At 68.3% G+C, this 114684-nt stretch carries 102 protein-coding genes, 2 pseudogenes and 2 riboswitches (2 of these 106 only partly in view); of the genes and pseudogenes, 53 read left to right on the top strand and 51 right to left on the bottom strand.

What is annotated here, in order from left to right; all coding sequences use genetic code 11:
* The 8 genes from AC0KS4_RS24630 to eccCa all read left to right on the top strand — a co-directional run.
* Window positions 1-662 carry the 3' portion of a putative alpha/beta hydrolase gene (locus tag AC0KS4_RS24630; RefSeq protein WP_238957225.1) on the top strand. Its footprint begins 883 nt before the window's first position, so only the last 662 of its 1545 coding nucleotides appear in the window; its start codon lies off the left edge, out of view; it ends in the stop codon at window positions 660-662.
* Complete coding sequence (locus tag AC0KS4_RS24625) at window positions 652-1374, top strand: hypothetical protein (RefSeq protein WP_225341325.1); 723 nt, start codon at window positions 652-654, stop codon at window positions 1372-1374. Before AC0KS4_RS24630 ends, AC0KS4_RS24625 begins: the two co-directional genes overlap by 11 nt.
* A 602-nt stretch (window positions 1375-1976) precedes the next feature.
* The gene (locus tag AC0KS4_RS24620) at window positions 1977-2240 is read left to right on the top strand and encodes a hypothetical protein (RefSeq protein WP_225327975.1); all 264 of its coding nucleotides are present in this window, start codon (window positions 1977-1979) and stop codon (window positions 2238-2240) included.
* 2737 nt (window positions 2241-4977) lie between these two features.
* Window positions 4978-5826, top strand: coding sequence for a DUF5631 domain-containing protein (locus AC0KS4_RS24615; RefSeq protein ID WP_238957224.1), 849 nt, complete (start codon window positions 4978-4980; stop codon window positions 5824-5826).
* Window positions 5827-6087: 261 nt separating this feature from the next.
* Window positions 6088-6864, top strand: coding sequence for a hypothetical protein (locus tag AC0KS4_RS24610; RefSeq protein WP_308193074.1), 777 nt, complete (start codon window positions 6088-6090; stop codon window positions 6862-6864).
* 255 nt (window positions 6865-7119) lie between these two features.
* The gene (locus tag AC0KS4_RS24605) at window positions 7120-7971 is read left to right on the top strand and encodes a transglycosylase SLT domain-containing protein (RefSeq protein ID WP_238957222.1); all 852 of its coding nucleotides are present in this window, start codon (window positions 7120-7122) and stop codon (window positions 7969-7971) included.
* A 2-nt stretch (window positions 7972-7973) separates the two neighbouring features.
* Window positions 7974-9461, top strand: a complete 1488-nt coding sequence (gene eccB, locus AC0KS4_RS24600; protein WP_238957221.1) for a type VII secretion protein EccB — start codon at window positions 7974-7976, stop codon at window positions 9459-9461.
* Window positions 9462-9464: 3 nt separating this feature from the next.
* The gene (gene eccCa, locus AC0KS4_RS24595; protein ID WP_238957220.1) at window positions 9465-13679 is read left to right on the top strand and encodes a type VII secretion protein EccCa; all 4215 of its coding nucleotides are present in this window, start codon (window positions 9465-9467) and stop codon (window positions 13677-13679) included.
* Here the strand turns inward: eccCa and AC0KS4_RS24590 are convergent.
* Window positions 13660-16515, bottom strand: a complete 2856-nt coding sequence (locus tag AC0KS4_RS24590; RefSeq protein ID WP_238957219.1) for an MMPL/RND family transporter — start codon at window positions 16513-16515, stop codon at window positions 13660-13662. The two genes, eccCa and AC0KS4_RS24590, sit on opposite strands and share 20 nt — an antisense overlap.
* A complete protein-coding gene (locus tag AC0KS4_RS24585) occupies window positions 16508-16888 on the bottom strand; it encodes a hypothetical protein (RefSeq protein ID WP_225327969.1) in 381 nt (126 codons plus the stop codon). The genes AC0KS4_RS24590 and AC0KS4_RS24585 overlap by 8 nt, the downstream gene beginning before the upstream one ends.
* A 133-nt stretch (window positions 16889-17021) precedes the next feature.
* Between AC0KS4_RS24585 and AC0KS4_RS24580 the strand changes: the two genes are divergently transcribed.
* Window positions 17022-18239 carry a sensor histidine kinase gene (locus AC0KS4_RS24580; RefSeq protein WP_225327968.1) on the top strand — a complete coding sequence of 406 codons (1218 nt, stop codon included), beginning with the start codon at window positions 17022-17024 and terminating at the stop codon, window positions 18237-18239.
* Window positions 18236-18892 (top strand): response regulator transcription factor, encoded by a 657-nt coding sequence (locus AC0KS4_RS24575; protein WP_225327967.1) that lies wholly within the window; start codon window positions 18236-18238, stop codon window positions 18890-18892. The genes AC0KS4_RS24580 and AC0KS4_RS24575 overlap by 4 nt, the downstream gene beginning before the upstream one ends.
* Before the next feature lie 5 nt (window positions 18893-18897).
* On the opposite strand, the gene AC0KS4_RS24570 is transcribed toward AC0KS4_RS24575, so the two are convergent.
* The 5 genes from AC0KS4_RS24570 to AC0KS4_RS24550 form a co-directional block, all read right to left on the bottom strand.
* Window positions 18898-19158: a hypothetical protein gene (locus tag AC0KS4_RS24570; RefSeq protein ID WP_225327966.1), complete on the bottom strand. Its 261-nt coding sequence runs from the start codon at window positions 19156-19158 to the stop codon at window positions 18898-18900.
* Window positions 19159-19342: 184 nt separating this feature from the next.
* Entirely contained in the window at window positions 19343-20671 is a 1329-nt protein-coding gene (locus AC0KS4_RS24565) for an aromatic ring-hydroxylating oxygenase subunit alpha (RefSeq protein ID WP_225327965.1), read from the bottom strand.
* 12 nt (window positions 20672-20683) lie between these two features.
* Window positions 20684-22444, bottom strand: a complete 1761-nt coding sequence (locus tag AC0KS4_RS24560) for an N-acyl-D-amino-acid deacylase family protein (RefSeq protein WP_225327964.1) — start codon at window positions 22442-22444, stop codon at window positions 20684-20686.
* A gap of 126 nt (window positions 22445-22570) precedes the next feature.
* A complete protein-coding gene (locus AC0KS4_RS24555; RefSeq protein WP_225327963.1) occupies window positions 22571-23707 on the bottom strand; it encodes an ecdysteroid 22-kinase family protein in 1137 nt (378 codons plus the stop codon).
* 102 nt (window positions 23708-23809) lie between these two features.
* A complete protein-coding gene (locus tag AC0KS4_RS24550) occupies window positions 23810-24430 on the bottom strand; it encodes a TetR/AcrR family transcriptional regulator (protein ID WP_225327962.1) in 621 nt (206 codons plus the stop codon).
* Window positions 24431-24551: 121 nt separating this feature from the next.
* Between AC0KS4_RS24550 and AC0KS4_RS24545 the strand changes: the two genes are divergently transcribed.
* Entirely contained in the window at window positions 24552-25688 is a 1137-nt protein-coding gene (locus AC0KS4_RS24545; RefSeq protein WP_225327961.1) for an Rv3169 family protein, read from the top strand.
* Window positions 25685-26764 carry a phosphotransferase family protein gene (locus tag AC0KS4_RS24540; RefSeq protein WP_225327960.1) on the top strand — a complete coding sequence of 360 codons (1080 nt, stop codon included), beginning with the start codon at window positions 25685-25687 and terminating at the stop codon, window positions 26762-26764. The genes AC0KS4_RS24545 and AC0KS4_RS24540 overlap by 4 nt, the downstream gene beginning before the upstream one ends.
* A 13-nt stretch (window positions 26765-26777) precedes the next feature.
* On the opposite strand, the gene AC0KS4_RS24535 is transcribed toward AC0KS4_RS24540, so the two are convergent.
* Together AC0KS4_RS24535 and AC0KS4_RS24530 are read right to left on the bottom strand one after the other, a co-directional pair.
* On the bottom strand, window positions 26778-27248 hold the full coding sequence (locus tag AC0KS4_RS24535; RefSeq protein WP_225327991.1) for an ATP-binding protein: 471 nt from the start codon (window positions 27246-27248) through the stop codon (window positions 26778-26780).
* Between the two features lie 33 nt (window positions 27249-27281).
* Window positions 27282-27659 carry an STAS domain-containing protein gene (locus AC0KS4_RS24530; RefSeq protein WP_225327959.1) on the bottom strand — a complete coding sequence of 126 codons (378 nt, stop codon included), beginning with the start codon at window positions 27657-27659 and terminating at the stop codon, window positions 27282-27284.
* Between the two features lie 347 nt (window positions 27660-28006).
* On the opposite strand from AC0KS4_RS24530, the gene AC0KS4_RS24525 reads away from it, so the two are divergent.
* Window positions 28007-28900, top strand: coding sequence for a fructose bisphosphate aldolase (locus AC0KS4_RS24525; RefSeq protein ID WP_225327958.1), 894 nt, complete (start codon window positions 28007-28009; stop codon window positions 28898-28900).
* A gap of 22 nt (window positions 28901-28922) precedes the next feature.
* Here AC0KS4_RS24525 and AC0KS4_RS24520 read toward each other — a convergent pair whose 3' ends face one another.
* On the bottom strand, window positions 28923-30002 hold the full coding sequence (locus AC0KS4_RS24520) for a DUF190 domain-containing protein (protein WP_225327957.1): 1080 nt from the start codon (window positions 30000-30002) through the stop codon (window positions 28923-28925).
* A 255-nt stretch (window positions 30003-30257) separates the two neighbouring features.
* Window positions 30258-30338: riboswitch (Fluoride riboswitch) on the top strand.
* Here AC0KS4_RS24520 and AC0KS4_RS24515 point away from each other — a divergent pair.
* Window positions 30322-30903 (top strand): MFS transporter, encoded by a 582-nt coding sequence (locus tag AC0KS4_RS24515; RefSeq protein WP_308011549.1) that lies wholly within the window; start codon window positions 30322-30324, stop codon window positions 30901-30903. Its footprint overlaps the riboswitch before it by 17 nt.
* On the opposite strand, the pseudogene AC0KS4_RS24510 reads toward AC0KS4_RS24515, so the two are convergent.
* Together AC0KS4_RS24510 and AC0KS4_RS24505 are read right to left on the bottom strand one after the other, a co-directional pair.
* Window positions 30855-30977: pseudogene (locus AC0KS4_RS24510) on the bottom strand (sulfotransferase family protein); the annotation flags it as partial. The gene AC0KS4_RS24515 and the pseudogene AC0KS4_RS24510 sit on opposite strands and share 49 nt — an antisense overlap.
* 2 nt (window positions 30978-30979) lie before the next feature.
* A complete protein-coding gene (locus AC0KS4_RS24505) occupies window positions 30980-31576 on the bottom strand; it encodes a TetR/AcrR family transcriptional regulator (RefSeq protein ID WP_225327955.1) in 597 nt (198 codons plus the stop codon).
* 157 nt (window positions 31577-31733) lie between these two features.
* Here AC0KS4_RS24505 and AC0KS4_RS24500 point away from each other — a divergent pair, with 157 nt between their 5' ends.
* From AC0KS4_RS24500 to AC0KS4_RS24490, 3 genes are read left to right on the top strand one after another with little or no spacing between them, the layout of a single operon-like run.
* Complete coding sequence (locus AC0KS4_RS24500; protein WP_238957218.1) at window positions 31734-33959, top strand: acyl-CoA dehydrogenase; 2226 nt, start codon at window positions 31734-31736, stop codon at window positions 33957-33959.
* Between the two features lie 8 nt (window positions 33960-33967).
* On the top strand, window positions 33968-35176 hold the full coding sequence (locus AC0KS4_RS24495) for a thiolase family protein (RefSeq protein WP_238957217.1): 1209 nt from the start codon (window positions 33968-33970) through the stop codon (window positions 35174-35176).
* A gap of 6 nt (window positions 35177-35182) precedes the next feature.
* Window positions 35183-35596, top strand: a complete 414-nt coding sequence (locus AC0KS4_RS24490) for a Zn-ribbon domain-containing OB-fold protein (protein WP_238957216.1) — start codon at window positions 35183-35185, stop codon at window positions 35594-35596.
* A 3-nt stretch (window positions 35597-35599) separates the two neighbouring features.
* Here the strand turns inward: AC0KS4_RS24490 and AC0KS4_RS24485 are convergent, their stop codons facing one another.
* Window positions 35600-36577 carry a LacI family DNA-binding transcriptional regulator gene (locus tag AC0KS4_RS24485; RefSeq protein ID WP_238957215.1) on the bottom strand — a complete coding sequence of 326 codons (978 nt, stop codon included), beginning with the start codon at window positions 36575-36577 and terminating at the stop codon, window positions 35600-35602.
* Window positions 36578-36869: 292 nt separating this feature from the next.
* On the opposite strand from AC0KS4_RS24485, the gene AC0KS4_RS24480 reads away from it, so the two are divergent.
* Genes AC0KS4_RS24480 through AC0KS4_RS24455 form a run of 6 tightly spaced genes read left to right on the top strand, consistent with a single transcriptional unit; the run spans window position 36870 to window position 43145 of the window.
* On the top strand, window positions 36870-38219 hold the full coding sequence (locus AC0KS4_RS24480; protein WP_238957214.1) for an amidohydrolase family protein: 1350 nt from the start codon (window positions 36870-36872) through the stop codon (window positions 38217-38219).
* Window positions 38220-38221: 2 nt separating this feature from the next.
* Entirely contained in the window at window positions 38222-40549 is a 2328-nt protein-coding gene (locus AC0KS4_RS24475) for a CaiB/BaiF CoA-transferase family protein (protein ID WP_238957425.1), read from the top strand.
* Between the two features lies 1 nt (window position 40550).
* On the top strand, window positions 40551-40883 hold the full coding sequence (locus tag AC0KS4_RS24470; protein ID WP_238957213.1) for a hypothetical protein: 333 nt from the start codon (window positions 40551-40553) through the stop codon (window positions 40881-40883).
* Window positions 40884-40909: 26 nt separating this feature from the next.
* Window positions 40910-42070, top strand: coding sequence for a thiolase family protein (locus tag AC0KS4_RS24465; protein ID WP_238957212.1), 1161 nt, complete (start codon window positions 40910-40912; stop codon window positions 42068-42070).
* Window positions 42067-42501: a Zn-ribbon domain-containing OB-fold protein gene (locus tag AC0KS4_RS24460; protein ID WP_238957211.1), complete on the top strand. Its 435-nt coding sequence runs from the start codon at window positions 42067-42069 to the stop codon at window positions 42499-42501. Before AC0KS4_RS24465 ends, AC0KS4_RS24460 begins: the two co-directional genes overlap by 4 nt.
* Window positions 42498-43145: a PadR family transcriptional regulator gene (locus AC0KS4_RS24455; RefSeq protein ID WP_238957210.1), complete on the top strand. Its 648-nt coding sequence runs from the start codon at window positions 42498-42500 to the stop codon at window positions 43143-43145. The genes AC0KS4_RS24460 and AC0KS4_RS24455 overlap by 4 nt, the downstream gene beginning before the upstream one ends.
* Here the strand turns inward: AC0KS4_RS24455 and fadD1 are convergent.
* From fadD1 to AC0KS4_RS24440, 3 genes are all read right to left on the bottom strand, one after another.
* Entirely contained in the window at window positions 43087-44718 is a 1632-nt protein-coding gene (gene fadD1, locus AC0KS4_RS24450; protein ID WP_238957209.1) for a fatty-acid--CoA ligase FadD1, read from the bottom strand. The two genes, AC0KS4_RS24455 and fadD1, sit on opposite strands and share 59 nt — an antisense overlap.
* 86 nt (window positions 44719-44804) lie before the next feature.
* The gene (locus AC0KS4_RS24445; protein WP_238957208.1) at window positions 44805-45566 is read right to left on the bottom strand and encodes an SDR family NAD(P)-dependent oxidoreductase; all 762 of its coding nucleotides are present in this window, start codon (window positions 45564-45566) and stop codon (window positions 44805-44807) included.
* Between the two features lie 77 nt (window positions 45567-45643).
* A complete protein-coding gene (locus tag AC0KS4_RS24440; protein ID WP_238957207.1) occupies window positions 45644-46474 on the bottom strand; it encodes an alpha/beta fold hydrolase in 831 nt (276 codons plus the stop codon).
* A 67-nt stretch (window positions 46475-46541) separates the two neighbouring features.
* On the opposite strand from AC0KS4_RS24440, the gene AC0KS4_RS24435 reads away from it, so the two are divergent.
* Window positions 46542-47150 (top strand): TetR/AcrR family transcriptional regulator, encoded by a 609-nt coding sequence (locus AC0KS4_RS24435; protein ID WP_225327941.1) that lies wholly within the window; start codon window positions 46542-46544, stop codon window positions 47148-47150.
* Between the two features lie 7 nt (window positions 47151-47157).
* On the opposite strand, the gene AC0KS4_RS24430 is transcribed toward AC0KS4_RS24435, so the two are convergent.
* The 11 genes from AC0KS4_RS24430 to AC0KS4_RS24380 form a co-directional block, all read right to left on the bottom strand.
* Window positions 47158-47793, bottom strand: a complete 636-nt coding sequence (locus tag AC0KS4_RS24430) for a TetR/AcrR family transcriptional regulator (protein ID WP_275254627.1) — start codon at window positions 47791-47793, stop codon at window positions 47158-47160.
* Window positions 47794-47820: 27 nt separating this feature from the next.
* Window positions 47821-49110: a lipase family protein gene (locus tag AC0KS4_RS24425; protein WP_225327939.1), complete on the bottom strand. Its 1290-nt coding sequence runs from the start codon at window positions 49108-49110 to the stop codon at window positions 47821-47823.
* Window positions 49111-49448: 338 nt separating this feature from the next.
* A complete protein-coding gene (locus AC0KS4_RS24420) occupies window positions 49449-50258 on the bottom strand; it encodes a polysaccharide deacetylase family protein (RefSeq protein WP_225327938.1) in 810 nt (269 codons plus the stop codon).
* A gap of 260 nt (window positions 50259-50518) precedes the next feature.
* Window positions 50519-51922, bottom strand: a complete 1404-nt coding sequence (locus AC0KS4_RS24415) for an alpha/beta hydrolase (protein ID WP_238957205.1) — start codon at window positions 51920-51922, stop codon at window positions 50519-50521.
* A gap of 146 nt (window positions 51923-52068) precedes the next feature.
* Window positions 52069-54030, bottom strand: coding sequence for a heavy metal translocating P-type ATPase (locus AC0KS4_RS24410; protein ID WP_238957204.1), 1962 nt, complete (start codon window positions 54028-54030; stop codon window positions 52069-52071).
* Window positions 54027-54239 (bottom strand): heavy-metal-associated domain-containing protein, encoded by a 213-nt coding sequence (locus AC0KS4_RS24405; RefSeq protein WP_225327936.1) that lies wholly within the window; start codon window positions 54237-54239, stop codon window positions 54027-54029. Before AC0KS4_RS24405 ends, AC0KS4_RS24410 begins: the two co-directional genes overlap by 4 nt.
* Before the next feature lie 65 nt (window positions 54240-54304).
* Window positions 54305-55075: an SDR family NAD(P)-dependent oxidoreductase gene (locus tag AC0KS4_RS24400; RefSeq protein ID WP_238957203.1), complete on the bottom strand. Its 771-nt coding sequence runs from the start codon at window positions 55073-55075 to the stop codon at window positions 54305-54307.
* Window positions 55075-55896 (bottom strand): mycofactocin-coupled SDR family oxidoreductase, encoded by an 822-nt coding sequence (locus AC0KS4_RS24395; protein WP_225327934.1) that lies wholly within the window; start codon window positions 55894-55896, stop codon window positions 55075-55077. Before AC0KS4_RS24395 ends, AC0KS4_RS24400 begins: the two co-directional genes overlap by 1 nt.
* Before the next feature lie 18 nt (window positions 55897-55914).
* A complete protein-coding gene (locus AC0KS4_RS24390) occupies window positions 55915-56979 on the bottom strand; it encodes a hypothetical protein (RefSeq protein WP_238957202.1) in 1065 nt (354 codons plus the stop codon).
* Window positions 56969-58129 (bottom strand): sulfotransferase family protein, encoded by a 1161-nt coding sequence (locus AC0KS4_RS24385; protein ID WP_238957424.1) that lies wholly within the window; start codon window positions 58127-58129, stop codon window positions 56969-56971. Before AC0KS4_RS24385 ends, AC0KS4_RS24390 begins: the two co-directional genes overlap by 11 nt.
* 44 nt (window positions 58130-58173) lie before the next feature.
* Window positions 58174-59049, bottom strand: a complete 876-nt coding sequence (locus tag AC0KS4_RS24380; protein ID WP_238957423.1) for an SDR family NAD(P)-dependent oxidoreductase — start codon at window positions 59047-59049, stop codon at window positions 58174-58176.
* 137 nt (window positions 59050-59186) lie between these two features.
* Between AC0KS4_RS24380 and AC0KS4_RS24375 the strand changes: the two genes are divergently transcribed.
* Window positions 59187-60152 (top strand): LysR family transcriptional regulator, encoded by a 966-nt coding sequence (locus tag AC0KS4_RS24375; protein WP_238957201.1) that lies wholly within the window; start codon window positions 59187-59189, stop codon window positions 60150-60152.
* 39 nt (window positions 60153-60191) lie between these two features.
* Window positions 60192-60662, top strand: a complete 471-nt coding sequence (locus tag AC0KS4_RS24370; RefSeq protein ID WP_238957200.1) for an SRPBCC family protein — start codon at window positions 60192-60194, stop codon at window positions 60660-60662.
* Here the strand turns inward: AC0KS4_RS24370 and AC0KS4_RS24365 are convergent, their stop codons facing one another.
* The gene (locus AC0KS4_RS24365) at window positions 60663-61223 is read right to left on the bottom strand and encodes a pyridoxamine 5'-phosphate oxidase family protein (protein ID WP_238957199.1); all 561 of its coding nucleotides are present in this window, start codon (window positions 61221-61223) and stop codon (window positions 60663-60665) included. It lies immediately after the preceding gene.
* A gap of 122 nt (window positions 61224-61345) precedes the next feature.
* Between AC0KS4_RS24365 and AC0KS4_RS24360 the strand changes: the two genes are divergently transcribed.
* Complete coding sequence (locus AC0KS4_RS24360; RefSeq protein WP_238957422.1) at window positions 61346-61951, top strand: TetR/AcrR family transcriptional regulator; 606 nt, start codon at window positions 61346-61348, stop codon at window positions 61949-61951.
* Between the two features lie 68 nt (window positions 61952-62019).
* Window positions 62020-62496, top strand: coding sequence for a YkgB family protein (locus tag AC0KS4_RS24355; RefSeq protein ID WP_238957198.1), 477 nt, complete (start codon window positions 62020-62022; stop codon window positions 62494-62496).
* A gap of 141 nt (window positions 62497-62637) precedes the next feature.
* Here AC0KS4_RS24355 and AC0KS4_RS24350 read toward each other — a convergent pair whose 3' ends face one another.
* The 5 genes from AC0KS4_RS24350 to AC0KS4_RS24330 form a co-directional block, all read right to left on the bottom strand.
* Window positions 62638-63489, bottom strand: coding sequence for an SDR family oxidoreductase (locus AC0KS4_RS24350; RefSeq protein WP_275254230.1), 852 nt, complete (start codon window positions 63487-63489; stop codon window positions 62638-62640).
* Between the two features lie 34 nt (window positions 63490-63523).
* Entirely contained in the window at window positions 63524-64816 is a 1293-nt protein-coding gene (locus tag AC0KS4_RS24345) for a sodium/calcium exchanger protein (protein WP_238957197.1), read from the bottom strand.
* A 244-nt stretch (window positions 64817-65060) separates the two neighbouring features.
* A complete protein-coding gene (locus AC0KS4_RS24340) occupies window positions 65061-65879 on the bottom strand; it encodes an SDR family NAD(P)-dependent oxidoreductase (RefSeq protein WP_238957196.1) in 819 nt (272 codons plus the stop codon).
* Window positions 65880-66293 (bottom strand): nuclear transport factor 2 family protein, encoded by a 414-nt coding sequence (locus tag AC0KS4_RS24335; protein WP_238957195.1) that lies wholly within the window; start codon window positions 66291-66293, stop codon window positions 65880-65882.
* Complete coding sequence (locus AC0KS4_RS24330) at window positions 66290-67333, bottom strand: zinc-binding dehydrogenase (protein WP_238957194.1); 1044 nt, start codon at window positions 67331-67333, stop codon at window positions 66290-66292. Before AC0KS4_RS24330 ends, AC0KS4_RS24335 begins: the two co-directional genes overlap by 4 nt.
* A gap of 124 nt (window positions 67334-67457) precedes the next feature.
* Between AC0KS4_RS24330 and AC0KS4_RS24325 the strand changes: the two genes are divergently transcribed.
* Complete coding sequence (locus AC0KS4_RS24325) at window positions 67458-68306, top strand: helix-turn-helix domain-containing protein (protein ID WP_238957193.1); 849 nt, start codon at window positions 67458-67460, stop codon at window positions 68304-68306.
* A 102-nt stretch (window positions 68307-68408) separates the two neighbouring features.
* Entirely contained in the window at window positions 68409-69173 is a 765-nt protein-coding gene (locus tag AC0KS4_RS24320) for a DUF2127 domain-containing protein (RefSeq protein ID WP_238957192.1), read from the top strand.
* A gap of 17 nt (window positions 69174-69190) precedes the next feature.
* Here the strand turns inward: AC0KS4_RS24320 and AC0KS4_RS24315 are convergent, their stop codons facing one another.
* Window positions 69191-69805: a PaaI family thioesterase gene (locus tag AC0KS4_RS24315; RefSeq protein WP_238957191.1), complete on the bottom strand. Its 615-nt coding sequence runs from the start codon at window positions 69803-69805 to the stop codon at window positions 69191-69193.
* A gap of 91 nt (window positions 69806-69896) precedes the next feature.
* On the opposite strand from AC0KS4_RS24315, the gene AC0KS4_RS24310 reads away from it, so the two are divergent.
* The 3 genes from AC0KS4_RS24310 (at window position 69897) to AC0KS4_RS24300 (ending at window position 71698) form a co-directional block, all read left to right on the top strand.
* Window positions 69897-70742, top strand: a complete 846-nt coding sequence (locus AC0KS4_RS24310; protein ID WP_225327921.1) for an SDR family oxidoreductase — start codon at window positions 69897-69899, stop codon at window positions 70740-70742.
* Between the two features lie 152 nt (window positions 70743-70894).
* The gene (locus AC0KS4_RS24305; protein ID WP_225327920.1) at window positions 70895-71059 is read left to right on the top strand and encodes a hypothetical protein; all 165 of its coding nucleotides are present in this window, start codon (window positions 70895-70897) and stop codon (window positions 71057-71059) included.
* 27 nt (window positions 71060-71086) lie between these two features.
* Entirely contained in the window at window positions 71087-71698 is a 612-nt protein-coding gene (locus AC0KS4_RS24300) for a class I SAM-dependent methyltransferase (RefSeq protein WP_225327919.1), read from the top strand.
* On the opposite strand, the gene AC0KS4_RS24295 is transcribed toward AC0KS4_RS24300, so the two are convergent.
* Window positions 71678-72286, bottom strand: coding sequence for a CGNR zinc finger domain-containing protein (locus AC0KS4_RS24295; RefSeq protein WP_238957190.1), 609 nt, complete (start codon window positions 72284-72286; stop codon window positions 71678-71680). The two genes, AC0KS4_RS24300 and AC0KS4_RS24295, sit on opposite strands and share 21 nt — an antisense overlap.
* Window positions 72287-72371: 85 nt before the next feature.
* Between AC0KS4_RS24295 and AC0KS4_RS24290 the strand changes: the two are divergent.
* Together AC0KS4_RS24290 and AC0KS4_RS24285 are read left to right on the top strand one after the other, a co-directional pair.
* Window positions 72372-73068: pseudogene (locus tag AC0KS4_RS24290) on the top strand (SDR family oxidoreductase).
* A gap of 92 nt (window positions 73069-73160) precedes the next feature.
* A complete protein-coding gene (locus AC0KS4_RS24285; protein ID WP_238957189.1) occupies window positions 73161-73619 on the top strand; it encodes an SRPBCC family protein in 459 nt (152 codons plus the stop codon).
* Window positions 73620-73623: 4 nt separating this feature from the next.
* Here AC0KS4_RS24285 and AC0KS4_RS24280 read toward each other — a convergent pair whose 3' ends face one another.
* Entirely contained in the window at window positions 73624-74370 is a 747-nt protein-coding gene (locus tag AC0KS4_RS24280) for a class I SAM-dependent methyltransferase (RefSeq protein WP_238957188.1), read from the bottom strand.
* Window positions 74371-74488: 118 nt separating this feature from the next.
* The gene (locus AC0KS4_RS24275; RefSeq protein WP_238957187.1) at window positions 74489-75082 is read right to left on the bottom strand and encodes a TetR/AcrR family transcriptional regulator; all 594 of its coding nucleotides are present in this window, start codon (window positions 75080-75082) and stop codon (window positions 74489-74491) included.
* Between the two features lie 196 nt (window positions 75083-75278).
* Between AC0KS4_RS24275 and AC0KS4_RS24270 the strand changes: the two genes are divergently transcribed.
* Together AC0KS4_RS24270 and AC0KS4_RS24265 are read left to right on the top strand one after the other, a co-directional pair.
* The gene (locus AC0KS4_RS24270) at window positions 75279-76253 is read left to right on the top strand and encodes an oxygenase MpaB family protein (protein ID WP_238957186.1); all 975 of its coding nucleotides are present in this window, start codon (window positions 75279-75281) and stop codon (window positions 76251-76253) included.
* 143 nt (window positions 76254-76396) lie between these two features.
* Window positions 76397-77161, top strand: a complete 765-nt coding sequence (locus AC0KS4_RS24265) for an SDR family oxidoreductase (protein WP_225327912.1) — start codon at window positions 76397-76399, stop codon at window positions 77159-77161.
* 82 nt (window positions 77162-77243) lie between these two features.
* Here AC0KS4_RS24265 and AC0KS4_RS24260 read toward each other — a convergent pair whose 3' ends face one another.
* The gene (locus AC0KS4_RS24260; protein ID WP_238957185.1) at window positions 77244-77987 is read right to left on the bottom strand and encodes a cutinase family protein; all 744 of its coding nucleotides are present in this window, start codon (window positions 77985-77987) and stop codon (window positions 77244-77246) included.
* Window positions 77988-78255: 268 nt separating this feature from the next.
* On the opposite strand from AC0KS4_RS24260, the gene AC0KS4_RS24255 reads away from it, so the two are divergent.
* Complete coding sequence (locus AC0KS4_RS24255; protein ID WP_238957184.1) at window positions 78256-79161, top strand: SDR family NAD(P)-dependent oxidoreductase; 906 nt, start codon at window positions 78256-78258, stop codon at window positions 79159-79161.
* Window positions 79151-80722, top strand: coding sequence for an AMP-binding protein (locus AC0KS4_RS24250; RefSeq protein WP_238957183.1), 1572 nt, complete (start codon window positions 79151-79153; stop codon window positions 80720-80722). The genes AC0KS4_RS24255 and AC0KS4_RS24250 overlap by 11 nt, the downstream gene beginning before the upstream one ends.
* A gap of 62 nt (window positions 80723-80784) precedes the next feature.
* Here the strand turns inward: AC0KS4_RS24250 and AC0KS4_RS24245 are convergent, their stop codons facing one another.
* Both AC0KS4_RS24245 and AC0KS4_RS24240 read right to left on the bottom strand, forming a co-directional pair.
* Window positions 80785-85617 carry a cation-translocating P-type ATPase gene (locus tag AC0KS4_RS24245; protein WP_225327301.1) on the bottom strand — a complete coding sequence of 1611 codons (4833 nt, stop codon included), beginning with the start codon at window positions 85615-85617 and terminating at the stop codon, window positions 80785-80787.
* Window positions 85618-85778: 161 nt separating this feature from the next.
* Window positions 85779-86735 carry a sigma-70 family RNA polymerase sigma factor gene (locus AC0KS4_RS24240; protein WP_238957182.1) on the bottom strand — a complete coding sequence of 319 codons (957 nt, stop codon included), beginning with the start codon at window positions 86733-86735 and terminating at the stop codon, window positions 85779-85781.
* Between the two features lie 155 nt (window positions 86736-86890).
* Here AC0KS4_RS24240 and AC0KS4_RS24235 point away from each other — a divergent pair, with 155 nt between their 5' ends.
* Together AC0KS4_RS24235 and AC0KS4_RS24230 are read left to right on the top strand one after the other, a co-directional pair.
* Window positions 86891-87658 carry an SDR family oxidoreductase gene (locus AC0KS4_RS24235; RefSeq protein WP_225327299.1) on the top strand — a complete coding sequence of 256 codons (768 nt, stop codon included), beginning with the start codon at window positions 86891-86893 and terminating at the stop codon, window positions 87656-87658.
* A 29-nt stretch (window positions 87659-87687) separates the two neighbouring features.
* Window positions 87688-88422 (top strand): DUF899 domain-containing protein, encoded by a 735-nt coding sequence (locus AC0KS4_RS24230; protein ID WP_225327298.1) that lies wholly within the window; start codon window positions 87688-87690, stop codon window positions 88420-88422.
* A 95-nt stretch (window positions 88423-88517) separates the two neighbouring features.
* On the opposite strand, the gene AC0KS4_RS24225 is transcribed toward AC0KS4_RS24230, so the two are convergent.
* Window positions 88518-88739 carry a hypothetical protein gene (locus tag AC0KS4_RS24225; protein ID WP_009957137.1) on the bottom strand — a complete coding sequence of 74 codons (222 nt, stop codon included), beginning with the start codon at window positions 88737-88739 and terminating at the stop codon, window positions 88518-88520.
* A gap of 43 nt (window positions 88740-88782) precedes the next feature.
* Window positions 88783-89163 (bottom strand): nuclear transport factor 2 family protein, encoded by a 381-nt coding sequence (locus AC0KS4_RS24220; RefSeq protein ID WP_225327317.1) that lies wholly within the window; start codon window positions 89161-89163, stop codon window positions 88783-88785.
* A 66-nt stretch (window positions 89164-89229) separates the two neighbouring features.
* Here AC0KS4_RS24220 and AC0KS4_RS24215 point away from each other — a divergent pair, with 66 nt between their 5' ends.
* A complete protein-coding gene (locus AC0KS4_RS24215; RefSeq protein WP_225327297.1) occupies window positions 89230-89724 on the top strand; it encodes an SRPBCC family protein in 495 nt (164 codons plus the stop codon).
* Here the strand turns inward: AC0KS4_RS24215 and AC0KS4_RS24210 are convergent.
* From AC0KS4_RS24210 to AC0KS4_RS24185, 6 genes are read right to left on the bottom strand one after another with little or no spacing between them, the layout of a single operon-like run.
* Complete coding sequence (locus tag AC0KS4_RS24210; RefSeq protein WP_225327316.1) at window positions 89705-90844, bottom strand: NDMA-dependent alcohol dehydrogenase; 1140 nt, start codon at window positions 90842-90844, stop codon at window positions 89705-89707. The genes AC0KS4_RS24215 and AC0KS4_RS24210 overlap by 20 nt on opposite strands.
* A 14-nt stretch (window positions 90845-90858) precedes the next feature.
* Window positions 90859-92376 (bottom strand): AMP-binding protein, encoded by a 1518-nt coding sequence (locus tag AC0KS4_RS24205; protein ID WP_238957181.1) that lies wholly within the window; start codon window positions 92374-92376, stop codon window positions 90859-90861.
* Window positions 92373-93155 carry an SDR family NAD(P)-dependent oxidoreductase gene (locus AC0KS4_RS24200; RefSeq protein ID WP_238957180.1) on the bottom strand — a complete coding sequence of 261 codons (783 nt, stop codon included), beginning with the start codon at window positions 93153-93155 and terminating at the stop codon, window positions 92373-92375. Before AC0KS4_RS24200 ends, AC0KS4_RS24205 begins: the two co-directional genes overlap by 4 nt.
* A gap of 2 nt (window positions 93156-93157) precedes the next feature.
* Entirely contained in the window at window positions 93158-94765 is a 1608-nt protein-coding gene (locus tag AC0KS4_RS24195; RefSeq protein WP_238957420.1) for an AMP-binding protein, read from the bottom strand.
* 13 nt (window positions 94766-94778) lie between these two features.
* A complete protein-coding gene (locus AC0KS4_RS24190) occupies window positions 94779-95528 on the bottom strand; it encodes a GntR family transcriptional regulator (RefSeq protein WP_225327294.1) in 750 nt (249 codons plus the stop codon).
* Window positions 95528-97144, bottom strand: coding sequence for an SMP-30/gluconolactonase/LRE family protein (locus tag AC0KS4_RS24185; protein ID WP_238957179.1), 1617 nt, complete (start codon window positions 97142-97144; stop codon window positions 95528-95530). Before AC0KS4_RS24185 ends, AC0KS4_RS24190 begins: the two co-directional genes overlap by 1 nt.
* A 195-nt stretch (window positions 97145-97339) precedes the next feature.
* On the opposite strand from AC0KS4_RS24185, the gene AC0KS4_RS24180 reads away from it, so the two are divergent.
* The 8 genes from AC0KS4_RS24180 to AC0KS4_RS24145 all read left to right on the top strand — a co-directional run bounded on the left by AC0KS4_RS24180 (window position 97340) and on the right by AC0KS4_RS24145 (window position 108991).
* The gene (locus AC0KS4_RS24180) at window positions 97340-98185 is read left to right on the top strand and encodes an SDR family NAD(P)-dependent oxidoreductase (protein WP_225327292.1); all 846 of its coding nucleotides are present in this window, start codon (window positions 97340-97342) and stop codon (window positions 98183-98185) included.
* Window positions 98185-99585 (top strand): aromatic ring-hydroxylating oxygenase subunit alpha, encoded by a 1401-nt coding sequence (locus AC0KS4_RS24175; protein ID WP_225327291.1) that lies wholly within the window; start codon window positions 98185-98187, stop codon window positions 99583-99585. Before AC0KS4_RS24180 ends, AC0KS4_RS24175 begins: the two co-directional genes overlap by 1 nt.
* Window positions 99582-101429, top strand: coding sequence for a flavin-containing monooxygenase (locus AC0KS4_RS24170; RefSeq protein WP_238957178.1), 1848 nt, complete (start codon window positions 99582-99584; stop codon window positions 101427-101429). The genes AC0KS4_RS24175 and AC0KS4_RS24170 overlap by 4 nt, the downstream gene beginning before the upstream one ends.
* Complete coding sequence (locus tag AC0KS4_RS24165) at window positions 101426-102376, top strand: SDR family NAD(P)-dependent oxidoreductase (protein WP_238957177.1); 951 nt, start codon at window positions 101426-101428, stop codon at window positions 102374-102376. The genes AC0KS4_RS24170 and AC0KS4_RS24165 overlap by 4 nt, the downstream gene beginning before the upstream one ends.
* Window positions 102377-102389: 13 nt before the next feature.
* The gene (locus tag AC0KS4_RS24160) at window positions 102390-103589 is read left to right on the top strand and encodes a CaiB/BaiF CoA transferase family protein (RefSeq protein ID WP_238957419.1); all 1200 of its coding nucleotides are present in this window, start codon (window positions 102390-102392) and stop codon (window positions 103587-103589) included.
* Window positions 103586-105298, top strand: a complete 1713-nt coding sequence (locus tag AC0KS4_RS24155) for a thiamine pyrophosphate-binding protein (protein WP_225327288.1) — start codon at window positions 103586-103588, stop codon at window positions 105296-105298. Before AC0KS4_RS24160 ends, AC0KS4_RS24155 begins: the two co-directional genes overlap by 4 nt.
* 28 nt (window positions 105299-105326) lie before the next feature.
* Window positions 105327-106763 carry an aldehyde dehydrogenase family protein gene (locus tag AC0KS4_RS24150; RefSeq protein WP_238957176.1) on the top strand — a complete coding sequence of 479 codons (1437 nt, stop codon included), beginning with the start codon at window positions 105327-105329 and terminating at the stop codon, window positions 106761-106763.
* Between the two features lie 233 nt (window positions 106764-106996).
* Window positions 106997-108991, top strand: a complete 1995-nt coding sequence (locus AC0KS4_RS24145; protein WP_225327286.1) for an acyltransferase family protein — start codon at window positions 106997-106999, stop codon at window positions 108989-108991.
* 19 nt (window positions 108992-109010) lie between these two features.
* Here the strand turns inward: AC0KS4_RS24145 and AC0KS4_RS24140 are convergent, their stop codons facing one another.
* Window positions 109011-109670, bottom strand: a complete 660-nt coding sequence (locus AC0KS4_RS24140) for an O-methyltransferase (protein WP_238957175.1) — start codon at window positions 109668-109670, stop codon at window positions 109011-109013.
* 276 nt (window positions 109671-109946) lie between these two features.
* A riboswitch (M-box (ykoK) riboswitch) is annotated at window positions 109947-110130 on the top strand.
* Window positions 110131-110379: 249 nt separating this feature from the next.
* Between AC0KS4_RS24140 and AC0KS4_RS24135 the strand changes: the two genes are divergently transcribed.
* Both AC0KS4_RS24135 and AC0KS4_RS24130 read left to right on the top strand, forming a co-directional pair.
* Complete coding sequence (locus AC0KS4_RS24135; protein ID WP_225327318.1) at window positions 110380-110595, top strand: hypothetical protein; 216 nt, start codon at window positions 110380-110382, stop codon at window positions 110593-110595.
* 71 nt (window positions 110596-110666) lie between these two features.
* Window positions 110667-112469, top strand: coding sequence for an NRAMP family divalent metal transporter (locus AC0KS4_RS24130; RefSeq protein WP_225327284.1), 1803 nt, complete (start codon window positions 110667-110669; stop codon window positions 112467-112469).
* Here the strand turns inward: AC0KS4_RS24130 and AC0KS4_RS24125 are convergent.
* Complete coding sequence (locus AC0KS4_RS24125) at window positions 112461-113405, bottom strand: NADP-dependent oxidoreductase (protein ID WP_238957174.1); 945 nt, start codon at window positions 113403-113405, stop codon at window positions 112461-112463. The two genes, AC0KS4_RS24130 and AC0KS4_RS24125, sit on opposite strands and share 9 nt — an antisense overlap.
* Window positions 113406-113533: 128 nt before the next feature.
* Here AC0KS4_RS24125 and AC0KS4_RS24120 point away from each other — a divergent pair, with 128 nt between their 5' ends.
* Window positions 113534-114175, top strand: a complete 642-nt coding sequence (locus tag AC0KS4_RS24120; RefSeq protein WP_425326342.1) for a hypothetical protein — start codon at window positions 113534-113536, stop codon at window positions 114173-114175.
* A 13-nt stretch (window positions 114176-114188) separates the two neighbouring features.
* Here the strand turns inward: AC0KS4_RS24120 and car are convergent, their stop codons facing one another.
* A protein-coding gene (car, locus tag AC0KS4_RS24115) for a carboxylic acid reductase (RefSeq protein ID WP_238957173.1) crosses the window boundary here: on the bottom strand, window positions 114189-114684 show its final stretch. It continues 3089 nt past the right edge of the window; 496 of the gene's 3585 nt are visible here — the last part of the coding sequence; the start codon falls outside the window, past its right edge; its stop codon occupies window positions 114189-114191.

Genomic DNA, 114684 nt, shown 5'->3' with positions numbered 1-114684 from the left:
GCGTCATGGGCGGCGACGCACGTACTCGCGCGCAAATGCGGTTGGAGTGGCAGAAGAAGCTGGAGCAAGGATTCGCCGGCGCAGCACCAATGACGCCCGACCAGGTCACTCAACTCCTCGACAACAGCGAGCAACAAGGTCGAGTGGTGATCATGCGTCAAGCTGCCAAGGCGCTTGAGCAGCGGGGTATGTCGTCGTCCACGGCGTCCGCGGTCGTAAGCCAAATGGCTCAGGGCACGCCGCTATCGGCGATAGCCCATTACGACGGCACTTTGGTGGGTGCGGGTGGCGCCGGGTTGGAGGCATCCGCAGGATCGGTATCGAACGGTGCGCACAACATCCCGGGCAGCATCGGTGTTTTATCGCGTGCCGACGCCGAACTGCTGGCCAGCGTCGGCAAACGCCTCGGGTGGGCTGGTTCCGTCGCGGACCTGGCTCTCGCGGGCATCGAAGTCTCGGAGGGCGCTCCCGGCGGCCAGACCATCGGCCAGGCCGTCGGAGGAGTCGGTGGTGGTATGGCCGGTGGCTGGGCAGCTGGTGCGATCGGCGGCTCGATGTTCGGGCCCGGAGGCGCCTTTGTGGGAGCGATCATCGGTTCGGTGTTCGGTGGGTTGGGTGGGGGAAAGGTGGGTGGAGTCGTTGGGTCGCAACTTGACCATTGATTTGTTGGCGGCGAATGCGGGAGCCGACCGATACGCTGATATACCGAAGCCGCCCTGGGCGATGCCAATGCTAATCATTGCGATTGTCACCTTGACGGTTTCAGGGATCCCAGTTTTTTTCGAGCTTGGAGAGCGTCGGCGCCGCTGGGTGTACTGGGGGGCGTTCCTCTGCGGCACACTATTGATGGCGTTGGCACTGTCGTACCGCGGATGGCGGACAAGCGCAGCAGTATGTGTCGGCGGAGTCATCATCGCCTTTTGCTTTGCATTCTTTTACGACAGCTCCCTTTTAAAATTCCGCACTCGGCAATTCTCCTACACTTTGCCCGCGGAACAGCGATCGAAAGCCTCGCCTATAGACACCTACCTGGGTGTGGTACCTGTCAGGAACCACTGGTGGCTAATCGCAGTTGGTAGCTGCGGATTCGCCTACGGGATCTATCTCATCGGTTGGGCTTGGCAAATCACGATCTCGGTAGCGGCCGGCGTTGTCCTCGCTGCTGTGTCGGGTTGGGACGATGGGGCCCGAGGTTTGCCCATCGCTCGCAGACAAACAGTGCAATTCGTTATCGCGAGCCTCGCGTCGATCATGATGTTTGCGTTGCCACTGGCTGCTTACCTCGCTGGGTACTACGGCGCCAAGAAATGGCCCATCGATCGGGGGCGGCGTACTGGCCACCGCGAACCCGGCGAGCTCCGTGACACGGAGTAGCTACCAAGAGAGTGATGGTCGCCGAAAATCCTGCTCGGGCAAGGTCTTGAACCCGTGGCATACGGAACACTTGGAGGCGAGGTCAAACGGCGGAAGCGCGCGCATCCTCATCGCGATGACGGTCAGCGACCGCCGACGTCAGCGGTGATGGAGCTGCATGAAATTGCACGCGGAGGCGACTCGCCGCCTTCCGTGTGGTTGAAGTGATTGCTCGTTGTTCGATTAGCTGTTCAACTATTGGAACGAAGCGTTCGGGACGGACTCGAGGGCTGTTTGCAAACAAAGGAGGACGCATGGCGGGGGATTTTCCTCCAGCTGCTGGGGAAGGGCCAGCTACCGGTCCGCCGCAGAACCCAATGCAATGGGGGCTACCGGCATTTCCTGTGCAACAGCCACGCCGCGCGCGGACCTGGCTAGCGACGGCCTTAGCTGCGGTCGCCGTATCGCTGGGCGCGGCCGCCCTCGTTGTCGCGCTGACGCGGGCCACGGGCAGCCAGTCGGTAGCCTCCTCAACCACCTCAACGACCCCCTCATACAGCCCGGACCAGATTGCAGCCGCACATAGGCAGTTGTGTGCCACCTACAAACTGGCCGCGCAGTCGGTGCAAATCGAGACGAATGGCAACGACCGGGCAGCTGCTGGCGTGTCTGGCGTAAATGCGGCGGTAATGTTGGAGCAGGCATTAAATGCCGCTCCCGCGATCCCGGCAGACGAACGAGCCGCTGCCCTCACATTGGCGGCCGCATATACCAAAGCGAATGCTATGGGAAGCTCGTTGCAGCGCGACGACCCAATTTTTAATGCTGAGGTCGATGATGTCAACGCCAAAGATGCTGCGATGAAGCAGATATGTAGCCGCGGGTGATGTTCGGCGCCCGCTCGACCGTTGCCGAGACTTTCGCGGCCGAAAGACGACTACGGATATATTTTCAGGCGCGGAGCGTAGGCCGTGCAGGTCGATGCGAACGGTCACGATGTCGCTCTGGATCGCATCGCAGTCACCAACGCCGCGGCGATGCTCGATGACGCGGCTGCTAATCCAGCCCTCGGCGTAAACGTATCGCGACCCTGCACGCACGCTATCTACGTCTTATCGCACCGGAACGGCGATGGGAAATAGAAACGTGACGACCGATGCACGGTTTCAAGCCGCACTCGACGACATTAAATGCAAAAGGATGCACTTATGAAGCGAGTATGCGGTGCATGGTGCCGGGTGACTTCGCAGGGACCGCTGCTGTTCCGCGCAAACTAATCGCGGAATCAATCACGTATTGGTACACCGGTGACCATCTTTCGTTGAGATGCAACATGTGCAATCTGCACAGGGACCATCTCAACAGACGGATCATGTAGCAAGGCGCGTGAGGGAGGTTCCTACTCCTGACGTCGGCGAAGGATAATCGACAGTTCGTTGACCATCGCCGCGACGAAGGCGCGCTGTCCGAGCCAGGCCCGGCTCCAGGGGAGGGCGAGCCGTGGCGCGGTGAATTGCCCGGTGTGCGGCTTGCCTGCTCCACTATTGATGGGGAACGGCACGATGACAGCTTGCAGGTTGCGGCATATCGGATGTTGCGGACTAGAGGAGGACAGTCGTGGGAAACCCGCCCGCGGGCTCTGGTCAAGGCCCAGCCGCGCAACCGGCCGTGAGGAACTGGCCACCAAATGCCGTCGGGCCGCCATCCATGGGCTCGCGCTCATGGATGGCGATTGCGGTGGCGGTAACAGCCGCGGTGGCTGTCGCTGCACTGGTCGTGACACTAACGCGACCGACGCGTTTCAATTCGCCGGTTACCACGACTACGGCGGCGGCCTATGGTCCTGCGGAGGTTGCCGCCGCCCAACAAAAAATGTGCGATACGTACAAGCTGGCTGCCCAGTCGGTCCAGGTAGACACCGGTGGTACAGACAAAACGCTGGCTCGCATCGCTACCACTAATGGCGCCCTAATGCTGGATAAGGGGGCACGTGATCCAGCGCTCGACACGAAGCTTCGCGACGCCACGCGCGTCTTGGAAGGCGGGTACCTGACAGTTACCTCAAGAGTAGTTACGGTGTCGTCACCGATGCTGAGTTTCAGGCAGCGCTCGATGACGCCATCCCCAAGGATGCTGCGATGAAAAAGGCATGCGGTGGCTGTTGACCTCCCTCCCGGTGTCTGGACGGCGGCACTAATTGGCCCGTGGTGGCCAGCGCCTTCGACCGCTCTGCGTGCCGGCGCCCAACATTGGGACGAAGCGTGTGCGGAGCAGCAGCTTTATTCACAAACCTTGCGAGCGCAGTGGACGTTATTTTCCGCGCAAAACCAAGGTCACACTGCCGACGACCTTATAAACCGGTTCCAGCAGGGCGAGAAATTTCACCTCGACCTGGCGGAGAAGTACCAGACAAAGACATCGGCCTTCAACTCGGCAGCCGATGCGACCGATTATCTGCGTAGTCGACTGTCAGACATTGCGAATACAGGAAACAACGAAATCAATGAAATCCTGGCATCGAAGAAGCTACCGCCGGAGCAATTGGCGGAGATACAGGCGGTTCAACTGCGCTGCAACGCCGACGCCGCAAATGCCAGTCGGGATGCGGTCGACAAGATGATGGCGGCTACGCAGAAAATTCTGGATGTTGAAGGTACGGGAGGCGACGCCCGGAGCTGGGCACGTGCAAACGGCTTCAATACCGATGATGCTCCGCCCCCGAGCCCGATCAGCGAAAGAGACCTCGGAACACGGCCAGGCTCGCAGGCCGGGTACGGGCATGGTCAGGGTGGGACGGGGCACGGTGGCGGTGGTTCGGGGGTTTCGCAGGCCGGGTACGGGCATGGTCAGGGTGGGACGGGGCACGGTGGCGGTGGTTCGGGGGTTTCGCAGGCCGGGTACGGGCATGGTCAGGGTGGGACGGGGCACGGTGGCGGTGGTTCGGGGGTTTCGCAGGCCGGGTACGGGCATGGTCAGGGTGGGACGGGGCACGGTGGCGGTGGTCCGGGGGTCTCGCAGGCCGGGTACGGACATGGTCAGGGTGGGACGGGGCACGGTGGCGGTGGTCCGGGGGTCTCGCAGGCCGGGTACGGACATGGTCAGGGTGGGACGGGCCAGGGTGGGCTGTCGACCGTTTCGCATAGTCTCGGAGCGGCAACTGGGTCCGCGTCGGGTCCTCCGGCGATAGGTTCTCCAGTTCAGGGCGGCGGTATGTCAATATCGCCGGCTGGACTCGGGCAGGGCCCGCAACCGAACTTGGCTCAATCGTTCACGTCCGGCTTCGCGACGGGCCAGGCGACAGGCCCTGGGGGGCAAGCATTTTCGTCGGGTGCGTTTAACGCGTTCGATGGCGGGCCACCTCAAACTTCGCAGGGAATACCGGCGGTTGCACCGACCGTGCCCAGCGCTGGAGCGTTCATCGCGGCAACGCCTCCCGTTGATGCTCCCCCGGCAGCAGCCCCGGCCCCGATGACAACTGGCGGAGCCACTCCGGTAGCGCCGGCGATGATGACCGGGGGTTCGTGGTCACCATCGGCAGCGTCAGTGAGCGGGGCGTCGATCCCTTCAGGCTCGTTGCCCGCATACGGATCTGACCTACGTCCACCCGTTGTGGCGCCGCCATCCATGCCATCCGCCCCCGCTGGTCCGATTTCGGGTGCGCCGGTAGCGCCGTCGCCGGCGTCGACCCCGTCGGCGGGTGGGCCGCTGGTCTCGCCGGTGGAGCGGACTGCGTCCGGGGCCGCCGCGCAGGCCGGCACGGGCTCGTCTGCGATGGTCAGCGCATCGGCAGCGTCCGCGGCAACGGGCGCGACCGCCGGCGCGGCGTCCGCAAGGAACGCCGAACAGCAGCGGCTCCAGCGGCTCGTCGATGCGGTCGCTCGTCAGGAGCCGCGACTGTCATGGGCGGCCGGCCTCCGCGACGACGGCACTACCACGCTGCTGGTCACCGATCTCGCCGGTGGCTGGATTCCGCCCCATGTCCGGTTGCCCGCCCACGTCACGCTGCTGGAGCCGTCGGCGCGACGGCATGACGCCAACGTCGTCGACCTGCTCGGCGCCATCACAGTCGCGGCCGCCCACCACGCCAACACCTATGTCGCAGAGCCGGGTTCCGACGAACCCGCGCTCAGCGGCGATCGGCCGGCTCGCTCGGCCGCGCCGCACGTCGATGAGCTCGGCCCGACGTTGGTCGAAGCGGTGCGCCGCCGCGACGGTCTGCCGCGGATTGCGCAGGCCGTCGCCGCGCCCGCGGTGCGAAAGACGGGTGTGCTGGAAAGCGAAATCGGGATGTTGCGCGAATGCGTCGCCGACATTCAGCACTCGGTAATGACCGCATATCCCAATCACGATCCAGCGGCCGTCGGCGATTGGATGCTTTTAGCCTCGATCGAGGCGCTGATCGACGGCCACGAGTACCTCACGAATTACCACCTGGCCTGGTTCGAGGCGATCAGCCACCGCGGTGGTTCGTAGCGAGCCCCAATGTCGGGTGAATACCGTTCGCGGCGTCTTATGCCAAAATGGCGGTACGAGCAATCGAAACTGCCTGAATAGGCACCGGACGGTTGCGGGCGATGCGAATGGGGCGGAGGTGCGATCGTGGGCGGTCCCGGCGGATCCATCCGATCTGACTTGCCAACTACTTTGGAGCTAGGCAGCGGGCCGCCGATGAATGTCCCCAGGCCGTTTCCTATTCCGCCAGGCGGCGCCTCGCCCGCAGACGGTGGGCAGGGGATGGTCGGAGCAGCCGGCAACGCCAACGTTCCCAAAGACGCCGCAGACGCCGAAGCGGCCGATGCGGACCGGCGCGCACATGCCGCCGACGCCGCGGCGAAGTTCCCGGCCAATGAGGCAAACGGGCAGCAAGAGATGCAGATGATCCAGCAAATGCTGTCCAGCGTTACGGGCGCGATGGGCGGCGCGATGGGCGGCGTCATGGGGCCGATGACCCAGCTTCCCCAGCAGGCGATGCAGGCCGGCCAGAGCGCCCTCCAGCCCCTGATGAGCGCGGTTCAGGGCGCTCACGGCGCGGCATCCCTCGCCGACAGCGCGCACCTGGTCGACAGTGTCGGAGCCGGCGGCGCCGGCCTCGGCGGCGGTTCCGGCGGTGGCGCCGGCCTCGGCGGTGGCGGCACGGTTCCGGCCAGCTCGCTGGGCCCGCCGCCGGTGCCGACATCGTCGCCACCGACCACCCCCGCAGGCGCCAAGGCTCCGATAATGCCGGCCACCGGCGGCATGCCCGCCATGCCCGGACAGACGGGAATGACCGGGATGCCGATGATGCCGCCGGGCGCGATGGGCGCCGGTGGCGAAGGCGGCAACAAGGCCAAGCCTGTCGAGAAGCGGGTGACCGCTCCGGGCGTGCCCAACGGCCAGCCGGTCAAGGGCCGCCTGACGGTCCCGCCCAGCGCGCCGGGCAGCAAATCCGGCGAGGCCAAGCCCACGGTGGTCACCAACAGGCCCAACCGGCGGATCGTGATCATGCCGTCCGAGGACGAGCCGAAGGACTAACCCCAGTCCGCCAAGAGGTGAGTGGTCGGGTAGATCGCCCGGCAGTAGTGTCGCTACGTAATCGCGGCCGGCCGATCCCAAGTCATATTGGATTGCCCGTTATTGACAGCAGAACTGTCGATACGTGCATGCTATGAGGTACGTCTGCAGCGACCGCGGAATCCGCGGCCAGGAGGGTGTGGGAGTACTAGCTCGAGTGTCCGGCAAGGATGCGGCGCCGTGGCGGCGCACAGGTGGATTGGGGCGGGGAGGTCGATGACCGATCCCCTGAGAATGCAAGCTGTCGCGGCGCTGGCCCGCGCCCACAACCTGTTCGCGGGCACTCCCGTCAGTCCGCGCATCGGTGACGTCGCCGAGCAGACGGACGCGACATCGCACCACGCGGGGCTACCGGAGGCAGCGTCCGCACGGTCGGGCGCCTCGATAAAGCTGCTAAGCCACTCACGCCACGCCGACCGCACGCTGGGAGCCATCCTCGCGGCCGCGCGAGCCGATCACGCGCACGGACGGGCGGCGACGCGCACGGTGTTGGAGGCCGCCGAATCGGACGTAACTCCGGCCGCCGATACGCCGATGGGGCGACGTGAGGCCATGGCGCGCACGGCGAAACGGCTGCGGTCCCAGCACCGCCACATCACCACATCACGACGGCGGGCAAGGCTGCTCGCGCGGCGGCTGCGACGCCTGCACTACCCGCAGAGGCGGTCGATGCACAGAAATCACGCCGGCGGACGCGCGGCGGTTTTGGCGGCCATCCGTAAAGCTTTGGATATCAAAGGCATTCATAACCCGGCGGCGCGCGCCCGTTGGGAACGCGGCATGGATCTGGTGGCCCGCCGCGAGTCCAACTACAACGCCAGCGCCGTCAACAACTGGGATTCCAACGCGGCGCGGGGAACCCCCAGCAAGGGCGCCTGGCAATTCATCGCGCCGACGTTCGCGGCCTATCACCAGCCGGGCACCTCTCGCGACATTCACAACCTGGTGGCGCAGGCGTGCGCGTTCATCAACTATGCGATGGGCCGTTACGGGGTTGCCGCCGACGCGTCGAACCTCGCCGATCGGATTCAGCAGGCCGATCCTCACCGAGCACCCAAGGGGTACTGAGCATGCCGCTGAGTTTGTCTAATCGCGACCAGAACTCTGGGCACCTGTTCTACAACCGGCGGCTGCGGGCGGCGACCACCCGCTTCTCGGTGCGCATGAAACACGATGACCGCAAGCAGACGGCCGCGCTTGTGCTCTCAGTGCTCCTCGTGGCTATCGCGTCGGGCTGGATGCTGCTGCTGAATGTGCTGAAACCCACTGGCATCGTGGGTGATTCGGCGATCATCGGCGACCGTGATTCCGGGGCGATCTACGCCAAGATCGACGGCCGGCTCTACCCGGCGCTGAATTTGACGTCCGCACGGTTGGCGACGGGGACGGCGAATCAGCCGACGTGGGTGAAACCCGCCGAGATAGCGAAGTATCCGACCGGGCCGCTGGTCGGTATCCCGGGGGCGCCGGCGGCGATGCCGGTGCATCGGGGTGCGACCTCGGCCTGGGCGGTGTGCGACACCGCGGGACGTCCGCGCAGCCCCGAACGGCCGGTGGTGACCTCGATCGCCGGCCAGCTCGACGCCTATGACCGCGCCACACCGCTGCGCGACGACGCCGGGCTGCTGGTCACGTTCGAGGGCAACACCTACGTCATCTGGGGCGGCAAACGATCCCAGATCGATCCGGTCAACCGGGCGGTCACGCTCAGTCTGGGGCTCGACCCGGGAGTGACGCTGCCGGTGGAGATTTCGCGCGCCCTGTATGACGCGCTGCCCGCGACCGAACCGCTCGACGTCCCGCAAGTACCCCTGGCGGGCACCCCGTCGACGTGGGTCTCGGGCTCACAGGTGGGAGCGGTGCTGCAGGCCCAAACCGCCAGCGGCGGAAAGCAGTTCTACGTCCTGCTGCCCGAGGGAGTGCAAAAGGTCACCAGCTTCGTGGCCGACCTGTTGCGCAGCGCCAACTCCTACGGGTCGACGGCGCCGCGCGTGGTGACCCCCGACGTGTTGGTCAACATCCCCGAGGTGACCTCGCTGGCCGTCGACTACTACCCGACCAAACGCTTGAATTTCATTGACACCGCGGCCGATCCGACCACCTGCGTCGGCTGGGAGAAGGCCTCGACGGATCCGCGGGCCCGCGTCGTCGTCTATAACGGGCGCGGCCTGCCGACGCCGTCCTACCTGGACAACAGAATCGTTCATTTGGTGCGTGACGACCGCGACCCGGCATCGGTGGTCGCCAACCAGGTGCTGGTGTTGCCGGGCGCGGCGAACTTCGTGACATCGACCAGCGGCGTGGTCACCTCGGACTCCCGCGAATCGTTGTTCTGGGTGTCCGACAACGGGGTTCGGTTCGGGATCGCCAACGACGAGACGACGCTGCGGGCGCTCGGGCTTGACCCGGGGTCGGCGGTGCAGGCGCCCTGGCCGCTGCTGCGGACTTTCGCATCGGGGCCCGCGTTGTCCAGGGAGGCAGCGCTTTTGGAGCGTGACACCGTGCCGGCGCTGGGCAAGGTGGCTGTGGTGACGACATCGGCGAAGCCGGGAGGCTAGAGAATGTCCAAGAAAGCGTTCCCCATCAACCGCGTCAGGATCGAGCCACCGAAACCGGTTCGGGTGGCACCCAGCGCGCCGATCGCGCTGCCGGAACGCGAGCCGCGCAACATCTGGGTGATGATCGGTGTGCCGGCGCTGATCGTCGCGCTCATCGGCACCATCGTCATGCTCTACGTCTCCGGCGTCCGCAGCCTGACCACCGGCTTCTTCCCGCTGATGGGCATCGGCGCGTTCAGCATGCTGGCGTTCTCCGGCCGCTTCGGCCGAGCCCGCAAGATCACCTGGGGCGAAATGGAAAAGGGCCGTCGCCGCTACCTGCGCGACCTCGACGGCAACCGCGACGAAATCCAGTCCGCGGTGTGCGCGCAGCGTGAATGGCAGAACTCGGTGCACTCCGACCCGCGCGGCCTGGGCGCCATCATCGGCGGCCCCCGCATGTGGGAACGCGGACGCGCCGACGCGGACTTCCTGGAGGTGCGGCTCGGCACGGGCGTGCAGCACGCACCGGACTCGGTGCTCTCGGTGACCTGGCCCGACATCGCGTCCGACGAGGAGCTCGAACCCGTCACCGGGCAGGCACTGCGCGATTTCATCTTGGAGCAGCGCAAGATTCGCGACATCGCCAAGGTGGTGAACCTGCGGTCGGCGCCGGGATTCAGCTTCGTGGGCGAGGATCTGGACCGGCTGCGCTCACTGATGCGCTCGGCGCTGTGCTCGCTGGCCGTGTTCCACAACCCGCGCGACGTCAAGCTGATGGTGGTGACGCGCAACCCCGAGGTTTGGTCATGGATCGTGTGGCTGCCGCACAACCTGCACGACGAACTGTTCGACGCGTGCGGCTTTCGGCGCCTGGTCTTCGCCACACCGGAGGAACTCGAAGAGACCCTGGGCGCCGAGCTGCACATGAAGGGCAAGCGCGGCGCCTGGACGCCGCTGGCCGCGGCCAGCCCCACCGCCATGGGATCGGCCCTGGAAACCGGCACGGACACCGTCGATTTGGGCCCGCACCTCGTGATCGTCGACGACAACACGGGCAGCCCCGATGCCTGGGAGAGCGTCGTCGGCCAGGTCGGCAAGGCCGGAATCACCCTGCTGCGCATCGCCTCACGCGTCGGCACCGGCGTGGGCTTCGCCACCGACCAGGTATTCGAGCTCAGCGAGCGGCACAGCTCACCCAACGGCTCGGTCAACGGCGAAGTCGCCCTGCACCGGAACGGCTCGGACTCCGACGGGGAGGACGGCCGCCCGGCCCCCCTGCTGCGCGTGCGCAACAAGTTCTTCGCCCACGCCGACCAGCTTTCGGTGCACCGCGCCTACCGCTACGCGCGGGCGATGGCCCGCTGGTCACCGACCAGCCGCAGCGAGATCGCCGATTCCGTCAGCGGTGCAACCGAATTGCTGCGCGCGCTGGGCATCAGCGACCCGCGCGAGCTGGACGTCGACCGGCTATGGGCGGAGCGGCGCGGCCGCGGCGACGAGCGCTGGTGCGAGGTCCCGGTCGGGGCCAAGCCCAACGGCGAGCTGCAGAACATCACCATCCGCGCCAAGGACTTCGGCGGCTTCGGGTTCCACTCCGTGGTCATCGGCACCAGCGGCTCGGGCAAGTCGGAGTTCTTCTTGTCGCTGGTCTACGGCATCGCGCTGACGCACTCGCCGGAGACGTTCAACGTCATCTTCGTCGACATGAAGTTCGAGTCGGCGGCCCAGGACATCCTCGGCATCCCGCACGTAGTGGCCGCGCTGTCCAACCTCGGCAAGGACGAACGCCACCTCGCCGAGCGGATGCGCCGGGTCATCGACGGTGAGATCAAACAGCGCTACGAGCTTTTCACCTCGGTCGGCGCACGCGACGCCAACGACTACGAGGAGATCCGGCTCGCCGGGCGCGACCTGCCCCCGGTGCCGGTGTTGCTCGTCATCGTCGACGAGTATCTGGAGCTGTTCGCCAACCACGAGAAGTGGATCAACCTCATCATCCACATCGGCCAGGAAGGCCGCGGCGCCAACGTGTTCTTCATGTTGGGCGGCCAGCGCCTGGACCTGTCCTCGCTGCAGAAGGTCAAGTCCAACATCGCCTTTCGGATCGCGCTGCGCGCCGAGTCCGGCGACGACAGCCGCGAGGTGATCGGCTCGGACGCCGCCTACCACCTGCCGTCGAAGGAGAACGGCTTCGGCCTGCTGAAGGTGGGGCCGCGCGATCTGGAGCCGTTCCGCTGCTTCTACCTGTCCGCACCGTTCGTGGTGCCGAAGACCAAGGAAGTCGCGGAGACGGTCGACATGACCTTGACCAAGCCCCGGCTCTACAACTGGCAGTTCCAGCCGTTGGACGCCGCGGATGCCACGGCATTGGAAGCGGCCGCCGCCGTCGACGCCGAGCCCGACGAATTCCTGTACTACGACGACGGTTTCAAGCGGAAGAAGGTCGTGGACGTGCTGCGAGAGTCGCTGCGGAGCGTGCCGCACCGCGCCCCGCGCCGGCCCTGGCTGGAGCCGCTGGAAGAGCCCGAGCCCATCGACGCCCTGGTCGCCGGGTATCGGGGCAAGCCGTGGCACGTCGACTACGGGAGCAACCCGGGCCTGATGTTCCCGGTGGGTGTCATGGACATCCCCGAAGAGTCAAAGCAGATCGTGCACGCGGTCGACGCGCTGCGCAGCAACGTGATCGTGGTCGGCGCCAAGCAGCGCGGAAAGACGACCACCTTGATGACGCTGATGTGTTCGGCCGCAACGATGTACAGCCCCGCGCGCGTCACGTTCTTTTGCATCGGCGGGGCGACCCTCGCCCAGGCCGCATCGCTGCCGCACGTCACCGACATCGTGTCGCCCAAGGACGCCGAGGGCATCGAACGCATCTTGAGCAGCATGGACGCATTGATCGATGCCCGCGAAGATTCGTTCCGGCGGCTCAAGATCGACCTCGACGGATTCCGCGAGCGCCGCTTCGGGCCCGGGAGCGACGGCCTGGGCGGCACCGACGCCAATGATCCGTTCGGCGATGTCTTCGTGGTGGTGGACGACTACGACGACCTGTATTCGAAGGACACCGTCCTGGGAGACCGCATCATCTCGCTGAGCAGCCGCGGTCCCGAATACGGGGTGCACGTGATGTGCAGCGCCGGCGGCTGGATTCACGGGCAACGGCAGAGCCTGCTGCAAAACGCCACGGCGCGAATCCAATTGCGGTTGGCCGACCCGAGCGAGAGCCAGATGGGGCACTCGTCGCTGGAGTCGCGGGACGCGGCCCGTCGGACGCTGAGCCGCCCCGGTTTCGGGCTGACGGACAGCTTGCACGAGCTGCGGGTCGGTGTGCCGGCGCTGACCGACCCGGCCACCGGGGCGATTGTCAGCATCGTCGACGTCGGTGCCCGCATCGCGGACGTCGCCGGCGTGACCAAGCACGCAACCCTGCAGCGACTGCCGCAGCGGGTGGAACTCAAGGCGATCCTGGAATACGAGGCCGCCCACCCGACAGGCGACGACCTGTCGATCTCGTTTGCCATCGGCGAACGCCACGAACTGGGGCCGGTCCCGATCAAGCTGCGCGAAAGCCCGGGCGTGATGATCCTGGGCCGGCAGGGCTGCGGAAAAACCTTGTCGCTGGTTTCAATTGGCGAGGCGATCATGAACCGCTTCAGCCCCGACGAAGCCCAGCTGACCCTGATCGACCCCAAGACCGCCCCGCACGGCCTGCGCGATCTGCACGGGCCGGGCTACGTGCGCGCCTACGCCTACGACCAGGACGAGATCGACGAGGTGATCACCGCACTGGCTCAGCAGATCCTGCTGCCCCGGCTGCCGCCCAAGGGCCTGAGCCAGGAGGAACTGCGCGCGCTCAAGCCGTGGGAGGGTGCGCGGCACTTCGTGCTCATCGACGACATCGGAGACCTGCGCCCCGATCAGAGCTACCCGCCCAAGCCGCCAGTGGGAGCGGCGTTGTGGAAGCTGATGGAACGCGCCCGCCAGATCGGCCTGCACGTCTTCACCACCCGCAACAGCGCGAACTGGGCGACGCTGCAAATGGATCCGTGGATCAGGTTCCAGAACTCGGCGAAAGTGGCCCAGCTCTATATGGATAACGACCCACAGAACCGGATCAACCGCAACGTTCGCGCCCAGGCGCTCCCGCCGGGGCGTGGTCTGCTGGTGAGCGCCGACGGCGACGTCGAGGGGGTGCTGGTCGGGCTGCCGTCGTCGTTCACACCCCCGCCGCAGTAAGCGGCTGTGGCTCAGGCGTTTTCACCGCCTGGGCCACGGCGCGTCGGGGGAGCGGACTCGGCCACCAGAACCACCGGCCCAGCAGGGCCACGATGGACGGCACGATGAATGCCCGCACCACCAGGGTGTCCAGCAGCAGCCCGACCGCGACGGTCGTGCCGATCTGCGCGACGCTGAGCACGCTGCTGGTCAGCAGCGCCAGCATGGTCAGCCCGAAGACGATGCCGGCGACGGTGACCACTCCGCCGGTGCCGCCGAAGGCCCGGATGATTCCCGTCTTGAGGCCCGCCGCCGCTTCCTGTTTGATCCGCAATGCGAGCAACAGGTTGTAGTCTGCGCCGACGGCGATCAGCGCGATGAACGCGAAGGGTCCCACGGCCCAGTGCAGGTCCTGATGGAGAAGGTGCTGCCAGATCAGCACACTGGCGCCAATGGCCGATGCGTAGGAGGTGACCACGGTTCCGACGACGACCAGCCCCGCGACCGGACTGCGCAACATGGCCGTGACGATCAAGAAGATGAGGACCAGTGCGGCGCCCGCCAACAGCGTGGCATCACTGGCGACGAAGCGCTGCAGATCCGCGGTCACCGGGCCGACGCCGGCGAGGTCGACCTCCGTCGGGGTCAGCGTGCCCTCCTTGGTGGCCTCCTTGATGGCGGCCCGCACCTGGTCGGCGCGCTTGGCGCCGTCCGCCCCCCACTCGGAGCCGTCGCCGTAGACCAAAAGGTAAGCGGCACGCCCGTTCTCGGAGATCAGGTGGCCCAGCACGGCGGTGTACCGGGGATCGGTCAGCGCCCGTTGTGGCATATAGAAATCCGCCGCAGCGCTGCCCCGGAATTGCGTGGCGATCTCGTTCATGTAGTCGGTCAACTGGCGCATCTGCGGCCCGAGCGTATCGGTGAGCGCGAGCAGGTCATGGGTGGCCGAACGTGCTTGTCCCAACGCCCCTTTCATCGCCGACACGCTTTGCGGCAAGCCGGCCATCGCCGCGGCGGCGGTGCTCGAGCCGCTGGTCAGTTTCGTCGCGCCGGCATCGAGTCGCGCGGAGGTCTGCACCAGGCTGTCGACGGGTTGCAGCACCCGATCCACCGTCGAGCAGATCGGATTGGCGGCGCAGTCGGGAGTCCGCCCGACGAAGTCGCGCAGGGGGTCGAGATAGCCCGACACCGTCGTGACATTGCGCTGCAATCCGTCCATGCCGGCGCGCATGTCGTCGGCGGCGCCGGACATGTCGGCCAACCCCGCACTGCCGCCCCGCAACCCGTTGCCCAGACCATCGACCGCAGCCTGTGTCTGCGCCAACGCTCCGTCCAATTCGGAGACCCGCTGCAGACGCCGGGTCAGCGAATCCATGGTGTCGCCGAATTGACGGCCGAGCACACCCGCCTGATAGCTGAGCGTCGCTTGTTCGGGCACCTTGCCATCGGGGCGGCTGGCGGACTGGACCGCACGCACTCCCGGGACGGCCATGATGTGGCGGGTGATCCGCTCGATCGCGATCAGCCCGGCCGGGTTGCGCAAGTCGTGATCCGCCTGGATCGCGACGACGTCGGGCAACAGCGCGTTCGCGGCGAAATGCCGGTCGGCGCTGGCATAGCCGCGGTTGGAGTCGGTGGACGATGGCGTGGCGGCGGGCTCGTTGAACCCGACGCGCATCCCGGCCACCGGCAGCGCGACCAGCACGGTCAACCCCAGCGCGGCCACCAGGATCGGCCCGGGCCAGCGCGCCACGGCGGTGCCGACCCGGCGCCAGCGCCGCGCCGTCCTCGACGGCCGCGGTTCGAGATATCCCCGTCGCACGGCCAGTCCCATCAGCGCCGGTGTCAGGGTCAGCGCGGCCACCATAGTCGCCAGAATGCCGATGGCGCAGGGCAATCCGGCGCTGCGGAACGAGCCCACCTGCGCGAACACCAGGCATGCCAGTGCCACCGACACGGTCAGCGCCGAACCGATCACGACCGGCGCGATGGAACGGTAGGCCTGCGTCAGCGCCTGCCCCGGCGCGACGCCGCGGCGGCGGCCTTCGTGATAGCGCCCCACCAGGAAGATCGCGTAGTCGGTGCCGGCGCCCAGCGTCATGGCTGCCATGAGAGCCACTGAAAACAGCGACACCTCAATCACGTTGGCCTGACCGAGCGCCGCGACGATGGCGCGGGCCAGTGCCAGGGCGAGGCCGACCGATATCAGGGGAATCGCGGCGGCGACCGGCGAGCGGTACACGATCAGCAACAACAGCAGGATGAGACCGATGGTGGCGGCGGTGATTCCGAGCATCTGCCGGTCGATCGCGGAGAACTCGTCGACGATCGTGGCGCCGGGACCCGTGACATGGACTTCCAGGCCGGCCGGCGGCGAAAGCGTCTGGATGGCGGCGCGCACGGAGTTCACCGAATCGCGCGCCTGGGAGGTGCCGAGCATTCCGGCGAGCCGCACCATCACACTGACGGCCCGACCGTCCGAGCTCTGCGCGCCGGCGGCCGCCGCGGGTTGCGACCAGAGATCGGTCACCGCATACACGTGACGGTGATCGGAACCGAGCGTCGTCGTCAGCGCGTCATAGAACTGGCGGTCACTCGGTGTCAGCCGCTGATTTCGTTCCAGCACAACGTAAACGAAGTTGTTGCTGGGAGTCTCGTTGAACAGCTGGGCCGCCCGGGCGGCGGCCACCGCGCTCGGCGCCTCGGGTGGCATGAAGGACCGGGCGTGGGTGTCGACGACTCGCTCCAGTTGCGGGACCGCCAGATTGGCGGTGGCCGCCGCCAGCACCCACAGGCCGACGATCAGGACCGCGTACCGGCCGGTCAGTCGCGCAAGCATTCCCGCTCGGTCATGCAACGGTCTGCCGATCGCCGGTCGGGCCGCCGAAGAGGCCGACGGCCACGTGTTCGCCGCGAGACAGCGACCGCACCCGGACCGACCGGCGCGAGCCGATCCTCACCAGCGCGTGCAGGCCGGGTTCGGCGGCCTCGAGATCGGCCCGCACCTGTTCGGCCGACGCGCCCTCGTAGGCCGCCTGGTCCAGCTTGGCCACCAGCATGGTGATCCAACGCTGGCCGAGCGACAGCATCAAGCCTTCCTCGTCGCCGAACAGCTCGGACACCTCGGATGAGTTGTCGATCAACGCGAGTGCCGCCTGCGGATCCGTCTCGGCGGCTTTGATCACCTCGGCCATGAAGGCCATGCGGTCGTGCAGCAGTGTCCATGTCATGACTCGACGTTAGGAATCCGGCCGCCGGCCGCGCGTCGTGCCGAAGTGCAGTCTTTGTCTCCTACCACGGGCGGAGACGGGTGCCGACCCCAGCAGGATGTGACGGGGCGCTCAGCTCTTCTAGGATTGGACAATGTTGCGCGCCGCAGCGGATCACGTGCGGGAGCAGCTTCGCCGACGCAGCGAGCTGCTTCCCGTCGGCATCACGTGGACGTCGCTGATCGCCGTCGACGTCAGCCTCGTGCTCGGCGGTGTGATCGGGACGCTGCAGCGGCCCGCGGCCGACCTGCCCGTGTCGCTGGCCGCGTTCGCCCTGGCCCTGTCAACCGAGCTGGCGTTCTTCGTCTTCAATATGAAAATCACGCCGTGGCCGTTGTGGGCGACCTGGTCGGCGGCCACCGCGCTGACGCTCTTCGGCACGTCGACGCCCATACAGGCCGATTTCGCACCGGCGCTGTTGGTGCTGATGGTGTTGTCGGTCGCGACGTTGGCCTCGGTGCTGGGCGGCTTGCTGGCCGCGGTGTCGGCGGCCGCGCTGTTGCTCACGGCGTCGGCGCTGCACCGCCTCGACGCGATCGCGTTGTACCTGGGTTTCGTCGCGGTGGCGTGGCTGCTCGGTTACGTGATGCGCGCCCAGCGGCTGCTGCTGGCCGAACAAATCGAGGCGCAGAATTTGTTGGCCGCGCACGCCGCCGCCGACGAACGCCGGCGCATCGCGCGCGAAGTGCACGACGTCATCGCGCATTCGCTCAGCATCACCCTGTTGCATGTGACCGGTGCGCGCCGCGCGCTGCAGCAGGATCGCGACGTCGACGACGCTGTCGATGCGCTGGAGCAGGCCGAGAAGCTGGGCCGGCAGGCGATGGCCGACATCCGCCGTACCGTCGGGCTGCTCGACAACTGGCCGACCAAAACGGCGCAGACCACGCCCGAACCCGGCATCGACGACGTCCCGGCGCTCGTCGCGGGCTTTCAGCAAGCGGGCCTGGCCGTCACGCTGTGCGTCGAGGGACCCACCGATCACGTGTCGGCCGCGGTGGGTCTCGGGCTCTACCGCATCACCCAGGAGTCGCTGGCCAACATCGCCAAGCACGCGCCCGAATCGAAAGCCAGTGTGGTGCTCGACATTTCGCCGGCGTCGGCCCGGCTCGCGGTCAGCAATCTGCTCCCGGCCGCGGTGGTGGCCGCGAGATCGGCGGAGGGGCGCGGCCTGCGCGGCATGCGCCAGCGCGTCGACCTGCTCGGCGGCGCCCTCGACGTCGGCCCGACCCCGGACGGGTGGTCGGTGCGCGCCGAGATACCGCTGCACGACGGCGACACCAGCTGGCGCCCGCGGTGGTGCAAGCTGTGACCGACCCGGGGCCCGAGATCGCCGTGCTGCTCGTCGACGACCAAGACCTGGTGCGCTCGGGGCTGCGCCGAATCCTGCGCCGCAAGGACGGTTTCGTCATCGTCGCGGAGTGCGCCGACGGCGACGAGGTGCCCGCCGCGGTGGCCGAGCATCGACCCGACGTCGTCGTGATGGATCTGCGGATGCGCCGCGTCGACGGCATCGAGGCGACCCGCCGGCTGGGCGGCAGGCCGCCGGTGCTCGCGCTCACCACCTTCAACGAGGACGAGCTGTTGTCCGGGGCGCTGCGCGCCGGAGCGGCCGGCTTCGTGCTCAAAGACTCCTCCGCCGAAGAGCTGATCCGCGCGGTGCGCGCGGTCGCCCGCGGAGACAGCTACCTGGATCCCGCGGTGACCTCGCGGGTGCTCACCACGTACCGCAAGGCGGCCCCCGGCCCGCGCGGCACCGCGATCGCCGAGCTGACGACCCGCGAGCTCGACGTCCTGACATTGATCGGCCAGGGCCTGTCCAATACCGAGATCGCCGGCGAACTCTGCATTTCCGGCGTGACCGTCAAGAGCCACATCGGGCGGATCTTCGGCAAGCTCGACTTGCGCGATCGCGCGGCCGCGATCGTGTATGCGTACGACAACGGCATCGTCGCCCCGCGCTGAGGGTGCTACAGCGGCGCCGACTGCTCGGCGAGGTTCAGCAGCACGTAGGCCATGCACACGAGGAAGTTCAGCACCACCATGACCAGGCCCGCGAACATCAGCGAACGGGTACCGCGTTGTTTGAGCCGCTTGTATCGCGCCGCGCGAGACTCGCGGTCGAGCTGAATCGCGATCAGCGCGAAATTCACGTTGATCAATTCGTGAGCGGCCAGCGGCGCGCCCGCCACCATTTCGCGCAGCCGCTCCGGTGCCGTCCGAACACCCACCCGCTCGAAACTGTGGCACAGACGGCGCGCCCGCCGTCGGCGGAGCGTGTGATACGGCAGCCGTAGTTGGCGCGAAAGTTGCCCTCGATCGTCCCCCCAGGGGTAAGACGGGGTCATCACAAGCCGGATTCTAAATCGCCCGGGGCCACTTTGGCCGTGTGTACACGAACTATGTTGCGAGAGGTCATTTCGCCGCGCCGCCGCTCATTTGCTGCGACGCGGGCAGGTCGAGGTAGCGCTCCAGGTTGCGGTGCATGTTGATCACGCGACGTTCCTCGCTGGACAAAACCAGATGCGTGAAGCCGGGCTGGTGCATGCCGCGCTGCAGGCCGGGGAGCACCGCGATGTCCTGGGTGAGCACGATGCCCGGCTCGGCCGCCTCGGCGGCCATCCGCACATCGGTCGGCTTGGTGCGCGGCGCGCCCGGCGGCATCCGGGTCATCAAGAACATCACCAGCTCGCCTTTGTCGGGGGAGGCGCCCGGTCGCGAACACATGACGGTGAGGTGGTCGGCGTTGGCTAACAAGGTCATGTTGGGGAACACGTTGTACTGGTGCAGTCGGGTCATTCGGTCGGTGTCAGCCCAGTTGAGATCGACGCCACGGCCCGCGGCGAAGGCCCGGGTTCGCTCGGCGATCAGTTCGGCCACCGTCTGTCCGGGGCGTCGTTCGTCGGCCGGGAAGGGCGTGCCCTCGGCCGCGCCCATCAGCGCGCCCTGGGTGTAGACGTAGGCGTCCCACACTTCTTCGTCGCTCAGCGCGCCGCCCAAGCGCGGGCTCGGCACGCCGTAGGGCTGATCCGACTTACCTGTGTGACCCCAAATCCGTTGCGGCGCATGGATATCGTCGACGCAACGCAGCAGTTCGGGGTGCAGGGTCTGGATGTGATAGGTCTCGCTGTAGCCGTCCGCGATCGTTTTCCAGTTGGCGTCGACGTCGACGGTGAGCGTGGCGTAGCAGCGGAAGTCCTCCAGATGGCACCAGGCGATGTCGTCGGGCACCGCCTCCAGGTACTCGATCAGGGGCATCGCGCCCGGGTCGAGGTTGACGAAGACGAGTCCCGCCCACGTCGCGACGCGGGCCGGTATCAGTGGGAAGTCGGACATGCGCAGCCCGCCGAAGCCCTTGCGGTTCGGCACCCGTTTCAGCGCGCCGGCCAGGTCCCAGGTCCACCCGTGATAGCCGCACTTGAGTTCGCGCAGGCCCGAACCCGAGCCGGTGCACAACGAATTGCCGCGATGCCGGCACACGTTCTGGAACGCGCGGAGCTCCCCGTCGTCGTCACGGACGATCAGCACCCCGTACGGCCCGCAGCGGTATTCGAAATAGTCGCCGGGCTCCGCGACGTGGTCGACCATGCACGCCAGCTGCCACACCCTCGGCCACATCCGCTCCGCCTCGAGGGCGGCGAAGGCGGGGGAGTAGTAACGCTCGGCCGGCACCAGCGTCGGGTTCTCCGGCGGGGTGCCGATCGCATCCTCGTCGACGTGCGAGCGGGTGCGCGCCGTTGCCATCGGGCGGAGCTCTCAGCGCGCTCCGCGGACCAGGCGTCCGGGCCTGGCCCCGGTGTCGACGTCGTTGCGACGGGTCACGGTCCCGCTGACGATGGTCGCCGCATATCCGCTGGCGCCCTGCAGGATCCGGTTTCCCCCGGCCGGCAGGTCGAAGGCCATCGCCGCCGGGTGCAGCCTCAGCGCATCCATGTCGATGACGTTGATGTCGGCCTTCTTGCCGGGCTCGATGGTGCCGCGGTCGGTGAGGCCGAACAGGTGGGCGGTGTCGCGGGACTGCTTGCGAATCACGTATTCCAGCGACAGCTTCTCGCCCCGCTTGCGATCCCGCGCCCAGTGCGTCAGCAGGAACGTCGGATACGAAGCGTCGCAGATCATCCCGCAGTGCGCGCCGCCGTCGGACAGCCCGAGCACGCCGGCGGGATGCAGCATCATCTCGCGGATCGCGTCGCAGTTTCCGTCGGCGTAGTTGAACATCGGCAGCATCAGCATGTTGGTCGCGTTGGACTCGAGCATGAGGTCGTACAGCGTGGACAACGGATCCTCGCCGCGGGCCTGGGCGATCGCCGCGACGGTGCGGTCGGGCGTCGGCTCGTAGTCGGGAGGGTTACCCAGGGAGTAGAGCCGTCCGAGCGAGTGCTGCACCAACGCGAACATGCCGTCGAACAACAGGGTCGGGTCCACGGGCAGGTCGTCCTCGGACAGGATCGCCGCCTTCACCGCGGGATCGGCGAGCCGCTGCGCGAGCTCCTCGCGGCCACACTCGGCCTTCAACCGGCGGTAGGTGGGGCGGTGGCTGAAGCCGTGATGGCCCTGGAAGCCGATCATCATGCCGAACGGGCGCGCCGCGATCTGCGGATACAGGCGGGCGCCCGCGGCGTGTGCGTCCGCGGACAGGTCCAGCATCTCGCGCCACAAGTTCGGGTCGGCGTCCACCTGGATCAGCGCGAACGACACCGGGCGGTCGATCTCGCCGCTGAGGCGCCGCATCCACTCCAGCTCTTTTTTGGGGCCGATGATGTCTTCGCCCGCGGCGCCCTGCGGGGCCAGCTCGAACACCGCCTGGCCGCCGGCCGCCATGGCGCGGCCCAGGCCGAACAGTTCTTCCTCCGCGGCGAACGTGCCGGGAACCGGTTCGCCATCCATCGCGCGGTGCCCCATCGTGCGTGACGTCGAGAAGCCCAGCGCGCCGGCTTCAATCGCCTCGCGAACCAGCCGGCCCATGGCCTCGATGTCGTCCGGGGTGGCGGGTTCGTTGCGCGCGCCTCGTTCGCCCATCGCGTAGGCGCGGATGGCGCCGTGGGCCACCTGGCTGCCCACGTCGACGGAGAACTTCTGCTTGCCGATCGCGTCGAGGTACTCCGGGTAGGTCTCCCAGCCCCAGGTGATGCCCTCGGTCAGCGCGGTGCCGGGGATGTCCTCGACGCCCTCCATCAGCTCGATCAGCCACTGCTCGGTGCCCGGGCGCACCGGCGCGAAGCCGACGCCGCAGTTGCCGGTCACGATCGTGGTGACGCCGTGGCCGCTGGACGGCTCCAGCAAGCCGTCCCAGGTCACCTGGCCGTCGTAGTGGGTGTGGATGTCGACGAAGCCGGGGGCCACCACATGCCCTGTGGCGTCGATGGTTTCGGCCGCCTCCCCGCCCATCTCGGGGCCGTCGGCGGAGCGGCGGACGACGTCGACGATCTTGCCGTCCTTGATGCCGACGTCGGCGCGGTAGCGCTCGGCGCCCGTGCCGTCGACGATGGTTCCACCGGTGATCTTCAGGTCGAACATGAGACTCCTCTTCGCCGCCGCGGGCTGTCTCGGAGGGCTGAGCGGAAGGCGCACAGCATTTCGCTACGGTAGGTAGCGTAACTCGTGGCGCGGGGAAGGCAATAGCTTCAGCCGAATTCGCGAGCCTTACAGAGAACTCTTCAGGGCGGCGACGGTCTCGAGGTCGTCGAGCGCGGCGACGCCGCGGCGCAGGCCTTCCATGGCGATCTCTTCGACCTGCATTCCCCCCATCCCGGTGGTGATCAGCGGGGCGACATAGGCGTACAGCGCGCCCTGGCGGAACCGCAGCCACAGGTCGTCGCGGTCCAGCTCGGGGCCGCCGGCCGCCACCAGCGCCCGCCGGTAGTCGTCGAGGAGGTCGCGTTGGCTGGCCCGCCGGTCCTCCGGGGTCAGGCTGGTGATCAGCGTGTAGGCGAGCTCGCGGGAGGGGTGCCCGCGTCGCACCGCCTGCCAGTCCAGCAGCCCGGCCTTGCCGCCGTGGAAGTACATGTTGCCGGGATGGGCGTCGCCGTGCATGACGGTGTGTGGGGGAGCGTCGATGAGCGCGGCCACGGCGCGGTAGTTGTCGGCGATGAAGCCGCCCTTTTCCACCGGAATCGTGGTGCGCTCGGCAAGCCGCTTGATCGAGCTGTGCATCAGCGAGCCGGTCAACAACGACGTCACGTCGCCGGACGGCGTATACAGCCAGCCCAGCGGCCCGCGCCCGTCGCGCGGCAGCCGCCCCCAGAACGTGGCGTGCAGCTCGGCCAACAGCTCGACGATGAGACCGGCCTGGTCGGCCGACAGCGGGTGCAAGGTGTCAGGGAACTCGCACGATTCGGCCGGCAGATCCTCCAGCACCAGCAGGTACCGGCCCGTCCACGGGTCGAACGCCGCGCCGTAGCAGTAGGGGACGCCGATGACCTGGGGCGCGAGCTCGCGGTAGAAGCGCACCTCGGTGTGCCCGAGCCGGCCGAGCTCACCCATCAGGCGGGTGGCGGCGGTCTTCGCCGCGACCTTGACGAACACCGACTCCGGGACGTCCTTGCCGGTCAGCACCAGCCGGGCCCGCGAGGAGGTGCCCGCGTCCCTGCTCAGCACGCGGACCGACCGGACGGTGGTTCCGATGACCCGGGAAAGGACCGCGGGATCGATCTCTTCGACCGTCCGCGGCAAGCCGAACCGGCCACCCACCACCGCATCGGCCACCACCCGGCCCGCGCCCCGGCCCAGGTGCGCGGCCAAGCCGGCGAAGGAGAAGGCTTGTCCCACAAGATTTTTCATATCCATCCACCCCGGTTTTCAGCCCGACCCCGCTGCCGCGTCAGCGACACCAACGCCGTCGGAGAAAACCAATCGAACGTCTGGACATCAGACAATAGACGATTATTGTCTGATCTGTGGAACCAGGGCCCTCACCACGAGCTGTTCGACGAATTCGCGTTTGTCGGCCGCGGGGCGGTAGCGCCACGAGGGCGCCAGCAGAAACAGGGTCGCGCTGTGCAACCACTGGACGATCGACCGGAAATCGACATCGGGGTAGAGCAGCCCCGCCGCTTTCCAGCGGTCGAGCAACGGGCCGTAATGCCGCAGCAGGAGCTCGACGATCGGTTCGGACCCCTTCTCGAGCGCCGAGGCCACCGCGGTGCTCTCGGCCGCGAACAGTGCTTCGTTCAGCGGGTTGCCGTCCACCGATTCCACGCGCGCCAGCACCATCTCGGGCACCGATCGCACGGGGTCGTCGGGCGCGGGCAGCGAGCGCACCAGCTCGTCGAGCGCGGTGTCGATACGCGCCAGCATCAGGCCCAGCAGGACATCGTCGCGGCCCCGAAAGTAGCGGTACACCGTCGAGCGCGACACCCCGGCCTCGTCGGCGACTTCGCCCATGCGGAACTGGGTGTTGCCGCGCCGGACGATGCAGCGGCCGGCGGCCTCCAGGATCCGTCTACGGGCCTCCTCGTCATCGAGGATCGCGCGATCGTCGCCCCACCGCCGGCTCGGTTCCATGGCGGCGATGTTACGGGATGCGTTGTGCGGCTTCGGTATCGGATGCCGATCCGGGCGGGCGGGAATCCTCCGACGAAACATGTTGCAGCGCAACGATAAACATAGCCAGAAAGGCCGATTGATGGCGTATTCCGCCGCGGACGAATCGTTCACCCACCAGCTGCCGAGCACGTTCGACCAGGTGCACAACACCGATCCGACGTGGTCGGATCGGTGCTACTTCTTCGCCGCATCACCGGACGGCACCATGCTGCTGGCCAGCGGCTACGGCAACAACCCCAACACCGGCAGCGGATTGGGCTACGTCAAGGTCAGCCTCGCCGACGGCCGGCACTGGGACCTGCTGTCCGGGCGGCCCGTCACCGGCGGGGACCGCGATGACCTGAGCGCCGGACCGATGCGCTGGACCTGCATCGAGCCGCTCAAGAAGTGGCGACTGGACGTCGAACCCAACAACTCCGGAATCGAGTGGGAGCTCTACTACGAACCCAGCGCCCCGATGTGGGAGCTGTTGCCCATGAAGGTGCGCGGCAAGGACGGTCAGATGTTGGCCGACATGTACCACATGAAAGAACCCGGGCGATGGAGCGGCTGGGTGACGATCGACGGCGAACGCATCAGCGTCGACGGCTTTCACGGCGGCCGCGACCGCACCTTCGGCGTGCGGGTCTCGGACAAGATCGACTTCTGGTTGTGGCTCGACGCCGGGTTCGACGACCATGCCATCGAAGCGTGGATCATCGAATCTGCTGACGGCACAGTGCATTACGTCGACGGGGGCATCACCTACGCGGATGGGAGGCTGTCGAAACGATTCGTCAAGATCGAGCACGACGTCGAATTCGACGGCGCCCGCAAGCGACCCACCCGCGCGGTGCTCGTGTTCACCGACGAAGACGGACGGGCCCATCGTGTCATCGCCGAGGCGCCCCACCAGCACGTCAACGCCTACTACGGGCTGCCGATGGCGCACTGCCAATACGAAGACCTGGGCGGCGGCGCCTACTTCATCCACTTCGCCTGGGACAGCAGCCATCCCGAGCAGCTGTCCGAGACCGAGAGCAAATCGATGGCGCTCGACCAGCTGATGCGATTCGAGCGCGACGGCGACACCGGTTGGGGCATCTTCGAATTGCTGCTGGGAGGCCAGGGCTATACCCGCTACCCCAACTGGACGGCGATGGACATGTCCGCGTTCACCCAGGACAAGACCCCGGTCGATCGCTTGCAGAAAGACGGCGAAGGGGCTCGGCGGTGACGCTGGGGGCCGATCTGGAACGGCGGCTGGGCGATTGGGTGCGCGCCCAGGTGCCCGATGCCGATGACCTCCGCCTCGAGGGCATCGATCGGGTGAGCTTCGGGCACTCGGCCGAGATGATGACGCTGCGCGTCGTCACCCGGCGCGCCGGCCAGGACGACCGGCGAGACGTGGTGTTGCGGCTGCGACCCCGGCCGCCCGCGCTGCTGGAGCCCTACGACCTCGCCCGCCAGTTCGCGATCCTGCGCGCGTTGGCCGAGACGCCGGTCCGGGTCCCGCCGGCGCTGTGGCTCGAACCGACCGGCGAGGTGCTCGGTCGGCCGTTCTTCGTGATGGAGCGGGTCGCCGGCGAGGTGTACGAAATGGAGCCGCCGGCCGGCGCCGCCGACGACACGGTGGTCCGGATGTGCCGGAGCCTGGTCGAACAACTGGCCGCCATCCACGCCGTCGACCTCTCCCGCACCGGGCTGCACGCCCTGGACGACGGCGCCAACCACCTGGACCGCGAACTGGGCCACTGGGCCGCGGAGATGAACCGGGTCAAGCGCGGCCGCCTGCCCGCGCTGGAGCGCCTCCATCGGGCCCTGCTCGCCGGCAAGCCCGACCCGTGCCCGAGGGTCACGCTCGTGCACGGCGACGCGAAGCCGGGCAACTTCGCCTTCATCGCCGGTGAGGTGAGCGCCGTCTTCGATTGGGAGATGACGACCATCGGCGACCCGCTCACCGACATCGGCTGGCTCGAGATGCTGTGGATGCAGCCCGTCGGGATCAACAGCCATCCCGCGGCCCCGGCCATCGATGCCCTGCTGGCGCACTACGAGTCGGCCAGTGGGATCAAGGTCGCCAACCGGCCCTGGTACCGGGCGTTCAACGCCTACAAGATGGCCGTCATCTGCCTCATCGGCGCGATGCTCGTCGAGGACGGCCACAGCGACGATCAAAAGCTCGCGCTCGCCGCCTACGGGACCTCGTTGCTGACCAAGGCCGGGCTCACCGAGCTGGGAATCGACGAGCCCGTCGACGACGGGCCGGTGCTGGCGCGCGAAGACCGCCTTGCGCAGGTGCTGGCCGGGTAGGCGGCGCGGGCGTTCAGGCGTTGCAGGCGGACCGGGTCAGGTTGGCCCAGGTCAAGGTGACGCGGGTGCCCTGCGGAGTGCGGTCGATGGCCGCTTCGTCGGCGAGCGCCTCCATCAACGGGATGCCGCGGCCACGCATCTGCCGGTGGCGCTGCGCCGGCATCTTCTGCCGCCACCGGCCGCGATCATCGACGGTCATGGCGAGGGTGTCGGCGGCGCCGTCGTAGGCCGCTCTGATGTCGACCGTCCCGCGCTGCGTCGCGTCGACGTAAGCGAACTCCGCAGCATTGGCGATCGCTTCGTTCACCGCCAGGAGCAGATCGCTGAAGCGGTCGTCACACAGCGTGAAATACCGGCTCAGCCACGCTGCGAACTCGGCGCGGGCCCGGGCGGCGCTGCGCGCGTCGGCCGCCACGCGCGTGCGCACGAACAGGGTGCGGTCATCGACGTTCGACGCGTGATGAGGCTGATCAGAGCGACCCATCGTCCCCAGGTGTGTCCGCACGCTAGTCGAGGCTCATTCCCCGGCGAGACCGCTCAGCGCGCCGTCGAGGCTGCTGTACAGCGCGAGCACGCTGTCAATCCCCATCAGCTTGATCGGCCTGCTCGTGGCCGAGCCGTTGGCGACGACCGCGAACTTCGTCGGCGGTTCGACCTCTGCTTTCGCGGTCACCAGCACGGTCATTCCCGCCGAGGCCAGGAAACCGACCTTGGACAGATCGACGATGAGCGCCGCGGGTTTGGTGGCCAGCGCGGTCTGGATGGCGTCGGCCAGGTGTGGGGCGCTCAGCATGTCCACTTCGCCCGAGACGGTGAGCACGACCGCCTGATCTACCTGGTGTTTGCCCACTTCAAAAGCGGTTGGATCGACGACATCGCCGGATTGTTCGCCCATGGTCCATCACTCACATTCGGTCCCGTGCGGGACACCGCTAGCTCTCGTACAGCCACTGCCAAATCCGGGGGCTGCTGATTCAACCCCTCGGGAACACGCTTGCCCACGGGGGAGATCCACCCCGTCGATCTGCGCTGCTAAGTGCAGATACAGCTACAAGTGTTTGGTCAATGGTAGGACACGCGGCGATCCCGCCTCAAAATGCTGCACGATTCCCGCCGCGCGGGCGGTCCGCGACGGCCTGTCTGCTCCGGTTGGGGCTGGCCGAATATGATCGGCACGATTCAGGCTTGAGCGCGGCGGCCTCCCCGGCCGGGTGCGCCCATTACGAGGGAGTGAAGAGTTCAATGTCGAACCAGCAGCAAGCGGACCGGATGACGTCGGGCAAGGGGTTCATCGCGGCGCTCGACCAGAGCGGCGGCTCGACGCCCAAGGCGCTGCGCCTGTACGGCATCCAGGACAGCGCGTACTCCTCCGACAAGGAGATGTTCGACCTCATCCACGAGATGCGTTCGCGGATCATCACCGCCCCGTCGTTCACCGGTGAGCGGGTGCTGGCGGCGATCCTGTTCGAACAGACCATGGACCGCGAGATCGAGGGCAAGCCGTCGACCACCTACCTGTGGGAGACCAAGGGTGTGGTGCCGATCCTCAAGATCGACAAGGGGCTCGCGGACGCGGCCGACGACGTCCAGCTGATGAAGCCGATGCCGGGGCTCGACGAACTGCTGGAGCGGGCCGTGGGCAAGGGCGTGTTCGGCACCAAGGAACGGTCGGTGATCGGCGGCGCCAATGCCGAGGGCATCGCCGCCGTGGTCGCCCAGCAATTCGAGGTCGCCCGCCAGGTTCTCTCGCACGGGCTGGTGCCGATCATCGAGCCCGAGGTCACCATCTCGATCTCGGACAAGGCCGAGGCCGAGAGCATCCTGCGCGACGAGATCACCAAGCAGCTCGCCGGCGTGCCCGACGGGCAGCGCGTGATGCTCAAGCTGAGCCTGCCCACCGAGGCCAACTACTACCGTCCGCTGATCGAACACCCGAAGGTGATGCGGGTGGTCGCGCTCTCCGGTGGCTACTCGCGCGAGGAGGCCAACGAGCTGCTGGCCAAGAACACCGGCCTGATCGCCAGCTTCAGCCGCGCGCTCACCGAGGGGCTCTCCGTCGACCAGTCCGACGAGCAGTTCAACACCACGCTGGACAAGGCGATCCAGTCGATCTACGACGCCTCGATCGCGGGCTGACTATCCCGATGGCGGCGACCCGCTAGTAGCGGTGCCGGGCCATGCGCGGCGGGCCCTGCCCGCTGTCGCCTTCGTCGGACACCAGCGCGGGCACCATCTCGCTGGTGACCAAGCCCTCGCGACTGGTCAATTCGTCGATGACGTCGAAGGATTCGGCGATGCTGGCCGGGGTGTCGATCACGATGGTGACCACGGGCACCCGGCGAGTCAGCGAGAACAGCTTGTCTCCATGGGGCGGGTGATCGCCGTGAAAACCCCACACACCGCGCAGGACGGTGGCGCCGTCCGCGGTTTTGGCCTGGCGCAGCCGCTGCACGATGGCCCGGTGAATCGGCACGCCGCCGTGGTGCGCCGATTCGGAGGTGTAGATCGTCAACTTCTGCCACAGCGGCAGGCCGTGTTCGTCGACCCCGGGCAGGGCGTGCGGCCGTTCCAGGAGTTCGCCGTCGCGCTTGCAGACGCGGACGCGTTCCAGGGTGAATATGGGCGTGCGCAGCAGCCCGGCGAGTTCCGGCAACACCCGGCCGATGCGCTCGCCGGAGCCGACGACGAGGATCATCATCGGAACGTCAGCGTTGCGGCCAAAGAAGTTGGCGCGCTGGCGTTCTCCGTGCGCGACACCGTCCACGCCCAACAGCACCGTGGCGCCGGCGAGGCCGCGCCGATGCATCAAATCGCAGAGCGCGATGTAGGCCGGCGCCCCGTTGACGCGTTGCTTGCGGCCAACATAGATCGTCAATTTGACGGCGTCGCCCGGGTCATCGGGTAGTTGCGGGGAACCGATGTCGTCTTGCAGGAGCCGCGCACGCTCCAAGGTGACGAGGCCGCGTTGTTTGATCGTCAGCACGGGGTCGAGCAGGGGCTCCATCTTCGTTCTGGTGTCGACCGCGACGATCACGACGGGCGGATCTTCGGACAGCGTCAACGACTGATCTGTGCGAAAGTGGCGCATGGTGCCGAAGCCGCTGATTCCGCGCAGCACCACGCTAGTAGCAATGCGGTGCTGCTCGTAGAGACCGAGCAGCACGTCGGAGACAAAACCATCGCCGGTCCGCCGGCGCTCCGCGAGATAGGTGGTGAGCTTCAGGCAGTCGTCATCCACCGCCGCACCTCAAGTATTGGTACACAAGAGCTTTCATGTCGCCATCGACGGGGACATCGCCCGGTCCCATCATTGCCCAGATACTACGCCCCGGAGCGGGGACGCAATCGACAACCGCGGTGGGACTCGCGAACGGTTCCTGGGTGATCGGGATTCAGGAGAACCGTTATGCCTCTGATGTTTCGGGCGTTTCGGCGAGCGGGATGTGGGATTCGCGCGGTTGAGTCGTTCTAACTGGGCACCGGAGGCTACGCTGGGCGTCGCGGCGATGGATCTCCGCCGGGATGACGTTCAGCATCCGAACCGCCCACACGGGTTGATGGCTCCTACCGATCGAAAGTGGAGCCATGCCCATCAGCGGTGTCGACAACCGGCTCGCCCGCAGCGAGGCAGGCCCGCACGTCGATTTCTCCGGCCGCAAGCTCCAATGACCCGCGCGAGCGCCGACGAACGCTGGTTGACGCCGGGCGTCGGCGCCGTCGGCGCGACGAGCTTCTTCTCCGACTCCGGCCACGAAATCACGACCGCGCTGCTGCCGACCTTCCTGACCAGCACGTTGCACGGCTCCGCGGCGGCCCTGGGCATCATCGACGGCTTCAGCGACGCGCTGGTCGGCGTGATGCAGCTCGTGGGCGGGCCGTTGGCCAACGATCCGCGTAAGCGCGCACGCACCGCATCCGGTGGCTACCTCGGCACCGCCCTTGCCACGGGCGCCATCGGGCTCGCGGCCATGGTGTGGCAGGCGGGAGTGTTGCGTGCGCTGGCATGGGCGTCGCGTGGGTTGCGGTCACCCTCGCGCGACGCGTTGCTGGCATCCCTCACGCCGACCTCGGCCCACGGCCGAGCGTTCGGCCTGGAGCGCGCGGGTGACAACCTGGGCCCGGTGTCCGACCAGCTGTAGCGGCTGTGCCCGCCGTCGGAGGGATGGGAGGCGAGGAATTCGCGCATCTTCTGCTCGGTGCCGGGCCGCGGCTCCGTCAGCCGCCGATGAGTGCTTCCACGATGAGCCGGGTGGTCCGTTCCGCCCGCCGCCGGGAGTAGGGCTGCGCGCCCGACAGGATCGGATACACCACGCCGCCGACGATGGCGTCCGCGGCCGATTCGGCGGTCGCCTCGTCGATGCCGTCGGCGAGCAACCGGGCCCGCACGCTATCGTGCAGCGGCGCACTGAATCCCGCGCGCAGTTTGACGGCGGTGTCCTCGTGTTCCATGCAGGCGACGGTCAGGGTGCGCAGCATGGCCGAGCCCCGCGGTGTCGTCAGGCTGGTGAACAGCTTGCCGACCCACGCCACGAGATCGGCCGCCAGATCGCCGCTGTGGCTGACCGACGCGAGCAGCCTGTCGGCGTCTTCCAGCATGACGTCGGCGACCAGCGCGGGACGGGTGGGCCACCAGCGGTAGATCGTCTGCTTGCCCACGCCGGCGCGGGCGGCGACCGCCTCGATGGTCAGACCGTCGAACCCGCGCTCGAGGAGCAGTTCGCGCGTGGCGGTGACGATCGCCGTGCGGGACTTCTCGCTGCGACGCCGGGGCGAGTTCGCCGGCGTGCCCACCTCGGTGAGATCGCTTGGCATCTGGTGGTCCTCACTGCTGCGCAGGCCAGCTTTACATATCCTGACTACCCCCGGTAGTCTGCCACAAGACGAGACGGTCCGTCTTGTCAGACTCGCAATAGGAGCCGGAAGGGTAGCAGTCAGTGCGGCCAACGTCAGTCACTTTGCGGCCGCCCTCATGACCCTGGGACTGAGCCCGGAACAACAGGACCTTTGCGACGCCGTCGAGCAGTTCGCCGCCCGGAATGCGCCCATCGCCGCGACGCGCGACAGCTTCGATGAGCTCGCGGCGGGCCGCCTCCCCGCATGGTGGGATGCGCTGGTCGCCAACGGGTTTCATGCCGTGCACCTCCCGGAGGACCTCGGCGGCCAGGGCGGACGGCTGATCGACGCCGCATGCGTGCTGGAGTCGGCGGGTAAGTCGCTGTTGCCCGGTCCGCTGCTGCCGACGGTGGCCGCCGGTGCGGTCGCGTTGCTCGCCGATCCGACACCGGGCGCGCAATCACTGGTGCGTGACCTTGCGGCCGGGGTCACCGCCGCCGTGGTGCTTCCGGGTGACGGCGACCTGCACGCGCGGGCCGAGGACGGGCGGTGGGTTCTCGGCGGCGCGTCGGAGGTCACCACGGGCGTGTGCGCGGCGCGGATCATCCTCGTCGGCGCGCGGACCCGGGACGGCGACGTCGTCTGGGTGCCGGTCGACACCCAAAAGCCCACGGTGACAGTCGAACCCGTCTCGGGCACGGACCTGGTCGGCGATGCAGGGATCGTGCGCCTCGACGACTACACCGCGACGGAAGCCGAGATGCTCACCGGCATCGACCCCGAGCGCGCACGCTGCGTGCTCGTGGGATTCGTCGCCAGCGTGACGGCCGGCATCGTCCAGTGGTGTGTGCAGGCCGCTACCGCCCACCTGCGCAGCCGCGAACAATTCGGCAAGGTGATCGGTACCTTCCAGGCGTTACAGCACAGTGCGGCAATGCTGTTGGTCAACAGCGAGTTGGCCACCGCGGCGGCCTGGGACGCGGTGCGCGCCGTCGACGAAGCACTCGACCAGCACCGGATGGCCGCCGCCGGCGCGGCCGTGATCGCCATCTCGCCGGCCCCGGATCTGGTGCTCGACGCGTTGACGATGCTCGGCGCCATCGGCTTCACCTGGGAACACGACGTGCACCTGTACTGGCGGCGGGCCATCAGCTTGGCGGGATCGATCGGTCCGGCGAATCGCTGGGCGCGCCGGCTCGGGGAGCTCACCTGCACCCAGACGCGCGACATGTCGGTGAATCTCGGTGGCGCGGAACCCGAATTCCGATCCTGGGTGGCCGAGAAGCTCGATGCGGCCCTGCAGTTGCGCAACGATAAGCCCGCACCGCACGGCGATTATGAGCACCTCGCCACCGGGCCGCAACGCACGTTGATCGCCGACGCCGGCCTCATGGCGCCGCACTGGCCGGCGCCGTGGGGGGTCGATGCGGATCCGTTGAAACAGCTGATCATCGACGAGGAGTTCGCCAAGCGGCCCGCGCTTGTTCGGCCCTCGCTGAACATCGCCGAATGGATCCTGCCCTCGGTGTTGGCCGCCGCGCCAAAAGACCTGCAGGAGCGGCTCATCCCGGCGACGCAGCGCGGCGACATCCTGTGGTGCCAGCTGTTCAGCGAGCCGGGAGCCGGCTCCGACCTCGCGTCGCTGGCCACCCGCGCGACCAAGGTCGATGGCGGCTGGCGGATCAACGGCCACAAGATCTGGACGTCGTTGGCCCAATACGCCGACCTGGGTGCGCTACTCGCGCGCACCGACCCCGAAGCCAGCAAGCACCGCGGGATCGGCTACTTCATCCTCGACATGCGCTCCCCCGGGGTGGAGATCCAGCCGATCAAGACGGCGACCGGGCAGGCACACTTCAACGAGGTGTTCCTCAATGACGTCTTTGTTCCGGACGAGATGCTGCTGGGTGGCCCGACCGACGGCTGGAACCTGGCGATCGCCACGATGGCCGAAGAGCGTTCGGCCATCGGCGGATACGTCAAGTTCGACCGCGCCGTCGCACTGCGCCGGCTCGCCGCGCAACCCGGTCCCGACCGCGACGACGCGTTGCGTGCGCTCGGCGAGCTCGACGCCTACATCAACGCGATCAGGGCGCTCGGGGTGCGGGAAACCATTCGGCTACTCGACGGGCAGGCGTCCGGCCCGGCGTCCAGCATCGCCAAGGTCGCGATGAATGTGCTGCTGCGGCGCACCTTCCAGGCCACGCTGCAGCTCACCGGGCAGGTCGCGATGGTCGACGACGCCGACAGCGCGGTCGTGGAACCGTATCTGCATCTGCCGGCCGAGCTCATCGGCGGGGGGACCAGGGAGATTCAGCTCAACATCATCGCCCAAATGATCCTCGGACTACCCCGAAAGTAGGACAGCTCATGGGATTACGTGGCGAGGCCGCGATCGTCGGGTACGTCGAACTTCCATCCGAACGCATGACCAAGGCGTCACCCGCCCCCTTCGTCATCGAACAATGGGCGGAACTCGGCGCCGCCGCACTCGCCGATGCGGGGCTGCCTTTCGACGTCGTCGACGGCATCGTGGCGTCACACCTGGCCGAGTCGGAGATCTTCGTCCCCTCCACCATCGCCGAATACCTCGGGGTGGGAGCGAGGTTCGCCGAACACGTGGACCTGGGCGGCGCCAGCGCCGCGGCCATGGTGTGGCGGGCCGCCGCCGCCGTCGAGCTCGGCATCTGCGACGCGGTGCTGTGCGCGCTGCCCGCCCGGTACATCACCCCGATGTCACCGATGAAACCCAGATCGCTCGGCGACGCATTGTATTTCGGGTCGTCGAGCAACCAATACGGCTCTCCCCAGGCCGAATTCGAGATCCCGTACGGAAACCTCGGCCAGAACGGCCCGTATGGCCAGGTGGCCCAACGCTATGCGGCGGTCTATGGCTACGACGAGCGGGCGATGGCCAAGATCGTCGTCGACCAGCGCACCAACGCCAACCACACCGAAGGCGCGATCTGGAAGGACAAGCCGCTGACCGTCGATGACGTCCTGGCCAGCCCGGTCATCGCCGACCCGCTGCACATGCTGGAGATCGTCATGCCGTGCGTGGGGGGCGCCGCCGTCGTGGTCGCCAACGCGGACCTCGCCAAGCGCTCACGCAATCGACCGGTGTGGATCAAGGGATTTGGCGAACACGTGCCGTTCAAGACGCCGACCTACGCCGAGGACCTGCTGCATACCCCGATCGCCGCCGCCGCCGACACGGCGTTCGCCATGACGGGCCTGACCCGGGACCAGATGGACATGGTCTCGATCTACGACTGCTACACCATCACCGTGCTGCTCTCGCTCGAGGATGCCGGTTTCTGCGAGAAGGGCAAGGGGATGGAATTCGTCGCCGGCCACGACCTCACCTTCCGCGGCGACTTCCCGCTCAATACCGCCGGCGGCCAATTGGGCTTCGGCCAGGCGGGTTTGGCCGGCGGCATGCATCACGTCTGCGACGCCACCCGCCAGATCATGGGCCGCGCCGGGGCGGCGCAGGTCGCCGACTGCCACCGCGCCTTCGTGTCCGGCAACGGCGGGATCCTGTCAGAGCAGACCACGCTCATCCTCGAGGGGGACTGATCACCCATGACCAGCTTCGAGCGGCCGATGCCCGTCAAAACCCCGACCAGCGCGCCGTTTTGGGACGCGCTCGCGCAGCACCGCATCGTCATCCAGTATTCGCCGTCGCTGCAGGCGTATGTGTTCTATCCGCGGGTGCGCGCGCCGCGCACCCTGGCCGACGACCTGGAATGGCGCGAGATCTCCGGGATGGGGACGCTGTACTCCTACACCGTGGCCCACCGGCCGGTCAGCCCGCACTTCGCCGATGCCGTGCCGCAGCTGCTCGCCATCGTCGAATGGGACGAGGGGCCAAGGTTTTCCACTGAGATGGTCAACGTGGACCCGGCCGACCTCCGGGTGGGGATGCGGGTGAAACCGGTGTTTTGCGACTACCCGGAACACGACGTCACGCTGCTGCGTTACGCGCCGGCCGACTGACGCTCAGGTCGACGCCCGCACCACGAGGTGGGCGATGTCAGTCAGCTCGGGGGAGGGCGGGGCGGGTTGCCCCAGCCGATCGAAGACGGCGGCAAGCGCGGCGTCGGCTACCGCGCAGGGATCGAATTGAACGGTGGTCAGCGGCGGGGTGCTGACCATGCCCATGGGGCTGGCGTCGACGCCCATCACCGCGAGGTCGCTGGGACAGCGCAGCCGCGCTTGGTGGATGCCGTAGAGCACGAGGCAAGCTATCTCGTCGCTTTGGGCGCAGACGGCGGTTACGCCGTCGCCCACCCATCCGGTGACGACGTCGGCGGCGTTGTCGAGGGTGACATGGTCGACTCGCACGGGCGGGAGGCCGCGCGCCTGCGCGGCCCGCGAAACCCCTTCGAACCAGTAGTCGCCCAATGGTTTCCATCGGTCGATCCCGGTGTAGGCGAAGGCGATTCGCCGATGGCCCCGCTCGATGAGGTGCGCGACGCGCATCTCGCCGACCGAAAGGTGCGGGTTGTTGAGTGCGGGCAGGGTCCCGATCTCGATGTGCGGGATGCCGGCCTGGGCCACCGCCTCGCGGGCGGCCGGACTCAGCGGAAACAGGCTGGTGATCGCGACGGGGTCCAGGTTTGCGATCGCATCGACGACATGATGGTCGTCGTCGGTCTCGAAAATCTGTACCTGCAGCAACCCTTGGCGTGCCAGTGCTGTGGTCATGCGGCTGCCGGCCTGCATCGGCATCTCGCCCACCGCCACGTGCGGCACCACGTAGAGCACCACACCGCTTTTGCCGCGCGCGAGATTGCGGGCGGCGAGGTTGGGCCGATAACCCAGCAGTTTGGCCGCGCGGTAGACGGCGTCGCGGGTTTCGGGGGAGATCCGGCGGCCCTGCGCGTTGTTCAGCACATAGCTGACCGTGGCGGTCGACACGCTGGCCAACCGGGCCACGTCCGCGGTGGTCGGACGCGCCGCCTTGTTGGTGCTCAACTTCCGTTTACCTTCCGCGCCCGGTCATGCCCCATGGTGGCATGCGACACCCGTCGGCACCGCAGGATGCCGTGCGGTGGCGCTGCTTTGTGTGGACTATTAGTCCATGGTCTTCGGACGCGTTGAGCCGAGCGCCCGGGGCCTGGACGGGACGCACGTCGGCGCGCGTGCGCCGTTGCCATGCAGTGAAAGCCGCTGGCGGGGCCCACCCCGTCAAGCGCGTCGCGGGCGGTTGACACTGTGACGAACACCATTATCTACTAGTCGCTATAAGTCGACCGAGGAGCGCGGCATGGACAAGGACGATCTGATCCTGATCAGCGTGGACGATCACATCGCCGAGCCGGCCGACATGTTCGACGCGCACGTTCCCGCCAAGTACAAGGACCGCGCCCCGCGGGTGGTCCTGGAACCCGACGGCATCCAGCAGTGGTACTACGGCGAGGTCCGCGGCCGAAACATGGGCCTGAACGCCGTGGCCGGCAAGCCCCGCGAGATGTACAACATCGACGCCTCGCGCTACGACGAGATGCGGCCCGGCTGCTTCAACGTCGACGAGCGGATCCGCGACATGAACGCCGGCGGCCAGCTGGCAGGGTTGAACTTTCCGAATTTCACCGGATTCTCCGGCCAGGTCCTCAACCAGGGTCCCGACCGCGAGGTGAATCTGGTGATGATCAAGGCCTACAACGACTGGCACGTCGACGAATGGTGCGGGGCTTATCCGGGCCGGTTCATCCCGTGCGGCATCCTGCCGCTATTCGATGTGGCCGAGGCCGCCAAGGAAGTCAAACGCCTGGCCGACAAGGGTTGTCACGCGGTGACGTTCTCGGAGAATCCGGAGGCGTTGCAGATGCCCAGCATTCACACCAAGTACTGGTATCCGCTTTTCGAGGCCGCGTGCGAGAACAAGACCGTGCTGTGCACTCACGTCGGCTCCGCCTCACGCTCTCCGCAGGTGTCGACGGACGCGCCGCCCAGCGTGCAGATGACGGCGTCGTCGATGATGAGCATGTTCACCTTCACCGAACTGATCTGGGCCGAATTCTGGGCGGACTTCCCGCAATTGAAGTTCTCGCTCACCGAGGGCGACGTGGGCTGGATACCCTACTTTCTCTGGCGCGCCGAGCACGTGTACAACCGCCATTCGGGGTGGACGCTGGCGACGTTCCCGCCCGGCTACAGTGGTCCCACCGATGTGTTCAAGCGGCACTTCTACACCTGCTTCATCAGCGACAAGGTGGGCGTACAGAACATGGGTTGGTTCAACGAGGACATGCTGTGCTGGGAGTCCGACTTCCCACACTCCGACAGCAACTGGCCGTTCGCACCCGAGGACGTCATCGCCACCATGGGCCACCTCGACGACCGGGTCATCGACAAGATCACCCACGAAAACGCCATGGCCGCATACTCATTCGACCCGTTCCGGCACATCCCGAAAGAGCAGGCGCGGGCCGGCGGGCTGCGCGCGCAGGCCACCGATGTCGACGTGGTCACCCACGTCGGCCGCCGGGCCAGCCAACGCGACCGGGACGCGTGGACCCGGATGACCCAGTTCGCCCTGCAGGCCGGAGCCACCGCGCCCGTGACGGCGGAGGTGGTCGGCATCGCCGGGCGCGCCACCACCCTGGGTAATTGAACGTGGCGGGTGCGGCGCCGTTTGCGGATTGGCGCGTGCTGGAGCTGTGCAACGGTCTGGCGGTGTCCTACTGCGGCAAGATGTTCGCCGACGCCGGCGCCGAGGTGGTGAAAATTGAATCCCCACAGGGTGATTCGCTGCGCCGCTGGTCGGCGGGCAGGCCGTCCGGGGCGCTGTTCGGATATCTGGCCGCCGGCAAGAAGTCGGTGGTCAATCACGGCCAGGCCGAGGTCACGTCGCTGCTGGCCGGCGCCGACATCGTGCTCACCGACCTGACCGACGGCTGGACCCTCGACGGCATCACCGCGCACACCGCCGCGTCGGCGGTGGTGGTGGCCGTGACACCGTTCGGCACCGATGGTCCCTACGTCGACGACCACGTGGTGGCCAACGAATTCATCCTGCAGGCGTTATGCGGATCGATCGCCGGACGAGGCTGGCCGGGCGACGAGCCGGTACAGGCCGGCGGCCGGCTCGGCGAATGGCTGGCGGGCACGTTCGCCGCGGCGGCGGGTGCGGCCACGGCCCGGCACGCCGCACGCAGCGGCCGCGGCCAGGTCATCGACGTCTCGACGTACGAAGCCATGGTGATCGCCATGGGTGGCCTGTCCGCGATGTCGGCCAGCGTGCTGGGCGCCGATTCGCTGCTGCACGAACGCAGTCTGGAACTGCCGTCGATCGTGCCCACCGCCGATGGCATGGTCGGCTTCTGCACCATCACCGCGCAGCAGTTCCAAGATTTCCTGGTGATGATCGACCGCGCAGATCTCGTCGACGACGCCGAGCTGGCATCGTTTGCCGGACGGGTCGAGCGGCGCGACGAGTTCCTGGGCATGGTCACCGCATGGACGCGCAGCCGCACCACCCAGGAGATCGTCGACCTCGCCGTGGCGTTCCGGATTCCGGTGGCCCCCATCGCGTCTCCCGAGATGCTGCCCAAAGTGGACCACTTCGTGGAACGCGAAGTGTTCGTCGAATCGCGGGACGGGGTGCTGGCGCCGCGGGTGCCGTATCGCAGCGAGGCGATGGCGACCAGGCCACCCGGGCAGCCACCGGCGCTCGGTGCCGACAACGCAAGGCTGCACTGGCCTCCGAGACCCGAGCCGCCCCGCGGCACCGTCCCCGACGCCCTGCCGCTGTCCGACGTGCGCATCACCGACTTCACCGCGTTCTGGGCGGGCCCGGTCGCCACGCAACTGCTAGGAGCCCTGGGCGCCGACGTGATCAAGATCGAGGGCGTCCGGCGGCCCGACGGCATGCGGTTTTCCGCGGGCCGCCCGCCCGACTGGGAGCAATGGTGGGAGTGGGGCCCAGTCTTCCTGTGCAGCAACAACAACAAGCGCGGGATCAGCGTCGATCTGGGCACGGACGCCGGGCGTTCCGTCGCGCTGGACCTCATCGCCGCCAGCGATCTCGTCATCGAGAACTTCTCGCCCCGCGTGATGGCGAACTTCGGCCTGGAATGGGACGCGGTCCGCGCGGCCAACCCGCACGCCATCATGGTGCGGATGCCCGCCTTCGGCCTCGATGGCCCGTGGCGCGATCGTGTCGGCTTCGCGCAGACGATGGAGCAGGCCACCGGCATGGCGTGGATGACCGGCCACGCCGACGGCCCACCGGTGATCCCGCGCGGTGTGTGCGACCCGATCGCCGGCCTACACGCCGCCTTCGCCGCCGTGGCCGCACTGGCGATCCGCGACCGCGAGGGCGCCGGCATGCAGGTCGAATCGACCATGGTCGAGGCCGCGCTCAACGTGGCCGCCGAAATGCTGGTCGAATATTCCCGCAACGGGATCTCCTTGCGGCGCAACGGAAACCGTGGACCCGGCGCGGCCCCCCAGGGCGTGTACCGCTGCCGCGGCGACGACGACTGGGTCGCGCTCGCCGCGATGGACGACGCCGCGCGCGCGTCACTGGCCGGCCTCCTCAACCAGCCGGAGCTCACCGGCTGGGACGAGCGGGCCGACGACATCGACAAACTGATCTCCGCCTGGGCCGCGACGCGCTCGGTGACCCAAGCGGTCGACGCGCTGCGCGCCGCCGGGGTGGCCGCCGCGCGCGTCACCCCGGCCGCGGCGCTGCTCACCGATCCGCACCTGCACGCACGCGGCTTCTGGGAGACGGTCGACCATCCCGTCGCGGGCTCTTTCCTGTGCACCGGAATGCCTTTCGCGTTCCTGGACCGGCCGAGGCGCTGGATCCGGCGAGCAGCGCCGCTCTACGGCCAGCACACCGACGAGGTGCTCACCGACATCCTCGGACGCGGCGAAGAGGACCTGGCCGACTTGCGGCGCTCGGGGACCATCAGCGACCGGCCGGCGGGCCTGTGAGATGGCGGTCAGCCTGTGCGTGCCGCCCCGCGCCGGGGAGCTGTGCGCGCCGGTGCGCTTCTTGGTGCGCCAGGACTCCGTGGTGATGGAGCTGACCGCCCGCCATCGCATCACCAGCGTCGAGTGGGACGAGGACGAACACGCGGTGGCGATGGTCGTCGAGATCACCGACCCGCAGACGGCGCGACCGGTGGACGTGCGGATCGACGTCGTGGACGTGGCTGGCACCGGGCGCACCGCCGGACCCGCGACGACGATCGGCACCATCACCCGCGACGGGAGACGATACGAGGTCAGGGGCACCTACTTGGGCGTCGTCGCGGACGAAAACTGAACGGCGGTAAAAGGAATGGGACATCGGTGAGTGCGACGAAGCGCACCGCGGCGATTGTCGGAGTGCACAACACCCGGCAGGGGCGGCGACTCGACGGCGAAACGTCGCGCGGCCTGGCGATCAAGGCGATCCTGGGCGCGCTCGACGATGCCGGCCTGACCCTCGACGACGTCGACGGCATCAGCGCGAGCCCGCAGTCGACCTCGTTGATCTACGACCTGCGTCTGGGCCCGGCCTGGCAGGGCCTGGCTTTCGGGGTCGGCATGATCACCGAGGCGGTCACCGCGATCGAGCACGGCATGGCCGACGTGGTGGTGCTGGTCGCCGCCCAAGCCGGCGAGTACCGCGACCACGAGGCCACCGCGCCGTGGACCCGGCCCGAGAACGAGTTCGTCGCGCCCTGGGGCATGTTCACCACCGCCGAGTTCGCACTCATCGCGCGGCGTCACATGCACGTCTACGGCACGACGCGCGAGCAACTTTCGATCGTCGCGGCGACCATCCGCAACAACGGGTCACGCAACCCCGAAGCCGTCTACTACCAACGCGGCCCGTTCGCGTCCGAGGACATCACCGCATCGCGGCCCATCGCGGACCCGTTCCATCTCCTGGACTGCGCGACCACCTCCGAAGGCGGCTGCGCGCTCGTCGTGGCCAACGTCGGCGCCGTCGACGTCAAGAGCCAACCCATCTACGTCCTGGGCAGCGGCGCGGACTTTCACGGGCCATCCTACCAGCACCCACCGGCGTACGACCTCGCCGGGCGGCGCGGCGATCACGTGAACGGTGTGGTGGGCCGGCGCGCTGCCGAGTGCGCGTTCAGCCACGCCGGGCTACGCCGCGATGACGTCGACGTGCTGGAACTCTACGACCCGTTCTCCTTCGAAATCATCCGTCAGCTCGAGGCTTTCGGCTTCTGCGGCGACGGCGAGGGTGGTCCGTTCGTCGCCGATGGCCACATCGCCATCGACGGCAGCCATCCGATCACCACCGACGGGGGAACCATGTCGTTCAGCCACGCGGGCTCCAACCCGCAGATGATGCAGCGCGCGATCCGAGCCGTTCAGCAGTTGCGCGGCCAGGCCGGTGATCTTCAGGTCCCCGATGCGCGTATCGCGTTGTGTAGCAACGGGGGAGCGGGGGCATTGTTCACGACGGTGCTGCTTCTGGGAGACGAGCCACGGTGACTTCTGACCCATTGCGACCCCAAACCGGTCCCGTGCCCCACGCGAGCAGCCATGTCAGCGTGCCGTTCTGGGAGGGATGCCGGGCCAATCAGCTGCGCTACCAGCGGTGCCGGGCGTGCGGCCTGGCGAACTTCCCGCCGACCGAGCACTGCCGCCAATGCCTTTCGGAGGACATCGACTGGCGCCACGGCAGCGGGCGTGGCGAGATCTACAGCTGGACGGTGGTTTATCGGCCGGTGACCGCGGAGTTCGAACCGCCGTATGCGCCGGCGATCGTCACGCTCGACGAGGGCTTTCAGATGCTGACCAACGTCGTCGGGGTGCCGCCGGAGGACGTCGAGGTCGGCCTGCGCGTGCGGGTGCAATTTCACGACGTCGGCTCCGACGTGACGCTTCCGTACTTCACCGCAGAAGGGACCGACAGTTCGTGAGTCCCCGTACCAGCAACGGACTTCCGGTCACCGCCTACCTGGTCCTGGGCGTGCTGGCGGCCAACGACGAGCAACTCACCGCCGGTGAGATCAAGATGCGCGCCGAACTGTCCGTCGGCCACTTCTACTGGTCGCCGTCGGTCAGCCACGTGCGGCGCGAACTGACCCGGCTGCTGGCCCGGGGAATGGTCAGCGAGATCGGCGCCCAATCCGGCAAGCGCGCCATCACCCTGTACGAGACCACCGAGGCCGGGCTGGACGCGCTGCGCCGCTGGGTGCAGCACTTCCCCGGTCAGGACCAAGTGGTCATCAAACACCCCGTCATCCTCAAGACCTGGCTGGCCCGCGGCGAGGACCCCGAACACGTCCTGGACACCCTGGACCGGCACCTCGACGCGACCCGGGCCCGGCTCGACGAGGCGCTGTGGTCGCGGCAGCGCTCCCACGAGCTCGGCATCACCGACGACCCCGAACAGCGGTACTCCTTCGCCGTCCTGGACTACGCGATCCGGGGGCTCTACGCGGAGATCTCCAACATCTCCCAGTTGCGCGACGAGATCGCCGCCGGCACAAGCCGCGATCCGGTCAAACGGGTGCGACGGTCGAAGGGGCAGATCCGCCGCCGGGCACCGCGGAGCCGCTGACCGCATAGGCCGTCCCACGGGATTCGCGCTCCCACAACACTTCTCCCTCGCCGACGGCGGGTCCCTGGGCGATCAACTGCCGCTTGAGCACCTTGTGGGTGGCGGTGCTGGGCAGGTCGGTCGCGATGCGCACGTAGCGCGGCCGGGCCTTGGGGGACAGGTCGGGCTGCGCGTTCAGGAACGTTTCGAAGTCGTCGGGCGCCAGCGTGTGGCCGTCGTTGAGCACGATGGCCGCCATCACCTGGTCGCCGACATGGCCGTCCGCGACGGCGTAGACCGCGGCCCGGCTGATCGCGCTGTGGCGCAACAGGATCCGCTCGATGGGCGCGGCGGCCAGGTTCTCGCCGTCGACCCGCATCCAGTCGGTTGTGCGGCCGGCCAGGTAGATCCAGCCGTCGGCGTCGCGGTACGCCAGGTCGCCGGACCAGTACATGCCGTGGCGCATGCGCTCGGCGTTGGCGTCCGGGTCGTTGTAGTAGCCGGTGAAGAAGCCCGAGCCCGCCGTGTTCACCAGCTCGCCCACCGCTTCGTCGGCGTTGACGAGGGCCCCGTCGGCGTCGAACCGTGCGGTCGCGCATTCGGTGACGGTGTCGTTGTTGTAGATCGCCACGCCGTCGGCGCCCCGGCCGATCGAGCCCTTCGGCGTGCCGGGTTCGCGGATCACGATGACGGCGTTCTCGGTCGACCCGAAGCCGTCCTCGACCTGCACGCCGAAGCGGCGCGCGAACTCCTCGATGTCCTTGTCGTTGGCCTCGTTGCCGAACGCCACCCGCAGCGGATTGTCGGCGTCGTCGTCGCGTTCGGCGGTGGCCAGGATGTAGGCCAACGGCTTGCCGACGTAGTTCATGTAGGTGGCGCCGTGGCGACGGATGTCGTCGAGGAAGTTGCTCGCCGAGAACTTCGCCGGCACGATCGCGGCGCCGGAGCACACCGCGGGCGCCCACCCCGCGACCACCGCGTTGGAGTGAAACAGCGGCATCGACACGTAACAGGTGTCTTGCTCGGTGAGGGTGAATCGCTCGGCCAGGCTGAGTCCGGCGACCGTGGCCATGAAGTGAGATACCTGCACCGCCTTGGGGTTTCCGCTCGTTCCCGACGTGAAGATCATCATGAAGGCGTCCATCGCGGTGACCTGCCGATGAGGGGACAGCTCGCCGGCGGTATCGACGAACTCGGCCCATTGCGGCGTCGAGGTGTCGAGGATGCGCGTGTCGGGCAGGTCCAGGCCGTCCAGGAGCGGGCGGTGTTCGGCGTCGGTCACCACGAACTGGCAGTCGGCGCGGCGGATGTCGGCGGCCAGCGCGTCACCGCGCCGGGTGGTGTTCAGGCCGCACAGGACGTAGCCGCCGAGCCCGGCCGCGGCCATCTGGCTCAGCATCTCGGGCGTGTTTCCCAGCAGGGCGCCGACGTGCGCCGGCCGTGTCGGATCGGCAGCGGCCAGCAGGGCGGCGGCCCGCGCCGTCGAGCCCTCCAAGTACTGCTGCCAACTCCATTGCGTGTCACCGTATTTCACCGCGATCGACGGGTCGGATAGGCGCTTGCGCAGCAGCGCTTGAATCGTGTCGTCAGCCATCGGTCCGATTCACCCTCACTCTGCCTACCCTACGAGACGAGACGGTCCGTCTTATAGTAGCGGTCCCGCGGCGAGCGGCGCGCCGCCTATCCGCCCACCATCATCAGGCCGCCGTCGACCGCCAGCAGTTGCCCCGTGATGAACCCCGAGCCGGGCCCGGCCAGGAAGACCAGCATCGGCCCGAGGTCGCGGGCGGGTTCCCCCAGCGCGCCGCCCAGCGGGATCATCATCTTCATCTGCTGGTCGATCAGGGCGGCGGCGTCGGGGCCGAGGAAGTCCCGGAGCCGGTCGGCGCCCGGCGTCTGCACGGCCGGGGCCAAAGCGTTGACGGTGATGTTGTCGGCGGCCCAGGCCTTGGCGGCACTGCGCGTCCACGCCTGGACCGCGCCCTTGGTGGCGGCGTAGACGGCCGAGATCGGGCTGCCCATAACGGCTTCCGACGAGCCGAAGTTGATGATGCGGCCGCCCTTGGGGTCTTGCTCCTTCATCACGGCATGGGCGGCCTGGTTGGTGAGGACGGTCGCCTTGACGTTGGTGTCCAACAGGAACGAGATCTCGTCGGCGCCGATGTAGCCGGGGATGCCCGCTTGCCAGAGCCCGACGGCGTTCACCAGCACGTCGAGTCCGCCCAGGTGTTGCGCCGCCGCGGTGACCGTGGCCGAAACGGCGTCGGGATCACGCGCGTCGCACTGGAACCACTTGGCGGCGAGGCCTTCCGGCGGCGGCGTCTTGTGATAGGTCGCGGCGACCTCGGCGCCCGCGCCGGTCAGGACCTCGACCGCGGCCGCGCCGATGCCGGTGGCGGCGCCGGTCACGAGGATCCGCCGGCCTTGCAGGACATTTTTCATGCCCGCGAGCGTAACGCCACGGCGAAATATCGCTTTCGAATTTCCGCCGTGGCGTTACGGCCGCGAGGCAGAAGACGTTACGCGCGCACCGCGACCGTCGACAGCAGCTCGGCGAGGCGGTCGGGCTGATCGACCATGGAGAAGGTCCGGGCCCCGGCGATCACCTCGAGGCGGGCGTTGGGAATGGTCGCGGCCAGCCGGGCGCCGTCCTCCTGCTCGAAGAACACGTCGTCGGCCGACCACGCGATGAGGGTCGGCCTGTCGAAGTCGTACAACCGCGTCGCCACCGTCGTCGTGATCTCGGTGCGCATGGAAAGGGTGAACTGGCGCAGGTCCTCGGCGACCGCCGGCAGCGAGAACGCCGGGCGCACCCACTGTTCGGTGAGGTCATCGATGTTGCGGTGCGCCAGGCCGTTGAACGCCCGCTTGCGCACCGTCGGCACCCGCATGGCCTGGGCGACGGCCCGGAACGTCGTCTTCGACTTGGCCGCCACGATCACCGGCTTGAGGATCGGCGGCGGAAAGTGTTCGAACGCATCGCAACTCGTGAGCACCAGCGCACCCAGCCGCTCGCGGTGGTGCACGGCCACCAATTGGGTGACGACGCCGCCGGTGTCGTTGCCGACCAGCACCACGTCCTCGAGGTCGAGCGCGGCCAGCACCTCGGCGACCATGCCGGCGACCCCGGTGATGGTTCGATCGGCGCCGCGACGCAGCGGTTCCGGGTGCGCGCCCAGCGGCCAGGTCGGGGCGATGCACCGCAATCCGCGGGCGGCCAGCCGTTCGCTGACCTGGCGCCACAGCTGACCTCCCATCATGTACCCGTGCACGAAGACCACGGGCCTGCCGTTTTCGGGTCCGGTTGCTTCGTAATGAATGGTTCCGGCACTAATGTCGATCGTCGACATATGAGGCTCCTACGTGAGAGATACACTTACAAACAGGCTGTCTGTTCGTAAGTTACCAACAGGTTGTATGGAAAGCAAGAGACGCACCCAGGAGGAGCGCTCCGCGGCGACCCGCGAGGCGTTGATCGCGGCTGCCCGCAAACTCTGGGGCCTGCGGGGATACGCGGAGGTGGGTACGCCCGAGATCGCGTCGGCCGCCGGGGTCACCCGCGGCGCGATGTATCACCAATTCGCCGACAAGGCAACGCTATTCCGTGAAGTCGTCGAGGTCGTCGAGCAGGATGTGATGGCGCGGATGGCCGTGGTGGTCGCCGAATCGGGGGCGGCGACGCCGACGGGCGCGGTCCGCGCCGCGGTCGATGCGTGGCTCGAGGTGTCCGCCGATCCCGAAGTGCGGCAACTGATCCTGCTGGACGCGCCGAGCGTGCTCGGCTGGGCGGGATTCCGCGACGTCGCGCAGCGGTACAGCCTGGGCATGACCGAGCAGCTGCTCACCGAGGCGATCCGGGCCGGCGAGTTGGCCGAGCAACCGGTGCGGCCGCTGGCCCACGTGCTGATCGGCGCGCTCGACGAGGCCGCGATGGTCATCGCCACCGCCGAGGACCCGGACCGTTCCCGCCGAGAGACCCGGGAGGTGCTGCACCGCCTCATCGACGGTATGTTCGACGCGCGCTGACGAGGAGTCAGTCACCGCGAACGTGCGCGACGCCGGCGATGACGCCCTGGATGAGCCGGTCGAGACGTTCGGGGTCATTGACGGCCGGCTGCCCCGCGACAAAGGTCAGCATGATCCCGTTGATGAAGGCCAGGGTGGCGGTGGCCTGGTCGTCGACCAACGCCGGATCCGGCGCGCTGCCGTCGGGGTGCCATTGGGTGACGACGTCGCGGGCCAGGGCGTAGAGCCGGTCCGCCGACTCACTAAGGGCCGCGGCCAGTTCCGGGTCCCGGCCCGCGAGCAGCGCCAGCTCGTAGCGCGCCTTGGCGCGGGTGAGCCAGGGTTCGCTGTTGACGTACATGACGATGCGGGCCAGGCCGGCGGTGCCGGTGAACTGGGTGGCGTGATCCTCGGCCAGTTCGGCCATCATCGAAAAGTCGGCGACGTCGAGTTCGGCCAGGCGGGTGGCCATGGCGTGCACCAGCGCCTTGCGGGTCCTGAAGTAGAACGATGTGGTGCCGGCCGGCACGCCGGCGTGGTCGTCGACCTTCGGGTGACTGACACCGTGCACGCCGTTGCTGCCCAGCAATTCGATCGCGGCGTCGGCGAGTTCGCGGCGCCGCTCAGGCGCGTTGTGCTTTCTGCGTGCAGCGATACGCCCCAGTTTATCGGCGCCAGCCTTGGCCGCGCGTTAGAACTGACCGCAGTTCGGCGTGGTGGTCTCCCCGTTGAAGCGGGCGGCGATCCATTGCATCGCCGGTTCGCCGTCGACCAGCATCGGCAGCGCGTGGTTGATGACGAGCTTGTTGAGGAAGGGGGGCTCTTCGTTGGTGCGGAATTCGACGTCGGCGTCCTGGGCACACCAGTCGCGTCCGAGTTGATTGGCCGCGGTCCACGGCACCAGCGGGTCGTAGCGGTTGCTGTCGATCAGCACCGGCGCGTTGGGTTTGTAGCGCCCGAGTCGCTGCGCCTCGAACAGGCTGTTGAACGGCTCCTCGTTCACCAATTGGTTGATGTCCTCGGTGAAGTAGGGCTGTATGTGGCGAAACATGAAGTCCAGCAAGGTCTGTCCGACGCACTGGCGCGAGACCGACTCCAGCATCGCGAGCCCGCGCGGGGTCATCTTGGAACGAATGATGTCGGCGAATTCCGGATAGGCGGCCATCACGCTGTTGAGGGCGTATCCGACGACGCCGACTAGGGCGCTGCCGTCGGCGTAGGGCAGTAGTTCCTTGAGGTTGGCGGGCGGCGCCCCGGCGTAGGTGCCCACGATGTGAAGGTCGGGCGCGTATTGCGAGGCGAGTTCGGCCGCCGACGCGGTCGCGCCGCCGCCCTGCGAGTAGCCCCAAAACGCCACGGGCCCATGCGGATCCAATGACGTGCCGGGCAGGCGCATGGCCGCGCGGGCGGCATCGAGCACGGCCTGTCCCTCGGCCACCCGGCCCACATACGTGTGCATCGACGCGGTGCCCAGGCCCTCGTAGTCGGTCATCACAATGGCGAACCCACGCGCGACCATGGTGGCGACGAACAGTTCCTCGTAGTTGAACATGATGTCCCAGCCACCCGAATAGTGGATGCCCTGGTTGAACATTCGTGACGGCGCACACTGATTGCCCTGGCCCTGGGTGCCCGGTGCGTAACTGATCAACGGGCGCGGGCCGCCGCCGGGCCAGTCGTTGTAGGGCTCGAAGTAGGTGCCCGTCACCGCGATGGGGTTACCCCGGGTGTCGGTGCTGCGGTACATGATTCGCGTGCCGGTCGCCATGATCGCGCCCAGCTGGCCCGACGGCTCGAGGACCAACCGCGACGGCTCGGTGCGGATCAGGTCGCCGGGCCGGCCGGGCGGCAGCGGATCCGGCGCGGCGTAAAAGTCCGCGTACTGCGGCTCGTCCCCGCCGTCGGCCCGCGCAATTCCGGCTCCCACCAGTGCCGAAGCAATTATCAGCAGTACTGTTAAAACTCCCCCGGCCCGATGCATTACGGAACGGTAACAATGGACCGCCCGCCAGCGGAAGAGCAATCTCTAATTTTTTAGAGATTGGTTGCCGGCTAACGATGATTCTGGGTGAAGAATTGCCGATGTGTCGGCGGCGTGGAGCGCCGTCGAGGGTGCCGCAATTTCGGCGACCTTTTCCGCCGAGGGCGCCCGGCCCGTCGACGCGCGCGCCCGGATCATCGACTGACGGAGCGCCTTGCGGGTAATGCGTTCCGGCGCAATCGCCTTGGAGAAGCGATGGCGGCGGATCCTGGGCAAGCGGAGCCGCGCGAGACGCTGAAGACGTTGGTGGGCAACGACACCGCGCCCCACGGCCGTCGTCAGGGCGTCTTGAGGAACACGTCGTTGAGCGTGACGGTGCGAAGGTTCCGGTCGCGGATGATGTCGACGAGCTGCGGATAGACGTGCGTCACCGGCAGATGGTTGAGGTGCCCGATGACGATGGCCTGCGGCGTGAAGTACTGATCGGCCATCTGCACGATGTAGTCCTCGGTGATCAACGTCGAATCCGAGAGCGAACCCGACCACAGGGTGGGGACCTTGTAACCGAGGTCGGCGGCCACGGCATCCACGGCGGCGTTGCGCTTGGCATAGGGCGGGCGCCAATAGGGTTTCGCGCCAATGCCATACGTCTTCTTCAAGAACGCGTCATTACGGGTGAGCTGTTCGGCGACTTGCTCTTTGGTCAGTGTGGTCAGGTCCGGATGTGACCAGGTGTGGTTGCCGAGCTGGATCTGCCCGCTGTCGACCAACGGCCGAAGCAGCTCGGAGTTTTCGGTCCACGAGTCGTAGACCCCGTTGACGAAATACGTCAGCCGCACGCCGGTGTCCTTGGCGAACTGCGTGTAGGCGCGCACCACTTCGCTGTTCACCCCGTCGTCGACGGTCAGCGCGAGCAGGTCACCTTCGCCCGGGATCTTCATCAACGCGCCCCCACCGGGCAGTGGGATGCGGGCGCTGAGCGGCGGGGGCGGCAGCAGGGCCTGTGGGGCGGCCGGGCCGGAGGTTGGTATGTCGACGCCCGGTGTCTGGGCGAACGTGCGCGGCTGCGGGTCGACGATGAGCCGCGCCGTCCCGACGCCGGCGACCACCGACGCGGCAAGCGATCCAAGGAATTGGCGGCGGTTCATGGCTGCGACGGGACGACGTCGATCACGGGGAAGCGCGGGCGCAGAAAAGACGAATTCGGCCCGGCGATTCGGAAACGGATTGTGGCGCGTTGCGTAACAAGCGCGTCCCCGTAGGAACCGCCGTGAGTGGAGAACACCGAGGCCACAGCAGCGAACCGTACCATTCGGAGACCCGATTGGTCGGCTGCGTTACGGGAGGGTCAGCTGTGAATTCTCGACGGCGGCCATTGCGGCCGCTTGAGCGAACCGACCAGCGGGAATCAATGCGGTTCCCCGGCGCCGCGTTGCGGCAATGGCACGGGTTCGGTACCGGGAGTTCCGAGGGTGGACGCCAGCCACGGCAGGGCGGTGGCAAACGCCTGGGCGGCAAACGGCCAGTCGTGCCTACCCTCCTGGGTGAGCACCGCACAGGAGATGCCATGCGCGGCGCCGACCGAGCACAGCGACTTCGCGGCGGCGTCCTGGCCCTCGGGATTGGCGGCGGAATCGGTGCTGGACGCGGCGAGGGTGGGTGTGAGAGGGGAAGGGTCTTGCTCGGCGACGTTGTGGGGTCCCGAGGAGACGGGCACGTCGAACCATCCGGACAAGCCGGTGTAGTGACCGTGCTTGGTCATGACGGTGACCGGGTCGAAGGCGGCCCACGCGGCCTGATCGCCGCCGAACAACCGGGCGACGGACTGGTCCTTGGACCCGACGTTGGGGCCGCGGTCGCCCGCGATGTCCACGAATGCGCTGAACAGCTCCGGATGCATGACGGCCAGGTCGACGGCGCAGGTACCGCCCATCGACCAGCCGGCGACGCCCCAGTTGGTGCGATCCGCGCTGACGCCGAAGTTCGACACCGTGAACGGGATGACGTCCTTGGCCAGGTGGTCGGCGGCGTTGCCGCGGGGACCGTTGACGCACTCGGTGTCGTTGTCGAACGACCCGGTCGGATCCACGAACACCAGCACCGGCGAGAACCCGTGATGCGCGGCGGCGAAGCTGTCGATGGCGGTGAAGGCGCCGCCGGGGCCCAGCCAGTCGGCCGGAGTGTTGAAGGCCGAGCTGATCATCATGACGGCCGGCAGCCGAGGCGGGGGATTGCTGTTGAACCACGCCGGAGGCAGGTAGACCAATTCCCGCCGGTGGGCGAAGTGGGAGGCCGAGGAGTCGATGTCGACCGGCACCACGACGCCCTTGGTCGGCCTCGTTCCCGCGATCTGCATTTCGGTGACCCGCAACCGGTCGATCTGGTCGGGCAACGGCACCGAGGTCAGTTGGTTCCACGCGGCAAGCACCGTGGGGAAGTAGCCGACCCAGCCATTCAGCGCCATGCCCGCGCACAGGACGCACAGCGGAATCGACACCACCGCCAGCCCGCGGCGCCACCAGCGCACACCCCGCCAGCCCACCAGGAACACGGCGGCGGCCAGGCCGCTCATCGCGATCCACAACCACAGCGTCGTCGGTGCCGGGTCCCCGGCCACGCCGAGCGAAGTGATGTACCAGCGCGACAGCACCGTCGCCGCGACGGCCGCGATCAACGCCACCGGCAGCACTCGCTTGAGCCAGCTTCGCGCGCGCCATTGGATCGCGACGATCAGCACGAGTAACGCCAGGCCCTGAACGGCGGGCGGAAACCAGCCATGCAGCAGGGACAGTTGCCCGAAGAACTGCTCCAACGGTCGTGACCTTTGCTAGATCGATCGCTGCGCGAGGGTGCGGTGATTGTCGTGATTGTCCGGGGGCCGGTCGGGGTCTCGGCAGACGGCGGCCGGACCCACTATCGCATACGACCGCGACCCGCCGGCCCAACGTTCGGCGCGGTTCACGCGTCGGTGATGACGCTGGTGAACGAGCGCAGCCGCAGGCTGTTCCCGACCACGAGAACGCTGGACAGTGCCATGGCGGCGCCGGCCAGCATCGGGTTGAGCATGCCGAGCGCGGCGACGGGGATCGCGGCGAGGTTGTAGCCGAACGCCCACACCAGGTTCGCCTTGATGGTGGCCAGCGTCCGCCGCGAGAGCCGGATCGCGTCCACGGCCGCACGCAGGTCGTCGCGGATCACGGTCAGGTCGGCGGCCTCGATCGCGACATCGGTGCCGGTGCCCATGGCCAGACCCAGGTCGGCGGCGGCGCCTTGGCCGCGTCGAGCGCGGCCGTCGAGGCGCAGACCGCGCTCGGTCAGCAGGCTCGCGCGCCCGACGACGACGGCATGACCGTCGACCGTGCCGTGCACGCCCATGCCGTGGACGCCCGCGAAGTCCGCGGGCGCGGGGAGCGCGCCGAGTTGCGCCGCGGCGGCCCGGGCGATGGCTTGCGCGATGGGGTGTTCGGAGGCGGCTTCCAGGCCCCCGGCGTACCGCAACAGCGTCGCGCGGTCGGTTCCCGACCCGTCGATCACATCGACCAGGGTCATCCGGCCGGTGGTGACCGTGCCGGTCTTGTCGAGCACGATCGTGTCGATCCTGCGGGTGGACTCCAGCACTTCGGGTCCCTGGATCAGGACGCCGAGCTGAGCCGCCCGGCCGGTGCCGACCAACAGGGCGGTCGGAGTCGCCAGCCCCATCGCGCACGGGCAGGCGATGATCAGCACCGCGACGGCCGCCGTCAGCGCGGTGGTGGGCGAGAAGCCCGCCGCGAGCCAACCGCCGAGGGTCGCCGCCGCGAGCGCCAGGACGACGGGAACGAACACGCCGGAGACGCGGTCCGCCAGGCGCTGCACCCGCGCCTTGCCGGATTGGGCCTGTTCGACGAGCTTGACCAACTGCGCCAGCTGGGTATCGTCGCCAATCCCGGTGGCGCGGACGACAAGCCGGCCCCCGGCGTTGACGGTGCCGCCGGTGACGGGGTCACCCTCGCCGACCTCGACGGGGACGGACTCGCCGGTCAGCATGGCGGCATCGACGGCCGAGGAACCCGCGACGACGATCCCGTCGGTCGCGATCCTTTCGCCGGGACGCACGACGAACTCGTCGCCGACCGCCAGCCGCTCGATCGGCAGCCGGGTCTCGCTGCCACCACGCAATACCCCGACGTCCTTGGCGCCCAGTGCCACCAGCGCCCGCAGCGCGTCCCCGGCCGACCGCTTGGCCCGCTTCTCGAAGTACCGCCCGGCCAGGACGAACAGGGTCACGCCGGCGGCCACCTCGAAGTAGACGTGGCACGGGGCGTCGTCGCGCCCGACGGTCAGCTCGAAGTCGTGCTGCATACCCGGCTGGGCGGCCGTCCCCAGAAACAGCGCGTAGAGCGACCAGAGGAACGCGGCCAGGGTCCCGATCGAGACCAGGGTGTCCATCGTGGCGACGCCGCGTTTGACGTTGGTCCAGGCGGCCGCGTGGAAGGGCAGCCCGCACCACAGCACGACCGGAGCCGTCAACGCCAGTGATGCCCAGTGCCAGTGAGGAAACTGCCACGCGGGAACCATGGCCATGGCGATCACCGGGACGGCCAGCACGGCGGCGGTGATCACACGTCGGCGCAGCGACGCCAGCTCGGGATCGCGCTCCGGCGAGCGTCGCGCCACGGCGGCCGCGTAGCCGGCCTTTTCGACCTCGGCGATCAGCATCCGCGGGTCGTACCCGGCGGGGGCGCTGACGGCGGCCTTCTCGGTCGCGTAGTTGACGGTGGCGGCGACGCCGTCGAGCTTGTTGAGTTTCTTTTCGATCCGGGCCGCGCAGGAAGCGCAGGTCATCCCCGTGATCTCAAGCTCGATGGGGGGTGTGGTGGCGGCCGACGCGTCGTCGGCGGGCAGGGCGCCCTCGTCGATGTGCCGTGGGGGCGTGCTCATGCGACCAGGACGGCCTCAAAGCCGGCCTCGTCGACCGCGCCGAGCACGACGTCCGCATCGATGGGCAGCGCGCTCGTGACGACGAGCCGGCCGGTGTCGGCGCTGACCGTCACGCCCTCGACGCCGGGGATTCGGGTGACCTCGCTCTGCACGGCGGCCTCGCAGTGCGCGCAACTCATCCCGCTCACCCGATATTCGCTGGTGGGCATGCCGCTCCTTCTCGATACCCCGCTGCCGTCTTGACCCCACCATTGTGCCTGCCCGGGGGTTCGGGCTACTGGCGCAGGTGTGACCCGCCGCCGATGTACCACACCTGGCCGGTGATCCACGCGGCGTCGTCGGACAGCAGGAACGCGGTGATCGCCGCGAGATCGTCCGGCCTGCCCAGCCGGCTCGTCTTGCCGAACGTCAGGAAGGCCTGCTGCAGCGCGACGTCGTTCTGCCGCTCCTGGGTTTCGCCCATCACCAGGCCCGGCATGACGCCGTTGCTGCGGATGTTGTGTTTGCCCCAATTGACGGCCACGTGCCGGGTCAGGTGGTTCACCGCGGCCTTCGAGGCGCCATAGGCGACGTGCAGGGGGTCGCTGCCCAGGGCGGCGCCGGACGAGGTGTTCACGATGCTGCCCCCACCCCGGGCGAGCAGGTGCGGCAGGACGGCGCGGATCGTGCGGACATACCCGAGCAGGTTGACGTCGAGCGTGCGCTGCCAGACGTCCATCTCGGTATCGAGGATCGTGGTGTCGCGTCCGAGGTTTTCCTCGGACAGATCGGCGCCCACGTTGTGCAGGCCGTCGATGGCCCCGAACTCTTGCAGCGTCGTCTCGACGAGGCGCCGCACGGATCGTTCGTCGGCGAGGTCGAACTCGACGGCGATCGCCCGGCCGCCGGCCGACTCGATCCGTTCGGCGGTGGCGGTGGCACCCGCGATGTTGTTGTCGCCGATGGCAACCCGAGCGCCTTCGTCGGCGAGGCGTTCGGCGGTGGCCGCGCCGATCCCGGTGGCGCCCCCGGCGACCACGAATGTCTTGCCGGCCAGGCCGCGCATCACACGTACCCGACGCCGATGTCGACCGAAACCTGGGTTGCGGTAACCAATCTGGATTGGTCGGAGGCCAGCCAGGCCACGGCGTCGGCGATGTCCTCCGGCTGCGCAATTCCTTCGGGCAGCAGCGGTTTGTGCATGCCCCGCAGGTGCGGGTAGTCGTCGGCGGCGGCTTGCAACGCTTCCCGCATCCGGCCGGTGCCCATCGGGGTGGCGACCGCGCCGGGGTTGAGGCTGTTGACGCGAATGTTGTACCGGCCGAGCTCGGCGGCGAACGCCCGCGCCATCCCCACGACGGCGTGTTTGCTTGCGGTGTAGTGGATCATGAACGACTGCATCTTGATGCCGGCCGCCGAACCGATCAGGATGATCGAACCGCCGCGGCCGCCGTCGATGATGTGCCGCACCCCCGCCATCACGGTGTTCCAGGTGCCAATCACGTTGGTGTCGATGGTGTCTCGGAAATCCTGCGCGGTGATCCGATCCCAGGGTGCGGGGCTGCAGATCCCGGCGTTGGCGACGATGACGTCGAGCCGGCCCAGCTCGCCGACCGCCTCATCCACCGCGGCCGCCAGCGCGTCCAGGTCGCGGATGTCGGCTTCGGCGGTCACGATCCGCCGGCCGTTCGCGCTCACCAGCCGCGCGGTTTCGGCCAGATCGTCGGGCGTCGGCGAGTCGTAGGGGACGCTCGGCGGCAGCGGCCCGGCGAGATCGATCGCGATGATGTCGGCGCCGTCGGCCGAAAGGCGCACGGCGTGTGCCCGGCCCTGTCCGCGCGCGGCGCCGGTGATCAGCGCGACCTTTCCCGAGAGTGGCTGGCTCATGTCTGGTGTGGGTTCCCTTCAGTCGCGCGCGATCTTGTCGAGCGGGTTGGAGCGTTCCAGCATGCCGTACGTTTCTTCGCCGTCCCATCGGTAGCGCACACCGGCCTGCTGGACGGCGGGGAAGTCGGCCATCTCCTGTTTGAGGGCGTGCATGGAGTACATGTCGTCGTTGTGGTGCACGTCGTGCGTGGAAAACACTGTCTCGCCGGTGATTTCGACCAGCCCGTTGGCGGTCTCCAGTACCAGTGAGACATCCTCGCCGAGTGGTCGCAGGCGCGTCAGCCACGGCGCCCGCACCGCCCGCGCCGGGACCAGGCCGCCGTCGCCGGTGAAGACGAACCCTTCATTGAAGGTCGGCTCGCCGTCCGCACGCGGCGGGTAGGCGATGTAGCCGAAGGCGCGGCCGCTGCCGAACACGGCCGACTGCCAGCAGTGGCACCAGAAACCGGCGAGCTTGCGCACCCCGGTACGGCGGATTCGCAGGCCGCTCCCGGTGAAGGCGTTGCGCTCGCCGCCCACCCGGAATTCCCCTGTGGCGGTGAACAATTGCTCATACCTCGGCCCGCCCATGATCTCGCCGACCGCGGTCGTTCTGAGCTGCGCGTCGGCATCGGCCTGCAGCGCCCCCTGGACCCACGGGGGCACCGCCATCTTCGCCTCGACGTGAAAGCCGATGTCCACCGACGGGCCGTCCTTCTTGCCGTCGACCAGATCGGCCGACGAAGTCTGCACGGCCGGCCCGTCGTAGGACATCGTCCAGGTATCGAAGGGGTCGACGCACTGAAAGGCCAGGCCGCCGGCACCGAGCACCGTGGGCCGCCCGTCGGCGCCGCGGGTGGGCAGCGAGGGCCCGTTGGTGCGCAGCCGGTAGACGCGCCCGTCGGGAAACGCCGCATTGATCTGGATGTCGTGGGAGTCCCAATTGGCGCCCACCGCCTCGATTCCGACACGCGGCAGGCCGATCTGTCCGCGGTCGTCGACCACCCAGAAGCTGACCGAGTCACGCATCTCCGGATCCTCGGGGCGCTGCGCCAGCACGTACTCTCGCGACGGGTCGATGCCGCCGGTGAGATCAACCGCCATTGTTCTTCTCACTCCTTACGTTTGGATGCCGCGTCCATCGCCGTGCGCTGTCCACATAGCGCGCGAACCGGGGCCGAACCTCGTCGAGATCGATGCCGAACTCCACCGGGTCGGCGTGCGAGCTCGGCTCGCGCTCGGCAGCGGCGTGCTCCCACCAACTGTGCATGCGGGCCTCGAACTCGTCGGACACGGGGGCGCCCAGCCATGCGTACAGGCGGGCGACCTCGCCGATCGGGTTGGCCTGCATGGCGCGAAAGTCGATGTCGTAGAACCGATCGTCCGCGCCGGCCGCGCGGAACTGCAGGGCGCGCTCCATGCCGAGTGACCAATGCTCGACGTTGAGTCGACCGATGTACCGGCGGTCGATTCGGGTGTTGAACGACCCGATGATGTCGGCGTACAGGTCGACCACCGACAACAGGACGTCGGTGGGGTCGCGATGGGTCATCACGAATCGCGCGTCCGGGAACGCCGCGTCCAGGGCGTCGAGCCACAACACGTGGGACGGGCACTTCAACCGCCACCGCCGCTCCGGTTCGCCCCACTGCAGCAGCTGCATCACCCGCCGCTGATAGCGAAAGGTCGGGGTGAGGTCGGCGCGCTCCACCAGCCACGTTGAATACGAGGGGATTTCGGCGAACGACTGGAAGATGTGCGACTTGAAATCGAGCGCCATCAGCTCGTGGCACTCCATGGGGCCGTGCGTGTCACCGGGGACGTGGCGGCGGGTCCCGACCATCTCACCCTGGTCGGGCGGGACGCGGGGATCGACGCCGTGCACCGTCGAGGGCGGCGGGCACGGTTGCGTCGACTCCCACCGGCGCAGGTACCGCACGTCGGGATCCTGGGCCAGCAGCAGCGACAGGGCGGTGGATCCGGTGCGGGGCAGGCCCAGGCCGACCAGCGGCTCGCGGATGGGCACGTCGCCGATCTCCGGGTGCCGCCGAAACCAGTCCTCGACCTGCAGCCGCTGCGCCAGGTAGCCCGCGATGCGTTGGCGGAGAAAGGTTTCCCCGCGCTCGTTCAGGTGCGACTCGTCCCGCAATGCCGACAGCAGGACGGTCAGGCCTTCGATGAAGGAGTCGTCGCCGAAGTCGGTGAGTCCGGTCCGCGCCGCGGCCTCCTCCATCGCCTCACCGGGTGTCAGCACGGCAATCTCCTTGGCGTCCTTGGTGAAAGTGGCTGCGGCAGAGCTCAACCCATCCACTGGCCGCCGGCAACGTCGATGGTTTGCCCGCACAGGTAATCGGCCGCCTCGGACGCCAGGAACGCGACCATGTTGGCGGCCTCTTCGGGCAACGACGCGCGCCCCAGCTGGACCTGGTGCGTGATCGCTTCCTGGATGGCGCCGCGGCCGGCGCGTTGTTGGTCGTCCTGCGGATCGAGCAGGTACTGGCGCAGCTGCGGGTTGATCATGATGCCCGGCGCCACGCCCAATACATTGACACCGCGCGGCGCGACCTCGTGGGCGAGGTTCCGGGTGAACCCGATGACGCCGGCCTTGCATGCGTTGTAGACCACCAGGCCGCGCTGCTGGATGCGTCCGCCGACCGACCCGATGTTGATGATCTTGCCCGAGCCCTGGTCGAGCATGTGCTGCAGAGCAGCGTGCGCGCCGTACATCATCATGGTCAGGGAGCCCAGCACCGTGTAATCGATGTCTTGCTTGGTCTGCTTCTCAAAAGGGCCCGCGGCCACCATCACCGGGTTGTTCACCATGATGTCGAGCCCGCCGAGTTCGTCGTGGGCCTCGTCGACCGCGTCGTGCACCTGGTCCCAGTCGGACATGTCGGCCCCGACGGGGATGGCCCGCACGCCCCAGCGCTGTTCGACCTCCTTGGCGCGGCGTTCGACCTTCTCGAAGGTGCGGCCGATCAGCGCGACATCGGCGCCGCAGCCGGCCAGCCGGTTGGCGGTCGCCTGCCCCAGGCCGTCGCCGCCGGCGCCCGTGACGAAAGCCTTCTTGCCGGTCAGGTCCATCAGGTCGGTGACGCGCTTGCCGACAATGTGCTCGGGCAACCGATCCAGCCCGAGCAGCTGCACCCAATCCTGTTGGTCCTGAACCGTCATCATCGACCTTTCCTCAGCCAGACCGGAACGGCATCGCCGCCCCACCTGGCTGACGATATGGCGGCTTCATGGCCAGGAGGTAATACCGATTCGGGAAATCAATCATGCCGAATTTGTATGCCTGATAGAGATGGACGATGGACACCCACCGGCTCAAGTACTTCCTGCGGATCGCGGAGGAAGGCTCGATCACCCGCGCGGCCGCGGTGCTGGGCATCGCCCAGCCCGCGCTCAGCCGCCAGATCCGGCTGCTGGAGGAGGACCTGGGCATCACGCTGTTCGAGCGGACGCGGCGCGGGGTGCGTCTCACCGAGGAGGGCGAACGGCTGCGCTCCTCCACCGCCGCACCGCTGCGTCAGCTGGAGCTGGCGGTCCGGTACGCGGCATCACCGTTGGCGCGCATCGAGCGTGGGCTGCTCTTCGGCATGGTGCCCACGGCCGCCGGCGTTTTGACCGCACCGCTGGCGGCGAGCCTGGGAGCCGCGTTCCCCAACGTTCATTTCCACATCGCCGTCGCCGAAACCGACGACCTGGTGCAGCGCCTGCTCAAGGGGGCGATCGACTTGGCGGTGATCAACCCGGTCGCCGACGACCGGCTCTTCTTCCGGCACCTGGTGATCGAGGACCTCGTGCTGGTCGGGGGACCCGCGTCGGAGCTCTCGCCCGCCAACCCGATGCGCTTCACCGACCTCGCCAAGCTGCCGCTGGTCATGCCCAGCGCACAGACCGGCATTCGAAACACCTTGGAGAACACCGCGCTTCGGCTCAAAGTTGCCCTCACGGCCCGCTTTTCGACCGATTCGGTGGAGGTGTCCAAGCATCTGGTCGAGGCTGGACTCGGCTATGCGGTGCTGCCGATGGCGGCGTGCGGCGCCGAGGTGGAGGCGGGACGGCTGCGGTGGACGTCGATCTGCGAACCCCAGCTCAACCAACAGCTCGGCGTGGCTGCCACCGCGGCGCTGGAACTGCCCCGCGAATTCGCGGCGAAGATCGGGATCGTGTTGCGCGAAGAGGTCGCACGGTTGACCAAATCCGGCTTCTGGCCGGCGCGTTTCGAGCCGTCGCCGGTGTGGGATCCCAACATTCCCGAGCCGCAGAGCTAGACGGGATTACGCTGCCGGATAGCGGAAGGAGATTCGCAAATGACCGTCACCGTTGTCGACCGGGGACCCCGCCAGGTGAGCCGCAGGGTCGAAGTCGCCGCCCCCGCCGCCGAGCTGTACGCCATGGTCGCTGATCCTCGGCGTCACCACGAACTCGACGGGTCGGGCACGGTGCGCGACAACATCACCATGCCCGCGCAACTCCTTGAGGGCTCGAAGTTTTCGACGCACATGAAGATGTTCGGCCTGCCCTACCGCATCACCAGCACGATCACCGCCCTGACGCCCAACGAGGTGGTCGAATGGCGTCACCCGCTGGGTCACCGCTGGCGGTGGGAATTCGAGGCGCTGTCACCAACCCTGACGCAGGTCACCGAGACGTTCGACTACCGCGATGCCGGTGCGCTGAAGAACAAACTGAAGTACTACGAGCGGATGGGCTTCGCCAAGGCGAACGCCTCGGGCATCGAGGCGACGCTGACCAAACTGCGGGATCGCTACGCGGGCTGATCAGCCCGCCACCGGATCGGCTGCGTCCCAAGGCATCACGCCGGACACCCAATGGCTCAGTTCCGAGGCCTGGTCGTTGCGGTGCAGATGGCGCGGGGGCGTCGCGTAGGTGGAGTAGGGCCGGCAGCGGATGACGACGCGGTTCTCGCGTTCGCACATCGCCTCGATGTCCGGGCGCGCCTCGTCACCGAGTGGCTGGCCGGACATTCGGCCACCAACCGCCATCATCACGTCGACCGCCAGATCCCGGTCTTCGACCACGGTGGCGTCGGCGTAGACCTGCAGGTAGGCGAACGGCCACCGCTCGTCGAGCACGCACAGGCTCACTTTGCCGTCGCGTTCGACGAGGCGGGCCTTACCCCTGCCGGCCATCGTGGAGACGAGCAATTCGTCGGCGTCGGTGGGGATGTAGTACACGACCGACATGGCGGGGCCGTCGTTACGGCGACGGTAGCCGAACACGCACGTGCGGTGGGTGCGCACGAACTCGCGTCGCTCGGAGGGAAGCATGTCGCGGTCGGTCGGAGCGACGAACGGTTCCGCCGCCAAGGGGAGGAGCATGACGAATTTTCCTTGCTGTCAAGGGGGTTGAACCGCACAATAATTACGGATACAGTGTCTCCGTAATGTCCGACGATGTCAACCGCACGCCGCACCGGTCCCGCGGCCGCCCGGCCCTCCCGATGGACCGCATCCTGCGTGCGGCCGTCGAACTCCTCGACGAGCAGGGGGCCGACGCACTGTCGATGCGGTCGCTGGCCCAGCGCCTGGAATCGGGCACCGCCACGCTGTACCGTCACTTCTCCAGTCGATCCGAATTGGTGTCCCAGGTGATCGACCACATACTCGGTGAAGTCGACCCGGACGCGCGGGCGTTGGCCGCTTTACCGTGGCAGCGGGCGTGTATCACGTTGGCGCAACACATGTTCGATGCGCTGCGCAGGCATGGCAATGTCGCACCGCTGCTGATCGAATACACGCCGACGGGACCGAGCGCGTTGGCCAATCGCGAGCGGTGCCTGGCTGTCCTGCTCAACAACGGCTTTGCGCCGGCGGTCGCGGCTCACGCCTACGCCACGCTGGCCCGTTACGTGCTGGGTTTCGCGATCCAACTGTCCGCAACGACGGCCGGTGAGCAAGCGGAACTCTCGGCGGCGTTTCACCGGCTCGATCCGTCACGCTATCCCGCGACCGTCACCGTCGCCGACGACCTCCCCGTTCCGCTGGCCGACGAATTCGCTTTTGGGTTGCGGCTCATCGTCTCCGGGCTCGAACGACTGCGCGAGTGAACGGTTTCGCGGCGCGAACCGTGGCTTGGGTGGACGACCGCGTTTCGCCGCCGAAAGGACATTCCTCGATGATCGATCGCACGCTGAGCCGAGGGGGCCAACTCCTAAGCCGCTACGGCCTGGTCTTTGTGTTGGCGTGGATCGGAGTGGGCAAGTACGTGAAGATGGAATCGCGCGTGCTCATCGAACACAGCCCCTTGATGAGCTGGCTCTACGACGTCTTCAGCGTCACCCTCGTCGCGCGGGCGCTCGGAACGATGGAAATCGTTGCGGCCCTTCTCATCGCGCTGCGGCCATGGTGGCCCCGGGTTTCGGCGGCGGGCAGCGCGCTGGCGGTGGTGCTGTTCCTGGGCACGGTCAGTTTCCTGTTCACCACCCCCGGCGTCGTCGCGACCCATGCCCACGGGATTCCGGTGCTCTCGGCGCTGCCCGGCCAGTTTCTGCTCAAGGATCTGGTACTGCTCGGGGTTGCCGTGTGGACGCTGGGCGATTCGCTGACCGTGGGCGCCGCCACCGCACGGGCATATCCCGCCTGCAGCGACTGACCATATAGTCGTGGCCACCGCGAGGAACCCGAACCCCGTCATCCGATGGGCCTATACCGAGAGTGGATCCACCGCGGCGGCACGCGACCGCGGAATGACGCACACCCGCCCGATGGTGAAACACGGTGTGCGCACTCATCTTCATGCTGAGCTGGCCGCTGACGCCCTGGCCCGCTCGGTCATCGAGGCGATCACCCCGCCGTCGTTGAGGATGTCGGTGCCGGTGAGATAGCCGGCCTTCTCGCTGGCGCAAAAGGCGAGCAACTCCGCCATTTCCTCCGGCTTGCCCCACCGCGGAACGGCGGCGTCGGCCACCATCGCGCCCGCTCCCGCCTGCTCCTCGAGCCTGCCCATCTCGGTGTCGATCGAACCCGGGGACACCGAGACAATGCGCAGTCCGCGCGCGTTGAATCGTTCCGCCTGTGACTGGCTGTACCACTTCACGAAGCTCTTGCTCAGGGCGTACGCGAGACCCGACCGCGCTTCCTCGGGGGCGATCTCGCAGGCGGTCATCATGGCGTCCATGAAGGCACTAGTGTCGGGGCCGTCGTTCAGTGCCAGCGGAAATTGGCCTGTCGGAATGATTTCCGCGGGCAGCATGTGCGCCGCCATCGAGGCCACGTTGACGATCACCGCGCCCTCGCCGGCGAGCGCGTAGAACTCCTCGTCGACGTTGACGGTGCCGACCGCATTGGTCCGCATGACGTAGTCGGCGGGTCCCATGCTCGGGCTCACGCCCGCGGCGTGAATGACGGAGACGAGGGTCCCGAGGTCGGCCGCGGCGCCGAGCAGGTCCGCGACGGCGCGCCGGTCGGTGACGTCACAGTTCACGACAGTGGGAGCGATCCCGAGGTCTTGCAGCGTGGCGGCGGCGGTCGTCAGCCGGTCCTGCCGGACGTCGCAGAGCACCACGGTGTGGTCGCGCCCGACGATTTTCGCGGTGGCCAGGCCCATGCCACCCGCGCCGCCGGTGATTACGGACACTCGATTCATACCTGGACCGTATACGGCACGTGATCGTCCGGCGTTACGGGTCGTGCACCGGATGTAACGGTTGGCCGCTGTGGCGGACGGCGGTCCCGAAGAACGGCGCCCGGATGGTGGCGGGCAGGTGGCGCCGGTAGCGGATCAGCGCGACGACGGCGACCGCCGTGTAGACGCCGCAGAGCAGCAGCCGGCCCTGCGTCGAGACGATCGGGAACTGCACGACGAACAATCCCAGCAGCGCCAACGCCGCGCCGCGGTGGAAACGCAGCGCCAGGATCAGCGCCACGCCCATCATCGTCTGGGTCGCCGTGAGCAGCATTTCCTCCACCTGGCGCGAGTCGAGGTGCAGGGAGAACCCGCCGCCACCGAGCAGGTGGGAGATCGGCAGCGAGCCGATCAGCAGGGTCCACTGGTTGACCTTGGAGGAGATCAGCGTGGCGATGGCCGCCGTGCCCTTGCCCCGGGTGGCGAAAATGGTCGCGATGATGAACTCCGGGGCCTCCGACGCCAGCGGCGCCAGCCACTGGACCAGCAGGAATCGGTTGACGCCCAGTTCGGTACCCGCGGCCACCAGGTTGTCGGCAAACGGCTTGGCGCACAGCAGAATCACCGCGCCCGAGGCAACGAAGAGGCCGACCACGGCGATGCGCCTGCGGCGGTCGGGCAGTTCGCCGAGCGCGGCGGCGGTGCCGATCAGGTCGGGCTCCTCGACTTCGCCGTGGCCGAGCTTGTAGAGGTAGAACCCGAACCAGGCCAGCAACGCCAACCCGAGCCCGAGATGAATCTCTCCGCTCGCCGGCACCGCGAACGCGATGACGCCGGCGATCAACAGGAATCCCAGTTCGACACGGTTTGCTGGCTCCAGCGTCAGGCCGCTGGTTTTGCCGGATCCGGACTTGCGCGCCACCACGATGCTGACCAGAACCACGACCGGCCAACCCAGTCCCATCAGGAGTCGGTTGGACCCGGTCATGTTGGCGGCGGCGTACTGCGTGTATTCGGCATTGTGGCCGGAGACAAAGGCGTAGTAGAGGTCGACGGCGTATTCGGGCAGGACCGCGATCAACGCGAGCAGCGCCGTCGCCAGGCCGCCGGACACGTCGATCTGGGCGGCCTCGGCGGCCCACGCCAGCAAAAAGCTGGCCGCCACTACCGCGGCCCCGAAGATCAGCAGGGCGGGCACCGCTCCGACGTGCAGGCCCGCGACCCGGATGACGACGGCCGGGGCGACGAATGCGCCGGTGATCAGCCCCGAACGGGTCAGGGTGCGGCGCCGCCACTGTGCCGTCAGCGTGACGTCGGCCGCGGGCCTGTCTATGGCGAGCATCGTCATCCTTCGCGGGAGCGGCGATCGGGGTGGTGGGTACTTCGGCTCGGTTGCCGTGACGAACTGATTACCCAAGCTACCCGGCACGCACACCGTCAGCAACGCGGTGGGTGGGCAAAGTCGGCGACTCGCCCAAGCCCATATTTGCTGACCAGGGGGCTATGAACGCAAAAGTTAGGCTGCCCTGATTTCGAACTTTGGCAAACCTCGCCACGATTAGTATGACGCGCAGCGAACGGTTCGGGTTCCGCTAGTCGTCCGGGCCCATGGCCGCGGCGGCGGCCTGGGCGAAAAGCTCGACGGCCTGGTTGCGGCTCAGCGACCCCAGCAACTGCGCGGCGGCGCGCATCGTGTCGCCGACCATCAGGGTCGGGCCGTTGCCCAGGTTCTCGAAGGCCTCGGCGATCACGTCGGACACGGCCGCCGCGTCCGACGGCGCCTCGTCGGGCGAGCCGATCTGGCCGCGGCTGTATTCGAGCGCGCGCAGCGCGGGTGTATTCGTCTTGCCCAGGATGAGGCCCAGGACGTCGACGCCGTTGGTGTGCAATTCGGACCACAACGCCTCGGCGAAGACCATGTCGAAAGCCTTGGACGCGCCGTAGGCGGCCATGTTGGGCCCACCGGCCAGCCCGGCACCCGAGCCGAAGAGGACGATGCCGCCGCTGCCTCGCTGGACCATCGCGGGCGCGAAGTGGTGGCACAGCTGCATGGGCACCATGCAGTTGCGCTGCACCATCGCCTCGGCGGCCTCGATCGAATTGGCAAGGAACGGTGTGAAATTCGGGTCCGCGCCCGCGCAGTAGACGAGCATCCCGATCTCCAGGTCGCCGGTGGCGGCGGCGATCGTCGCCGCGGCGCCGGGTTGCGCGAGATCGATGGCGACAGTGCGGGTTTGGGCCGACGTCTTGTTCTCGATGTCGGCCGCGACGCTATCGAGGACGCTTTGCCGGCGCGCGAGCAGGACAACGTTGACCCCGCGTTCGGCCAGTCCTTCGGCGAACGCCGCACCCACGCCGTCGGACGCGCCGGCCACCAGCGCCCACGGCCCGTACTTCGTCGCGAACGTCATCTACTGGGCCCCGAACGTAGCGACGCGCACCTGCGTGAACCGGCGACGCGCAATGCGCCATCCCTCGGCGGTACGCACGATCTCGTCGTCGTAGAAACCCCATGCGTTTACGCCGGCTTGGTTGTCGCCGAACATGATCACCGCGTCGACATAGGTTCGGGCGGAGGCTTTCTCGCCGTCGACCGTGATGACCTGGTTGGACAGCCGGTGCAGGGTATGACCCGCCATCGCGTGCGTCTTGTCCATGAAGTCGGTGACTTCGTCCACACCATTCCAGCGGCCGATCTCGCCGTAATCGAGTTCGCAGTCGTCGGTGAACACGGTGCGAAACAGCGGCCAGTCGCGCCGGTCGATGCCGGTGGCATAGCGCACCAGCAGGTCCGAAATGTCTTGCCGGTCTTCTCTTTCGCTCACGGGCGATCTCCATTCGGACGGACGATGATCCGGGGCGGACCGTCGGACCTGCGGGCCAACTCGAGGGCGTCGGGTACCTCGTCGAGGCCGATGATCTTGCCGACGCTCGGTAACGGGTCCAGCCGCCCCGCCGCGATCGCGTCGAGCGTGCCGTACCAGTCCTGCGGGTGCGGCCCGCCGCCGAACTGAATGGTCACGCCCTGGCGGGTGGCGGTGGTGATGTCGAGGGTGTCGCCGGTGTACCAGCCACCCGCACAATAGATTCGGGTGCCCATCTCGGCGGACTCGACCAGATTCTGGATCAACCCCGGGGCGCCGACGCATTCGAAAACAACGGCCGGCCCGGGCAATCCGCGCTGCGCGCGGACCTCGTTGAACGCGACGAACGGGGACTTCTGGGCGGGATCGACGAGAACATGCGCGCCGAAGCGGTCGCGGGCCAACTCACGCCGGTCGGACTTGTAGTCCGCCACGATGATGGGCTCGACGCCGCGGGCGGCCAGGGCGGCGACGGCGGAAAGTCCGATCGCCCCCGCGCCGATGACGATCGCGACCTCCCCCTGTCGCGGAGCCGCCGACCGCACGTAGAACTCGCCGACGGCGAACGCGTCGGTCAACGCGACGGCGTCGCTGGACACGTCACCGGGGACTGGCTTGGCCGCGACCTCCGAAACCACCAGCAGCTCACCGAAACTGCCCTGCGCTTCGGGATGCTGGCCGATTATGCGCATTCCGCCCGCCCCGCCGTCGACCAGGCGCACCGGCATGGCCGTCACGCGCGTGCCGGCGGCGAACTGGTCGGTGCAACCGGGGCCATGCCCGATGACCTCACCCACGAATTCGTGACCGAGCACGATGTCGCGTTCGGTGTCATAGAGCGAACGGCCGGTCGAGTCGTCGATGGCGAGTTCCGGGTGGTCCATGAAGTGCACGTCGGAGGCGCAGATCGCGGTGCTCAACGTGCGCAGCAACAACTCGCCCTGGCCGGGCTCGGGGTCCGGCGTCTCGCGGACCTGCAGCCGACCGTTTCGCAACACCACTGCGCGCAATGCGTTAACTTTCTCGAATAATCGATATAGAATCTCGAATGTTCGTACAACTGTAAAAATCCGGGAGCGAAGGAGTCAAGCGATTCGCGGATCGACCTCAGCGCCGACCGCGCGGGTGCTCGATGTCGTCGAGCTCCTGGCGCGGTCCGGAAACGCGCGGCTGCGGTTCTCCGACGTCGTGCGCGAGCTGGATCTCACGCAGGCGACCGCGCACGCCATCCTCAAGACGTTGTGCGACCGCGGGTGGGCCAGTCGCGATCCGATCGCCAAGACGTTCGCCCTGGGGCCCGCGCTCACCGTGGTGGCCGCGCGCACGGACACCGCGCGACCGCTCGCCCATGCGGCGCGCGCGGCGGCGCTGCGCCTGTCCCGTGAGGTCGGCTACGCCTGTTCGGTGGTCGAGAAGTTCGGCGACTCCCTGGTGGTCACCGCCTTTGAGGGCGAGCCCGCCACCCAGCCGTCGGGAATACCGGGCGACCGCATCCCGTACGCGCCGCCCTTCGGCGTCGCGATGGCGGCCTGGGACACCGACGAGGAACAACGCGCCTGGATCCGCCGCGGCGCGGGCAGCAACGCCGATCGCACGCAGCGCCTGCAACAGGTCCTCGCGCACACGCGGGAGCGGGGATTCGACATCGACTGGACGACGCCGGCACTCGCGCAGGCCGTCCAGGTGGTCGGGACGTTGGACAGCAGCGAGATGCCGACGCCGGTGCGTCACATCATGGACCAGCTGCTTGCCGAGTTCACCACGATCGGCTTCCTGTCCGACGACAACCCCGGACGCCGGAAGCAACCCGTGGCGACCATCGCCGCACCGGTTTTCGATGACCGGCGCCGTGTGTCCCTGATGGTGGCCGTGCACCCGCTGTGCCCGCTGAGCGCGCGGCAGATCCGGGACATCGGCGAACATCTGACCGACGAGACGACGGCACTGAGCGGCTCGCCACCACCAGCGGGGTAGCCCCGCCTCGGAGGCGAAAAGGCATGGCAGATAAGGCCGCGCTTCTGACGCCCATGTGCGCGCCCCCTTGCGCGCCCGGGCACCCGCAGTCGATGATCGGCCATGCCCAAAGAACGCGGTCTCAATCGCTGGGAGCTGGTTACCTGCGCGCTCGCGGGACACGTCACCTATGCGCCCGACGAGCACGCGCTCGCGCAGCGCCTGAGCGGAAACACCGGGCTGGGCGAGGTATGGCGCTGCTTGCGGTGCGGTGAATTCACCGTCGGCCCGCCGCACGGACGCGGCCATGCCGAAGACGCGCCGATGATCATGCGCGGCAAGGCATTACGCCAGGCCATCATCATTCGCGCCCTGGCGGTCGAACGCTTGTTCCGGGCGGTGGTGATCGTGCTGGCGGCCTACGCGGTGTGGAAGTTTCGCGGAGCGCGGGGCGCCATTCAGGCCACCCTCGACCGGGACCTGCCGATTTTCCGCGCCGCAGGCTTCAAGGTCGACCAGATGACCATCGTGCACGAGCTGGAAAAGGCGCTGGCCGCCAAGCCGTCCACCCTGGCGCTGCTGACGATGATGCTGGCGGGCTATGCACTGCTGGAGGTCGTCGAAGGCGTCGGCCTGTGGCTGCTGAAACGCTGGGGCGAATACTTCGCGGTGATCGCCACCTCGGTCTTCCTGCCGCTCGAGATCCACGATCTGGCCAAGGGGATCACGATGACGCGGCTGGTGACGTTCACCATCAACGTGGCCGCGGTGATCTACCTGCTGGTCTCCAAACGCCTGTTCGGTCTGCGCGGCGGGCGTAAGGCCTACGACGAGGAACGACGTGGCGAGCAGCTGCTCGACGTCGAGCGGGCCGCGACGAGGACCTGAGCCCGCGGCCCCGTTCGCTATTCCGCGGCCCGCCTGGGATGAATGAAGATGCCCTCGGCTTCCACGGTGACGCCGTGCTCGTCGGCGAGGTGACCGACGGCGAATGTCTTGACGCCCTCGACGCGCTCGACATGAGCCTGGGCCCGCAGTGGCCGTCCCAGCGCGGTGGGGCGCCGGTATCGCAGGGTGAGTGTGCCGGTGAAGGCGGGCCTGTCGGGCTGGTGCGCGGTCGCGCCGAGCACGTGGTCGAGCACCAGCGCGCACACGCCGCCGTGCACGGTGTCGGGCGGGCCTTCGTAGGCGGCGCCCAGGACGAACTCCGACCACACCAGTCCGTCGGGCTCGTGATGGATGACCAGCGGTGGTGCGATCGGGTTGCGCAGGCCGACCACCGCGTTGCCCCACGCGATGGTCTGTCCATCGGGATTCCGGTGTACGCCGAACGGACCGGCCTTCAGCGCCTCGCTCAATTCCGCTGCGGCACTGTCGATCTTGGCTGTGGCTGCCGCCACCGCCGCGGGGCCGGCCTCGGTGCGGATGCTGACGTCGATGAGCCGGCGGAGCGATTCGGCGAGCGGCGCGTAGACCGACTCGAGCCGGCTGAAATCGACGCAGGGCGTTTGGTCATGCATCTTGGCAACTTAACTCAGGTGCCCACCCACCGGGCGGCGCCCCTCGGAGCATCCGACCGGCCGGGCATACTGCCCTGGGACGGAGGAGTCAATGGGAACCTATGCGATCACCGGGTCGGCTTCGGGGATGGGGCGCGAGACCGCGCAGCGCCTCCGGGACGGCGGACACACCGTCATCGGTGTCGACATCAAGGACGCCGACATCGTCGCCGATTTGTCGACGCCACACGGGCGTAACGAGGCCGCCGAGCGCGTCCTGGACGCATCGGGCGGCAGGCTGGACGGTGCCGTGCTGGCGGCCGGTCTGGGCCCCAGCCCGGCCCCGGACCGCGTTCGCCAGATCGCCCAGGTCAACTATTTCGGGGTCGTCGAGTTACTGATCGCCTGGAGGGGCGCACTGAGCACCGCCGGGCGCGCCAAAGTCGTTGTGGTCGCCAGCAATTCGTCGACCACCATGCCCGTGGTGCCGCGCCGGGCCGTCAAGGCGCTGCTGGGCCACGACGCCGGCAAGGCGTTGCGGTCGGTGCGGCTGTTCGGACCGGCGGCGCCGTCCATGATGTACGGGGCCTCGAAAATCGCTGTCAGCCGTTGGGTGCGGCGGCATGCGGTGCTGCCCGAATGGGCAGGATCGGGCGTGCGCCTGAACGCCCTTGCGCCCGGTGCGATCATGACACCGCTTTTAGCCGAACAGTTGTCGGATCGACGGCAGGCCAAGGCCGTTCGGTCGTTCCCGGTTCCGGTCGGCGGGTTCGGCGACGCGGGACACATGGCCGACTGGATGTGCTTCATGCTGTCGGACGCCGCCGATTTCTTATGCGGCGCCGTCATATTCGTTGACGGCGGCACCGACGCGTACTTTCGCCCTGACGACTGGCCGAAGGCGGTGCCCGCACGCCAACTGTTCGGGTACCTGCGCCGGTTCAGGCGCTTTCAATAAACCCTGCTGTTACGTGCCTTTCGTTGCGCCGGGAATGTGTGCTATCCCACACACGGCTTTTCGCGGCGTTCACCTCGGCGCGGCGTCCCCGCAAAACGGCTGTGGTGCAATTGAATGAATCGGCGCACGGCCGAAAAAGCAAAGGATCAACTGTGACCGCACTTCCGTCCTGGGTCAGCCAGGGCTCTGCCAACCTCGACGTGGTCGCCCCGCTGAAGGCGCGCGCCTGCGACGCGCTGTACGCGGTCCTCGGAAGCAAGCGCCGCCCGGCGGCCACCGGCCCGCGCATCATGCCCAGGGGCGTCGAACGCTGCTGACGCCGCGTCGGGCAGACTGGGCCAACGGTGCCTGAATACGCGAAGCACGACGAGTACTGGAATCACAACTCCGCCTATCACCCTTGGCTGGTCGGCATCGCCGCGCGGCGTCGCGGTGATGTCCTCGACGTCGGCTGCGGGGAAGGGCTGCTGGTTCAGCGGTTGGCCGCGGTGTCACGCAGCGTCGTCGGCATCGATGCCGACCCGATGTCGGTGTGGCGCGCCGCGCAACGATTGCAGCCCGTCGGCAACGCGGCGGCCGAACATGTGCGATTCGAGGACCTCGATGAGGCCGAGCGCCGCTACGACCTCATCACCTTCGTGGCCAGCCTGCATCACCTGCCGCTGCGGGATGCGCTGCACAAGGCGCGTCAAATGCTGCGGCCCGCAGGGCAATTGGCCGTCGTCGGGCTGTCCGCCAACAAGAGCGTTGCCGACTGGATGTGGGCCGGCCTGTGTCTGCCGGCGGCCCGCGCCGGGGGATTGCTGCATCGGGAGATCCGCGACATCGGCGTGGCCGTCGCCGATCCCCGGGAGGGTCTCGACGAGATCCGGCGCGTCGCCGGCGAGGTCCTACCCGGAGCCGTCATCCGCCGGGGCCTTTACTACCGATACCGCCTACTCTGGCGAAACCGCTGAATTCGCGGCCCGTTCGCGTTCGCGCCGGCGCGCCCGCGACGCCCGCAGATTGACGGCGTTGCCGCAGGTCTTGACGTCATGCCAGACCCCGCTGTTGTTCTTCGAGCGGTCGTAGAACGTCGAGCCGCACCGGTGGTTGTGGCACTGCTTGATCCGTCGCCAGGTGCCGGCCTGCTGGCTCAACAAGATCTCGCCCCACAGGGCCGAGGCCAGCCAACGCCAACCGCTGCCGTTGGGCTCGAGCCGCACCTCACCCGCGTCGGACAACGCGAAGGACGCGGCGACGGCGTCGGTGGCCCGCCCGCTCGCCGGTTCTCCGGCAACAAGTTTCGCGATGGCGTCCCGCAGGGCGCGCAGCTTGACCAGATCCGCCCCGTTGAGCGTCGGTGGGTCGGCGGGGATGCCGCGCACGGCCGCCCAAGCGCGCACCGCGCCCGCCGTCCACCGGACGGCCGGCTTGGTGTCGGCCAGCAGATCCGGTCCGTACCCGTCGATGGCCCTCGTGTTGAGGAAGTCCTGAACCAGGGCGAGGCCCCCGGGTGCCGCGGCGCAGCCATATCGCTGTGACGCAGTCCACGACAAAGACATAGGCTAATTCTACTTGGCTATGTCTCCGACGACAATTACCGTGACGCAAGCAAAATGCGTTTGCCTAAGTCAAGGGAGCAGGGTCATGGTCAACGTCAAGGGGTCGACGGTGGTGGTCACCGGCGGACAGCGCGGTCTCGGCAAGGAACATCGTGGCGGAGTTGTTGGAACGGGGTGCCGCCAAGGTCTACGCCACGGCCCGGGCGCCGCAGCCCAGTCAGGATTCTCGCGTGGTCAGCGCCGAATTGGACGTCACCAACCCGGATTCGGTCGCCGCGCTGGCGGCCAGGGCGGCGGACGCCGACATCGTCATCAACAATGCGGGTGTCCTCGGAGCCCGGTCCCTGCTCGACAGCGACATCGAAGAGGTGCGAGCGGTCTTCGAGACGAACTACTTCGGCGCGCTCCGCGTGGCCAAGGCGTTCGCACCGGTCCTCGCCGGCAACGGCGGCGGCGCACGGGTCGACGTCACCTCGATCTTGTCCTGGATGCCCGGATCCGGCGGGTACGGCGACTCCAAGGCGGCACTGTGGTCGACCACGAATTCGCTGCGCATCGAACTCGAAAAGCAGGGCACCCTGGTCGTCGCCGCGCACCGCAGCTTCACCGACACCGAGATGACCTCCGGCTTCGACGCACGTAAGAACGACCCGCGCGACGTGGCGCGCGCGATCGTCGACGGCATCGAGCGGGACGACGCCGAGGTGCTGGCCGACGACGACACCCGCTACGTCAAGGCTGCGCTGTCCGGACCGGTCGAGGCGCTGCCCCGGATGCCGTGAATGCGTAGAGGCGCGCAGGTCTCTGCAAGGGCGGACTGCCCTCGGCTCAAAGTGGCCACGCGGTGGGCGGCCCTACGTGTTTGGATAGCGGTATGTCCGATACCGAAGCCGAACGCATCGTGACCGCCACCCGCGTGATCGCGGCCAGTGCCGCGCGGATCTTCGAACTGATCGCCGACCCGTCGCGCCAGCCGAGCTGGGACGGCAACAACAATCTGGCGTCGTCTCCTCCCGGCCAACGTGTCCATCAGGTGGGCGACGTGTTCAAGACGACGCTGACCATCGGTGCGGTGCGCGAAAACCACGTCACCGAGTTCGTCGAGGGCAGCAAAATCGCTTGGCGCCCAGCCGAACCCGGAAAGCAGCCGCCCGGTCACCTGTGGCGCTGGGAGCTCAGCCCGGTCAACGCCGAACTCACCACGGTGACCCACACCTACGACTGGACGGCGCTGACCGACACCACCCGGCTCGAGCGCGCCCGGGCGACGACGGCGGACATGCTGCGCGAGTCGATGGACCGGCTCGCCGTGCTGGCGCAGAGCGACGACTAACGGGTCAGCCTTTCTTGGCGCGAACCCACTGGAACGTGCCGAGGTTCTTGACCCGCACGCTGGCAAATCCGTTGTCTTCCAAGATGTCGCCGATCTCGTCGTCGTCGAACGCGTGCGCCCCGACGTTCGGCAGCATCCGCCAATACCGGGCCAGGCGTCCGGCGGTGGGGACCATGACGGCCAGCCTGCCGCCGGGCCTCAGCACGCGCGCGATCTCGGTGAGCGCGGCTTTCGGGTCGGGAACCAGTTGCAGCACCGCCGTGGACACGGCGGCATCGAAAACGTTGTCCCGCAGCGGAAGTTGCTGCGCGTCCGCCTTGATGAAGCCTACCTGCGGGCCGGCTTCGTTGCGCACGGCACGCGCCAGCATCGGCTCGGAGATATCGACGCCGAGGGCCAGCCCCTCCGGTCCGGCGGCGCGCGCCAGCGATGCGGTGACGTTGCCCGGACCCGAGCCGACGTCCAGCGCGACACCGCCCTGCGGGATTTTCAACCACTCGAGCGGCAGTTGCCAGGCGCTGATCCACTGACGGGCAAAGGCCTGGGCGTTGTCGTAGAGCAACGACCCCATCGGTGACGCCCACGCGGCCTGGATCGGGCCGGTGTTTTTCCCGACGGCGTCGTCGGGCGCCGAGCCGGTGCCGAGCAGGTCGAGATACCCGTGGCTCACGTCGGGATCGGCCGGCGGGTCGATGAGCAGATCCAGCGCTCGCCGGAGCGCGGGAGGCAGCGAGGTGTGCACGTCGGTCATGCGAACTCCTTCGGGCAAGTGCCGAGCTGGACGCCAGAAATTAGAGGGCAAGCCGCGCAGATTCGATGCTGGTGAGTCCCCCGTCCGCAGCCTACGCCGGGGCGCGTGACCCACCCGGCTAGCGGCAGATGATCGGAACCAGGTAGCGGGCGGCGTAGTCGCGCACCGCCGCCGGGTCCGAGGTGTCGAGCCGGTCGGTGGGAAACACGATGATGCCGAGGGCGACGCGAAGCAGGATGTCGGCGATGTTGTCCAGGTCGGCCTCGGTCATGTCAGCGCCGCACCGCCGCAGGGTATGGGCGATCCCGTCGGCGAACTGGCGGATCGGGAAGACGTGCGAGCGGGAGAACATGCCGAACAGTTCGGGTTCGCTTTCGGCGATCCGCGAGTACAGCGGCGAGTCCTGCACCAGGCGCACCCCGAGTGCGAAGGCCTCGATGACCGCCTCCTGTGGATTGCGCCCGGCCGTCGCCTGATCCAGCGTGCTGAAGAAGAGTTCGGCCTCGCGCCGCACCACATGCCCGAACAGGTTCTCCTTGGTCGGAAAACGGCGGTAGATGGTGCTGCGGCTGACGCCGGCGCGGGCGGCGACGTCGTCGATATTGGCACGGCGCACGCCGTAGGTCTCGAACACGCCGCGTGCGGTGTCCAGGATGGTGCGATCGAGATCGGTGAGCGCCTCGGCGGAAGCAGAGCCCGGTTCGGACTGCATGATTCGCGGCATCGTATCAACTCCCGGCATGGTTCATCGCCGACTTCTCGGCGGCACGAAAGCGGTGCGGGACGGACGGCGACGTGCAATGCCACCGGGCGGTTGCTAGGCTACTGAAACAAAGATACGACTTTGTGTCACTGGTTCACAACGCTTCGCGGGTCGGGCGCGGCGCGCGAGCCACGAGGAGGTGGGCATGACCGCGCAGAACGACCAGCTCGCCGCGGTGAGCGCGGGATCGCGTTTCGACAGCGGCGTGCGCGAGGCCGTGCCGATGCCCACCGACGGGCCCGACTGGTCGGCCGGCGACGACACCTCGCCGCGGCTGGGGCCCGACTCGTTGATCTGGAAGTTCTATGGGGACAACCGAACCCAGCTCTTCGGGTTCCAGCGCACCGCCGGGGTCGAGAACTGCATCGAGCAGCTCGCGCAGGGCGTGCTGGATCACTCCGTGATCTTCAGCGACACACTCGGGCGGGCCAAGCGGACCGCGCCTCCCCTGATGAACACCGTCTACTCCGACGACCCCCACGAATGGGGCCGAAAGGTGCGCGACTTCCACAAGGCGATCAAGGGCACCATCAGTGACGGCTCGAGGTATCACGCGTTGAACCCCGAGCTGTTCTACTGGGCGCACGCCAGCTTCGTCGACCAGGTCATCTACAACACGGACACGTTCATCCGTCGGCTGTCACACGCCGAGAAGGAGCAGATCTTCAACGAGGGCAAGGTCTGGTACAGCCTCTACGGCGTCAGCGACCGCGGACAGCCACAGACCTACGACGACTTCCTGGCCTACTGGGACGAGATGCTCGACCGGTTCGTCCCGCACAAGACCGTGCTGTACGGCACCGGCTACATCCGCAAAGGCATCCCGGGCCCGCGCTGGATGCCCAAGCCGATCTGGAACGTGGTGTCGGCGCCGCTGAACGCCTACACCCGCCTGGTGGTCGTCGGAACGCTGCCGCCCCAGATGCGCGAGGTGTGCCAGCTGCAGTGGGATGCCAAGAAAGAGAAGCGATTCCAGCGGCTCGCCGCGTTCATCCGGGCGCTCAACCCGCTGATCAACCGGCTGCCCGTCAAGGCGCTCTACACGCCCTGGGCGGCCGAGGCGTGGGCCCGCGCCGGCGTCGACCCGCGTCGCCTGCACAACCGGGCCGCCACGGCATAGTCGGGCCTCCCGCGGCCCGCCCTCGCAGGGCACCGGCCGTGACACCACGCGGGTGTATAGGGCATCGTGGTTAGCCGGCTTCCCAATGGGGCATTCCGCTACGTCGGTCGGGTGGGCCGGAGCGAATCCGAAGGAGAACCGCGATGCAGATGACGGGCAATACCGTGCTGGTCACCGGCGGTGGCAGCGGAATCGGCCGCGGCCTGGCCGAATCGTTCCACCGCCTGGGCAACCAGGTGATCATCGCCGCCCGGCGCAGCGACCAGCTACGGGCCGTCGCGGAGGCCAACCCGGGTATCCAGACCCTGTCGCTCGATCAAGGTGATGCCGCCGACATCCGGCGATTCGCCACCGAGGTGACCGACCACTACCCGGACCTCAATGTGCTGATCAACAACGCCGGCATTCAGCGGGTCGAGGATCTCACCAGTGGCAATGTCGGCCTGGCCGAGCAGTCCGTTGCCATCAATCTGCTGGGCCCCATGCGGCTGACCTCGTCCCTGCTTCCGGCGCTGCTGCGCAAGCCGCACGCCACGATCCTCAACGTCACGTCCGGCCTGGCGTTCATGCCCAGCGCGCTCACCCCGACCTACTGCGCCTCCAAGGCGGCACTGCACTCCTACACCGAATCGCTGCGCTTCCAGCTGCGCGACAGCTCCGTCCAGGTGATCGAGATCATTCCGCCGCACGTGCGCACCGCCTTGCAGGGCGAGCGGGGATTCGACCCCCGGGCGATGCCGCTCGACGAGTACATCACCGAGACGATGACGCTGTTGCAGACGCAGCCACAGGCCAACGAGATCGTGGTGGAGCGCGTCAAGATGTTCCGCTATGCCGAGCGTGACGGCACCTACGACGACATCTATCCGCGGTTCAACGAAACGATCACCGCCCTGTTCGGCAGCTAGGGCCGCTCCCCGAACGCCGCGGGCCGACAGACGAAACCCGGTGTGACACAGGGCAATAAAACCCCTTCAGCGGGTTAGCCGCTCACTCTCCGAAACCGCCGTGCGGCGACGCGACCGACATCGCGCCGGCCCCGCCCGTGCCGAGGTGGCTGGAGGCGAAGGCGACGCCTTTGTCGATGATGGAGCCGTCGTCGGCGTAGGTGTTGTGGGCGGCGAAGTTCATGCCGTCTGAGCAGACGGGGTCTTCGACGGCGCAGACTTTGAGGGTTTTGTCTTGGTACATCGGGCCGATGACGACGGGGGGTTCGCCTAAAAAGTTCATGGCGCGCACGTTGGGCATGCCGAAGAGCACGACCGAGGAGACGTGGTTGGCGACGGCGGGGTCGAGGGGTTTGGGGACGGTGGCGGGGTCGATGCCTTCGGGCACGGCGGCGGAGGTGACAAAGCCCATGACGGCTGCGCCTTGGGAGTAGCCGCCGAGGACCATTTTGGTGTTGGGGCAGTCGTGGGCCATGGAATTGACGTGGGCGCCGGCGTCGCGGATGCCGTCGATGCCGGTGTCCCATTGGTCGGTGGCGGGGTAGTTGACGGGGTAGACGTCAAAGGAGCGGTCGCCGACGCGTTGGTGCAGGGCGTCGACGAAGGCTTGTCCGGTGGGGCCGACGCCGGGTTCTTCGCCGGTGCCGCGGGCGAAGACCACTTGCACGTCGGGACATTGGGCCGCGGCGGTGGGGATGAGGGAACCGGAGACGGCCGAGGCGGCGATCCCCGATGCTGCGATGACTACTGCTGGACCAAGAGAACGAACAATGCGACGCGCAAACATGCCGCAATTGTGCCCATTCGACACGCGCCTTAAACAGAGGAAACGCCGAAATTACTGTGTTCTCATAAAAGAACCGCCGCTGATGCGGGCGCAGTGAGATCGGTTGTGCGCGGCGCTCATCCGGCACGGGCGCCGCCCACCCGGCCGTCGCGGCCGGGCCGAAGCGCGGTCCCGGACCGCAATGTGGTCTGCTACAGGTAGTTACGGGCCGGGACACGGTTGAGCAACAGCCGCACCCCGGCAAGCGGCTCGAGTGGATGCGGCAGCGATGTTGAACGCACTAGCGCAGGCCCTGAACGCGGTCTTCACCAAGGCGGGAGACCACGTGGCCAATCCGGCGCGGGTGCCGGACCCCGACAAGCTGCGCGCCGTCGCCGCCGGCAAGACCGCCTTGGTGACCGGCGCCTCATACGGCATCGGCGAGGCGACCGCGCGCACCCTGGCCGCCGCCGGCGCGACCGTGCTGGTGGTCGCCCGGTCCGAGGAAAGGCTCTGCGACCTGACGGCGTCGATCAACGCCGGCGGCGGGCACGCGGTCGCCTACCCGACCGACCTCACCGACGCATCCGCGGTGAGCGGCCTGACCAAGCAGATCACCGAAGAGCACGGACCGCTCGACATCGTGGTGAGCAACGCCGGCAAGTCGCTGCGCCGCTCGCTGCACCACCAGTACGACCGGCCGGATGACTTCCAGCACACCATCGACATCAACTACCTGGGGCCCGTCCGGCTGCTGTTGGGAGTCTTGCCGGCCATGCGCGACAACGGCAGCGGGCACATCGTGAACGTGTCCAGCGTCGGCGTGCGCGTGGTGCCGGGTCCGCAATGGGGTGCCTATCAGGCATCGAAGGGGGCGTTCGACCGCTGGCTGCGCAGCGTGGCTCCGGAGCTACACGCCGACGGCGTCGATGTCACCACCGTCTACTTCGCGCTGGTCCGTACCGGCATGATCGCGCCCACGCCCCTGCTGGGCCGGCTCCCGGCCCTGTCACCCGATCAAGCCGCCGACGCCATCGCCAAAGCGCTCATCGTGCGGCCCCGCACCCTCGAACCGCCCTGGATGCTGCCGGCCGAGTTGGCCTCGGTGCTGCTGGCCGCGCCGGCCGACTACGCCGCCCGGCTGTGGCATCGCCGCTTCCTCGCCGATTCCGACGGGGCCGCCCGTGACCAATGACCGCGTGGCCACCACCGCCGTCCGTGCCCTGGTGCACTCCGGCCTGCTCACTGTGCCCTCGCCGCTGGCGGGCCTGCGGCTGCTTCGCGAGGCGCGCCGGGGCGGCACCAACCCCTACACGCTGCTGGCGGTCACCGCGGCACGCTGGCCCGACCGGACGGCAATCGTCGACGATGACGGCGCCCTGAGCTATCGCCAACTGCAACGAGAAACCGAGTCGCTGGCGCGGCGGTTGTCCGGCGATGGCGTTGCCCCCGGGCGGGCGGTCGGGGTGATGTGCCGCAACGGGCGCGGTTTCGTCGCGGGTGTATTCGCCGCCGCGCTGCTGGGCGCCGACGTCGTCCCCGTCAGTACGGAGTTCCGCAGCGACGCGCTGGCGGCCGCCGTGCAGGCACACCGCATCTCAACGATGGTCGCCGACAACGAATTCGCCGAGCGGATCCGGGCCGCCGACGAATCCGTCGTCACGGTCGACCCGGCGACGGTCACCGCCGAGGAGGGCGCCCGGCGACCGCGGGTGGCGGGGCCGGGCCGGATCGTGCTGCTGACGTCGGGCACGACCGGCAAACCCAAAGGGGTGCCGCGCGCACCGGAGCTGCGGTCCGCGGTCGGGGTCTGGGTGACGATCCTCGACCGCACCCGGCTGCGTACCGGCTCGCGAATCTCGGTGGCAATGCCGATGTTTCACGGGCTGGGGCTGGGCATGCTGATGCTGACGGTCGCCCTCGGCGGCACGGTGCTCACGCATCGTCAGTTCGACGCCGAAGCCGCGCTCGCCCAGGCGTCGCTGCACCGCGCCGACGCCTTCACCGCGGTGCCGGTCGTGCTCGCGCGCATCCTCGACCTGCCCGAGCGGGTGCGGGCGCGAAACCCGGTGCCGCACCTGCGCGTGGTGATGTCCAGCGGGGACCGCCTCGACCCCACGCTGGGGCAGCGGTTCATGGACACCTACGGAGACATCCTCTACAACGGCTACGGCTCCACCGAGGTCGGCATCGGTTCTTTGGCGACGCCGGCGGACCTTCGTGAGGCTCCCGAAACCGTGGGCAGGCCGGTCGCGGGCTGCCCCGTGCGGATCCTCAACAAGAGCGATTGCCCGGTGGGGCCGCGGGTGATCGGACGCATCTTCGTCGGGGGTGACCTGGCCGGCAAGGGCTATACCGACGGCGCCGGGGAAGCGAAAGCCGTCGTCGACGGCATGACGAGCACCGGCGACATGGGCTACCTGGACAACGCGGGGCGCCTGTTCATCGTCGGCCGCGAAGACGACATGATCATCTCCGGCGGAGAGAACGTCTATCCGCGGGCGGTCGAAAACGCGCTCGCCCGCCACCCCGCCATCGCCGACAACGTGGTCATCGGCGTTCCCGACGAGCGGTTCGGCCAGCGGCTGGCGGCGTTCGTGGTGGCGCAGCCGGGCAGCGACATCGACGTGCCAGCGCTCCGGGAGTATTTGAAGAGCCGCGTGTCGCGCTTCGAACAGCCCCGCGACATCCACGTCGTGGACAGCATCCCGCGCAACCCGACCGGCAAGGTGCTGCGCAGGGAGCTGTCCGGCTGAACACGATTGTCCGGCTCCTCACTCGCGCCGCTACACGGCGCTCGCCGTCGCCGGACTGAAGATCAGTCCCCGCCGGGCTCCAACGCCTCGACCTGCTTGGCCAGCCAGTTGGGTGCCAGCGCCGAGATCACAGTGGCGCCCGCGGTGGAACCCAACACCCCCGACCAGGCGACCGGCCCCAGCGGTGTGCACCCGAAGAACTGGCTGAGCACCGGGGTCTGCACGATGCCGACCAGCACGCCGGCGCTGCCCAGCGCGGTCGCCACCACCAGCGGGCTGTGCCGGCGGGTGAGCAGCGTCTGCGCCAGCTGCGTCGTGACCAATGCGGTCAAACCCATTGTCGCCGTGCGGCGTTCGGTGCCCGGCGTCCACCGCCCGATGGCCCAGGCCGCCGTCGCCCCGGCCGCGGTCACCGCGCCGCGGGTGACGATCTGCCGCATCAGCGGGGCGTCGAGGGAGGGCGTGGGCCCGGTCAGCACCGCGCGCCGGTGCTGGCGGCGCGCCTCCTCGGCCTCTTCGGCGGATTCGTACTCGGATTCGTCGGGTTCGACGTACTGCGACGTGACCGCGACCGCGAGCGCGGGGAACATGTCGGTGAGCAGGTTGACCAGCAGCAGCTGGCGGGTGCCCACCGGCGCGCGGCCGGCGCCGAAGGCGGTGCCGATGATGGTGAACAGCACCTCACCCACGTTGCCGCCGACCAGAATCGTGACGGCGTCCCGGACGCCCGCCCACATGCTGCGGCCCTCGACCAGGGCGTCCATCAGCACGCCCAGGTCCTCGTCGGTCAAGACGATGTCCGCGGCCCCGCGGGCGGCCGACGAACCGCGCCCGCTCACCCCGATCCCCACGTCGGCCATCCGGATCGCCGCGGCGTCGTTGGCGCCGTCGCCGACCATCGCGGTCACCCGCCCGCAGCGCTGCAGCGCGGCCACGATCTGCACCTTCTGCTCCGGGCTGACGCGAGCGAAGACCTGCACATCGGCGACCATCTTGGCGCACGCGTCCTCGTCGAGGCCGGCGAGTTCGGCGCCGGTGATCACCCGCGCGTCCGCGGGCAAGCCCAGCTGCCGGGCGATCGCCCGTGCGGTGATGGGGTGGTCGCCGGTGATCAGCACGACCTCGCGGTCGGCGTCCGTCAGCGCTTCGATCAGCGGGCGCGCCGACGCCCGGGCGGTGTCCGCCAAGCCGACGTAGCCGAGCAGTTCGAGGTCCTCCGCCGCGGCGTCCACGGCGTCGGCATCGGTGTCCTCGTCGTCGGTCTCGTGTTTCCAACCGCGCTGCGCCACCGCGAGCACCCGCAAGCCCTGTTCGGCCAGACCGCGGACGACCGTCTCGGCCCGCTCGTGGTCGGCCTGCGGGTCGGCGAACCGGCACCGCGGCAGGATGACCTCGGGAGCCCCCTTGAGGATCAGCACCGGCGCGTCCGCGGGATGCCCGTTGGAGTGGCCCAGGGCGCCGATCGCGGCGGCGAAGCCGCGACTGGACTCGAAGGGCACCTCCGCGATCATCGTCCAATCCGCATCGCCATGGCCGTTCAGCGAATTCGCCGCGGTGAGGATCGCCTCGTCGGTGGCGTGGGCGTGGCCCTGGCCGTCCTGCGGCTGGGCGGACGCCCGCGCGGCGGCCCGCAACAGCCCCGCCGATTGCGGATCGGTCAGTTGGGGGAGCGGTTCGTGCGGGTCGACCCCGACCGGCACGGCGCACACCACGCGCAGCCGGTTCTCGGTGAGCGTGCCGGTCTTGTCGAAACAGATGGTGTCGACGCGGCCCAACGCTTCGATGGTGCGCGGCGCACGGACCAGCGCGCCGCGGGCCGTCAGCCGCTGGGCGGCCGAGAGCTGGGAGAGGGTGGCCACCAGGGGCAGCCCCTCCGGCACCGCGGCCACCGCGATCGCGACGCCGTCGGCCACCGCCTGACGCAGCGGGGCGCGGCGCAGCAGCGCCAACGCCGACACCGTCGCGCCTCCGGCCAGCGTCAGCGGCAGCACCTTGCTGGTCAGTTCCCGCAGCCGCGCTTGGATTCCGGCCGCCGTTTCGACGTCGGCGACCGCCGAAATCGCGCGGTGCGCTGCGGTCCCGACCCCGGTGGCCACGACGATCGCCCGGGCGTGGCCGGCCACGATGGTGCTGCCCTCGAAGAGCATGCTGGCCCGGTCGGGGTCGTTGACGGCGACGGGGTCCACCTGTTTGTCCACGGGCAGCGACTCGCCGGTGAGCAGGGACTCGTCGACCTCGAGGTCATCGGCCACCAGCAGGCGGGCGTCGGCCGGCACCACTTCGGGCGCGGCCAGATCGATGACGTCGCCGGGCCGCAATGACTTCGCGGACACCGTCGCCGTGCGGGTGGCGTGCTTGGCGGCTTCGAGCCGGCGGCGCGTCGTCGCGACCGCGGGGACGACCACCCGGCGCACCAACTGGTCCTGCTCGGCGAACAGTTCGGCGGCCGCGGATTCGGCCCGCAGCCGTTGCGCCCCACCGGTTATCGCGTTGACGGTCATGACACCCGCGACCAGGAGCGCGTCGATGTTGCTGCCGACGATCGCCGACGCGGCCGCCCCGACGGCCAGGATGGGGGTCAGCGGATCGGCGAGCTCGGTCCGGGTGGCCGACGCCAGCCGGGCCACGTTGTGCAGCGGCTTGCGCAGGGGCGCCAGGCCCGGGCTGTAGGACAGGTCGTCGAGACGGCGTCGCCACGATGGTTCGGTCTCGACGGCCAGCGGCCGCGCGCCGCCGGCCAGCCGCGAGTAGACGATCTCGGGATCCAGCGCGTGCCAGGCGGTCAGCGGTTGGGGAGTCGGGTCGGGCAGCCGGAGCACCCGGGTCGCCGAGAACGTTCCCGCCACTAGGGCCGTGGCCGCGGCGGCGTTGACCGGGTTGAGCCAGCGCCGAAAGCTCACCGGGGTGGTGGTTTTTTCTTGCTCACCGGTGACCAGCAGCAGCCCGGCCAGCGTGGTGCCGCCCTGGGCCAGGTGCACCGCCGATTCGCTGGCCGACCGGGCGACCGGGATCGCCGAGAGGATCCGCACCGCGTCCGCGAGGTCGGTGCCGGTGATGATGTCCGCGGTCCACGCCGTGGCGGCGCGCGGGTCATCAAGCGCCACACCGACATCGGCGATCGCGAGCGCGGCCAGGGTGTCGGTCGACGCGAAGTCCCGGTGCAGCGCGGTGATCAACAGCACCGGCCCCCGATCGGCCCGCAGCTCACGGACCACGTTCAACAGCGGGGTGCCGGGCGGGTGCGTCGCGCCGACGCTGGCGGTGAGGTCTTCGGTGCCGGCGACGTGGCGAAGGACCACCCGGGCGCCCGTGCGGTGCGCGGTCTGGAAGAGCGGAATCGCGTACGGGTCGACCTCCCAGCCCACGTCGACACTGCCGACGCATTCGCCGTCGACCATCAGGTCGGCGGTTTCCAGGCCCTGCGCGGGCGTGGCCGAAGGCCCTTGGGTCCGAACCCATTTCAGTCGCGCGCCGGTCGCCGGCAGCTCGTCGGGGTCGGGCTCGGGCGCCTGTTCGCCGTGCAGCAGCGCGTCGGCGACCTCGTAGACCCGGTCATCGTCCCAGCCGGGCGCGTCGCCACGAACATGCAGGACGGCGCGGTGGTCGCCGCGCAGGGCGGCGCCGTCGATGACGACCACCTTCACCCGATCCAGGCGGCGCAGCGCGCCCGGGTCGAGAACCAGCTGCCCGGAATTGGCGAGCCCGCGACCCAAAATTGCGGCGAACGCCTGTCGGCCCATGTGCGCGGCCCGCGGCACCCCGGCCTCGATGGCCGCGGCCGCGTCGTCGGTGCCGCCGCCGGCCACCAGCGCGCTCACCGCGGCGATCAACGAGCCGTTCGCCGCGGAATCGACGTAGCTCTCCACCGGCCCGGCCATCGAGCCCTTCGCCTTGTCCATCGCCGCGTCGATGGTTCCCCCGACCACGACGTGCGAAGCCTCCCCGGCCGCCGCGGCCGCCCAGCTGTGCCGGGGCACCTCCGACTTGGCGGACGAGATGACCGGGACCACCGGGGCCTGCGGCCGTTGGGGCGAGGCCAGGTGGGGTTCCCGGTCCCGCCACACCCGGCGGTGCGCCGCCGCCTCGGAGACCTGCAGGGTGCGCTGGGTCAGGTCGAGCATCGGCGTGCCGAACGACTGGGTCAGGCCGTGGGCGGCGGCCGTAGTGGCGGCCAGCGCGATGTCGGTGCCCACTCGGCCCAGCCGCTCCTCGAGGATCGAGACCATGCGCGGTTGATGGTTGATGAGCGCGGCCGCGGCCCGGGTGGTTTGCGGCGCCGCGGGCAGCCGGGTCACCCATCCGGTCACCGCGGCGCCCATCGCGACCAGATCCAGTGCCGCCGCGGTGAGGGGCACCAGAATCGCCAGCGGGTTGCCCGGGTCGGCGAAGGGCGCGGAAGGCGTCGCCGCCTCCGACTTCGACCAGGTGATGTCGGCGGCGATGGACGCGACCGTCGACCGCACCTCGTCCAAGACGGCGTCGTGGTCCGCGCCGTCGGACAGTTCGACCACCAACCGGCCCAACGCGCCCTCGACGTGCGCCTCGGCCACGCCCGGGATTCTGCGCACCGGCTCCTCGACGGCGGGCGCGTACTCGCCCCAGCGGGGGAACGGCAGCAACGGGTCCAGGTCCAGGTGCACTCGTCGCCCGCTGTGCCAGCGCACCGGCGGCAGGATCGGGGGGGCGGCGCCGTCGGTGGAAGTGTCCAACCCGATTGCTCGGCCCGTGGTTTGAGCCACCGATTGGATGACGGGGCCGGCGAGCTCGGCGACCGGGTTGGTCAACGTCTGCAGCGCGCCGGCGGCCCCCGCCGCGGTCGATACGCCGGCCCGGACCACCTGCGCGGCGCCGCCGGCCACACCAGCGACGACACTGGAAACGCCGGGAATCTTCACTCGTCACCCTTCAATTACGTCTCCCGCGCCTAATGATCCTGGCGTGTGAAGGAGCTGTCCACACGTGGGGCGGGAAGGTAAAGCCTGCGCCGACACCCCTGGCGATGCAGGTCGGGCTTCCCTAGATGGCAAGGGCTGCGATCACGTCCCTGGCAGAAACATTACCGGGTTGACGACAAACCAAACGCGGTGAACAGGCCGGGGTCGAGGAAGACGGTGATGCCGGCGACCCCGGCGGCACCGGGGGTCAAGACGTGGATGGAATGGGCCCGCAACACGTGATCGGCGGCGCGGCGGTACTCGGCGACGGCGGGTTGCGCGTTGGCGGCGGTCGGGATCATCACAAGATCGCCCGGCCGGGCCAGCGCGCGCCCGGCAAGGAACTTCAGCACCGTGTCCCGTCCGGCGAACCACACTGGCAGAGGCGGCATTTCGAGTTTGACGTCCGCCTGCAGCAGCGCGGTCAGCGCCGCCATGTCCGCGTTTTCGAATGCGGCGCAATACCGGTCGAGCAATTCGCGGCGCCGGGCGTCGTCGGGCTCGGTGATGCCGTCCTCGCTGGGGGACAGCTCGGCGAGGTGGGCCCGGGCGCGCTGCAGCGAACTGTTGACCGCGGCGGGCGTGGTTTCCAGAAGCTCGGCAACCTCGGCGGCGCTGAATTGCACGACGTCTCGCAGGATCAGCACCGCGCGCTGGCGCGCCGGCAGTTCCTGAAGGGCGGTCATCACGGCCAGCCGCACGCTCTGCTTCGCGGTGACGTCCTCTTCGGGGCTCTTGAAGAGCATGGCGTCCGGGATGGGTTCGAGCCACAGGTGCGCGCCGGCCGTCGCGTCGAGATCGGTGTCCGGGTCGATCGAGCCGTCGCCCAGCCCGGTCGGCAGCACGCGGCGGGCGCGGTTCTCCAGCGCGCGCAGACAGGCGGTCGTCGCGATCCGGTACAGCCAGGTCTTCAACGCCGCGCGTTCCTCGAACGCCTGATAGCCGCGCCAGCCCCGGAGATACGTCTCCTGGACGAGGTCTTCGGCGTCGTGCACCGAGCCCAGCATGCGGTAGCAATGCGCGATCAGCTCGGCACGAAATGGCGCCGCCCGCTCGACGAACTCCTCCTGCGCCGGCACGGCCTCTCCTTTCGGTGGGTGAAGAACCTACTCCTGTAGAGACATCCGGCCGCCGAAATTCATCGGTCCGCCGGCGATGAACCCGGCCGCCGCGCCGTATCTCAATTAGTGAAGTCGCGGCACGGCCGCAGTCCACGTGAGGAAGCGAGCACGACATGAACCAGACACCGAACCCCTCCGCCGACGGGTTCGTCGGCAGCACCGCGATCGTGACCGGGGCCGGCCGCGGATTCGGCCGCGCGATCGCCGCCGCGTTCGCGACGGCCGGCGCCGAAGTCGTCGGCGTCGCGCGCACCCGATCACAACTCGAGGAGGTGCACGCCCAGCTGGGCGACGCGTTCACCCCGGTGGTGGCCGACGCGGCCGATCCGATGACGGCCGGCCGGCTCGTCGACCGGTACCGGCCGCGCACCCTGGTGCTGTGCGCCGGGGCCGCGCCGCGGATGGCGCCGCTGCAGGATCAGACCTGGGAGTCGTTCAGTGACAACTGGAACTCCGACGTCGCGCAGGCGTTTCACTGGGTTCGTCACGCGCTGCGGCGCCCGCTGGCGCCGGGCAGCTCGGTGATCGTGATGTCCAGCGGCGCCGCCCTGGCCGGATCACCACTGTCCGGCGGCTATGCCGGCGCGAAGGCGACGGTCCGGTTCCTCACCGGCTATGCCGCCCTCGAATCGCAACGCGCCGGGCTGGGGATCGACTTCACCGCCGTGCTGCCGCGGTTGACCCCGGCCACCGGCCTGGGCGCGGCCGGCGTCGCCGCCTACGCCGAGCGACAGGGCGTCGACGTCGACAGCTTCTTGCAGGCCGCCGGGCCCACGCTCACCGCCGAACAGGTCGGCAAGTCGGTGCTCGAGATCGCCACCGCCGTCCCGGACCACGACGCCTACCTGCTCACCTCCGCCGGCCTCGCGCCGCTGACCTGAAACACCCGACACCGCAAAGGCGTACCGCGATGAACACACCCCCGATCGTGTCGACCCACGAGTGGGCGAGCGCGCATCAACAACTGCTGGAAAAGGAGAAGGAACTCACCCGGGCCCGTGACGCGCTCGCGGCCCTGCGGCGCCGGATGCCGTGGATGGCCGTGGACGCCGACTACGAGTTCGAGGGGCCCGAGGGCAAAGTCAACCTGCCGGGCCTCTTTCAGGGCAGGCGTCAGCTGGTGGTCTACCGGGCCTTCTACGGGCCCGACATCGACGGCTGGCCCGAGCACGGCTGCCGCGGCTGCTCGATGATGGCCGACCACGTCGGCAACCTGGCCCACCTGAACGCCCGCGACACCACGCTGGTGTTCGTCTCGCGGGCACCGCAGCCCGACATCGAGCGCCTCAAGGCGCGGATGGACTGGAAGATGCCCTGGTACACGATGACCGACGGTTTCGACGCCGACTTCGGCGTGGACGAATGGCACGGCACCAACGCCTTCATCCGTGACGGCGATCGGGTGTTTCGCACCTACTTCATCAACAACCGCGGCGACGAGGCGCTGGGGACCACGTGGAGCTTCCTGGATATGACCGCGCTGGGACGCCAGGAAACCTGGGAGGATTCGCCCGAGGGCTACCCGCAGACCGCTCCCTACGAGTGGTGGGACTGGCACGACGCGTACGGCGAGCACGAGCCGTCACGCTGGTTCGGCGACCCCGACCCGAACGATCCCAACGACATCCGGCCGCCGAAGAGCTAAGCGGCGCAGGCTGTTTGGGGCTGCGCAGAAAACATGAATGCACGGTAGCCGTCGAACGGCTACTCGCGCATGTGTTTCCGCCGAGAATTCTTCGGCTACAAAATTCGGTGATTCGCCCTGCCGACCTGGTAGCCGGTGGGGAACGATTTCTCGATGACCTGGAGCTGGTGATCCACTCGGGATTCGAGCTCGAGGACCACGCAGTCGCTGAGCGCCTTCGATTCGAGAACTATGTACCGCTGACCACAATCGGTGATCGGGTCGCCCGAGTGCAATTTCTCGACCGGCACCGACTCCGGAGTTCCATCTGCCTCCATCCATGACACGTTAGGTCAATTCCGCAAGCGAGGGAATAGACCGCTACATGGCGGCGGCGTCCTGGCGCTGTTTGAAGAACACGCTGACGTGAGCGATCAATCCGTCGTCGTCGCGCTCGAAGAGGAGGCATTCGGGCCACCGCCGGGCCACACCGTCGAACTCGAACGCCTCGGTCAACTCGACGTAGGACAGCCGGGCGTCCACATGCGACACTCGCTGCACGTCGAGCCGGTGGCCTTGCAGATCGGTGATTATCTTGCGCAGGTAGGCGAGGTAGTTCGCCTTGCCCTCGATGAGATCGCAGAACGGCCCCTCACGGGTCAGGCCGTCGTCGGCGAGGGTGCCGGCCAGGCCGTCCCAGTCGTGAGCGGTCAGGCAGTCGAGGTAACGCTCGACCACGTGACCTTTCGCCGCGTCGCCCATCATGCCTCCGCTCCGGGCACTGCGCTGAGCGTAACGCCACGGCGAAAAAACTGACAGGATGTCGCCGTGGCGTTACATGCGCGGGCCCGGTCGTTGTTGTTCGTGCACGCCGACCGGAGGCTGTCCGAGCGCGTGCCCGCGCCGCCCGATGCGGTGCGCGGCTTCTACGTGGACCTGGACAACATCAGGCTCGTGCACCCGCTGATCGTGTCCGTGGAAACGTTGTCCCGCAGCGACACCCCGGAGGGCTACCAGCAGAGCTATCGGGTGGTCGATCGAATCCCCGTGGGGCCGTTCACTATCCGCACCGCTTATCACGCCAGGCTGCGAGTGCCCGCGAGCGGCGACGTGCTGACCGAGGCGGATCAGTCACCCGGGGTGCGGTTACGCGGCACGGTGAGTTTCGAGCCCGACGACGGCAGCACCCGGGTCACCGAGCGCATCCGGATCTCCGCGCCGCGGCTGCTGGCCGGGGTGACGATCCGCGAGGCGGTCAAGGCGCACGCCGAGATGCTGGCTGGGATTCGGCGGCATTTCGAAGTCACACCCCGAAGTCGATGACGCCGCGAATGTTGCGGCCCTCGCGCAGATCCACGAACGCCTCGTTGATCTCGTCGAGCCGGTAGTGGCGGGTGACCAACTCGTCGAGTTTCACCGCGCCCGCCTGATACAACGACAACAGCATCGGCACGCTGGTGCGCGGATTCATCCCGCCGTAGAGCGCTCCCCTGAGCTGTTTGGCCGACAGCGTCATCTCCTGCAGCACCAACGGAACCGGGGGCTCGGTGAACGGGGTGATCCCGGTGAGCACGCAGATCCCGCCCTTGCGGAGCAGCGTCATCGCCAACGGAAGCAGGTCCACGTGCACCACGCCGGGGCAGACGACGACGCGGTCGGCCATCAGTCCGGCGGTGATCTCTTTGACCAGCGGTATCGCCTCCTCGGCGGAGGCGGCGGTGTGCGTGGCGCCGAAGATCTTGGCCGAATCACGCTTGGACTCAACGGGATCCACCGCGACGACGTATTTCGCTCCGACGGCACGCGCACCTTGCAGGGCGTTCATCCCGACGCCGCCGGCGCCGATGACGACGACGGTGTCGCCGGGTTCGGTGCCCGCCGAGATGGTCGCGGAACCCCAGCCGGTGCTGACCCCGCACGACACCAGCGAGGCGGCATGGAACGGGATCGCGTCGTCGATCTTGATGACGGAGCGCTCTGAGAGCACCGCGTATTCGGCGAACGTGCCGAGTTGCCCATAGGCCAAGAGGTTTTCGTCACCGAGGTGGCGGCGGCACGTGCCGTCGGTGGGCATCTCCCGCACGAACAGGCTCGCGCCGATGTCGCAGATGTAGCTCTGGCCGTTCACGCAGAACCGGCAACTGCCGCACGCGGGAATGAAGGAGAGCGCCACGTGATCTCCGGGGCGCACCGACGTCACGCCCGGCCCGACCTCCTCGACGACACCGGCGCCCTCGTGACCGCCGAGCAGCGGAAACCAGTCCGGCGCGGGCTGCCCGCTCGCGGCCAGCGCCTCGGGGGTCGGCACCACATCGCCGGTGAACAGATGGTCGTCGGAGTGGCAGATCCCGGCAACCGCCATCCGTACCAGGACCTCGCCGCCGCGGGGCGGATCGAGTTCGATCTCGCGGATCTCCCAGTCCCGGCCCACCCCGCGGATCACAGCGGCGCGACACTTCATTGCGACCTCCTCGATGTCTCATGGAATTCCCGGCGCCGCGCCAAGCTGGCCCGCAGTTCCCGCTTGAGCACCTTGCCGTAGCTGTTTTTCGGTAGCTCGTCGACGAATTCGTAGCGCTTGGGCCGCTTGAAGCGGGCGATGCGCGCCAGCAGATGCGCGTCGAGCGCCGCGGGGTCGACGGAATCGCCTGTGCCGACGACGAATGCGACCACGATCTCGCCCCACTCGGCGTCGGGGACGCCGACCACGCCTACCTCCGCGACCCCGGGGTATTCGAGCAGGACCTCCTCCACCTCGCGCGGGTAGATGTTGCTGCCGCCGCTGATGACGACGTCCTTCGAGCGATCGCGCAGCGTGAGGAAGCCGCGGTCGTCGAACGAACCCATGTCGCCGGTGTAGAGCCAGCCGTCTTTGAGGGCGGCGCGGGTCGCGGCGGGATTGCGCCAGTAGCCGGACATGACCGCGTCGCCGCGGCACACGATTTCGCCGATCTCGCCGACGGGCGCCGGGTCGCCGCCGGTGCCCAGCACCGCGACGTCCATCCCCGACCGCGCATAGCCGACCGATCCCAGGATCGCGTCGTCGTCGGAATCGTGGTCGGCGCGGCGCAGCCCGGTGATGGTCATGGGCGACTCGCCCTGCCCGTAGATCTGCGCGAAGATCGGGCCGAACGCCGCGATCGCCTTGCGCAGGCCCTCGACATACATCGGGCCGCCGCCGTAGACGATCGTCTTGAGGTTGGTGGGGCGGGCGCGGCCCGTACCCACCAGGCGCTGCACCATCGTCGGGGCCAGAAATGCGCTGCCGGCCGGATGGTGTTCGCAGAGATCGAGGAACTCGTCGGGGTCGAACGCTCCCGAGGAGGGCACCACCTGGCGCGCGGCGCGCAGCACGTACGGCAGGACGTAGAGCCCGGAGCCGTGAGACATCGGCGCCGCGTGCAGGAGGCTGCAGCCCTCGTCGGGGTCGTCGATGTCGGCGAGGTGGGCGACGGTCATCGCCGTCAGGTTGCGGTGCGACAGCATCGCGCCCTTCGAGCGGCCGGTGGTTCCGCTGGTGTAGAACAGCCACGCCAGCGCCGACGGGTCGGTGCGCGGGGGCGCGGACGGGGCGGTGTCGAATCGCCGTGAATAGGCCTCGGAATCAAGGGATTCCGTCGGCGTCGTGGTCACCGATGCCAGTTCCGCGCCGAGCTCGGCAGAGGCGAACACCCGCGAAGCGCCCGCATCGTCGAGGATCTGCGCCATCTCGCGCGGATGCAGCTTGTAGTTGACGGGGACGACGACGCACTCGGCGGCCCAGATCGCGAACATCAACTCGATGATCTCGGGCCGGTTGTGGGTCGCGATCGCGATGCGAGCACCGGTCCCGTGCTGTTGCCGGATCGACGCGGCCAGTCGTAATGCCCGGTCCCGCAACTCGATCCAGGTGCACAGGCGCCGGGTCCCGTGATACAGCGCGCCGCGATCGGGGAACCGCCTCGCCGCCTGGTCGAGCATCGCAAACAGGTTCATCGCTCGATCCACTGCGAGGACAAGGCGAACTCCGACAGATACTTCGTCGAGCTCCATCCGCCGTCGACGACGATCGTTTGGCCGTTGATGAAACTTCCGCCCGGCGAGCACAAGAAGGCGACAGTGCTGGCGATGTCGTCGATGCGGCCCAGCCGCTGATGCGGTGTCATCTCGGTGTTGATCTTGCGGAATCGCTCGTCCTCCAAGCGCTTCTCGACCATCGGCGTGACCGTCACCCCGGGCGCGACGGCGTTGCATCGGATGCCGGACGCGCCATACTGGCAGGCGATGTGGGTGGTCAGTGCGGTCAGCCCGCCCTTGGCCGCGGAGTAGGCCCCGCCCCGCAGGCCGCCGACGACCGCGAACGTCGATGTCACGTTGATGATCGCCGAACCGGGTCCCATGTGGGGCAGCACATCCCGCGCGAGCCGAAACGGGGCCCGCAGCATCAAACCCAGGAAGTAGTCCAGGGTCTCGTCGTCGGTCTCGTGCAGCGGCTTGGGGCTGCCCACCCCGGCGTTGTTGATCAGGAAGTCGATGTGGCCCCACCGCTGCACGGCGAGGTCCACGATGCGGCGCGGCGCGTCGTCGCCGGTCAGGTCGACGGCAAGCGTCGCCACGCGATCCGGATCGCCGACGGCCTCGTGCAGCTCGGCCAGCCGGTCCTGGTCGCGGCCCGTGCCGAGGACCGCCATGCCCATCTCGGCGAGTTTCGTGGCGCAGCCCAGACCGATGCCGCTGCTTGCGCCCGTGACGATTGCGACCTGCATCTCACCCATCCTTAGCTTCCGCCCCGGGTCAGCGTGGCCCGGATCCGATGCTTGAGAACCTTGCCCGCCTCGTTCTTTGGCAGGGCATCCCAGATCACGACCTGTTCGGGCGCCTTGAACTTGGCGACGCCCTTGCTCACCAGCAGCGCCAGCAGGCTCGCGACGTCCGGGCTCTCCGCGCCCGCGGGGACGATCACCGCGCAAGCCCGTTCGCCGGTGCGCTCGTCCGGCAGCCCCACGACCGCGATCTCGGCGATGCCGGGATGATCGGCGAGCAAATCCTCGACCTCCTTCGCGGAAATGTTCTCGCCGCTGCGGATGATGACGTCCTTGGCCCGCCCCGTCACGACGAGGTACCGGTTTTCGGAGCCGGCCGAGACCCACCGCCCGAGATCCCCGGTGCGGAAAAACCCTGCGGCATCGAAGGAATCGGCTCCGTCTTCGGGATGGCGGTAACCCACCAGCATCTGCGGGCCGCGCACACAGATCTCGCCGTCACCGGCGGGAGCGGCTTCGTGGGCGACGAGCTTGATCTCCGCGATGCCGGCCCTGCCGTCGGTGTCCGCGGCGCGGTCGGCTTCGTCCGGCCGGGGCGCGCCGACGGTCGCGACGGGAACCTCCGTGCAGCCGTATACCCGGGTGATGACCGCGCGTTCGAAATACTCTGCGGCGCGCCGGATCAGCGACGGCGACACGGATGCGCCGCCGCAGATGAACACCTTCAGGTCGGGCAGGCGGGTGCCGACGCGCTCGGCGGCCGAGAGCAGCTGCTGCAGAAACGGCGTGGCCCCCGCCATGTGGGTGCACCGTTCGGTGTTCATCAGGGCGACCGCCTCCCCCGGGTCCCACCGGTCCATCAGCACCGCGGTCGTGCCCAGCAGCAGCGGGCATTCGAAGGCATAGATCGAGCCGCCGATATGGGCGACCGGGGAGGGGACCAGGAACGTGTCGCCCGGATCGATGCTCCAGTGCTCGCGGAGCTGGCGGATGAGCGCGTGCAGCGAATTGTGCGTGTGCAGGACGCCTTTCGGCCGGCTCGTGGTCCCGGATGTGTACAGGATCATCCGCACGGCATCGGGATCGAGCGCCGGAAGCGTCGCGGCCTCCGGCGCCTGGCCCAGCAGGTCCGGATAGCGGGTGTGCGCACCGGCGTGCCCGGTTTCGCGAAGCACCACGACCTCGGGCGCGGCCTCCATCGCGGCCGTCACCCGTTCGAGCATCGCCCCGTAGTCGTGGCCGCCGTACCGGTGCGGGACGAAAATCATTGCCGTGCCGGCGTCTTCGAGGATAAAACGCAGGTCGTGGTCGCGCAGTGACGGCAGGATCGGGTTCACCACCATGCCGGCCAGCGTTGCGGCCAAATAGATGACGGCGGTCTCGTGCCAGTTCGGCAGCATAAACGACACGACGCTGCCGGTGGGCATGCGCGCCAGCAGCGCCCCCGCCAGCGCGCCGGCCTGTGCATGCAGGGTGGCGCAGTCCAGCCGAACATCCTTGTCCACGACCACCGTTCGTTGCGGCGAGGCCTCTGCTGCCGTCCGCAGCGAATCGGCCAGCGTGGTGTGCACCCACAATCCGCGCCGATAAGCCTCTGACGCTTGCGCCGCGTCGTGGCGCACCGGGGCGATCAACTCAACCGGCCTGACCGGTGACGCGCCGCATCGTCATCGCGTACCGAAACCTCGACGACAGGTGGGTATTGATCGTCACCTGGGCCACCTCCCCGTCGGAGGTCGTGTAGGTGCGCCGCATCTGCAGCGCGGCCGTTCCCGCTTCCACGCCGAGGCCGTCGGCCAGCTCCGGGGACAGCAGGACGGCCGCGATCTCCTGGTGCAGCTGGGAGACGCTCACGCCGAACAGATCCTCGATCAACGGGAAAATCGGGCCGGCATGGCGTTGCAGCAGCCTGCCGACCGCGGCGAAACTGCGGCTGATGTAGTACTCCGTTCGGCACATCGGCTCCGACGCCCCATCGGCCTGCCGGTAGCCGCGCACCGAGAGCCACTGGGTGCCGGGCTCGAGTCCGGTCCGGGCGGCGAGGTCCTCGTCGATCGTCACCATCTCGTTGGATTCGATGGTCAACTGCGCGCCGGCAGCGAACGCGAGCAGGTCGTCGATCGACATCGCGTCCTGGGCATAGGAACTCGACGCCGGGCGGGGCACCACCCGGGTGCCCGCCCGCGGCCGGGAGGCGACCAGGTTGTCCTCCCGCAGCCGGCGCAGCGCCTCGCGAACGGTGTAGCGGCTCACCGCAAAGCGCTCACACAGTTGGTGCTCGGTCGGCAGCTGTGATCCCACCGGGTAGACGCCGTCGACGATCTCCTTGCGCAGCGTGCGTGCGATCTGCAGGTAGCGGTGGTCGCCCGCGATGGCCTGGGACATCAGCGCCCCGTGGGGCGCAGGGCCAGCACGCTGCCCTCACCGTCGGCCGAGACGTACAGCGTTCCATCGGCCGCGGCGGTGATGCCGGCGAACGGGCCCTGTGGCCCGGAAAACGGCGGCATGCCACGCAGCGGCTTGGGCGTCACGCCCGGCGGGGGCCCGACCGGCAGACCGGACGCGATCGTCCGGCGCGCGCGGCTGGCGAGATCGAACGCGATCAACTCCTTGGCGCCGGCGTCGACCACGTAGAGCACACCGCCGCGGGCCAGAATGCCTTGCGGCCGTTGAAGGTCGGCGACGACGATGTCGGCCCTCGACCCGTCCAGCCTGACCACCCGCCCCGCGCCGGCCTCCGCCACCAGGGCGGCCCCGTCGGCATCGATCGCGACGCCGACCGGCTCGCGCAGATCGGTCGCCAGCACGTCGATACCCCCCGACCGCAGCGACAGCACCCGCCCGGTGCCCAACTCCGCGACCACCACGGCGCCGGGGCTCACCGCCACCCCGTAAAGCTGGTCGAAACCGTCCGCCAGCACCTCGCTTTCGCTGGCGTCGGGCCGGTAGCGGGCGACCTGGCCGCCTGATGTCGTGACGACGAACTCGCCGGGCCCGCTCGCGGCGACGCCGCGCAGGAATCCGGGATAGCCGGGACTGAACAACATCCCGGCGGTGTGCAAGGACCCGTTGGGCAGGGCGACGTAGAAGTACGTGCCGTCGGCGATGTAGAGCTGCCCGTCATCGCCGACCGCCAGGTCCAGCGGCCAGTTGAGTCCGCCCGGCAACACGGATTCCGTTGTGCCGTCGGGGGATATCTGGGTGATCTCGCCGGTGAAGTTGGAGACGAACAGCCGGTCGCCGACGAAGGTGCAGTTGTCCAGCCCCGGATTCAGCTGGGCGAGCAGGCTCCGTTCGCCGCTGCGGGGATCGATGCGCAGCACCTGCCCGCTGGCCACCTGTGTCGACACGAGGTAGCCCTGAGCGTCGAACTTGACGGAGTCGGGTACGCCGAGATCGCCTGCGACACATTGCGGCTCGCCGCCATCGGGGTCGACGCGCCAGATCTCGTTGGCGCCCATCACCGGGAAGTACAGCAGGCCGTCGGGGCCGACCTCCATCGCGTTCGGTGAAGGCACGTTTTCCAAGAGCACCCGTGGTGGGCCGCCCGTCAGGTCGAATTCCAGCAGGCGCCCGCCCTCGCGGCATTCACCGATGAACAACCGACCGCCATGGAACGTGATGCCGTTGGCCGACGGCACGTCGTCGCGCAGCACTCGCGTCCGGCCGCTGGGCTCGCGCACGCTGACCCGCCCGTCCATCACCTCGGTCGCGTACAGGTTGCCGCCGGGGTCGAACGCGACGTCGTCGGGCGCCACGATGTCGCCGCCCCTGGGGCTGGCGGTGACCAGTTCCCCGGTGCGGTGGTCCAGCGCGCTGACCTGACTGCCGGTCACCTGCGCGATGTAGATGCGGCCGTCCGGGCCGGTGCGCAGCCCGTTGGCACCGAACAGCCGGCTGGGCGCGGTGACCCGCTCGAGCTGCCAGCCCGGCGCGACGTCGATTGCGTCTGGGGCTGGGTACCGCGAGGGCTGCGTGGAGATGGCCCTTGAAATGGACATGCTCGCCGAGGTCCTTCCGTCAGCCGGTTGGGCTGGACGTTATCAATTCCTCGTAGTCCAGACAATAGCCGCCGAAGTGTCCCGGGCCGATCTTGACAGCGAAGTCCACGGGTCGGAATAGTGTTCTCCAATGGACAGAATGCCGTATTTTGTCCGGACAGATCACGATGTGTGCGCGGTGGACGGAAGCAGGTAATGGAGGACTTCCTCAGACTGGACGGCCGCATCGTGGTGGTTTCCGGCGCCGGCGGTGGCGGCATCGGCACGACCGTCGCGGCGATGGCCGCCCGCGCCGGGGCCACGGTGATCGCGGTGAGCCGATCGAAGGAAAACCTCGACGAGCACGTCGCCCCGCTGGCCGCCCACGGCCTGGCCGTGGTGCCCGTCGCGGCCGATGCGTCCACCGACGAGGGCATCGCCGCGGTGATCGACCGCGCGCGCCGCGCCGACGGAGAGTTGTACGGGCTGGTCAATGTCGCCGGCGGCGCCGAGCCGTCGACGTGGATGCCGTCGACCCGGGTGGCACGCGACGACTGGCGCAAGATCTTCGCCGACAACCTCGAAACGGCATTCTTCATGAGCCAGGCCGTGGCGGCCGAGCTCGTCGCGCGGCAGCGGCCGGGATCGATCGTGTCGATCTCGTCGATCAGCGGCATGAACACCGCGCCGTTTCACATCGCCTATGGAACCGCCAAGGCCGCGATCACGGCGATGACCCGCACGATGGCCCTCGAGTTGGCGACGGCGGGGATCCGGGTGAACGCCGTGGCGCCCGGCGTCACCGAGACGGCGGCCTCGCGCACCTACGTCGACGAAGACCCCGACCGGGACCGGCAGGCGATCGCGATGGGTCGCCGTGGGCGGCCCGAGGAACAGGCCGGCGCCATCCTCTTCCTGCTCTCGGAGATGTCGAGCTACATCACCGGCCAGACGCTGCTCGTCGACGGCGGGCTGGACCTCAAATGGAGCCACCTCGGCGCCGACAACACGTCGCTTTTTCTCAAAGACGAATCCTTCCGCGCGGCGATCAGGAGGATGTGATGACCGATCTGGCCAAGGGCACGAACTCCGCTGGGGTCGAGGAACTCTCGACGCCGATGACGATCGGTGTCGAGGCATACATCTCCGAGGACTACGCCCGCGCCGAGCGCGACAGGCTGTGGCGCCGGGTCTGGCAACAGGTCGGCCGCGTCGAGGAATTGCCCGAGGTGGGCAGCTACCTGACCTACGACATCCTCGACGACTCGATCATCGTGGTGCGCACCGGCAGCAACGAATTCCACGCGCACCACAACGTGTGCATGCACCGCGGCCGCCGGCTGATCGACACCCCCGAGGGCGCCAAGAACGCCTGCGCGCGCACCCGAAAGTCGTTCGTCTGCGGCTTTCACGGCTGGACCTATGGCCTGGACGGGGCGTGCACCCACATCCGCGAGCAACAGGACTGGCAGGACGCGCTCACCCCGGACAACACCCACCTTCGACCGGTCCGGGTCGACACGTGGGGCGGCTGGCTGTGGATCAACATGGACCCCGATTGCGAGCCGCTGGCCGATTACCTGTTCCCCGCCGCGAAGATCCTCGACCCGTTCGGCCTGGAAAACATGCGCTACAAATGGCGCAAGTGGCTGTCCTTCGACTGCAACTGGAAGGTCGCGCTGGAGGCCTTCAACGAGACCTACCACGTCTACACCACGCATCCCGAGTTCAACAAGTTCGGCGAGTTCAAGGGGTGGGCGAAAGCCCAAGGCAGACATAGCAACATCGGCTACGACGCTCCAGAGGACATGGAGGCCACCAAGTCCAAGATCCGCCTCGGCATCGGCGCCGACCCGCGGGTGTCCACCGCGGAGATGCAGGTGTACACGATGGAGGAAACCAACGCCACCACCACCCAGACGCTGGTGAACGCCGCCAAGCGACTCGTCGACGAGCTGCCCGAGGGGACGCCGGCCGACAAGGTCCTCGAGCACTGGCTGGCGTCGGCGCGCCGCGACGACGAGGCCCGTGGCGTGGTGTGGCCGACGATTCCCGCCGACATCCTCGGGCAGGCCGGCACCGCGTGGCAGATCTTTCCGAACTTCCAGATCGGGCAGGGCCTGACCAGCGCGCTGTGCTACGGCGCGCGGCCGCACCCCAGCTACAACCCCGACAAGTGCCTCTTCGAGGTGTCGGTCTTCGAGCTGTACCCGAAAGGCCAAGAGCCCCAGACCGAGTGGGAGTACACGCCGGTCGGCGACCCCCGGTGGCGGTCGGTCCTGCCGCAGGACTTCTCCAACATGGCCGCCGTGCAACAGGGCATGAAGTCGCTCGGCTTCGGCGGCACCAAGCCCAATCCGTACCGCGAACGCAGCACGGTCAACCTGCACTACCAACTGTCGAGATACATGGGCGTCGGTGAGCCCCAGGAACTTTCGCACAAGGAGTCCCCATCGGCATGACCATGCACCTGGACAACTGCGGGCCCACCCAGACGCCCGATGACGTCGACATCGCCGCGCTGCGCGAGAAGTACCGCCTGGAGCGCGAAAAGCGGCTGCGCAAAGAAGGTTCCAAGCAGTACATCGAGTTGGAAGACGATTTCGCCGGCTACTACGAGGTCGATCCCTACACCCCGGCCACGCCGCGCGACCCGATTTGCGAGGATATCGACGTCGCGGTCCTGGGCGGTGGCTTCGGGGGCCTGCTGTCGGCGGCCCATCTGAAGAAGGCGGGCGTCGACGACGTACGCGTGATCGAGCTCGGGGGCGACTTCGGCGGCGTCTGGTACTGGAATCGGTATCCGGGCATCCAATGCGACAACGAATCCTACTGCTACATCCCGCTTCTCGAAGAGCTCGACTTCATGCCGTCGAAGAAGTTCGCCGACGGTGCCGAGATCTACCAGCACTGCCGCAACATCGGCAAACACTTCGGCCTCTACGATTCGGCGATCTTCTCCACCCAGGTGCGCGACCTGCGCTGGGACGAGGAGATCAAGCGGTGGCGGATCGGAACCAACCGGGACGACGACATCCGCGCCCGGTTCGTGGTGCTGGCGTCGGGACCCTTCCACCGGCCGAAATTGCCCGGCATTCCGGGGATCAAGGACTTCAAGGGCCACGCGTTCCACTCGTCGCGATGGGACTACGACTACACCGGCGGGGACAGCGGCGGCAACCTGCACAGGCTCGCCGACAAGCGGGTCGCCGTGATCGGCACCGGCGCCACCGCGATCCAGATCGTCCCGTTCCTGGCCCGAGACGCCCAGCACCTCTACGTCTTTCAGCGCACCCCTTCGACCGTCGACGAACGCAACAACGCACCAACCGACCCGGAGTGGGCAAAGTCGTTGCAGCCGGGCTGGCAGCGCGAACGGCAACGCAACTTCCACTCCTGGACGTTCGAAGGCATGGCGCTGGGTCAGCCGGATCTGGTGTGCGACTTCTGGACCGAGCTCGGGCGCAACACCGCGGCCCGGGTGCTCGCGCTGGCCGACCCCGCGTCGATGACCCCCGAGCAGTTCATGGCGATCCGCGAAGAAGAGGATTACAGGTTGATGGAGCGGCTGCGCCGCCGCATCGACGTGATCGTCGAGGACGCGCAGACCGCCGAGGCGCTCAAGCCCTACTACCGGTTCCTGTGCAAGCGGCCGCTGTCCAACGACGAGTACCTGCCGATGTTCAACCGCCCCAACGTCACCCTCGTCGACGTCTCCGATTCCAAAGGCGTGGAACGGATCACCGAAAAGGGCTTGGTCGCGGGCGGCGTCGAGTACGAGGTCGACTGCATCATTTATGCCAGCGGCTTCGAGATCACCACCGAGATCAGCCGGCGCTATTCCATGGAGACGATCGAGGGACGCGACGGGCTGTCGCTGTTCGACTACTGGCGCGACGGCTACAAGACGCTGCACGGGATGACCAGCCGCGGATTCCCGAACCAGTTCTATACCGGTTTCACCCAGGTCGGCATCTCCGCCAATATCGCCGCCAACTACGAGCTGCAGGGTGAGCACATCGCCTTCATCATCGCCGAGGCGTTGAAGCGGGGGGCGACCACCGTGGAGCCCAGCGCGGCGGCGCAGGAGCAGTGGTGCGCGACGATCCGGGAAACCGCGGTGGACAATTCGGCGTTCGACGCCCAGTGCACGCCCGGCTACTACAACAACGAAGGCGGCGGCGGGGGAGAGGGCATCCGGTCACACCTGGGCGAACCGTACGGCCCCGGCTTTTACGCCTTCGAGGACCTGCTGCGGGCGTGGCGGGGCAAGGGCGACCTGGACGGGTTGGTGCTCGGCGCTTGACCGAAATCCCTGCAGCGCAATTACGATTCGACGACCGCGTCGCCGTGGTGACCGGAGCCGGCCGCGGCTTGGGTCGCGCCTACGCGCAACTGCTGGCCGCACGCGGGGCGCAGGTGGTCGTCAACGACGTCGGCGGCGCCCTCGACGGCGACGGGGTCGACGCCGGTCCCGCCGAGCAGGTCGTCGCCGAGATCACCGCGGCCGGGGGACAGGCCGTCGCGTGCAGCGCGTCGGTCGCGACCGCCGACGGCGGCGCCGCGATCATCGCGACCGCGCTCGAGCACTATGGCCGCATCGACATCCTGGTGCACAACGCCGGCAACGTCCGTCGAGCCTCCCTGAAGGAGATGAGCTACGAGGACTTCGACGCCGTGCTCGACGTACACCTGCGCGGCGCGTTCAACGTTGTGCGCCCGGCGTTTCCGCTGATGTGCGGCGCGGGCTACGGCCGCATCGTGCTGACGTCGTCGATCGGCGGGCTGTACGGAAACCACGACGTGGCGAACTACGCGGCCGCCAAGGCGGGTGTGATCGGGTTGTCCAACGTCGCCGCGCTCGAGGGCGCCGCCGAGGGCGTGCGCTGCAACGTGATCGTGCCGGCGGCGGTGACGCGCATGGCGGAAGGCATCGACACGACCGCCTACCCGCCGATGGGACCGGAACTCGTTGCGCCCGTGGTGGGCTGGCTCGCGCACGAGTCCTGCTCGGTGACCGGCGAACTGTTCATCGCGCTGGCGGGCCGCGTGGCCCGAGCGGTCGTCGCGGAGAGCCCCGGCGTGTGCCGGTCATCGTGGACGATCGAGGACGTCGGCAACCATCTGGACGCGATCCGCTACGTCGAGGCGCCGACGATCTTCCCGGTCGTCCCGGATGGACACGACCAGCACATCCGCTACAGCTTCGAGCTGGCGCAGAGGTCAAACGATCAAGGAGCGCTCCATGGCTAGCCCCTCGGGCCCGATGGCCGGCCTGCGCGTGATCGATCTCACCGCGATGGTGATGGGGCCCTACTGCACCCAGATCATGGCCGACATGGGCGCCGACGTGATCAAAGTCGAACCGCCCCAAGGCGATAACACCCGCTACATCTCGGTGGGCCCGGCGCCGGGCATGAGCGGGGTGTTCGTCAACGTCAACCGCGGCAAGCGCAGCATCGTGCTGGACCTGCAGACCGACGCCGGAACGCGGGCGCTACGCGCGCTGGTCGAGACCGCCGACGTGTTCATCCACTCGATGCGCGCCAAGGCGATCGCCAAGCTCGGCTTCGGCTACGACGACGTCGCCGCGATCAATCCCCAAGTCGTCTACACCAATTGCTACGGATACGGGCGACGCGGACCCGATCGCGATCGCCCCGCTTACGACGACACGATCCAGGCCGAATGCGGCCTCCCGGCGGTGCAACAGCAATTGACCGGCGAGGCCGACTACGTCGGCACCATCATGGCCGACAAGATCGCCGGACTGACGGCGCTGTACGCCACCACCATGGCGTTGTTCCACCGCGAGCGCACCGGGCAGGGACAAGAGGTCGAGGTCGCCATGTTCGAGACCATGGCGTCGTTCATGCTCGTCGAGCATGCCAACGGCGCCCTGTTCGATCCCCCGCTGGGGCCCGCGGTGTATCCGCGCACCGTGGCCCCCAACCGCCGCCCGTACCGCACCAGCGACGGCCACATCGCCGCGCTGATCTACAACGACAAGCACTGGAACGCCTTCATGAACGCCGTGCGGCCGCCCTGGGCCAGCGAGCTGTACGCGACGCTGGAACAGCGTGCCCGCGAGATCGACACCGTCTACGGGCTGGTGGCCGAGACGATGAAAGAGCGTTCCACCGCGGAGTGGTTGAAGCTTCTGCGCGAACTCGAGATACCCGCCGCGCCGCTGAACACGCCGGGCGCGCTGTTCGACGATCCGCATCTCAACGCGGTCGGCATGTTCGAGACCGTGGACACCCCGCACGGACCGGTGCGCTTCCCGGGCGTACCCACCTGGTTCTCCCAGACGCCCGGCCGCGTCGCGGGCCCGGCGCCCGAACTCGGCGCCCACACCTCCGAAGTGCTCGCCGAAATCAGCGCGAGCAGACACAGAATCGCACGAAACACACCGCCAGAGCACGATTTTGCGTCTGCTCGCGACGGAAAGGAACTTCAACGATGACCGTGCCGGTGTACAAGCGCATCCTCGACCTGTTCGAGGCCGAGGGCGTGAACACGATCTTCGGGATCCCTGACCCGAACTTCGTGCACATGTTCGCCGAGGCCGACGCGCGCGGGTGGTCCGTGGTCGCGCCGCATCATGAACTGAGCGCGGGCTTCATGGCCGAGGCGGCGTCGCGGATGACCGGCAAGCCCGGCCTGTGCATCGGCACGCTCGGCCCGGGCATGGCCAACATGGCCGGAGCGATCCAGTGCGCACTCGTGGAGAACTCGCCGGTGATCTTCCTCGGCGGCCAGCGCGCCCGCATCACCGAACGCCGGGTCCGGCGCGGACGCATCCAATTCGTCCGCCAGGAGCCGCTTTTCGCCCCGTCCGTCAAGTACAGCGCGTCCATCGAGTACGCCGATCAGACCGACGAGATCATCCACGAGGCGATCCGCCAGGCCATGTCCGGCACCCCCGGCCCGGCCTACGTCGAATACCCGTCGCACGTCATCCTCGAAGAGCTCGACGTGGCCGATCCGCTGCCGCCCCATCGGTATCGCCTCGTCAACCAGGGCGCGGGGGCCCCGGAGATCGCCAAGGCCGCGAAGCTGATTCGCGAAGCGAAGAGCCCGATTCTGTTGGTGGGCCACGGCGTGCACACGTCGCGCACCGGTCCGGCGGTGAAGGAGCTCGCCGAGTTGATGGCCTGCCCTGTCATCCAGACCTCCGGGGGTACGTCGTACATCCCGGGTCTGCAGGAGCGGACATTCCCCTACTTGTTCTCGCCGGCCGCCAACGAGGCCGTCGAGGAATCCGACCTGTGCGTCGCGCTGGGGACCGAACTCGGTGAGCCGATGCACTACGGCCGGACCCAGCATTGGGCGGGCAACGATGCGAACCGCAAATGGGTGTACGTCGAGCAGGACCCGGCCGCCATCGGCGTCAACCGCCAGTTCGACGTGCCGCTGGTGGGCGATCTGCGCGGCGTCGTGCCGCAGCTCGTCGACGCGCTCCGCGACACGCCGCGCACCCCGTCGGCCAAACTCGAGAAGTTGGTCAAGGCCGACGCCGAGGAGCTCGCTCAGCTCGCCGAGACTGCGCCGTCGGGTCGTTCGCCGATTCACCCAGCGCGCTACGTCGTCGAGGCCACCAAGGCGTTCAACGAACTCGACGACGCCATCATGGTCCGCGACGGCGGCGCGACCGTCATCTTTCAGTGGACCTACTCGCAGGCCAAACCGCGCGACGTGATCTGGAACCAGAACTTCGGCCACCTCGGCACCGGCCTGCCCTACGCGGTCGGGGCATCCGTCGCCGAGGGCGGCAAGCGCCCCGTCATGCTGCTGACCAGCGACTCGGCTTTCCTCTTCCACATCGCCGAGCTGGAAACGGCTGCGCGGCAGCATCTTCCGCTGGTGTGCGTGGTGGGCGTCGACCACCAGTGGGGCCTGGAAGTGGGCGTCTACAAGCGCACGTTTGAGCAGCCCTCACCGCAGCCCGGCGTGCACTGGAGCAAGGACGTCCGGATGGACAAGATCGCGGAGGGCTTCGGCTGCCACGGCGAGTTCGTCGAGAAGGAATCCGAGATCGGACCGGCCATCGCGCGCGCCTACGCCAGCGGCAAGGTCGGTGTGGTGCATGTGTGCATCGACCCGAAGGCCAACTCCGAGGAGATGCCCAAGTACGACCGATTCCGCACCTGGTACGCAGAAGGCACCCAGTAAGCGTCGCAACTAAGGAAGAGTGCAAGCTATGCGCGAATACCTGAAGTTCTACATCGACGGACAGTGGGTCGACCCGGTGCGGCCCAACGCCTTCGAGGTGGAAAACCCGGCGACCGAGCAGGTTTCCGGAAAGATCTCGTTGGGATCGGCGGCCGACGTCGACGTGGCGGTTCAGGCCGCCCGGCGCGCCTTTGCCGGCTGGTCGCAGAGCACCCGGGAACAGCGCCTGGACTTGTTGCAGGCCATCCTCGCCGAATACCAGAAGCGCGCGGACGATCTCGCCGAGGCGGTCACCGAGGAGATCGGCGCGCCGCCCTCACTGGCCGCGGGCCCGCAGGTCTTCCTCGGCATCGGCCACCTCACGACGGCCATCGACGTGCTGAAGAACTTCCCGTTCTCCGAACACAAAGGGGAGACCCTGATCGCCAAGGAGCCGATCGGTGTCTGCGGCTTGATCACGCCGTGGAACTGGCCGATCAACCAGGTCGCCGTCAAGGTGTACCCGGCGCTGGCGACCGGCTGCACCGTCGTGCTGAAACCCTCTGAGGTCGCGCCTTATTCGCCCTACATCTTCACCGAGATCCTGGCCGCCGCCGGCGTGCCGGCCGGGGTGTTCAACCTGGTCAACGGCGACGGCCCGGGCGTCGGCGCGGCCCTGGCGAGCCACCCCGACATCGACATGGTGTCGTTCACCGGGTCCACGCGCGCCGGCATCGAGGTCGCCAAGAACGCCGCCCCCACGGTGAAGCGGGTGACCCAGGAGCTCGGCGGGAAGAGCCCCAACATCGTCCTCGACGACGGTGGCTTCGCCGACGGCGTGCGGGCCGGCGTCGCCAACATGATGCCCAACTCGGGGCAGAGCTGTAACGCGCCGTCGCGCATGCTGGTGCCGAATTCACGGATGGCCGAGGCGATTAACCTCGCGCGTGAGGTAGCCGAGCAGGTCCAGGTGGGCACCCCCGGCGACGCGACGGCGATCGGGCCGGTGGCGTCGAAGACGCAGTTCGAGAAGGTGCAGCGCCTGATTCAGCAGGGCATCGACGAGGGCGCGACCGTGGTCGCGGGCGGCCCGGGCCGGCCGGCGGGGCTGGACACGGGGTACTACGTCAAGCCGACCGTTTTCGCGCACGTCACCAACGACATGACGATCGCGCGCGAGGAGATCTTCGGGCCGGTGCTGTGCATCCTCGGCTATGACGACCTCGACCAGGCCGTCGAGATCGCCAACGACACCGAGTACGGTCTCGCCGGCTATGTCTCCGGGGCCGACCTCGACACGGCACGCGAAGTTGCCCGCAGGATCCGCGCGGGATGGGTGACGATCAACCACGCATTCGACATGAACGCGCCGTTCGGCGGCTACAAGCGCAGCGGCAATGGCCGCGAATGGAGCGAGTTCGGCTTCCACGAATACCTGGAGGTCAAGAGCACCCTCGGCTACGCGCCCGACAAGGCCGCCCGATAGCCCGCCGCACCGAAATCCGAACGCACCACGGCCGAAAACCGTTGCGTGTCCTCCGCGGAATCCCGCGCGTCCACCCTTAAGCTGGCTCCGTTCACGAGGAGGGGCAGCGACGTATCGGCATCAACCATGGCGCCGGGCGGGATGGTAGTCACGGCGCGTTGACGGCGAGCACCGAGCCGGGCGGGTCTCACCCCGCACCGGCTCGTCGTAGTCGGCCCCGATGGGTCGCCCCCGTGCGCCGGGTTGGCCGGCTGGCCGTCTGGGACCGCCCCGAGCGGCGCAGCGGAATCCCGGCGCTCGACGGCCTGCGCGCGATCGCCGTCGCGCTGGTGCTCATCGGGCACGGAGGAATCCCCGGCGTCAGCGGCGGATTCATCGGCGTCGACGTCTTCTTCGTTCTCAGCGGATTCCTGATCACCTCGCTGCTGCTCGACGAGCTGGGACGCACCGGCCGCATCGAGCTCACCGGCTTCTGGATCCGGCGCGCGCGGCGGCTGCTGCCGGCGCTGGTGTTGATGGTGCTCACCGTGGCGGCGGCCCGGCAGCTGCTACCCGAGCGGTCGCTCACCGGCCTGCGCGACGACGCCATCGCGGCGTTCGTGTGGATGGCGAACTGGCGGTTCGTCGCCCAGAAGACCGACTACTTCACCCAGGGGGCGCCGCCGTCGCCGCTGCAGCACACCTGGTCGCTCGGGGTGGAGGAGCAGTACTACTTCGTCTGGCCGCTGCTGCTGATCGCGGTCGCGCTGGCGCTGGCCGCACGCGCGAGGCGCCGCTTCACCCGGGCCACCGTCGGCGGGGTGCGCTTCGCGACGTTTGTCATCGCCACCCTCGGGACGCTGGCGTCCGCGGCGCTCGCCATCGTCATGGCCTCCGACGGCACCCGCGACCGGATCTACTTCGGCACCGACACCCGCGCGCAGGCGCTGCTGGTCGGTGCGGCGGCCGCCGCCCTGCTGGTACGGGACTGGCAGTCGATGAACCGCGGCTGGTGCATGATCCGCACCCGGTGGGCGCGGCGCGCCGCCCGGATCCTGCCGCTGCTGGGTGTGGCGGGGCTGGCGGCGGCGACCCACTACGCCACCGGCGCCAGCGGCGAATTCCGCCACGGCCTGCTGATCGGCGTCGCGATCGCGGCCGTCCTCGTCATCGCCCCGGTCGGCCTGGAGCAGCGCGGCGTCGTCGCCCGCGCGCTCGCGTTGCCGCCGCTGGTGTGGCTCGGGACCATCTCGTATGGCATCTACCTGTGGCACTGGCCGATCTTCTTGGCGCTCAACGGCGAACGCACCGGGTGGGCCGGGCTGCCGCTGTTCGCCGCGCGGTGCGCCGCCACGGTGGCGGTGGCCGCGGCGTCGTATTGGGTGCTCGAGCAGCCCATCCGGCGCTGGCGCCCTTCGCGGGTGCCGCTGCTGCCGTTGGCGGCGGCGACCGTGGCCAGCGCCGCGGCGGTGACGCTGTTGGTGGTTCCGGTGGGAACCGGGCCGGGACTGCGTGAGGTGGGCCTGCCGCCCGGTGTCTCGGCGGTCGCGGCGGTCTCGCCGTCGCCGCCGGGAGAAAGCCGGCCCCGGGATCCCAATCGGCCGTTCACCGTCTCGGTGTTCGGTGATTCGATCGGGTGGACGTGGATGCACTACCTCCCGCCGACGCCGGGATTCGCCTTCCTCGACCACACCGTCATCGGGTGCAGCCTGGTGCGCGGCACGCCGTACCGGTATGTGGGTCAGACGCTGGAGCAGCGATCCGAGTGCGACGGCTGGCCGATTCGATGGGCGAGGCAGGTCAGCCAGGACCAGCCCGATGTCGCGCTGCTGATCATCGGCCGCTGGGAAACCGTGGATCGCGTCAACGAGGGCCAGTGGACCCACATCGGCGACCCGACCTTCGACGCCTACCTCAACGGCGAACTCGAGCGGGCGCTGACTATCGCCGGTTCCACCGGTGTGCGGGTGGTGGTCGCGACCGTGCCGTACAGCCGCGGCGGTGAGAAGCCGGACGGCCGGCTGTATCCCGAGGACCAGCCGGACCGGGTCAACCTGTGGAACACCATGTTGCGCAAGACCGTCAGCCATCACCCGAACGTCGCGATCCTCGACCTGAACAAGAAGCTGTGCCCCGACGGCGTCTACACCGCCAAGGTCGACGGCATCAAGGTGCGCAGCGACGGTGTGCACCTGACCCCGGAAGGGGTGAAGTGGCTGACGCCGTGGCTCGAGGAATCGCTGCGGTAGCGCCGCGCAGGCAATTCTCCTAAGTGCCTGTGCGGCAGCTGATCTCCATGCTGTCGCTGTCGCGAACCTGGAAGTTGAAGCTGACGTAGCCGTTGTCCTGGTCGCGCACCCGGTCGAGATACGGGGCCATGTCGGCCGAGCTGGCGTTGTCGGCGATGACCAACGCACCCGTGGACAGGCGGGGCTCGAGCAGCTCGATCACGGGCAGGTACAAGTCTTTCCAACCGTCGAGCAGCAGAAAATCGATCGCCCCGTCCAGGCTTTCCAGCGTGCTCAAGGCGTCGCCCTCCAGGATCGTGATCACATCGTCCAAGCCCGTCTCGGCGAAGGTCTGCTTCGCGGCGGCGATCTTGGTGGCGCTGAGCTCGGTGGTCACCACCCGGCCGCTCCCGTTGTCACGCACCGCGGCGGCCAGGTGAACGGCGGAAATCCCGAACGACATCCCGAATTCGACGACGGTCGCCGGGCGGGTGGCGCGGACCAGCGAATACAGCAGCCGGCCGGCTTCGGGCGTCACCGGGATGTAGAACTCGCTCATCGCGTCGGCGCGCTCCTGGGCGGTCATCGGCTGATCGAAGGTGCCACGCCGCTCGCGCAAGAGCGACATCTGGTTCTTCGACTCGGCGTACATGCGGTCGAGCGCCGATGCGACCCGCGGATCCTGCAGGGTTGTGGTCATGTCGCCGAGCGTAGCCCGGCGACGGTGAGCGCCGGAACGGCGCGAGTGAGGAGCGGGCGATCGAACCGGGCCCGGCGACGGTGAGCGCCGGAACGGCGCGAGTGAGGAGCGGGCGATCGAACCGAGGGCGGCGACGGTGAGCGCCGGAACGGCGCGAGTGAGGAGCGGGCAATCGAACCGAGGCAGCCCGGGTGGGCGCTGGGGGCGCGACGGCGGCGCCACGCTCAGCGCAAATGAGTTTGACGAGCCCGGGCCGCGGTGCCACTATGGACTCCGCAAGCACCTCGGTAGGTGAGGCGTCTGCATGGATACAGGCCACTGACCCCGAACGTCGAGAGACGCCCCGGGTCAGGACAGCTCTTCCCGGACCCAAGGGTTGAGCCCAAGTGGCTTCTGGACGACCATCGGCTCCGTCCGGATACGCCGTGCAGTGCCGAAGCTCCGACGAGAGGGGTGCGACCGGCGGCGTTGGTGCCGTCGGTCATTCGTGCCTCTCTCGTTCAGGTGAATGTGATGACACCCGCGTGTGTCCCGGCCGTGAGGAGGTGAGGGCGAGATGAGTCCCGGCGATAGTCCGCATCCAAAATTCGTTTTGTCCCGATCCGGCTCCGGCATTCCTTCCGCCGCCTGACCTTCCTTCCGGTCCTGCGCGGCTGACACGTTCCACGGACGGTGTCGACGCCGATCGGACCTCTGGCAGGAGAAGATCATGGCTTTTGTTGTTACGCACCGTTTTTCCGCCGCCCCCAGGGGACGCGGCCGGTCGATGCTGCGCGCGGGCCGGTTGCTGGCCGACAAGTTGCACCTGCGGGCCAACCTGACCCCCCAGGAGCGGGCCAACCTGTACGTTTCGCGGATGCCGATCGCCGTGGTCACCGCCTCGCTGGGCGGACACGTGTCGGGCCGCCCCGACAACCACTGGTGATCCGTTCCCCGCATCGGGCGCATCCGCATTCCTCACCGCGAGGTGAGAACGATTCGTACAGCGAGGATCAGATGACTTCGATCCACACCCGCGGCGGCCGCCGCAGCCTTATTTTCGGCCGCTCGGCCGCCGCGGTGGAGACCCCGCACGCCGAGGAGCAGGGGCCGACGGTGCTGGACACCGCGCACGTCGGCGACATCGTCGGCGCGTTCGGCCGCATCGGGCGCGACGGCACCGGGGGCACCACGAACGGCCGCTGGCGGCGGCTGAAGACACTGGCGGTCATCAGCGGTCCCGGCCTGATCGTGATGGTCGGCGACAACGACGCCGGTGGCGTCGCGACCTACGCCCAGGCCGGCCAGGACTACGGGATGGGCCTGCTGTGGACGCTGGCACTGATGATTCCGGTGCTGTACGTGAACCAGGAAATGGTGCTGCGGCTGGGCGCCGTCGCCCGGGTGGGTCACGCGCGCTTGATCTTCGAACGGTTCGGAAAGTTCTGGGGCGCCTTCAGCGTCGGTGACCTGTTGGTCTTGAACGCCCTGACGATCGTCACCGAATTCATCGGTGTGTCACTGGCTCTCGGTTTCCTGGGCTGCCCGAAGTTCGTCGCCGTCCCGGCCGCCGCGGTGCTGCTGTTCGCCGTCGTGGCCGGGGGGTCGTTTCGCCGCTGGGAGCGGTTGATGTTCCTGCTGATCGCGGTCAACGTGCTGATCATCCCGATGGTGCTGCTGGCGCACCCGGCCCCGAAAGCGACTGCGGCCGGCCTGATTCCGCAATTCCCCGGTGGGCTGAACTCGACCGTGCTGCTGCTGGTGGTCGCGATCGTGGGAACGACGGTCGCGCCGTGGCAGCTGTTCTTCCAGCAGTCCAACGTGGTCGACAAGCGCATCACCGCGCGCTGGATCCCTTACGGGCGAGCCGATTTGGTGATCGGGATCGTCGTGGTCATGGTCGGGGCGACGGCGTTGATGGCGGTGACGGCGTTCGGATTGGCGGGCACCGCCGATGCCGGCCACTTCACCGACGCGGGCGCGGTCGCCGCCGGGTTGTCCCGGCATCTGGGCGGCACGGTGGGGGCGCTGTTTGCGATCATCCTGCTCGACGCGTCGCTGATCGGCGCCAACGCCGTCGGCCTGGCGACCACCTATGCCGTCGGTGACGCCATGGGCAAGCGGCACTCGTTGCATTGGAAGATCAGCGAGGCGCCGGTGTTCTACGGTGGCTACGCGGCGCTGCTCGCGGTGTCGGCGGCCGTCTCGTTCAGCCCCGACCACATCCTGGGGCTGGTGACCCAGGGCGTGCAGGCGCTCGCCGGCGTGCTGCTCCCCTCGGCGACCGTCTTTCTGGTCTTGCTGTGCAATGACCGCGCGGTGCTGGGGCCGTGGGTGAACACGGTGCGGCAGAACATCATTGCGTGGAGCATCGTGTGGTGCCTGGTGCTGTTGTCGCTGGCGTTGACGGCGACGACGTTCTTCCCGGACCTGTCCACGGCCACCATCGAGATCGGGCTCGGTGTCGGCGCCGTGATCGGCATCGTCGGCGGTGCGGTGATGATCATCGTCGGCCGGCGGCATCGCAGCCTGGCCGAGGCGGAAGCCATCGTGCGCACCCTCGGAGGTGGTCTCGACCCCGAGCAGGTCGACGAACTCGACGACGCCGCATCGCTCACCCGCGCCGAACGGCGGGCCGTGCGCCGCCAGGACCGGGCCGGCTGGCAAACCCCGAACCTGGCCCTGCTCGACAGGCCGGCGATGTCGCCGTCGCGCCGGGCGGGGTTGCTCACGCTGCGCGGCTATCTCGTGGTGGCCGTCGCGTTCGTCATCATCAAAATCGTGCAGGCCGGGGTCATCGAGCCGGTCTCGTCATTGTGAGCCGGTAGGCAGCAGAACGATTTTCCCGTGGGTGTGCCGTTGCTCGAGTTCGGCGAACGCGTCGGCGACCCGGTCCAGCGGATAGGTTGCGGCGACGTCGAACTCGATGGCGCCGGAGACGATCAGGCCGGCCATTTCGGCGAGCACTTCGGGTGTCGAGGCGTCCATGCTGCCCTCGGTCTTGGCGCCCACCTCGTCGGCCTTCTGGAAGGCGATGATGGTGTCGATCCGCTGCGGCGCCACGCCGAGGTCCATGGCGAGCTGGACGTAGTCCGGGCCGAACAGATCGATGAACGCGTCGATTCCGTCCGGCGCCGCGTCGCGCAGCCGCTCGGCGAGCCCGTCACCGTAGGCGATCGGGACGACGCCGTGCGCGCGCAGCCAGTCGGCGTTGCCGGGGCCCGCGATGCCGAGGACGCGCGCCTCGCGGAGCACCAGAAGCTGCACCACCAGGCTGCCCACCCCGCCGGCGGCGGCCGACACGGCGACCGTCTCACCCGGTTGGGGCGCAACCGCACGCACCGCCGCGTACGCCGTCACGCCCGCCACGTAGAGCGAACCCGCTGCCTCCCAACCGAGTTGAGGAGGTTTGCGGATCAACTGGCCCACCGGAACGGCGACGTGGGTCGCGTGGCTGGAGCGGCGCAGGCTGAAACCCAAGACCTCGTCGCCGACCGCAAACTCGGTGACCCCGGGCGCCACCGCCGTCACGACGCCGGCGAGATCGCTGCCCTCCCCGGAGGGAAAGGTGGCCGGGAACCTCTCGTGCATCGCCCCGACCCGGATGCCGGCCTCGCCGGGGTTGATCCCGGCCGCGCGAACCTCGACGACGACCTCACCCGGCTCGGGCGTGGGCATGTCGATGTCCGCCACGTACAACACCTCACGGCCCCCGTAGCGGTCGAACCGTACGGCGCGCGCCGTTGCAGCGGTCATGCCGATCTCCTCACGCGAAGACACCCCTACCCACGCCAGCATAGGCACGCAAAGAGCTACCCATCGCCGGCCCGTTGGGCATATGTTCGTAACAACTCGAACACGGATGACGTGTGGAAGGGACATGCGTGGGGGTTGCTCGAATCGGCGTGGCGGGCGGGGCCTTGCGGCACGTGACCGCCATGACCGCGATCGTCGCGGTCGGCGCCGCGAGCGCGGGCTGCGGCGGTGCGGACGAATCCTCGTCGCCCTCAGTGACGGAGTCGAGCCCGTCCGCGTCCCCGACCGGCTCGAGCGCGGTCACCGGGCCGCCGCCGGGCCAACCCACCGATTACGGCTTTCTGCTGATCAAGCCGAGCGACGTGGGCTTGGGGCTCACCGCGCCCCAGTCGCCGATGCTCAACCCCAACAACGCGCCGGGGGTCGCGCAGCTGTTCGCCAACGCCGACAGCGGCCGCCGCCTGTGGGACACCATTGTGGTGACCGCCGATCCCTCGGCCGCCGCGGCCGAACTGGCCGGCAGCAAAAGCGATTACGCCGGCAAGGTGGTCGGCGACTGGCGGCCCCTCGCCGTGGGCGCCAACGGCTCAGCGATTTCGGGGGCCTCACCCGACAACTCCCAAGCCATGACGGTCCTGCTGTTCACCGAAGGCAAGGCGCTCGTCACCCTGGAATTCGACAGCGCACCCAACGACCCGTTCGACCCGGCCGCGGCCCTCGACATCGCGCGCAAGCAAGACGAAGCGATCAAGAGGGGATTGCCCGGCTAGGACAGCATGGGGGCTACACCAAACCCAGCAAGCGCAGGTCCGCGACATACTTGTCGATCAACTCCGCCGACAGATGCGGAATGTCCTCGTCCGCACCGATTTTGGCCGTCCGCACCGCATGGCGGAAGACGTCGGTGGGGGCGGGCGCACCACGCAGTGGCGTCTCGGGCTCCCGGTAGGCGTCCAGCAACGGCAACACCGAATGCTGGCGCTGCTTGTCCGGTAACGCGCGAAGCGCCGTGGTGAACCGGCCCAGCCATTCGTCGTAGTCCTCGATGCGCCGGATATCGTGCCCGGCGGCGATCAACCAGTCGACGAACACGTCCAGGGAAACGCCGTCGTCGTGCGGATTCATCACGTCATAGGAGCGGTACGCACCGGCAACATCGGCATCCTCGGCCGCCATCTGTTCGCCGAGCGTGGTGACCGCTTCGGCCACGAAGTCGGCGGGCAGCCCGTCGTAGTGGGCCACCGCCCGGTTTCCCTGCTCGTCGGGCCGATAGAACGAC

It is taken from the genome of Mycobacterium sp. NTMscope_MAC_12 (assembly GCF_976985675.1).
Note: the sequence above shows the minus strand (reverse complement) of the source record. Positions and strands in the feature narration are given on the sequence as shown.

Bases quoted from the DNA above. Each gene is read 5' to 3' on its own strand.
- AC0KS4_RS24390 (WP_238957202.1), bottom strand. From the start codon at position 56,979: ATGGCGGTTGATCTCACCGGCGGCATCGACCCGTCGCGAGAGTACGTG.
- AC0KS4_RS24205 (WP_238957181.1), bottom strand. From the start codon at position 92,376: ATGAACCTGTTTGCGATGCTCGACCAGGCGGCGAGGCGGTTCCCCGAT.
- AC0KS4_RS24615 (WP_238957224.1), top strand. From the start codon at position 4,978: ATGCCATCCGCCCCCGCTGGTCCGATTTCGGGTGCGCCGGTAGCGCCG.
- AC0KS4_RS24270 (WP_238957186.1), top strand. From the start codon at position 75,279: ATGACCGCGCAGAACGACCAGCTCGCCGCGGTGAGCGCGGGATCGCGT.
- AC0KS4_RS24550 (WP_225327962.1), bottom strand. From the start codon at position 24,430: ATGGAACCGAGCCGGCGGTGGGGCGACGATCGCGCGATCCTCGATGAC.
- AC0KS4_RS24380 (WP_238957423.1), bottom strand. From the start codon at position 59,049: ATGACGGTTCAGGACCAACAGGATTGGGTGCAGCTGCTCGGGCTGGAT.
- AC0KS4_RS24505 (WP_225327955.1), bottom strand. From the start codon at position 31,576: ATGCCAAGCGATCTCACCGAGGTGGGCACGCCGGCGAACTCGCCCCGG.
- AC0KS4_RS24410 (WP_238957204.1), bottom strand. From the start codon at position 54,030: ATGAGCACGCCCCCACGGCACATCGACGAGGGCGCCCTGCCCGCCGAC.
- AC0KS4_RS24425 (WP_225327939.1), bottom strand. From the start codon at position 49,110: ATGCATCGGGCCGGGGGAGTTTTAACAGTACTGCTGATAATTGCTTCG.
- AC0KS4_RS24185 (WP_238957179.1), bottom strand. From the start codon at position 97,144: ATGTCCATTTCAAGGGCCATCTCCACGCAGCCCTCGCGGTACCCAGCC.
- AC0KS4_RS24555 (WP_225327963.1), bottom strand. From the start codon at position 23,707: ATGAAAAATCTTGTGGGACAAGCCTTCTCCTTCGCCGGCTTGGCCGCG.
- AC0KS4_RS24175 (WP_225327291.1), top strand. From the start codon at position 98,185: ATGACCGATCTGGCCAAGGGCACGAACTCCGCTGGGGTCGAGGAACTC.
- AC0KS4_RS24200 (WP_238957180.1), bottom strand. From the start codon at position 93,155: ATGGGTGAGATGCAGGTCGCAATCGTCACGGGCGCAAGCAGCGGCATC.
- AC0KS4_RS24235 (WP_225327299.1), top strand. From the start codon at position 86,891: ATGAACCAGACACCGAACCCCTCCGCCGACGGGTTCGTCGGCAGCACC.
- AC0KS4_RS24230 (WP_225327298.1), top strand. From the start codon at position 87,688: ATGAACACACCCCCGATCGTGTCGACCCACGAGTGGGCGAGCGCGCAT.
- AC0KS4_RS24125 (WP_238957174.1), bottom strand. From the start codon at position 113,405: ATGACCGCTGCAACGGCGCGCGCCGTACGGTTCGACCGCTACGGGGGC.
- AC0KS4_RS24275 (WP_238957187.1), bottom strand. From the start codon at position 75,082: ATGCAGTCCGAACCGGGCTCTGCTTCCGCCGAGGCGCTCACCGATCTC.
- AC0KS4_RS24340 (WP_238957196.1), bottom strand. From the start codon at position 65,879: ATGACGTTCGCGACGAAGTACGGGCCGTGGGCGCTGGTGGCCGGCGCG.
- AC0KS4_RS24515 (WP_308011549.1), top strand. From the start codon at position 30,322: ATGGCTCCTACCGATCGAAAGTGGAGCCATGCCCATCAGCGGTGTCGA.
- AC0KS4_RS24130 (WP_225327284.1), top strand. From the start codon at position 110,667: ATGACTTCGATCCACACCCGCGGCGGCCGCCGCAGCCTTATTTTCGGC.
- eccCa (WP_238957220.1), top strand. From the start codon at position 9,465: ATGTCCAAGAAAGCGTTCCCCATCAACCGCGTCAGGATCGAGCCACCG.
- AC0KS4_RS24255 (WP_238957184.1), top strand. From the start codon at position 78,256: ATGTTGAACGCACTAGCGCAGGCCCTGAACGCGGTCTTCACCAAGGCG.
- AC0KS4_RS24345 (WP_238957197.1), bottom strand. From the start codon at position 64,816: ATGACGATGCTCGCCATAGACAGGCCCGCGGCCGACGTCACGCTGACG.
- AC0KS4_RS24395 (WP_225327934.1), bottom strand. From the start codon at position 55,896: ATGAGCCAGCCACTCTCGGGAAAGGTCGCGCTGATCACCGGCGCCGCG.
- AC0KS4_RS24525 (WP_225327958.1), top strand. From the start codon at position 28,007: ATGTCGAACCAGCAGCAAGCGGACCGGATGACGTCGGGCAAGGGGTTC.
- AC0KS4_RS24310 (WP_225327921.1), top strand. From the start codon at position 69,897: ATGGGAACCTATGCGATCACCGGGTCGGCTTCGGGGATGGGGCGCGAG.
- AC0KS4_RS24140 (WP_238957175.1), bottom strand. From the start codon at position 109,670: ATGACCACAACCCTGCAGGATCCGCGGGTCGCATCGGCGCTCGACCGC.
- AC0KS4_RS24440 (WP_238957207.1), bottom strand. From the start codon at position 46,474: ATGTCGACGATCGACATTAGTGCCGGAACCATTCATTACGAAGCAACC.
- AC0KS4_RS24405 (WP_225327936.1), bottom strand. From the start codon at position 54,239: ATGCCCACCAGCGAATATCGGGTGAGCGGGATGAGTTGCGCGCACTGC.
- AC0KS4_RS24610 (WP_308193074.1), top strand. From the start codon at position 6,088: ATGGTCGGAGCAGCCGGCAACGCCAACGTTCCCAAAGACGCCGCAGAC.
- AC0KS4_RS24495 (WP_238957217.1), top strand. From the start codon at position 33,968: ATGGGATTACGTGGCGAGGCCGCGATCGTCGGGTACGTCGAACTTCCA.
- AC0KS4_RS24585 (WP_225327969.1), bottom strand. From the start codon at position 16,888: ATGACATGGACACTGCTGCACGACCGCATGGCCTTCATGGCCGAGGTG.
- AC0KS4_RS24350 (WP_275254230.1), bottom strand. From the start codon at position 63,489: ATGAATCGAGTGTCCGTAATCACCGGCGGCGCGGGTGGCATGGGCCTG.
- AC0KS4_RS24530 (WP_225327959.1), bottom strand. From the start codon at position 27,659: ATGGGCGAACAATCCGGCGATGTCGTCGATCCAACCGCTTTTGAAGTG.
- AC0KS4_RS24435 (WP_225327941.1), top strand. From the start codon at position 46,542: ATGGAAAGCAAGAGACGCACCCAGGAGGAGCGCTCCGCGGCGACCCGC.
- AC0KS4_RS24260 (WP_238957185.1), bottom strand. From the start codon at position 77,987: ATGTTTGCGCGTCGCATTGTTCGTTCTCTTGGTCCAGCAGTAGTCATC.
- AC0KS4_RS24370 (WP_238957200.1), top strand. From the start codon at position 60,192: ATGACCGTCACCGTTGTCGACCGGGGACCCCGCCAGGTGAGCCGCAGG.
- AC0KS4_RS24365 (WP_238957199.1), bottom strand. From the start codon at position 61,223: ATGCTCCTCCCCTTGGCGGCGGAACCGTTCGTCGCTCCGACCGACCGC.
- AC0KS4_RS24180 (WP_225327292.1), top strand. From the start codon at position 97,340: ATGGAGGACTTCCTCAGACTGGACGGCCGCATCGTGGTGGTTTCCGGC.
- AC0KS4_RS24490 (WP_238957216.1), top strand. From the start codon at position 35,183: ATGACCAGCTTCGAGCGGCCGATGCCCGTCAAAACCCCGACCAGCGCG.
- AC0KS4_RS24295 (WP_238957190.1), bottom strand. From the start codon at position 72,286: ATGTCTTTGTCGTGGACTGCGTCACAGCGATATGGCTGCGCCGCGGCA.
- AC0KS4_RS24480 (WP_238957214.1), top strand. From the start codon at position 36,870: ATGGACAAGGACGATCTGATCCTGATCAGCGTGGACGATCACATCGCC.
- AC0KS4_RS24500 (WP_238957218.1), top strand. From the start codon at position 31,734: ATGACCCTGGGACTGAGCCCGGAACAACAGGACCTTTGCGACGCCGTC.
- AC0KS4_RS24420 (WP_225327938.1), bottom strand. From the start codon at position 50,258: ATGAACCGCCGCCAATTCCTTGGATCGCTTGCCGCGTCGGTGGTCGCC.
- AC0KS4_RS24190 (WP_225327294.1), bottom strand. From the start codon at position 95,528: ATGTCCCAGGCCATCGCGGGCGACCACCGCTACCTGCAGATCGCACGC.
- AC0KS4_RS24315 (WP_238957191.1), bottom strand. From the start codon at position 69,805: ATGCATGACCAAACGCCCTGCGTCGATTTCAGCCGGCTCGAGTCGGTC.
- AC0KS4_RS24560 (WP_225327964.1), bottom strand. From the start codon at position 22,444: ATGTTCGACCTGAAGATCACCGGTGGAACCATCGTCGACGGCACGGGC.
- AC0KS4_RS24545 (WP_225327961.1), top strand. From the start codon at position 24,552: ATGGCGTATTCCGCCGCGGACGAATCGTTCACCCACCAGCTGCCGAGC.
- AC0KS4_RS24265 (WP_225327912.1), top strand. From the start codon at position 76,397: ATGCAGATGACGGGCAATACCGTGCTGGTCACCGGCGGTGGCAGCGGA.
- AC0KS4_RS24280 (WP_238957188.1), bottom strand. From the start codon at position 74,370: ATGACCGACGTGCACACCTCGCTGCCTCCCGCGCTCCGGCGAGCGCTG.
- AC0KS4_RS24355 (WP_238957198.1), top strand. From the start codon at position 62,020: ATGATCGATCGCACGCTGAGCCGAGGGGGCCAACTCCTAAGCCGCTAC.
- AC0KS4_RS24565 (WP_225327965.1), bottom strand. From the start codon at position 20,671: ATGGCAACGGCGCGCACCCGCTCGCACGTCGACGAGGATGCGATCGGC.
- fadD1 (WP_238957209.1), bottom strand. From the start codon at position 44,718: ATGGCTGACGACACGATTCAAGCGCTGCTGCGCAAGCGCCTATCCGAC.
- eccB (WP_238957221.1), top strand. From the start codon at position 7,974: ATGCCGCTGAGTTTGTCTAATCGCGACCAGAACTCTGGGCACCTGTTC.
- AC0KS4_RS24225 (WP_009957137.1), bottom strand. From the start codon at position 88,739: ATGGAGGCAGATGGAACTCCGGAGTCGGTGCCGGTCGAGAAATTGCAC.
- AC0KS4_RS24155 (WP_225327288.1), top strand. From the start codon at position 103,586: ATGACCGTGCCGGTGTACAAGCGCATCCTCGACCTGTTCGAGGCCGAG.
- AC0KS4_RS24445 (WP_238957208.1), bottom strand. From the start codon at position 45,566: ATGAAAAATGTCCTGCAAGGCCGGCGGATCCTCGTGACCGGCGCCGCC.
- AC0KS4_RS24150 (WP_238957176.1), top strand. From the start codon at position 105,327: ATGCGCGAATACCTGAAGTTCTACATCGACGGACAGTGGGTCGACCCG.
- AC0KS4_RS24285 (WP_238957189.1), top strand. From the start codon at position 73,161: ATGTCCGATACCGAAGCCGAACGCATCGTGACCGCCACCCGCGTGATC.
- AC0KS4_RS24170 (WP_238957178.1), top strand. From the start codon at position 99,582: ATGACCATGCACCTGGACAACTGCGGGCCCACCCAGACGCCCGATGAC.
- AC0KS4_RS24580 (WP_225327968.1), top strand. From the start codon at position 17,022: ATGTTGCGCGCCGCAGCGGATCACGTGCGGGAGCAGCTTCGCCGACGC.
- AC0KS4_RS24400 (WP_238957203.1), bottom strand. From the start codon at position 55,075: ATGCGCGGCCTGGCCGGCAAGACATTCGTGGTCGCCGGGGGCGCCACC.
- AC0KS4_RS24160 (WP_238957419.1), top strand. From the start codon at position 102,390: ATGGCCGGCCTGCGCGTGATCGATCTCACCGCGATGGTGATGGGGCCC.
- AC0KS4_RS24375 (WP_238957201.1), top strand. From the start codon at position 59,187: ATGGACACCCACCGGCTCAAGTACTTCCTGCGGATCGCGGAGGAAGGC.
- AC0KS4_RS24535 (WP_225327991.1), bottom strand. From the start codon at position 27,248: ATGGGTCGCTCTGATCAGCCTCATCACGCGTCGAACGTCGATGACCGC.
- AC0KS4_RS24470 (WP_238957213.1), top strand. From the start codon at position 40,551: ATGGCGGTCAGCCTGTGCGTGCCGCCCCGCGCCGGGGAGCTGTGCGCG.
- AC0KS4_RS24605 (WP_238957222.1), top strand. From the start codon at position 7,120: ATGACCGATCCCCTGAGAATGCAAGCTGTCGCGGCGCTGGCCCGCGCC.
- AC0KS4_RS24220 (WP_225327317.1), bottom strand. From the start codon at position 89,163: ATGGGCGACGCGGCGAAAGGTCACGTGGTCGAGCGTTACCTCGACTGC.
- AC0KS4_RS24320 (WP_238957192.1), top strand. From the start codon at position 68,409: ATGCCCAAAGAACGCGGTCTCAATCGCTGGGAGCTGGTTACCTGCGCG.
- AC0KS4_RS24360 (WP_238957422.1), top strand. From the start codon at position 61,346: ATGGACCGCATCCTGCGTGCGGCCGTCGAACTCCTCGACGAGCAGGGG.
- AC0KS4_RS24135 (WP_225327318.1), top strand. From the start codon at position 110,380: ATGGCTTTTGTTGTTACGCACCGTTTTTCCGCCGCCCCCAGGGGACGC.